General features: G+C 71.4%; 100 protein-coding genes and 1 pseudogene (2 of these 101 only partly in view). 48 read left to right on the forward strand and 53 right to left on the reverse strand.

The genetic code is table 11. The annotated features are described in order from the left end of the window. Nucleotides 1–293, forward strand: partial view of a TetR family transcriptional regulator gene (locus tag ACWD02_RS25545; protein ID WP_451214754.1) — the 3' end only. It extends 355 nt beyond the left edge of the window; the window shows 293 of its 648 coding nt (coding positions 356–648); its start codon lies off the left edge, out of view; the stop codon is at nt 291–293. A 101-nt stretch (nt 294–394) separates the two neighbouring features. Here the strand turns inward: ACWD02_RS25545 and ACWD02_RS25550 are convergent, their stop codons facing one another. Beyond that, nucleotides 395–871, reverse strand: a complete 477-nt coding sequence (locus ACWD02_RS25550) for a nitroreductase family deazaflavin-dependent oxidoreductase (RefSeq protein WP_451214755.1) — start codon at nt 869–871, stop codon at nt 395–397. Continuing rightward, nucleotides 871–2151, reverse strand: coding sequence for an acyl-CoA dehydrogenase family protein (locus ACWD02_RS25555; protein ID WP_451214756.1), 1281 nt, complete (start codon nt 2149–2151; stop codon nt 871–873). The genes ACWD02_RS25550 and ACWD02_RS25555 overlap by 1 nt, the downstream gene beginning before the upstream one ends. 240 nt (nt 2152–2391) lie before the next feature. On the opposite strand from ACWD02_RS25555, the gene ACWD02_RS25560 reads away from it, so the two are divergent. After that, complete coding sequence (locus ACWD02_RS25560) at nt 2392–3558, forward strand: thiolase C-terminal domain-containing protein (RefSeq protein WP_451214995.1); 1167 nt, start codon at nt 2392–2394, stop codon at nt 3556–3558. Between the two features lie 86 nt (nt 3559–3644). Here the strand turns inward: ACWD02_RS25560 and ACWD02_RS25565 are convergent, their stop codons facing one another. After that, nucleotides 3645–3875 carry a hypothetical protein gene (locus ACWD02_RS25565; protein ID WP_451214757.1) on the reverse strand — a complete coding sequence of 77 codons (231 nt, stop codon included), beginning with the start codon at nt 3873–3875 and terminating at the stop codon, nt 3645–3647. A gap of 213 nt (nt 3876–4088) precedes the next feature. Between ACWD02_RS25565 and ACWD02_RS25570 the strand changes: the two genes are divergently transcribed. Next, a complete protein-coding gene (locus tag ACWD02_RS25570) occupies nt 4089–4787 on the forward strand; it encodes a pyridoxine/pyridoxamine 5'-phosphate oxidase (RefSeq protein WP_451214758.1) in 699 nt (232 codons plus the stop codon). Nucleotides 4788–4830: 43 nt separating this feature from the next. On the opposite strand, the gene ACWD02_RS25575 is transcribed toward ACWD02_RS25570, so the two are convergent. From ACWD02_RS25575 to ACWD02_RS25585, 3 genes are all read right to left on the reverse strand, one after another. Next, on the reverse strand, nt 4831–5766 hold the full coding sequence (locus ACWD02_RS25575) for a GNAT family N-acetyltransferase (RefSeq protein ID WP_451214759.1): 936 nt from the start codon (nt 5764–5766) through the stop codon (nt 4831–4833). Nucleotides 5767–5840: 74 nt separating this feature from the next. Next, nucleotides 5841–6353 (reverse strand): Zn-ribbon domain-containing OB-fold protein, encoded by a 513-nt coding sequence (locus tag ACWD02_RS25580; RefSeq protein ID WP_451214760.1) that lies wholly within the window; start codon nt 6351–6353, stop codon nt 5841–5843. Beyond that, on the reverse strand, nt 6350–6802 hold the full coding sequence (locus ACWD02_RS25585; RefSeq protein WP_451214761.1) for a DoxX family protein: 453 nt from the start codon (nt 6800–6802) through the stop codon (nt 6350–6352). The genes ACWD02_RS25580 and ACWD02_RS25585 overlap by 4 nt, the downstream gene beginning before the upstream one ends. A gap of 254 nt (nt 6803–7056) precedes the next feature. On the opposite strand from ACWD02_RS25585, the gene ACWD02_RS25590 reads away from it, so the two are divergent. From ACWD02_RS25590 to ACWD02_RS25605, 4 genes are all read left to right on the forward strand, one after another. Further along, nucleotides 7057–8232 carry a flavin-containing monooxygenase gene (locus tag ACWD02_RS25590; protein WP_451214762.1) on the forward strand — a complete coding sequence of 392 codons (1176 nt, stop codon included), beginning with the start codon at nt 7057–7059 and terminating at the stop codon, nt 8230–8232. Nucleotides 8233–8695: 463 nt separating this feature from the next. Next, on the forward strand, nt 8696–10921 hold the full coding sequence (locus ACWD02_RS25595; protein ID WP_451214763.1) for an acetate--CoA ligase family protein: 2226 nt from the start codon (nt 8696–8698) through the stop codon (nt 10919–10921). Nucleotides 10922–11006: 85 nt separating this feature from the next. Beyond that, nucleotides 11007–11831, forward strand: coding sequence for an enoyl-CoA hydratase/isomerase family protein (locus ACWD02_RS25600; protein WP_451214764.1), 825 nt, complete (start codon nt 11007–11009; stop codon nt 11829–11831). 124 nt (nt 11832–11955) lie between these two features. Continuing rightward, nucleotides 11956–12588: a flavin reductase family protein gene (locus tag ACWD02_RS25605; protein ID WP_451214765.1), complete on the forward strand. Its 633-nt coding sequence runs from the start codon at nt 11956–11958 to the stop codon at nt 12586–12588. 141 nt (nt 12589–12729) lie between these two features. Here the strand turns inward: ACWD02_RS25605 and ACWD02_RS25610 are convergent, their stop codons facing one another. Next, nucleotides 12730–14064, reverse strand: coding sequence for an MFS transporter (locus ACWD02_RS25610; protein WP_451214766.1), 1335 nt, complete (start codon nt 14062–14064; stop codon nt 12730–12732). 59 nt (nt 14065–14123) lie between these two features. Here ACWD02_RS25610 and ACWD02_RS25615 point away from each other — a divergent pair, with 59 nt between their 5' ends. After that, complete coding sequence (locus tag ACWD02_RS25615) at nt 14124–15149, forward strand: GlxA family transcriptional regulator (RefSeq protein WP_451214767.1); 1026 nt, start codon at nt 14124–14126, stop codon at nt 15147–15149. A 16-nt stretch (nt 15150–15165) separates the two neighbouring features. On the opposite strand, the gene ACWD02_RS25620 is transcribed toward ACWD02_RS25615, so the two are convergent. From ACWD02_RS25620 to ACWD02_RS25630, 3 genes are read right to left on the reverse strand one after another with little or no spacing between them, the layout of a single operon-like run. Continuing rightward, nucleotides 15166–16236, reverse strand: coding sequence for a Zn-dependent alcohol dehydrogenase (locus ACWD02_RS25620; protein WP_451214768.1), 1071 nt, complete (start codon nt 16234–16236; stop codon nt 15166–15168). Continuing rightward, on the reverse strand, nt 16233–17486 hold the full coding sequence (locus tag ACWD02_RS25625) for an acyl-CoA dehydrogenase family protein (RefSeq protein ID WP_451214769.1): 1254 nt from the start codon (nt 17484–17486) through the stop codon (nt 16233–16235). Before ACWD02_RS25625 ends, ACWD02_RS25620 begins: the two co-directional genes overlap by 4 nt. Nucleotides 17487–17494: 8 nt before the next feature. Next, a complete protein-coding gene (locus ACWD02_RS25630; RefSeq protein ID WP_451214770.1) occupies nt 17495–18406 on the reverse strand; it encodes an SDR family NAD(P)-dependent oxidoreductase in 912 nt (303 codons plus the stop codon). A gap of 156 nt (nt 18407–18562) precedes the next feature. Here ACWD02_RS25630 and ACWD02_RS25635 point away from each other — a divergent pair, with 156 nt between their 5' ends. After that, the gene (locus ACWD02_RS25635; protein WP_451214771.1) at nt 18563–19504 is read left to right on the forward strand and encodes a cyclase family protein; all 942 of its coding nucleotides are present in this window, start codon (nt 18563–18565) and stop codon (nt 19502–19504) included. Nucleotides 19505–19853: 349 nt separating this feature from the next. Here the strand turns inward: ACWD02_RS25635 and ACWD02_RS25640 are convergent, their stop codons facing one another. The 4 genes from ACWD02_RS25640 to ACWD02_RS25655 form a co-directional block, all read right to left on the reverse strand. Beyond that, nucleotides 19854–20345 carry an ATP-binding protein gene (locus ACWD02_RS25640; protein WP_451214772.1) on the reverse strand — a complete coding sequence of 164 codons (492 nt, stop codon included), beginning with the start codon at nt 20343–20345 and terminating at the stop codon, nt 19854–19856. Nucleotides 20346–20773: 428 nt separating this feature from the next. Continuing rightward, nucleotides 20774–21649 (reverse strand): acyl-CoA dehydrogenase family protein, encoded by an 876-nt coding sequence (locus tag ACWD02_RS25645; RefSeq protein ID WP_451214773.1) that lies wholly within the window; start codon nt 21647–21649, stop codon nt 20774–20776. A gap of 8 nt (nt 21650–21657) precedes the next feature. After that, nucleotides 21658–22824 (reverse strand): acyl-CoA dehydrogenase, encoded by a 1167-nt coding sequence (locus ACWD02_RS25650; RefSeq protein ID WP_451214774.1) that lies wholly within the window; start codon nt 22822–22824, stop codon nt 21658–21660. A gap of 1 nt (nt 22825) precedes the next feature. Then, nucleotides 22826–24043 carry an amidohydrolase family protein gene (locus ACWD02_RS25655; RefSeq protein WP_451214775.1) on the reverse strand — a complete coding sequence of 406 codons (1218 nt, stop codon included), beginning with the start codon at nt 24041–24043 and terminating at the stop codon, nt 22826–22828. 173 nt (nt 24044–24216) lie between these two features. Between ACWD02_RS25655 and ACWD02_RS25660 the strand changes: the two genes are divergently transcribed. Further along, the gene (locus tag ACWD02_RS25660; RefSeq protein WP_451214776.1) at nt 24217–25794 is read left to right on the forward strand and encodes a class I adenylate-forming enzyme family protein; all 1578 of its coding nucleotides are present in this window, start codon (nt 24217–24219) and stop codon (nt 25792–25794) included. A 16-nt stretch (nt 25795–25810) separates the two neighbouring features. Here ACWD02_RS25660 and ACWD02_RS25665 read toward each other — a convergent pair whose 3' ends face one another. Further along, complete coding sequence (locus ACWD02_RS25665; RefSeq protein WP_451214777.1) at nt 25811–26323, reverse strand: EF-hand domain-containing protein; 513 nt, start codon at nt 26321–26323, stop codon at nt 25811–25813. Nucleotides 26324–26535: 212 nt separating this feature from the next. Beyond that, on the reverse strand, nt 26536–26910 hold the full coding sequence (locus tag ACWD02_RS25670; protein ID WP_363211865.1) for an STAS domain-containing protein: 375 nt from the start codon (nt 26908–26910) through the stop codon (nt 26536–26538). A 245-nt stretch (nt 26911–27155) separates the two neighbouring features. On the opposite strand from ACWD02_RS25670, the gene ACWD02_RS25675 reads away from it, so the two are divergent. Together ACWD02_RS25675 and ACWD02_RS25680 are read left to right on the forward strand one after the other, a co-directional pair. Next, nucleotides 27156–27755, forward strand: a complete 600-nt coding sequence (locus tag ACWD02_RS25675) for a sigma-70 family RNA polymerase sigma factor (RefSeq protein ID WP_451214778.1) — start codon at nt 27156–27158, stop codon at nt 27753–27755. Beyond that, entirely contained in the window at nt 27752–29092 is a 1341-nt protein-coding gene (locus ACWD02_RS25680) for an MDMPI N domain containing protein (RefSeq protein WP_451214779.1), read from the forward strand. Before ACWD02_RS25675 ends, ACWD02_RS25680 begins: the two co-directional genes overlap by 4 nt. Nucleotides 29093–29125: 33 nt before the next feature. On the opposite strand, the gene purU is transcribed toward ACWD02_RS25680, so the two are convergent. After that, a complete protein-coding gene (purU, locus tag ACWD02_RS25685) occupies nt 29126–29998 on the reverse strand; it encodes a formyltetrahydrofolate deformylase (protein WP_451214780.1) in 873 nt (290 codons plus the stop codon). Nucleotides 29999–30111: 113 nt separating this feature from the next. Then, the gene (locus ACWD02_RS25690; protein ID WP_451214781.1) at nt 30112–30615 is read right to left on the reverse strand and encodes an SCO4402 family protein; all 504 of its coding nucleotides are present in this window, start codon (nt 30613–30615) and stop codon (nt 30112–30114) included. 117 nt (nt 30616–30732) lie between these two features. On the opposite strand from ACWD02_RS25690, the gene ACWD02_RS25695 reads away from it, so the two are divergent. Beyond that, entirely contained in the window at nt 30733–32007 is a 1275-nt protein-coding gene (locus ACWD02_RS25695) for an ABC transporter substrate-binding protein (RefSeq protein WP_451214782.1), read from the forward strand. A 24-nt stretch (nt 32008–32031) separates the two neighbouring features. Here the strand turns inward: ACWD02_RS25695 and ACWD02_RS25700 are convergent, their stop codons facing one another. Together ACWD02_RS25700 and ACWD02_RS25705 are read right to left on the reverse strand one after the other, a co-directional pair. Then, nucleotides 32032–34401: a hypothetical protein gene (locus ACWD02_RS25700; protein ID WP_451214783.1), complete on the reverse strand. Its 2370-nt coding sequence runs from the start codon at nt 34399–34401 to the stop codon at nt 32032–32034. Between the two features lie 266 nt (nt 34402–34667). Next, nucleotides 34668–36056: a transcriptional regulator gene (locus ACWD02_RS25705; protein ID WP_451214784.1), complete on the reverse strand. Its 1389-nt coding sequence runs from the start codon at nt 36054–36056 to the stop codon at nt 34668–34670. Between the two features lie 298 nt (nt 36057–36354). On the opposite strand from ACWD02_RS25705, the gene ACWD02_RS25710 reads away from it, so the two are divergent. The 4 genes from ACWD02_RS25710 (at nt 36355) to ACWD02_RS25725 (ending at nt 41441) form a co-directional block, all read left to right on the forward strand. After that, nucleotides 36355–37002, forward strand: coding sequence for a bifunctional DNA primase/polymerase (locus ACWD02_RS25710; RefSeq protein ID WP_451214785.1), 648 nt, complete (start codon nt 36355–36357; stop codon nt 37000–37002). A 110-nt stretch (nt 37003–37112) separates the two neighbouring features. Continuing rightward, nucleotides 37113–37916 carry an ABC transporter ATP-binding protein gene (locus tag ACWD02_RS25715; protein ID WP_451214786.1) on the forward strand — a complete coding sequence of 268 codons (804 nt, stop codon included), beginning with the start codon at nt 37113–37115 and terminating at the stop codon, nt 37914–37916. Then, nucleotides 37913–39520 carry a transporter gene (locus tag ACWD02_RS25720; protein ID WP_451214787.1) on the forward strand — a complete coding sequence of 536 codons (1608 nt, stop codon included), beginning with the start codon at nt 37913–37915 and terminating at the stop codon, nt 39518–39520. Before ACWD02_RS25715 ends, ACWD02_RS25720 begins: the two co-directional genes overlap by 4 nt. Nucleotides 39521–40052: 532 nt before the next feature. Continuing rightward, entirely contained in the window at nt 40053–41441 is a 1389-nt protein-coding gene (locus ACWD02_RS25725; RefSeq protein WP_451214788.1) for a PAS domain-containing protein, read from the forward strand. 139 nt (nt 41442–41580) lie between these two features. Here the strand turns inward: ACWD02_RS25725 and ACWD02_RS25730 are convergent, their stop codons facing one another. The 4 genes from ACWD02_RS25730 to ACWD02_RS25745 are packed head-to-tail and all read right to left on the reverse strand — an operon-like array spanning nt 41581 to nt 45069. Continuing rightward, nucleotides 41581–42798 carry an ABC transporter permease gene (locus ACWD02_RS25730; protein ID WP_451214789.1) on the reverse strand — a complete coding sequence of 406 codons (1218 nt, stop codon included), beginning with the start codon at nt 42796–42798 and terminating at the stop codon, nt 41581–41583. Further along, nucleotides 42795–43496 (reverse strand): ABC transporter ATP-binding protein, encoded by a 702-nt coding sequence (locus ACWD02_RS25735; protein WP_451214790.1) that lies wholly within the window; start codon nt 43494–43496, stop codon nt 42795–42797. The genes ACWD02_RS25730 and ACWD02_RS25735 overlap by 4 nt, the downstream gene beginning before the upstream one ends. After that, nucleotides 43493–44560: a peptidoglycan-binding protein gene (locus ACWD02_RS25740; protein WP_451214791.1), complete on the reverse strand. Its 1068-nt coding sequence runs from the start codon at nt 44558–44560 to the stop codon at nt 43493–43495. The genes ACWD02_RS25735 and ACWD02_RS25740 overlap by 4 nt, the downstream gene beginning before the upstream one ends. After that, nucleotides 44557–45069, reverse strand: a complete 513-nt coding sequence (locus ACWD02_RS25745; RefSeq protein WP_451214792.1) for a hypothetical protein — start codon at nt 45067–45069, stop codon at nt 44557–44559. Before ACWD02_RS25745 ends, ACWD02_RS25740 begins: the two co-directional genes overlap by 4 nt. Before the next feature lie 112 nt (nt 45070–45181). Between ACWD02_RS25745 and ACWD02_RS25750 the strand changes: the two genes are divergently transcribed. Further along, nucleotides 45182–45850 carry a response regulator transcription factor gene (locus tag ACWD02_RS25750; RefSeq protein WP_451214793.1) on the forward strand — a complete coding sequence of 223 codons (669 nt, stop codon included), beginning with the start codon at nt 45182–45184 and terminating at the stop codon, nt 45848–45850. 59 nt (nt 45851–45909) lie between these two features. Beyond that, nucleotides 45910–47076 carry a sensor histidine kinase gene (locus ACWD02_RS25755; protein ID WP_451214996.1) on the forward strand — a complete coding sequence of 389 codons (1167 nt, stop codon included), beginning with the start codon at nt 45910–45912 and terminating at the stop codon, nt 47074–47076. Between the two features lie 26 nt (nt 47077–47102). On the opposite strand, the gene ACWD02_RS25760 is transcribed toward ACWD02_RS25755, so the two are convergent. Beyond that, a complete protein-coding gene (locus tag ACWD02_RS25760; RefSeq protein WP_451214794.1) occupies nt 47103–47867 on the reverse strand; it encodes an SIS domain-containing protein in 765 nt (254 codons plus the stop codon). Between the two features lie 261 nt (nt 47868–48128). On the opposite strand from ACWD02_RS25760, the gene ACWD02_RS25765 reads away from it, so the two are divergent. Both ACWD02_RS25765 and ACWD02_RS25770 read left to right on the forward strand, forming a co-directional pair. Then, complete coding sequence (locus tag ACWD02_RS25765; RefSeq protein WP_361832210.1) at nt 48129–48821, forward strand: metal-dependent transcriptional regulator; 693 nt, start codon at nt 48129–48131, stop codon at nt 48819–48821. 586 nt (nt 48822–49407) lie between these two features. Next, complete coding sequence (locus ACWD02_RS25770; RefSeq protein ID WP_451214795.1) at nt 49408–50274, forward strand: alpha/beta fold hydrolase; 867 nt, start codon at nt 49408–49410, stop codon at nt 50272–50274. A 38-nt stretch (nt 50275–50312) separates the two neighbouring features. Here ACWD02_RS25770 and pdxH read toward each other — a convergent pair whose 3' ends face one another. After that, nucleotides 50313–50987, reverse strand: a complete 675-nt coding sequence (pdxH, locus tag ACWD02_RS25775; RefSeq protein ID WP_451214796.1) for a pyridoxamine 5'-phosphate oxidase — start codon at nt 50985–50987, stop codon at nt 50313–50315. 386 nt (nt 50988–51373) lie between these two features. Between pdxH and ACWD02_RS25780 the strand changes: the two genes are divergently transcribed. Beyond that, a complete protein-coding gene (locus tag ACWD02_RS25780; protein ID WP_451214797.1) occupies nt 51374–52474 on the forward strand; it encodes a citrate synthase 2 in 1101 nt (366 codons plus the stop codon). 188 nt (nt 52475–52662) lie between these two features. Here ACWD02_RS25780 and ACWD02_RS25785 read toward each other — a convergent pair whose 3' ends face one another. The 8 genes from ACWD02_RS25785 to ACWD02_RS25820 form a co-directional block, all read right to left on the reverse strand. Next, complete coding sequence (locus ACWD02_RS25785; RefSeq protein WP_451214798.1) at nt 52663–53271, reverse strand: TetR/AcrR family transcriptional regulator; 609 nt, start codon at nt 53269–53271, stop codon at nt 52663–52665. Beyond that, nucleotides 53259–53993 carry an enoyl-CoA hydratase family protein gene (locus ACWD02_RS25790; RefSeq protein ID WP_451214799.1) on the reverse strand — a complete coding sequence of 245 codons (735 nt, stop codon included), beginning with the start codon at nt 53991–53993 and terminating at the stop codon, nt 53259–53261. The genes ACWD02_RS25785 and ACWD02_RS25790 overlap by 13 nt, the downstream gene beginning before the upstream one ends. 56 nt (nt 53994–54049) lie before the next feature. Next, a complete protein-coding gene (locus ACWD02_RS25795) occupies nt 54050–55216 on the reverse strand; it encodes an acyl-CoA dehydrogenase family protein (RefSeq protein WP_451214800.1) in 1167 nt (388 codons plus the stop codon). Continuing rightward, a complete protein-coding gene (locus tag ACWD02_RS25800; protein WP_451214801.1) occupies nt 55213–57093 on the reverse strand; it encodes an ATP-binding protein in 1881 nt (626 codons plus the stop codon). The genes ACWD02_RS25795 and ACWD02_RS25800 overlap by 4 nt, the downstream gene beginning before the upstream one ends. Before the next feature lie 32 nt (nt 57094–57125). Further along, on the reverse strand, nt 57126–58727 hold the full coding sequence (locus ACWD02_RS25805) for an acyl-CoA carboxylase subunit beta (protein ID WP_451214802.1): 1602 nt from the start codon (nt 58725–58727) through the stop codon (nt 57126–57128). Continuing rightward, nucleotides 58724–60526: an acyclic terpene utilization AtuA family protein gene (locus tag ACWD02_RS25810; RefSeq protein WP_451214803.1), complete on the reverse strand. Its 1803-nt coding sequence runs from the start codon at nt 60524–60526 to the stop codon at nt 58724–58726. The genes ACWD02_RS25805 and ACWD02_RS25810 overlap by 4 nt, the downstream gene beginning before the upstream one ends. 229 nt (nt 60527–60755) lie before the next feature. After that, the gene (locus ACWD02_RS25815) at nt 60756–61550 is read right to left on the reverse strand and encodes a TIGR03084 family metal-binding protein (RefSeq protein ID WP_451214804.1); all 795 of its coding nucleotides are present in this window, start codon (nt 61548–61550) and stop codon (nt 60756–60758) included. A gap of 114 nt (nt 61551–61664) precedes the next feature. Next, nucleotides 61665–62723, reverse strand: coding sequence for an EamA family transporter (locus tag ACWD02_RS25820; protein WP_451214805.1), 1059 nt, complete (start codon nt 62721–62723; stop codon nt 61665–61667). A 225-nt stretch (nt 62724–62948) separates the two neighbouring features. Between ACWD02_RS25820 and ACWD02_RS25825 the strand changes: the two genes are divergently transcribed. Beyond that, complete coding sequence (locus ACWD02_RS25825) at nt 62949–63983, forward strand: hypothetical protein (RefSeq protein WP_451214806.1); 1035 nt, start codon at nt 62949–62951, stop codon at nt 63981–63983. A 34-nt stretch (nt 63984–64017) separates the two neighbouring features. Here the strand turns inward: ACWD02_RS25825 and ACWD02_RS25830 are convergent, their stop codons facing one another. Then, the gene (locus ACWD02_RS25830; RefSeq protein ID WP_451214807.1) at nt 64018–66831 is read right to left on the reverse strand and encodes an FAD-binding and (Fe-S)-binding domain-containing protein; all 2814 of its coding nucleotides are present in this window, start codon (nt 66829–66831) and stop codon (nt 64018–64020) included. Nucleotides 66832–66959: 128 nt separating this feature from the next. On the opposite strand from ACWD02_RS25830, the gene ACWD02_RS25835 reads away from it, so the two are divergent. Together ACWD02_RS25835 and serC are read left to right on the forward strand one after the other, a co-directional pair. Further along, nucleotides 66960–68201 carry a cytochrome P450 family protein gene (locus ACWD02_RS25835; protein WP_451214808.1) on the forward strand — a complete coding sequence of 414 codons (1242 nt, stop codon included), beginning with the start codon at nt 66960–66962 and terminating at the stop codon, nt 68199–68201. A 146-nt stretch (nt 68202–68347) separates the two neighbouring features. Beyond that, nucleotides 68348–69466: a phosphoserine transaminase gene (serC, locus tag ACWD02_RS25840; protein ID WP_451214809.1), complete on the forward strand. Its 1119-nt coding sequence runs from the start codon at nt 68348–68350 to the stop codon at nt 69464–69466. 79 nt (nt 69467–69545) lie between these two features. On the opposite strand, the gene ACWD02_RS25845 is transcribed toward serC, so the two are convergent. Together ACWD02_RS25845 and ACWD02_RS25850 are read right to left on the reverse strand one after the other, a co-directional pair. Continuing rightward, a complete protein-coding gene (locus ACWD02_RS25845) occupies nt 69546–70397 on the reverse strand; it encodes an ABC transporter permease (protein ID WP_451214810.1) in 852 nt (283 codons plus the stop codon). Further along, complete coding sequence (locus ACWD02_RS25850) at nt 70394–71419, reverse strand: ATP-binding cassette domain-containing protein (RefSeq protein ID WP_451214811.1); 1026 nt, start codon at nt 71417–71419, stop codon at nt 70394–70396. Before ACWD02_RS25850 ends, ACWD02_RS25845 begins: the two co-directional genes overlap by 4 nt. 139 nt (nt 71420–71558) lie before the next feature. On the opposite strand from ACWD02_RS25850, the gene ACWD02_RS25855 reads away from it, so the two are divergent. After that, nucleotides 71559–72350: a TetR/AcrR family transcriptional regulator gene (locus ACWD02_RS25855; RefSeq protein ID WP_451214812.1), complete on the forward strand. Its 792-nt coding sequence runs from the start codon at nt 71559–71561 to the stop codon at nt 72348–72350. Between the two features lie 11 nt (nt 72351–72361). Here ACWD02_RS25855 and ACWD02_RS25860 read toward each other — a convergent pair whose 3' ends face one another. After that, nucleotides 72362–73381 (reverse strand): WD40 repeat domain-containing protein, encoded by a 1020-nt coding sequence (locus ACWD02_RS25860; protein WP_451214813.1) that lies wholly within the window; start codon nt 73379–73381, stop codon nt 72362–72364. 115 nt (nt 73382–73496) lie between these two features. Here ACWD02_RS25860 and ACWD02_RS25865 point away from each other — a divergent pair, with 115 nt between their 5' ends. Further along, nucleotides 73497–74222 (forward strand): GDSL-type esterase/lipase family protein, encoded by a 726-nt coding sequence (locus tag ACWD02_RS25865; RefSeq protein WP_451214814.1) that lies wholly within the window; start codon nt 73497–73499, stop codon nt 74220–74222. On the opposite strand, the gene ACWD02_RS25870 is transcribed toward ACWD02_RS25865, so the two are convergent. After that, complete coding sequence (locus ACWD02_RS25870; protein ID WP_451214997.1) at nt 74187–74642, reverse strand: carboxymuconolactone decarboxylase family protein; 456 nt, start codon at nt 74640–74642, stop codon at nt 74187–74189. The two genes, ACWD02_RS25865 and ACWD02_RS25870, sit on opposite strands and share 36 nt — an antisense overlap. Nucleotides 74643–74708: 66 nt before the next feature. On the opposite strand from ACWD02_RS25870, the gene ACWD02_RS25875 reads away from it, so the two are divergent. Together ACWD02_RS25875 and ACWD02_RS25880 are read left to right on the forward strand one after the other, a co-directional pair. Further along, nucleotides 74709–75242 carry a MarR family winged helix-turn-helix transcriptional regulator gene (locus ACWD02_RS25875; protein WP_451214815.1) on the forward strand — a complete coding sequence of 178 codons (534 nt, stop codon included), beginning with the start codon at nt 74709–74711 and terminating at the stop codon, nt 75240–75242. Nucleotides 75243–75300: 58 nt separating this feature from the next. Further along, nucleotides 75301–76293, forward strand: a complete 993-nt coding sequence (locus ACWD02_RS25880) for an aldo/keto reductase (RefSeq protein ID WP_451214816.1) — start codon at nt 75301–75303, stop codon at nt 76291–76293. Between the two features lie 134 nt (nt 76294–76427). Here ACWD02_RS25880 and thpR read toward each other — a convergent pair whose 3' ends face one another. After that, on the reverse strand, nt 76428–76997 hold the full coding sequence (thpR, locus tag ACWD02_RS25885; protein ID WP_451214817.1) for an RNA 2',3'-cyclic phosphodiesterase: 570 nt from the start codon (nt 76995–76997) through the stop codon (nt 76428–76430). Nucleotides 76998–77113: 116 nt separating this feature from the next. Between thpR and ACWD02_RS25890 the strand changes: the two genes are divergently transcribed. Then, nucleotides 77114–77623, forward strand: coding sequence for a GNAT family N-acetyltransferase (locus ACWD02_RS25890; RefSeq protein WP_451214818.1), 510 nt, complete (start codon nt 77114–77116; stop codon nt 77621–77623). A gap of 12 nt (nt 77624–77635) precedes the next feature. On the opposite strand, the gene ACWD02_RS25895 is transcribed toward ACWD02_RS25890, so the two are convergent. Further along, nucleotides 77636–78973, reverse strand: a complete 1338-nt coding sequence (locus ACWD02_RS25895; protein WP_451214819.1) for an MFS transporter — start codon at nt 78971–78973, stop codon at nt 77636–77638. A 75-nt stretch (nt 78974–79048) separates the two neighbouring features. Further along, on the reverse strand, nt 79049–79486 hold the full coding sequence (locus ACWD02_RS25900) for a MarR family winged helix-turn-helix transcriptional regulator (RefSeq protein ID WP_249589249.1): 438 nt from the start codon (nt 79484–79486) through the stop codon (nt 79049–79051). Nucleotides 79487–79630: 144 nt separating this feature from the next. On the opposite strand from ACWD02_RS25900, the gene ACWD02_RS25905 reads away from it, so the two are divergent. Then, the gene (locus tag ACWD02_RS25905; protein ID WP_363211910.1) at nt 79631–79813 is read left to right on the forward strand and encodes a ribbon-helix-helix protein, CopG family; all 183 of its coding nucleotides are present in this window, start codon (nt 79631–79633) and stop codon (nt 79811–79813) included. Between the two features lie 35 nt (nt 79814–79848). Here the strand turns inward: ACWD02_RS25905 and ACWD02_RS25910 are convergent, their stop codons facing one another. Next, entirely contained in the window at nt 79849–81297 is a 1449-nt protein-coding gene (locus ACWD02_RS25910; protein ID WP_451214820.1) for an NCS2 family permease, read from the reverse strand. A 223-nt stretch (nt 81298–81520) separates the two neighbouring features. On the opposite strand from ACWD02_RS25910, the gene ACWD02_RS25915 reads away from it, so the two are divergent. The 4 genes from ACWD02_RS25915 to ACWD02_RS25930 all read left to right on the forward strand — a co-directional run bounded on the left by ACWD02_RS25915 (nt 81521) and on the right by ACWD02_RS25930 (nt 85577). Then, a complete protein-coding gene (locus ACWD02_RS25915; protein ID WP_451214821.1) occupies nt 81521–81790 on the forward strand; it encodes a DUF2530 domain-containing protein in 270 nt (89 codons plus the stop codon). A 133-nt stretch (nt 81791–81923) separates the two neighbouring features. Continuing rightward, nucleotides 81924–84326: an HAD-IC family P-type ATPase gene (locus tag ACWD02_RS25920; RefSeq protein WP_451214822.1), complete on the forward strand. Its 2403-nt coding sequence runs from the start codon at nt 81924–81926 to the stop codon at nt 84324–84326. 217 nt (nt 84327–84543) lie between these two features. Beyond that, nucleotides 84544–85386 (forward strand): hypothetical protein, encoded by an 843-nt coding sequence (locus tag ACWD02_RS25925; protein ID WP_451214823.1) that lies wholly within the window; start codon nt 84544–84546, stop codon nt 85384–85386. A 14-nt stretch (nt 85387–85400) separates the two neighbouring features. Next, nucleotides 85401–85577 carry a hypothetical protein gene (locus tag ACWD02_RS25930; protein WP_451214824.1) on the forward strand — a complete coding sequence of 59 codons (177 nt, stop codon included), beginning with the start codon at nt 85401–85403 and terminating at the stop codon, nt 85575–85577. Nucleotides 85578–85775: 198 nt separating this feature from the next. On the opposite strand, the gene ACWD02_RS25935 is transcribed toward ACWD02_RS25930, so the two are convergent. Next, nucleotides 85776–88919: a sacsin N-terminal ATP-binding-like domain-containing protein gene (locus tag ACWD02_RS25935; protein WP_451214825.1), complete on the reverse strand. Its 3144-nt coding sequence runs from the start codon at nt 88917–88919 to the stop codon at nt 85776–85778. Nucleotides 88920–89703: 784 nt separating this feature from the next. Beyond that, nucleotides 89704–90651, reverse strand: coding sequence for a DUF3027 domain-containing protein (locus ACWD02_RS25940; RefSeq protein WP_451214826.1), 948 nt, complete (start codon nt 90649–90651; stop codon nt 89704–89706). Between the two features lie 373 nt (nt 90652–91024). Between ACWD02_RS25940 and ACWD02_RS25945 the strand changes: the two genes are divergently transcribed. The 4 genes from ACWD02_RS25945 (at nt 91025) to ACWD02_RS25960 (ending at nt 94595) form a co-directional block, all read left to right on the forward strand. Further along, complete coding sequence (locus ACWD02_RS25945) at nt 91025–92389, forward strand: MFS transporter (protein ID WP_451214998.1); 1365 nt, start codon at nt 91025–91027, stop codon at nt 92387–92389. A 133-nt stretch (nt 92390–92522) separates the two neighbouring features. Further along, nucleotides 92523–93032 carry a DUF2771 domain-containing protein gene (locus ACWD02_RS25950; protein WP_451214827.1) on the forward strand — a complete coding sequence of 170 codons (510 nt, stop codon included), beginning with the start codon at nt 92523–92525 and terminating at the stop codon, nt 93030–93032. Beyond that, nucleotides 93002–93691, forward strand: a complete 690-nt coding sequence (locus ACWD02_RS25955) for a futalosine hydrolase (protein ID WP_451214828.1) — start codon at nt 93002–93004, stop codon at nt 93689–93691. The genes ACWD02_RS25950 and ACWD02_RS25955 overlap by 31 nt, the downstream gene beginning before the upstream one ends. A gap of 76 nt (nt 93692–93767) precedes the next feature. After that, nucleotides 93768–94595, forward strand: coding sequence for a 1,4-dihydroxy-6-naphthoate synthase (locus tag ACWD02_RS25960; RefSeq protein WP_451214999.1), 828 nt, complete (start codon nt 93768–93770; stop codon nt 94593–94595). 32 nt (nt 94596–94627) lie between these two features. Here ACWD02_RS25960 and ACWD02_RS25965 read toward each other — a convergent pair whose 3' ends face one another. Next, nucleotides 94628–95011: a cold-shock protein gene (locus ACWD02_RS25965; RefSeq protein WP_055701393.1), complete on the reverse strand. Its 384-nt coding sequence runs from the start codon at nt 95009–95011 to the stop codon at nt 94628–94630. Nucleotides 95012–95183: 172 nt separating this feature from the next. Between ACWD02_RS25965 and ACWD02_RS25970 the strand changes: the two genes are divergently transcribed. Beyond that, nucleotides 95184–95435 carry a hypothetical protein gene (locus tag ACWD02_RS25970; RefSeq protein ID WP_451214829.1) on the forward strand — a complete coding sequence of 84 codons (252 nt, stop codon included), beginning with the start codon at nt 95184–95186 and terminating at the stop codon, nt 95433–95435. On the opposite strand, the gene ACWD02_RS25975 is transcribed toward ACWD02_RS25970, so the two are convergent. Beyond that, nucleotides 95428–96054 carry an HAD family hydrolase gene (locus ACWD02_RS25975; protein ID WP_451214830.1) on the reverse strand — a complete coding sequence of 209 codons (627 nt, stop codon included), beginning with the start codon at nt 96052–96054 and terminating at the stop codon, nt 95428–95430. The two genes, ACWD02_RS25970 and ACWD02_RS25975, sit on opposite strands and share 8 nt — an antisense overlap. Nucleotides 96055–96177: 123 nt before the next feature. Here ACWD02_RS25975 and ACWD02_RS25980 point away from each other — a divergent pair, with 123 nt between their 5' ends. The 4 genes from ACWD02_RS25980 to ACWD02_RS25995 are packed head-to-tail and all read left to right on the forward strand — an operon-like array spanning nt 96178 to nt 100101. Further along, nucleotides 96178–97176 carry a FecCD family ABC transporter permease gene (locus ACWD02_RS25980; RefSeq protein WP_451214831.1) on the forward strand — a complete coding sequence of 333 codons (999 nt, stop codon included), beginning with the start codon at nt 96178–96180 and terminating at the stop codon, nt 97174–97176. After that, nucleotides 97173–98264 carry a FecCD family ABC transporter permease gene (locus tag ACWD02_RS25985; protein WP_451214832.1) on the forward strand — a complete coding sequence of 364 codons (1092 nt, stop codon included), beginning with the start codon at nt 97173–97175 and terminating at the stop codon, nt 98262–98264. Before ACWD02_RS25980 ends, ACWD02_RS25985 begins: the two co-directional genes overlap by 4 nt. Further along, nucleotides 98261–99121 (forward strand): ABC transporter ATP-binding protein, encoded by an 861-nt coding sequence (locus ACWD02_RS25990; protein ID WP_451214833.1) that lies wholly within the window; start codon nt 98261–98263, stop codon nt 99119–99121. Before ACWD02_RS25985 ends, ACWD02_RS25990 begins: the two co-directional genes overlap by 4 nt. Next, entirely contained in the window at nt 99118–100101 is a 984-nt protein-coding gene (locus ACWD02_RS25995; protein WP_451214834.1) for an ABC transporter substrate-binding protein, read from the forward strand. Before ACWD02_RS25990 ends, ACWD02_RS25995 begins: the two co-directional genes overlap by 4 nt. Before the next feature lie 132 nt (nt 100102–100233). On the opposite strand, the gene ACWD02_RS26000 is transcribed toward ACWD02_RS25995, so the two are convergent. The 3 genes from ACWD02_RS26000 to ACWD02_RS26010 are packed head-to-tail and all read right to left on the reverse strand — an operon-like array spanning nt 100234 to nt 102695. Then, nucleotides 100234–101019, reverse strand: a complete 786-nt coding sequence (locus ACWD02_RS26000; RefSeq protein WP_451214835.1) for an ABC transporter permease — start codon at nt 101017–101019, stop codon at nt 100234–100236. After that, a complete protein-coding gene (locus ACWD02_RS26005; protein WP_451214836.1) occupies nt 101016–101981 on the reverse strand; it encodes an ATP-binding cassette domain-containing protein in 966 nt (321 codons plus the stop codon). The genes ACWD02_RS26000 and ACWD02_RS26005 overlap by 4 nt, the downstream gene beginning before the upstream one ends. A gap of 39 nt (nt 101982–102020) precedes the next feature. Beyond that, complete coding sequence (locus ACWD02_RS26010) at nt 102021–102695, reverse strand: DUF4097 family beta strand repeat-containing protein (protein WP_451214837.1); 675 nt, start codon at nt 102693–102695, stop codon at nt 102021–102023. Nucleotides 102696–102920: 225 nt separating this feature from the next. Here ACWD02_RS26010 and ACWD02_RS26015 point away from each other — a divergent pair, with 225 nt between their 5' ends. Beyond that, entirely contained in the window at nt 102921–103655 is a 735-nt protein-coding gene (locus ACWD02_RS26015) for a helix-turn-helix domain-containing protein (protein ID WP_451215000.1), read from the forward strand. Nucleotides 103656–103684: 29 nt separating this feature from the next. Here the strand turns inward: ACWD02_RS26015 and ACWD02_RS26020 are convergent, their stop codons facing one another. Beyond that, the gene (locus ACWD02_RS26020; RefSeq protein WP_451214838.1) at nt 103685–104791 is read right to left on the reverse strand and encodes a hypothetical protein; all 1107 of its coding nucleotides are present in this window, start codon (nt 104789–104791) and stop codon (nt 103685–103687) included. A gap of 186 nt (nt 104792–104977) precedes the next feature. On the opposite strand from ACWD02_RS26020, the gene ACWD02_RS26025 reads away from it, so the two are divergent. Beyond that, nucleotides 104978–107494 carry a helicase-associated domain-containing protein gene (locus tag ACWD02_RS26025; RefSeq protein ID WP_451214839.1) on the forward strand — a complete coding sequence of 839 codons (2517 nt, stop codon included), beginning with the start codon at nt 104978–104980 and terminating at the stop codon, nt 107492–107494. 63 nt (nt 107495–107557) lie between these two features. Further along, the gene (locus ACWD02_RS26030; RefSeq protein ID WP_363211932.1) at nt 107558–109201 is read left to right on the forward strand and encodes a DNA repair helicase XPB; all 1644 of its coding nucleotides are present in this window, start codon (nt 107558–107560) and stop codon (nt 109199–109201) included. A 271-nt stretch (nt 109202–109472) separates the two neighbouring features. Here the strand turns inward: ACWD02_RS26030 and ACWD02_RS26035 are convergent. Then, nucleotides 109473–110189, reverse strand: a pseudogene (locus tag ACWD02_RS26035) (glycosyltransferase 87 family protein); the annotation flags it as partial. Between the two features lie 344 nt (nt 110190–110533). On the opposite strand from ACWD02_RS26035, the gene ACWD02_RS26040 reads away from it, so the two are divergent. Next, nucleotides 110534–112588, forward strand: coding sequence for a HelD family protein (locus tag ACWD02_RS26040; RefSeq protein ID WP_451214840.1), 2055 nt, complete (start codon nt 110534–110536; stop codon nt 112586–112588). Here the strand turns inward: ACWD02_RS26040 and ACWD02_RS26045 are convergent. Continuing rightward, nucleotides 112585–112878 carry the 3' portion of a DUF2165 domain-containing protein gene (locus ACWD02_RS26045; RefSeq protein WP_451214841.1) on the reverse strand. It continues 273 nt past the right edge of the window, so the window shows 294 of its 567 coding nt (coding positions 274–567); its start codon lies beyond the right edge, outside the window; its stop codon occupies nt 112585–112587. The two genes, ACWD02_RS26040 and ACWD02_RS26045, sit on opposite strands and share 4 nt — an antisense overlap.

Consider the following 112878-nt stretch of genomic DNA (forward strand, 5'->3'; position numbering starts at 1 on the left):
TCGTCGATCTGGGCGCCGCCGAGGGCGACAAGCGCTTCTACAAGATCCGCATGAAGATCCTGAACTCGGTCAACAACTCCCTTACGGACACGGTCAAGGAACTCCAGGCCAAGGGCAAGGTCGACAAGGACGTGAACCCGGCGGCGATGGCGGGCTCCCTGGTCGCCATGCTCGCCGCGGTCGCCTCGCACCAGCGGGGTTTCCAGACCTGGGGTGTCAAACAGGCCGAACTGAAGCCGAACCTCGCGCTGTTGGTGCATCTGGGCGTAACAGGCAAGAAGCCGACGAAGTAGGGCAGCCGGCACGACTCTTCCTCTCTTCTGACGCTTCCCAAGTCCTGTCACCGCAGCGGCGGATCACGGGTGCCCCCGTGGTCCGCCGCCGTGTTCCCCGTTCAGTCCGTGCGCCGCTCCAGGCGGAACAGACGGATCTCGCGTTCCACCCGGGACTGGTACGTCGCGTACGGCGGCCAGAACTTCAGCGCCGCCCCCCAGGCCGCGGCCCGCTCGTCGCCCGCCAACAGCCGTGCCCTGACCGGGATGTCCTTGCCCTGCCAGTTGATGTCGGCCTCCGGATGGGCGATGAGGTTGCCGGTCCAGGCAGGGTGCCCCGGCCGCCCGAAATTCGAGCCGATCAGGACCCAACTCCCTGATTCCTCCGGCATACAGGCCAGCGGAGTGCGCCGCGGAACCCCGCTCTTGGCGCCGCGCACCGTCAGGATCACCCCCGGCAGCATCTTCGCGCTGAGCAGCACCTTGCCGCGCGTGAGGCGGTGCACCGTGCGGTCCATCGCGGGGATGACGTGCGGTGCGATCTTCGCGAAGGCGCGGGTGGACGACACCTTCTGCACCAGGCGGACACCGGGGGGCATCAGACGGCCACCCTCGGCTGAGCCGTGCCCTGTGCCGCGCCCTGTGCCGTGCCTGGCCCCGCTCCCGATCCCGCTCCCGATCCCTGCCCCTGCCCCGGCCCCGGCCCCGGCGTGAACAGCTCGGCCCGTTCCGCCGCGCGCGCCCGCAGCCGGTGCACCGGCCCGAAGAGCAGCTCGTCGCTCGACGCCCGCTTGAAGTACAGGTGCGCCTCGTGCTCCCAGGTGAACCCGATGCCGCCGTGCAGCTGCACGGCCTCCGACGCGGCGGTCCGCAGCGCGTCGAGCGCCTGGGCGAGGGCGAGCGCCCCCACCTGTTCGGAGCCGGCACCCGCGGCCCACGCCGCGTAGTACGCGGCCGACCGGGCGGCCTGCACCTGCACGTATACGTCCGCGAGGCGGTGCTTGACCGCCTGGAAGGAGCCGATCGCCCGCCCGAACTGCTCGCGCTGCTTGACGTACTCGACGGTCCGCTCAAGGGCGCGGTCCGCCGCGCCCACGGCCTCGGCGGCGAGCACGGTCGCGGCGACGTCACCGACGGCGGCGAGCGCGCCCGGCACGTCGGCGTCGTCGGAGGTGCCCAGCAACTCGGCCTGCACGTCCCGCAGTTCGACGCGCGCCTGCGGCCGGGTCTCGTCGAGGGAGGTCTGCCGGGTGCACACGAGTCCGGTGGCGTCCTCGCGCACGAGGTAGAGGAGCGTACGGGACCTGGCGAAGCCCCCCGTGTGCGCGGCCACGACGAGCAGGCCCGCGCTGTGGCCGTCGAGGACCTGCTCGGCCTGGCCGTATAGCCGCCAGTGCCCGTCCGCGAGCTTGGCCTGTACGCCGCCCGCACGGCCGCCGCCCGACCAGTCGCCGAGGTTGTCGCCGACCAGGCCGAGGGCGGTGGCGAGGCCCGTGCCGGGCACGGCGAGCGCGGCGGTGAGGGCGCCGGTCGCAATGCGGGACAGGAGGTCCGACCGCTGCTCGTCGGTGCCGAGGCGCTGGATGAGCGGGATGACGAGGGCGGCGGTGGCGAAGAGGGGCGAGGGGGTCAGGGCGCGGCCCAGCTCCTCGCTGCCGAGGGCGAGCTCCGCCGGGCCGCAGCCCACTCCCCCGTACGCCTCGGGGACGGCGATGCCGGGCAGGCCGAGCTGTTCGGCGAGGGTGGACCAGAGGGCCGCGTCGTGTCCTGCGGGGGTGCGGACCGCGGCCTTCACCTCGTCGGGGCCGCAGCGTTTGGTGACGAGCTCACGAAGGGTGCGGCGGATTTCTTCCTGCTCCGCGGTGAAGGCGGCGTCCATCGGCGGGCTCCTCCCCCGGGCCGCGGCCGTGCCCCTCGGCGCCGTGCACGAGGGCGGGCCGACCCGGATCTGACGGGCCGTCATGCTAAGGCGGCGTCCGCCAGATGCACAGGGCCTCGACGGACGTAACACCCTCCCGGCAACCCCGCTATCTGATGTACCGTCAGATTCATGCCAACTTCCCTTCCTCCGAGCCCACATGTGGCGTCATCGGCAGCCGGTGCGGGCGCGGGCGCGGCGATGACCCGCCCGCGCAAGGTGGCCGTCGTCGGCATATCCCTCTCCGACTGCGGCCGCGTCGACGAGGCGACCCCCTACGCCCTGCACGCCCAGGCGGCCCGCCGCGCCCTGGCCGACTCGGGTCTGGGCCGCGAGGTCATCGACGGCATCGCGTCGGCGGGCCTGGGCACGCTCGCCCCGGTCGAGGTCGCCGAGTACCTGGGCCTGCGGCCACGCTGGGTCGACTCCACCTCCGTCGGCGGCTCCACCTGGGAGGTCATGGCGGCGCACGCGGCGGACGCGATCGCGGCGGGGCGCGCCAACGCCGTACTGCTCGTGTACGGGTCGACGGCGAGGGCGGACATCAAGGCGGGACGACGCACGTCGAACCTCTCCTTCGGCGCGCGCGGCCCTCTCCAGTTCGAGGTCCCGTACGGGCACTCCCTGATCTCCAAGTACGCGATGGCCGCGCGCCGCCACATGCACGAGTACGGCACGACGCTCGAACAGCTCGCCTCGGTGGCCGTCCAGGCACGCGCGAACGCGGCGACGAACCCCGACGCGATGTACCGCGACCCGATCACGGTCGACGACGTCCTGGCCGGCCCGATGATCGCGGACCCGTTCACCAAACTGCACTGCTGCATACGTTCCGACGGCGGTTGCGCGGTGCTCCTGGCGGCGGAGGAGTACGTGGCCGACTGCGCCTCCACCCCCGTCTGGGTGCTCGGCACCGGCGAGCACGTCTCGCACACGACGATGTCGGAGTGGGAGGACTTCACGGTCTCCCCGGCGGCGGTGAGCGGCCGCCTGGCATTCGAACGGGCCGGGGTGCGCCCACAGGACGTCGACGTGGCGGAGATCTATGACGCCTTCACCTACATGACCCTGGTGACCCTGGAGGACCTGGGGTTCTGTGCGAAGGGTGAGGGCGGCGCGTTCGTCGAGAAGGACCGCCTGCTGCGGGACGGCGAGCTGCCGACGAACACGGACGGCGGCGGGCTCTCGGCCCAGCATCCGGGGATGCGGGGCCTGTTTCTGCTGGTGGAGGCGGTACGACAGCTGCGCGGCGAGGCAGGTGAGGGCCGTCAGGTCCGCAGGGCGTCAGGGAGCCTGCCGGAGGTGGCGGTGGCGTCGGGGACGGGCGGGTGGTTCTGCTCGTCGGGGACGGTGGTCCTCGGCCGGTGAGGCTTGCGCGGGTGGCCCGCCGGGGTGGCCCGCCGGGGTGGCGAAGATCGCCCCCCGGCCCCGCTGCCGGCCCCGCTGCCAGCCCCCTAGGAGACGTACAGCTTGTAATAGCCGGTGCCGCCGGGCTTCGGGTCGCACCGGTAGTTGTTGAAGCCCTCGCGGACGTACTGCTGTCCGGCGTCGATGCACTTGCTCTGGCTCGAGTACGTGGCGATGTAGGTCCAGGCCTCGGCCTGAGCCTGCGCACCGGTGGCCCCCAGGCCGACCAGAGCGGCGGCTGCGGCGCCTGTGGTCAGAAGTGCTGCGAACTTGCGCATGGTGTTCTTCCTTCCCGTGCGGTCAAGGCGGTGGAAGTGACGCAGGGGGATCCTGTTGAAGAAGCGACGGGTACGCAACGCCTTGGCGGTATTACGGAACAAAAGTCCAAGTGCCCTTGGATAAAGCGGAGTTGCTTGCCCCCGGGTGCGCGCCGCCACCGGAAGCGGCGAGGGTTCACACGGCCGTGGCGCACGCTCCCGTAGATTCGCCGGATGGACGAAACCGACACCCAGGCCGACGCGTCTGCCCGCGGCCGGGCCCTCCTGCGCTCCCTCCGCGTCTGGGACACCGACCTGCCCCCGTTCGACCTGGAGGCCGCCCCCGACCGGCCGCTGCCCCTGTTCTGGCAGTGGTTCACGGAGGTGGCGGGCGCGGGGCAGGTGGAGCCGCACACCATGAGCCTGGCGACGGTCGACGATACGGGCCGCCCCGACGTGCGGACGCTGATGCTGCACGACGCGGACGAGGCCGGCTGGCACTTCGGCTCGCACGCGGGCAGCGCGAAGGGCCGCCAGCTCGCGGCACACCCGGAGGCGGCGCTCGGCTTCTACTGGCCCGCACAGGGCCGCCAGGTCCGGGTACGCGGCCACGTCACGGCCGCGGGCCCCGAGGAGAGCCGCGCCGACCTCGCGCACCGCTCGACGGGGGCCCTGGCCTCGGCCCTGGTCGGCAGACAGAGCGAAGTACTCCCCTCGTACGAGGAACTGACCACCGCAAGCCAGGCCGCCTGGACCCGCGCCCAAACAGAACCGAACGCACCGGCACCGAGCTGGACTCTGTACGTACTGGACCCGACGGAGGTCGAGTTCTTCCAGGGCGACGCACACCGACGGCACGTACGACTCCGGTACCGGAGGGGCACGGGCGGGGCCGGGACCCCGGGGTGGGCAACGGAACTACTGTGGCCGTGAGAACCGCCGCGCCCGCGAGGGTGACCCCGGTGGGCGGCAGGCGTCAACGCGTGAAGCCGTACTGCGTGAAGTCCCGGATCGGGCGGTAGCCGAGGCGTTGGTACAGGGCGTTGCTTGTGGGGTTGTCGGTGTCCGTGAAGAGCAGCACCTCGTCCGCTCCCGCCGCCAGCGCGGCACGGCTCACCTCGGCGGTGACCGCTCCCGCGTACCCCCGGCCGCGCAGGTGGGCCGGGGTGTAGACCGGGGCGACCCGGACCTGGCCCGCGACCCGGCGGGTGTTGCCTGCCATGGCCACAGGGGTGCCGTCGGGGGTCTCCCAGAGGGTGACGCCTCCGTAGGCGATGCGGGCGTCGGCCCACTCGCCGGCCCCCGTCGCCCCCTTCTCCCCGAGGGCCTCTTGGAACTCCCCGTGCCAGCGCACGAGCAGCGCCCGGTCGGCGTCGACGGCGATGCGGGCGCCACCGGCCGGTACGGGCTCGGGCGGGGTCAGCGTGCCGAGGCGGTACAGCCGCTGGGGGTAGCTGACGGCGGCGGTGGCCTTCGTCCGCCGCTCCCAGGCCGACGCGAACGCCGCTGCCGTGGCGCTCTCGGCCCCGACCCCGGCAGGTTCGAGGCCCGCGTCCGCGAGTACCCCGGCGAGCTCAGCGGCTGCGGCTTCGTCGGGGAGCGGGCTCAGGGCGAGGAAGTGCGGCGGGGTCCACAGGAACGCACCGGTCACCTTGCCGTCCTTGCCTTCTCCGCCTTCCGCGCGGATTCCGAAGAGGGGGTCTTCCGTCCCGTACGCATGCGACCCCCGCACCCGCAGCGTGTCGGTGACGCTGAGCAGCGCGGTGTGCAGGGCGGGCGCCGAGTGCAGGAAGGCCGCCGCGCGGGAGAGGAACTCGTCGAGGTCGGAGGTCAACTGCCAGCCGGAGTGCGGACCGGCGTGCGGACCGAAGCACGGACCTGCGTGCAGACCGGAGTGCGGAGAGGAAGCCATGGGCCATGATCCCGCGCACCGTGCCGTCGGCAGAAGCGATTTACCGGCACGAGCCATTTACCGGCATGAGCGATTTACGAGGCGTCGGGGAGATCAGCCCCCACCGCCGCACGTCCCCGCCTGAACACCGGCACCGTGACCCCCTCACCACCCTCGGCGCCCCCCTCACGGAACGCCACCTCAAGCGGCATCCCGATCCGCAGCTCGCCCTCCCCGCAGTCGACGATCTCCGTCATCATGCGCGGGCCCTCGGCGAGGTCGACGACCGCGGCCACGTACGGGACCCGGGAGCCGAACGGCGGCAGGTCGTTCCGGTGCACCACCGACCAGGTGTAGAGCGTGGCGGCGCCGCTCGCCCGCTCCCAGGTGACGTCCTCGCTCCAGCAGTGCGGGCAGAACTCCCGCGGATAGTGGTGCGCCTTGCCGCAGCCGCCACAGCGGCGGATCAAGAGCTGCCCGTCGGCCGCCGCGTCCCAGTAGGCGCGGGTGAAGGCGTCGGGCTGGGGAAGGTCGAAGCGCGGGGCCGAGGCCGGGGACGACGCAGACGAGGCCGAAGCCGGAGACGGGGATGACGCCGGGGCGCTCACAGGAAAAGCCCCAGCGCGTTGTCCAGCGACCACGCCTGCCAGGACATGGCGAACAGCGCGACGAGCGAGATCAGCGCCATCATCGCGTTCTGCCCCTGCTCGGCCCAGTCGTGGATCATGAGAACGAGGTAGAGGAGATTGAGCAACAGGCCCCCGACGAGCGCGACGGGGGTCAGGAAGCCGACGATCAGACCGAGGCCCAGGGCGAGTTCGGCGTACACGACGACGTACGCCATGGTCTTGGGACGGGGCGCGACCACTGTCGAGAAGCCGCTGCGGACCGCGTTCCACTTGTGCTTCTGGGCCACATCCGAGGCCCAGGCTATCCCCGTGCCCCGCTCGAACCAGCCCTTCTTGTCCTTGTGCCGCCAGCTCTCCAGCCACCACAGGCCGAGGCCTATGCGCAGCACGGCGAGCCATTCGGCGCCGGTGAGCCAGATCGTGTCCATGCGGCGGCTTCTCCCAGTCCGGTACGGGTTCCTGACGGCGCGTCAGTTACAAGTTTCCTGACGGTACGTCAGTTCAGCGCATGCCCGCCACGTGCGCAAGGGGCGTACGCAAGAGGGCGTACCCCGCGCGGGCCCGCCGACGTGCCGCGCAACCCATGGACGGAGGGCGCGCCGCGCACACCCGTGATCAATTCGCAACCGGTTTGGGGCTTGACCGTCCCCCATCAAGTGACCACGTGATTACTCTCAGATTCATGGCCGACACCACTCCCCCACAAGCGCCACAGCAAGACCGCCCTGTGTACGTCGTCGGCGGCGGACCCGGCGGACTCTCCGTCGCGGCCGCGCTGCGTGCCCGCGGCGTACGCGCGGTCGTGCTCGAGAAGTCCGACCGGGTCGGCGCCTCCTGGCGCAGGCACTACGACCGCCTGCACCTGCACACGACGCGCCGCCTCTCCGCCCTGCCCGGGCTGGCGATACCCCGCTCCTTCGGACGCTGGGTGTCACGTGACAACGTCCTGCGCTATCTGGAGAAGTACGCGGAGTTCCACCAGCTGGAGATAGTCACCGGCGTCGAGGTGTCCCGCCTGGAGCGCGCGGCCGACGGCAACGGCTGGCTGCTGCACGCCACCGGCGGACGCGAACTGACCGGCAGCGCGGTGGTCATCGCCACCGGGTACAACCACACGCCCCACGTGCCCGACTGGCCCGGCCGCGACACGTACTCCGGTGAGCTCGTGCACGCGAGCGCCTACCGCGACCCCGGCCCTTACGCGGGCAAGGACGTCCTGGTCGTGGGCGTCGGCAACACCGGCGCCGAGATCGCCGTCGACCTCGTCGCGGGCGGCGCGGCCCGCGTCCGCCTCGCGGTGCGCACCGCGCCGCACATCGTCCGCCGCTCCACGGCGGGCTGGCCCGCGCAGCGCACCGGCATCCTCTGCCGCAGGCTGCCCGTCCCGCTCGTGGACCGGCTCGCGGGCCCGATCGCGAAGGTGAGCGTCCCCGACCTGTCCGCGAAGGGGCTGCCCCGCCCCGACACGGGCCTGTACTCACGCGTGAAGGAAGGCGCGATCCCGGTCCAGGACGTGGGCCTGATCGACGCGGTGCGCAAGGGCAAGGTCGAACCGGTCGCGGCGCTCGACTCCTTCGAGGACGGCAAGGTCGTCCTCGCCGACGGCACGCGGATCGGCCCCGAGGCGGTCATCGCGGCCACAGGCTACCGCCGCGCCCTCGAACCGCTCCTCGGCGACCTCGGCGTACTCGACGCGAAGGGCGCACCGCTGGTCCGCGGCGCCCGCACCTCGAAGTCGGCCCCCGGTCTGTACTTCACCGGCTTCACGAACCCCATCAGCGGAATGCTGCGGGAGATGGCCCTGGACGCGGAGAAGATCGCGAAGGCGGTGGCAAGGACACTGGGCGCGGCCCGCTGAGCGGTGCGGGGCGCCCCGTAGGGGGCGCGGGGAACGGCGCGACCAGCCACGACGAACCCGCAGACACCCGACGGGCACTTCGCGCCCCATAGGGGCGCGGGGAACGGCGCGACCGGCCACGACGAACCCGCAGACACCTGACGGGCACTTCGCGCCCCATAGGGGCGCGGGGAACTGCGCGACCAGCCAGAACGAACCCGCAGCCACCCCACGGCCCTCCACACCCCCCCCAGTGGCCGGTACTACCCCCTCCCGGCACCCCCGCCCCCGGAGGGGGGAGTAGCCCCCCAGGGCACCTGGGTACGCCTGCACCTGAGTGCGCCCTCTGAGTGCACCCCCACCGGGGGCACCGCTCAAGGGCCGCCCCCACTCTTTGCATGCAGCACTGTTCCTGACACAGCGTCAGTTCAGTAATCTGACTATGCGTCAGTTGAGTTGCTGTCACACAGGAGCGGGCGGACCGATGCTTGGATCGACTTACGGCACCTTCACCACCGACCCCCGCCGCGCGCGTGTTGTGGCCTGCGGCGAAGCCCCGGCACCCGCCGTCCACGGACACGCCGCCACGGCGGACGACCTGGACGTCAGCGGACGCCCCCTGTACGCCGACGTACCGGATCTGGACCGGTTCTTCCGGCCCGAGTCCGTCGCCGTCATCGGCGCGTCGGACGCCGATGGCCGGCCGAACACCGGCATCACGCGCCAGCTCATGGACTGGGCCGAGCGGTGCGGCGCCCGGCTGCACCCGGTGCACCCCACCCGGCAGACCGTCTTCGGCACCCCCTGTTTCCCCTCCGTCGCGGACCTGCCGGAGCAGGTGGATCTGGCCGTACTCCTCGTCAGTGACCCCCTCCCGGTGATCGACGAACTCGCCGAGTCCAAGGTGAAGTTCGCCGTCGCCTTCGCCTCGGGCTTCGCGGAGACCGGCGAGGAGGGCGCGGCCGCCCAGGCCCGCCTTGCCGCCGCCGTGGAACGCTCGGGGCTGCGGCTGCTCGGGCCCAACACCAACCTCAACGCGTTCGAGAAGTTCCGCGACGACCTCGAAGGCCCCGCCATCGCCCTGATCACCCAGTCCGGCCACCAAGGGCGCCCCGTCTTCACGATGCAGGAGATCGGCGTACGCCTCTCGCACTGGGCGCCCACCGGGAACGAGGCCGACCTGGAGACCGCCGACTTCATCTCCTACTTCGCCGAGCGCCCCGAGGTCGGGGCCATCGCCTGTTACGTCGAGGGACTCAAGGACGGCCGCTCCTTCCTGCTCGCCGCCGACGGCGCCGCGCAGCGCGGCGTGCCCGTCGTCGCCGTCAAGGTCGGCCGCACCGAGACCGGCGCCCGCATGGCCGCCTCACATACCGGCAAGCTCACCGGCGCCGACACGGTCGTCGACGCGGCGATGCGGCAGTACGGCGTGATCCGCGTGGACGGTCTCGACGAACTCCAGGACACCTCGGCCCTGTTGGCGCGCGCGAGGCCGCCGCGGGCCGAGGGCGTCGTCGTGTATTCGATCTCGGGCGGCACGGGCGCGCACTTCTCGGACCTGGCGACCGAGGCGGGGCTGCGGCTTCCGCCGCTCTCGGACGCCAAGCAGGCGGAGCTGCACCAGTGGATACCCGACTACCTGAACGTCGCCAACCCCGTCGACAACGGCGGGCACCCGGTGGGTGACTGGCGCGGCCGGAAGATCATCGACGCGATCCTGGACGATCCGGAGGTGGGGGTGCTGATCTGCCCCATCACCGGCCCCTTCCCGCCCATGAGCGACAAACTGGCGCAGGACCTGGTGGACGCGGCGGAGCAGACGGACAAGCTGGTGTGCGTGGTGTGGGGCTCGCCCGTCGGCACGGAGGAGGCCTACCGCACGACGCTGCTCGGCTCGTCCCGCGTCGCCACCTTCCGTACGTTCGCCAACTGCATCACGGCGGTGCGGGCCTATCTCGACCACCACCGCTTCACCACCCGCTACCGCTCCCCCTTCGCCGAGGCCCCGCGCACGGCCTCGCCGTCCTTCCGCAAGGCCCAGGCGCTGATGCGGTCCGGCCAGCAGTTGAGCGAGCACGCGGCGAAGCAGTTGCTGCGCGCGTACGGGATTCGCGTACCGCGCGAGCAGTTGGTGACCAGTGCGGCGGCGGCCGTGCGGGCGGCGGGGCTCGTCGGCTACCCGGTGGTGATGAAGGCGTCGGGGTCGCGGCTGGCCCACAAGAGCGAACTCGGTCTGGTGAAGGTGGGGTTGACCTCGGCGAGTCAGGTGCGGGACGCCTACCGGGACCTGACCGACATCGCCCGCTACGAAGGCATCGCGCTGGACGGGGTGCTGGTCTGCCAGATGGTGGAGCGGGGCGTCGAGATGGTGGTGGGCGTGACGCAGGACGAGCTGTTCGGGCCGACGGTGACCGTCGGGCTCGGGGGTGTGCTCGTCGAGGTGCTGCGGGACGTGGCCGTGCGGGTGCCGCCCTTCGGCGAGGACCAGGCGCTGGCGATGCTTTCCGAGCTGCGCGGGCGGCCCTTGCTCGACGGGGTCCGCGGAGGGCCGCCGGTCGACGTCGACGCGCTCGTCGAGGTGGTGCTCCGGGTCCAGCGGATGGCGCTTGAGCTGGGCGACGAGCTGGCCGAGCTGGACATCAATCCGCTGATGGTGCTGCCCCGGGGGCAGGGCGCGGTCGCGCTGGACGCTCTTGCCGTCTGCCGCTGAGCGGGGCCTCGGGAAGCCCTTTCGCGGCGCTTCCTTCCCGCCCGTCCACCTGAACACCGCGCAGCGAAATGGAGCCCACCCACCCATGGCTACCTCCCCCGAAACGTCAGTTGATCCCCTCGACTCATTGGTACTCCACGCCACTGACAACGGCGTCTCGTGGATCACGCTCAACCGGCCCGAAGCCATGAACGCCGTCACCTGGGACCAGCGCGAACGCGTCATCGCGCTGCTCGCGGAGGCTTCCGCCGACCCCGGCGTCCGAGCCGTCGTGATCACCGCCACCGGCAAAGGTTTCTGCGCGGGCGCCGACCTGCGCGGGGCGCCCGGCTCCGTCGCCGAGCGCGTGCCCGGCGACGTGGCCCGCACGATCAAGCTGGGCGCCCAGCGCCTCATCGCCGCCGTCCTGGACTGCGAGAAGCCGGTCATCGCCGCGGTGAACGGGACGGCCGCGGGGATCGGCGCGCATCTCGCGTTCGCCTGTGATCTCGTCGTCGCCGCAGAACAGGCCAAGTTCATCGAGGTGTTCGTGCGCCGGGGCCTGGTCCCCGACGGCGGCGGGGCCTACCTTCTGCCGCGTCTCATCGGCCCGCAGCGGGCCAAGGAGCTGATGTTCTTCGGGGACTCCGTGCCGGCCGCGGACGCCGAACGGCTCGGGCTCGTCAATCGCGTCGTACCGGCCGACGAGCTGGAGAAGACGGCCCGCGCCTGGGCGGAACGCCTCGCCACGGGGCCGACCCGCGCCATCGCCATGACCAAGCAACTGGTCAACGCGTCCCTCGAATCGGACCGCGCCACGGCCTTCGCGGCGGAGGCGGCGGCCCAGGAGATCAACATGACGACGAGGGACGCGAACGAGGGTGTGACCAGCTTCGTGGAGCGCCGCTCACCTTCGTACGAGGGCCGCTGAGGGCCCGCCGGGGCCGCTGCGGGTCGCCGAGACCGCTGCGGGGTCGCCGACGCGCCGCCCCCGCACTATCAGCGGCCGCGACCCCTTCCAATCTGACGACCCGTCAGCTTCAATAGCTGGTGTGATGGGACATGCGGGGATGGCGGCCACCGTCGTCCGATACCTCAGGTCGGTCGGAGCGCCGACCACCACCGGCCCGGTCGAGGCCCTCCCGCGCCCGCAGCTGCGGGCCGTCGGTGAGGACGAGCGGGCGCCGCTCGGCGCGGGCGAGTTCCGGCGTGTGCTCGGGAACTTCGCGACGGGCGTGACCGTTGTCACGGCACCGGCATCCGAAGGGGAGGAAGGCCCGGCGGGGTTCGCCTGTCAGTCCTTCTCCTCGCTCTCCCTCGACCCGCCCCTGGTCTCCTTCATGGTCGCGCGTACGTCGACGACGTGGCCCCGCATCGCACGCGCGGGCGTCTTCTGCGTCAACATCCTGGGCGCCGGCCAGGGAGCACTGTGTCGCGGCTTCGCGGTGAGCGGCGCCGACAAGTTCGCGGGGGTCGTGTACGACGCGGCGCCCGTCAGCGGCTCGCCCCGCCTGGCCGGCGTACCGGCCTGGGTCGACTGCACGATCCAGGCGGTGCACACCGGGGGCGACCACCTGATCGTGGTCGGCAGGGTGGACGCCCTGGGCGCCGCCGACGACGGCGAACCGCTGCTCTTCCACCGCGGAAAGTTCGGCAGGTTCGACAGCTTCGACCCTCCCGCCAGGTGAGCGCGACCCCTCCACCTATGACCCGCCCGCCAGGTGAACGCGACCCCTCCACCTTCGACCCGCCCGCCAGGTGAGCGCGACCCCTCCACCTTCGACCCGCCCGCCAGATGAGCGCCACCCCCTCCACCCTCGACCCGCCCGCTAGGTGAGCGCGACCCCCTCCGCCTTCTCCTCGCCGCCGACCCGCCGGATGACCAGGGCCATCAGCGCCGCCGCCGCGCACAGCGCCCCCGAGGCGATCCACATCACGTCGTACGACCCGAAGGAGTCGCGCACGACGCCGCCGACGACGGCCACGAGCGCGGCCCCCACCTGGTGCGAGGCGAGCACCCAGCCGAAGACGATGGCGCTGTCGTCGCCGTACTGCTCGCGGCACAGGGCCAGGGTCGGTGGCACGGTCGCCACCCAGTCGAGTCCGTAGAAGACGATGAAGAAGATCATCGGCGGGTGCACGGACGGCGCGAGCAGCAGCGGCAGGAAGAGCAGCGAGACGCCGCGCAGCGCGTAGTACACGGCAAGCAGCCGCCGCGCGTCGAAGCGGTCGGTGAACCAGCCGGAGGCGATCGTCCCCACGACGTCGAAGACACCGATGACGGCGAGGAGCGAGGCGGCCGCCGTGATCGGCATGCCGTGGTCGTGCGCGGCGGGCACGAAGTGCGTCTGGATCAGGCCGTTCGTCGACGCGCCGCAGATCGCGAAGGTCCCGGCGAGCAGCCAGAACGGTCCGGTGCGGGCCGCCGTGAACAGCACGGTGACCGCCCGCCGCGCGGCGCCCGTGGCGGGCGGGGGCTTCTCCACGAACTCCGCGGAGCCGTACGGCTTCAGGCCCACGTCGGCCGGATGGTCGCGCAGCAGCAGCCACACGAACGGCACGACGGCGAGGGCGGCCAGGGCGACGGTCACCGCGGCAGGCCGCCACTCGTGGGCCTGGACGAGCCAGGAGAGCACCGGCAGGAAGATCAGTTGCCCGGACGCGGAGGCGGCCGTCAGGATGCCGGTGACGAGTCCGCGCCGCGTGGTGAACCAGCGGTTGGTGACGGTGGCGGCGAAGGCGAGCGCCATGGACCCCGAGCCGAGACCGACGAGCAGTCCCCAGCACAGCAGCAGCTGCCAGGCGTGCTGCATCCACACGGTGAGGCCGGAGCCGAGCGCGATCACGACGAGCGCGACGGCGACGACCCTGCGGATGCCGAAGCGGTCCATCAGCGCGGCGGCGAACGGCGCGGTGAGTCCGTACAGCGCGAGGTTGATGGAGACCGCGAGGCCGATCGTGCCGCGCGACCAGTGGAACTCCTGGTGCAGCGGATCGATGAGCAGGCCCGGCAGGGAGCGGAAGGCGGCGGCGCCGATGATCGTCACGAAGGTGACGGCGGCGACGAACCACGCCCGGTGGATGCGGCGACGGCGCCCCGGCGCCACCTCCAGGGGAGACTCGACCGCCTGATTCACGTCTGTCTGGGTCACGACAAACAGCATCCGGATGCGTCCTTACCCGAACGAGTGGCCCGAAGGACAGCATTGGCTAGGATCGGGCCATGAGCCCAGCGACCGGCGCCCCGGGAGTGCCCGCCACCGCACGTCACCGTGTGGTGGTCCTGGCCCTGGACGGCGTCATCCCCTTCGAGTTCGGCATCCCGCAGCGGATCTTCGGCCGCGCGCGGACCGCTGACGGCGCGCTTCTGTACGAGGTCGTGACCGCCTCCGTCCGCGCGCCGGGCCCGGTGCGCACGGACGCCGACTTCGCGATCCTCGTGGAGAACGGCCCGCAGGCCCTGGCCACGGCCGACACGGTCGTGATCCCCGCGTCGTACGAGCTGGGTCCGGTCTACGAGGAGGGCCGCCTGACCGGTGAACTGGAGTCGGCCCTGGCCCACATCCGGCCGGGCACCCGCATGATCTCCATCTGCACGGGCGGCTACGTCCTGGCCGCGGCGGGCTATCTCGACGGCCGTACGGCGACGACGCACTGGGCGTCGGCGGAGCACTTCCAGCGTCTCTTCCCGCGGATCACGGTGGACCCGGAGGTGCTCTTCATCGACGACGGTGACGTGCTCACCTCTGCGGGTGTGGCGGCGGGCCTCGACCTCTGCCTTCATGTCGTGCGCGGCGACCACGGATCGGCGGTCGCCAACGACGTCGCACGCCGTACGGTGGTGCCGCCGCACCGGGACGGAGGGCAGGCCCAGTACATCGAACGCCCGGTTCCGGAGCCGCAGCTCGCGACGACGACGTCCGCGCGGGCGTGGGCCCTCGCCCGCCTGCACGAGCCGATCCAGCTCCGTGACATGGCGGACCAGGAGTCCATGTCCGTACGCACCTTCACGCGCCGTTTCCGCGAGGAGGTGGGCATCAGCCCAGGGCAATGGCTCGCGCAGCAGAGGGTCGAGCGGGCCCGCCACCTCCTGGAGTCGAGCGATCTCTCCGTGGACCGGATCGCGCGGGACGCGGGCTTCGGCACGGCGCAGTCGATGCGGGGGCACTTGCAGGCGGCTCTGGGAGTGACCCCTACCGCCTACCGCCGCACGTTCCGTGCCGGAGCGCTCGCCGGGCCCGCTCGGTGACCCCGCGGCGACATCGCTAGAACGTCAGCACCCCCCGCGCCACCCGCCCCGCCTCCGCGTCCCCCACCGCCTTCGCGAAGTCCTCCACGGGATACGTCTCCGTCACCAGCTCGTCGAGGAGCAGGCGCCCCGCCCGGTAGAGCTCGGCGTACAGGGCGAAGTCCCGTTGCGGGCGGGCCGAGCCGTAGCGGCAGCCCAGGATCGACTTGTCCAGGAACAGCGAGGAAACCAGGAACGACGCCTCGGCCGTGGCCGGCGGAACCCCCAGCAGGATCGCCTGACCGTGCCGGTCCAGGAGGTCGATCGCCTGCCGGATCAGCTCGACCCGGCCCACGCACTCGAAGACGTGGTCCGCCCCCGTCGGCAGCAGTTCCCGTACGCCGTCCGCCGCCGCCGACGAGAAGAAGTGCGTCGCGCCGAACTGCCGTGCCACCGACTCCTTGCCGGGGTTCGCGTCGACCGCCACGATCCGCGTCGCACCGGCGATCCTCGCCCCTTGGAGTACGTTCAGGCCGATGCCGCCGGTCCCGATCACCACGACGCTGTCCCCGCGGTCGACCTTCGCCCGGTTGAGCGCGGCGCCGACCCCCGTCACCACCCCGCAGCCGATCAGCGCGGCCGACGTCAGCGGAATGTCCTCCGGAATCTTCACGGCCTGCACGGCCTTCACCACCGTGCGTTCCGCGAACGCGGAGTTCGCCGCGAACTGGTGGATGGGTTCGCCGCCCCGCGAGAAGGGCTGGTCAGGCATTCCGATCGCACGCCGGCACATGGTCGGCCGCCCCCGGTTGCACTCCCCGCACGCCCCGCAGCTCGCGATGGTCGAAAGCGCCACGTGGTCACCGGCCGTCACATGGGTCACCCCCGGGCCGACCGCCTCCACCACCCCCGCCCCTTCGTGCCCGAGCACCACCGGCGAGGGGAAGGGAATGGTCCCGTCGATCACCGAGAGGTCGCTGTGGCACAGCCCCGCGGCCTTGACGGCGACCAGCACCTCCCCCGGGCCCGGGTCCCGTATCTCCAGGTCGTCGACGACTTCGACCCTGCTCCCCTCGGCCTTGCTCCTGTCGAAAACGACACCCCTCATCGCGACTCCCTCGGCAGGCCGAGCACGCGCTCGGCGATGATGTTGCGCTGAATCTCGTCCGAGCCGCCGTAGATGGTGTCGGCCCGCGTGAAGAGGAAGAGCCGCTGCGTCGCGTCGAGTTCGTAGGGTGCGCCCTCGCTCCAGTCCCCGGGGCCGACCGCCCCCGCGGCACCGCGCACGGCCATGGCCAGCTCCCCGAGGCGCTGATGCCACCCGCCCCACAACAGCTTGGCCACACTCGGCGCACCCGCGCCCGCACCCGCACCCGCAGCAGGGCCACTGCCCGAACTCCCCAGCGTACGGAGCGCGTTCCACCGCATGACCCGCAACTCCGCCCACTGCCGTACGAGCCGGTCCCGCAGCACGGGGTCTTCGACGGCGCCGCTCGCGACGGCCTCCCGGACGACACCTCCCAGCTCCTCCGCGAAGCCGATCTGCTGCACCAGGGTCGAGACTCCCCGCTCGAAGCCGAGCAGCCCCATGGCGACCCGCCACCCGTTGCCGGCGCCGCCCACCACGTGCGAGGCACGCGCGATCGCCCCGTCGAAGAACACCTCGTTGAACTCGCTCGTTCCCGTCAACTGCCGTATCGGCCGCACCTCGACGCGCCCCGGCTGGTCCATCGGCACCAGCAGGAACGAGATCCCCCTGTGCCCGGCGGACCCCGCCTCCGTGCGCGCGAGCACGAAGCACCAGTCCGCCTCGTGCGCGAGCGAGGTCCAGATCTTCTGCCCGGTGACGCGGTACACCTCGCCGTCCCGCACCGCCGAGGTCCGCAGCCCCGCCAGGTCCGATCCGGCGCCGGGCTCGCTGTAGCCCTGGCACCACAGCGCCTCGCCGCGTGCGATGGGCGGCAGGAACTCGTCCCGCTGCTCCTGTGTGCCGTGGGCCAGGAGCGTGGGGGCCAGCAGGTTCTCGCCGATGTGGCCGTAGCGTCCGGGTGCCCGCACGCGCGCGTACTCCTCGGCCCAGACGACCTGCTGGGTCAGCGTCGCCCGCCGATTCCCGTACGCACCGGGACCCGGCCCAGAGCCCGCACCATGATCCGCGCCCGTGTCCCACCCGAGGCCGATCCACCCGCCCCGCCCCAACTCCCGCTCCCAGGCCCGCCTTTCCGCCGCCCCCTCATGCTCGCTGCCGGGCCCGCCACGCCCCGCCGCCCCGGCGAACACTCCCGTCAGATGCTCGCCGAGCCACGCCCGTGCCTCCGCCCGGAACTCCTCGTCCCGCGGCCCGAACCCGAACTCCACCGCCCGGCCTACGCGTTCGGCCGGTCTTTGGCGGCCGCGGCCTTCGCCATCGCCTCCAGCTGGGCCAGCATCGGCATCGGGTCGACCCCCACCGTCCCCGGCAGGAAGTCGGCGATCTTCTCCGGGGTCCAGCCGCCCTCCACATACCCGGCCCGCAGCTCGCGGGGCTGGGCCCAGACGGCGATCTTCGGTCCGGCGACCGTGTAGACCTGCCCGGTGATCCTCTCCTCCCGGGCCCGCTCGCTCAGCAGATACGTGACCAGCGCGGCCACGTCCTCCGGCTCCCCGATCTCCTTCAGCTCCATGGGCACGTTGGCGGACATCCGCGTGCGCGCGACGGGCGCCACCGCGTTCGCCGTCACGCCGTACTTGTGCAGACCGAGGGCCGCGCTGCGCACCAGGGAGATGATGCCGCCCTTGGCCGCGCTGTAGTTGGCCTGCGCGACGGACCCCTGGTGATTGCCGCTGGTGAAGCCGATCAGCGTGCCCGTGCCCTGCTTGCGCATGACCGCCGACGCGGCCCTGAAGACCGTGAACGTGCCCTTCAGGTGGGTGGCGACCACCGGGTCCCACTCCTGCTCGGACATGTTGAACAGCATCCGCTCGCGCAGGATCCCGGCCACGCACACCACGCCGTCGATGCGCCCGTACTCGGCGAGCGCGATGTCGACGATCCGCTGGCCCCCCGCCATGGTGGAGATGTCGTCGGCGACGGCAACGGCCTCGCCGCCCGCCGCCCGGATCTCCTTGACCACCCCGTCGGCTATCTCACTGGCCGGTTCCGCGCCCTCCATGGAGACGCCGTAGTCGTTCACGACGACCTTCGCCCCCTCGGCCGCGGCGGCGAGCGCGACCGCTCTGCCGATGCCGCGCCCGGCACCGGTCACGGCCACCACCTTGCCTGCCAAGAAGTTCCCCACGTCCGGCCCCTTCCCGCTGTTTCTGACGGACCGTTAGATTCTATGACCCGTCAGATACCCGAAGACAAGACCCGGGGAGGACCCATGTCAGACTCGCCATCCACAGGCTCGACATTTACAGGCTCGGCATTTACAGGCTCGGCATCCACAGGTTCCGTGGCATCGACCGGATCGGCCCTGCCGCCCGAGTTCTTCGACATCGCCAAACGCGTGAACAACTGGGGCCGTTGGGGAGCAGACGACGAGATCGGCACCCTCAACCTCATCACCGACGAGGTGGTGCGCGAGGCCGCCGCCACCATTCGCACCGGCAGGCGCGTCCCGCTCGCGCTGCCGCTCAAGGAAGACGGCGTCCAGACGGGCCTGATACCCGGCCGGGTCAACCCCCTGCACGCGATGGTGCAGATCAACCAGGAGCTCTTCGGCCCCGGCACGGTCGCCACCAGCGACGACGCCGTCACGATGGGCCTGCAGACGGCCACCCACTGGGACGCGCTCACGCACGCGTCGCACTCGGGGAAGATCTACAACGGCCGCCCCGCGGACACCATCACCGCCCACACCCGCGCGCAGTTCAGCGGCATCGACAAGGTGCCGCACCTCGTGTCGCGCGGCGTGCTCCTGGACGTCGCCCGCGCCAAGGGCGTGGACCGGCTGCCCGGCGACCACGCGGTCACCCCCGAAGATCTCGCGGAGGCCGAGGAGTTCGCGGGGCTCACCGTCCGTGCCGGCGACATCGTCCTCGTGCGCACCGGGCAGATCCAGACCTATCTGGCGGGCGACAAGCACGCGTACGGATATCCGTCCCCCGGCCTCTCGGTCCGCACGCCCGAGTGGTTCCACGCGCGCGATGTCGCGGCGGTCGCCAACGACACCCTCACCTTCGAGATCTTCCCGCCGGAGATCGAGAACCTGTGGCTGCCCGTACACGCGCTCGACCTGGTGGAGATGGGGATGCTGCAGGGCCAGAACTGGAATCTGGAAAAGTTGTCCACAGCCTGTGCAGAAGTTTCGCGCTACAGCTTCCTTCTCTCCGCGATGCCCGAGCCGTTCGTCGGCGGCACGGGGACTCCCGTCGCGCCGGTGGCGGTGTTGTGAGCCTTCGGATGGCGGCGCCCCGGCTCCCGCCCCGAGCGCGTTGCCGCGCGCGCCGCCATCCGGCTCCGGCGCCCTGGTCCTGCCCTACTCGGCCACGAAGGGACCGACGCCGACGGCGACCCACATCTCGCCGAGGTCCGGGTCACAGGCACCGTCCCTCGACGTCCCCTCGCGGCGAATCGCTGCACACAAGCGTGATCAATCGGACACGGTACGTCAACACCCGTCCGGTGATTAATGAATTATGCCGCTTATGTACCGACCGCGCATGGCCGCGCATCGTGGCACGCGACGGCGCATGCGGGCGCCCGGGGCCGCCATGCGGGGGCTCCGGACCGTCCTGCGGGGCTCAGACCGCCTCGTACGCCACGTCTTCGTAGGTCGTCCCGTCGAACGCGACCGCCGCGACCCCCGGCTCGCACCGGTCCACCTCGCACCAGATGCTCTTTCCCGCGCCCTCGGCCTGCCAGCCCCAGCGGTCGGCGAGCCCGTCGACGAGTTCCAGGCCCCGGCCGTTGGTCGCGTCACCGTCGGCGTGCCGCTGCTGCGGCGGACGCGCGCTGGCATCGGCGACCTCGACCCTGACCGTCCCCGCTCCCGCCTCGGCGGCTTCGTCGGGCACCTCCGGGACATCGGGGAGCCGCATGCGCAGCACGGCAGGACAGCCCGTGTGCACGACCGCGTTGGTGACCAGCTCCGAGATCAGCAGGATCAGCGTCTCGGCCAGTGGCTCGTCGACCCCTATCCCGGAACCGGCGAGCCGCGAACGCGCCCACCTCCGGGCCCGTCCCACCTCTGCGGGGTCGGGCCTGACCTCCAGCTGAACTTGAAGCACCTGCACCGCTCACACCATCCGAACCGGCGGACACATCGCCTCGCGACTCCACGGGGTCACGGAACGTGATCCCCTTGAGAGACAGCATGGTTGACGTTCAGTCACCCCAACAAGCGCTTCAGGCATATTCCAGCGCGAAGGAGTACGCGTGCGGCATACTGTGCGACGCGTGCTGCGGGGGGTCGAACAGGCGGGCATGAAGCCCCTTCCTGCACTGCGAGCGGCACGCATTGCCGGGTCCGGCGCCGCCTCAGGGGCAACACCGGCATGGCTCGACCTCAGAACCACTCGCATCTGACACAAGGTACCGGAGCGGAAGCCCGACTCCATGCCGTGACGAGTCACGCATAGGACACAACCCGGTATCGACGCTCAGTAGCCTCCCCCCAGTTCGACGACTTCACAAGTCGATCACTCTGCGCACCCATCGGGACTCACAGGGCCGCCGCCAGCTCTTCCTCGGCCCGGGCGGCCGGCTTTCCGAGCCCTGCCCGCACCCAAGTCCGCTTCAGATGCAGGTGTACGTCGGCCTCCCAGGTGAAGCCCATCCCGCCGTGCACCTGGAGGCAGTCGCGCGCGCCGCGCACCGCCGCGTCGTCGGCGAGCAGCTTGGCCGCCGTGATCTCCGCGGCGTCACCGGTGACCGACGCTGCGTACACGGCGGCGCGGGCGACCTCCGTGCGGACGAGCATCTGCGCGCAGAGGTGCTTGACGGCCTGGAAGGAACCGATGGAACGCCCAAATTGTGTACGTTCCCGGGCATAACGGACCGCCGTCTCGCAGGTCTTGCCCGCGCTGCCGAGCTGTTCGGCCGCGAGCAGCAGGTCCGCCTCCGGGACGGCCCCGCTGCCACCGCCGTCGTCCTCGCGCACCCGGTGCAGCGGCGTCAGCGGGTCGACCGACCGCAGCGGTACGGCGCCGGAGGCATCGCCTCGGACCACGTCCGCCTCGTCCAGCCAGGGGACGAGGCCACCGGACACGGCCGTCACCACGGTCGCCCCCTCGGCCGCTCCCGTGACGTCGGGCGCCGCGAGGAACGTGGCCACCAGCGGCCCGGGGAGCAGCGCGCGCCCCGCCTCCTCGAACGCCAACACGGCTTCCGGAAGTCCGAGTCCGACTCCGCCCGCCGCCTCCGGCACCCGCAGCGAGAAGAACCCGGCGTCCCCGAGCTCCCGCCACAGGGCCCGGTCCAGCGAGGGTGTCCCGGAGTCCGCGGCCTCCCGCAGCGCGGCCCCGTCGAACCGGCCCGCCAGGACTTCGCGCACCCCGTCCCTCAACGCCCGCTGGTCCTGAGTGAGTTGGAAGTCCATGCGCGTCCTCACCGCCCTTTCGGGAGGCCGAGTATCCGCTCGGCCACGATGTTCTGCTGGATCTGCGAGGTCCCGGCGGCGATCGTGTACGAGAGGGAGGAGAGCCGGTCCAGGGTCCACTCGTGGCCCAGGTCCAGCGCGCCGGGCCCGAGGACGTCGCCCGCGGCCTCGTACAGCTCCTGGCGTGCGTGCGAGTAGCGCAGCTTGAAGACGGAACCGCCGATGCCCGGTACGCCGGTCCCGGCCCGCTGCGACTCGCTGACGTTCCACTGCGTGAGCCGCCACAGCGCCCCGAACTCCGCGCTGAGCCTGCCGAGCCTGCGCCGGAGCACCGCGTCGTCCCAGCGGCCGTTCTTGCGGGCCTCGCGGGCAAGCTCGCCCAGGACGCGGCGGCAGGCGACGACCTCCCCCACGAAGGCCGTCCCGCGCTCGTACGACAGCGTCACCATCGTCACGCGCCAGCCGTCGTTCTCGGCGCCGACCCGGTTGGCGGCCGGCACCCGCACCTCGTCGAGGAACACCTCGGCGAACTCGGTCGATCCGGCGAGCGTGCGCAGGGGCCTGACCGTGATCCCGGGGGCGTCCATCGGCATCGCCAGCCAGGAGATGCCGCGGTGCTTGGGCACGTCCTCGCTCACCGGTGTCGTGCGCACGAGGAGCTCGCACCAGTCGGCGACCTCCGCGTGCGAGGTCCAGATCTTGGAGCCGCTCACCACGTAGTCGTCGCCGTCCCGCCACGCGCGCGTGCGCAGCGAGGCGAGGTCGGAGCCCGCGTCCGGCTCGCTGAACCCCTGGCACCACACCTCGTCACCGCGCAGGACGGGCGGAAGCCACCGGGCCCGCTGTTCGGCCGTCCCTTCGGAGGCGATGGTGGGGCCCGCGTGCAGCAGGCCGACGAAGTTCGCGCCCACGTAGGGCGCGCCCGCCTTCTCGGTCTCCTCCAGGAAGATCAGGTGCTGGGTGGGGGTGGCGCCCCGGCCGCCCGCGTCGACGGGCCAGTGCAGGCCCGCGTACCCGGCGTCGTACAGCCTGCGCTGCCATCCCATGTCGTACGCCCGGCGCCCCGGCCAGTCCAACGGGTCCGGGCGCGGCGGGAGTTGCGGGAGTGTGCGGGCCAGCCACTCGCGCAGGCCCGCCCGGAAGGCTTCCTCCTCCGGCGTGTAGGTGAGGTCCACGTCAGGCCCGCTTGCCCTGGTCCATGTCGCGGTCCAGGTCGAGGCCGAGCATGCGGATGGCGTTGCCGCGCATCAGCTTGTAGACCGTCTCGTCGTCGAGGCCCTTCACGTGGTCGAGGGCGACTTCCTTGGTGTGCGGGAAGGTCGAGTCGACGTGCGGGTAGTCGGTCTCGAAGGTGGCGTTGTCGCGCCCGACGACGTCGAGGGAGGCGACCCCGTGCTTGTCGCGGAAGAAGCAGCAGAACATCTGCCGGTAGTAGTACGTGGAGGGGGGCTCGGGGATCAGGTCGCGGACGCCGCCCCAGGCGCGGTGCTCCTCCCACACGTCGTCGGCGCGTTCGAGGGCGTACGGGATCCATCCCATCTGGCCCTCGCTGTAGGCGAGTTTGAGCGCCGGGAACTTGACCAGGACGCCGCTGAAGAGGAAGTCCATCATCGAGGCCATTGCGTTGTTGAAGGAGAGCGCGGCCTGGACGGCGGGCGGGGCGTCCGGTGAGGCGGCGGGCATCTGGGAGCTCGACCCGATGTGCATGTTGACGACGGTGCCGGTCTCCTGGCAGATCGCGAAGAACGGGTCCCAGTAGCCGGAGTGGATCGAGGGCAGCCCCAGATAAGTGGGGATCTCGGAGAAGGTGACGGCCCGGACGCCCCGCGCGGCGTTCCGTTTGATCTCGGCGACGGCGAGGTCGATGTCCCACAGCGGGATGATGCAGAGCGGGATGAGCCGGCCGCCGCTGTCACCGCACCACTCGTCGACCATCCAGTCGTTGTAGGCGCGCACGCAGGCCAGGGCGACCTCCTTGTCGTGCGCCTCGGCGAAGGTCTGGCCGCAGAACCGGGGGAAGGTGGGGAAGCAGAGGGACGCCTCGACGTGGTTCAGGTCCATGTCCTTGAGGCGCTCGGCCGGGTCCCAGCAGCCACGGCGCATCTCGGCCCTGGTGATGCCCTCAAGGGTCATGTCGTCGCGGTCGAAGCCGACGGCCGCGATGTTCCGCTTGTACGGGAACTTGAGGTCCTCGTAGATCCACCAGTCGGTGGGAGGGCCGTCCGGGTCCATCGTGATCTGGTACTTGCCGGCCACGTAGGCGAGTTCGCCGATGCCGGCGGTGAGGGGCCTCGGGCCGCGGTCGCGGTATTTGGCGGGCAGCCAGGTGTCGAAGAGATGCGGCGGCTCGATCACGTGGTCGTCGACGCTGACGATCCGGGGAAGCTCGGTCATGGTGTCCTGCCTTTCAAGGCGCCTCCGGTCATCTCTTCGGCCCCTTCGGGCTATCTGATGACCCGTCAGATAGCAGGCTAGCCGCGCACCCCTGGACCGACAAGGCGGTGAGGCTTACGCTCTCGGCACGATCTGACTGGCCGTCAGTTCACGTGCTGCCGTGAGGGGATCGCATGAGGACCTCGGAGAACGAGACCGCGTACGAGCTGGGGGCGTCCCGCACCCTCTGGGAGCTCATCGAGCGCCGCGCCCGGCTCACCCCCGACGCGCCCGTCCTCATCCAGGCCGCGGCCGACGCCACCGACGACCGGACCCTGACCTTCGGCGAGCTGCGCGACCGCGCCGAACGGGTGGCCGCGGGCCTGTACGCGATGGGGGTGCGCCCCGGCACCGTGGTGGCCTGGCAGCTGCCCACCCGCATCGAGACCGCCCTGCTCTCCTTCGCGCTGGCCCGCGTCGGCGCCGTCCAGTCACCGGTCATCCCCTTCTACCGCGACCGCGAAGTCGGCTTCGCGCTGCGGGAGTCGAAGGCGGAGTTCTTCGCCGTGCCGGGCGTGTGGCGGGGCTTCGACCACACGGAGATGGCGCGACGGCTCGGCGCGCGGGGCGTCTTCGAGGCGTACACGTACGACGACCTGCCCGACGGTGACCCGTCCACCCTGCCCCCGCCCCCCTCGGACGGCACCTCGGTGCGCTGGATCTACTGGACCTCAGGCACGACGTCAGACCCCAAGGGCGTCCTGCACACGGACCGTTCACTGATCGCGGGCGGCTCGTGCCTCGCCCACGCGCTGCACCTCTCGGCGGACGACGTCGGCTCGATGGCGTTCCCCTTCGCGCACATCGCGGGCCCCGACTACACCGTGATGCTGCTCCTTTACGGCTTCCCCGCGGTGATGTTCGAGACCTTCGCGCTGCCCGACGCACTCGACGGCTACCGGCGGCACGGCGTGACCGTGGCGGGCGGCTCCACCGCCTTCTACTCGATGTTCCTCGCCGAGCAGCGCGGACTCGCGCCGGGCGAGCGGCTCATCCCGACCCTGCGCCTCCTCGCGGGCGGCGGTGCGCCGAAGCCGCCGGAGATCTATCACGCCGTCGTACGCGAGATGGGCTGCCAACTCACCCACGGGTACGGCATGACCGAGGTGCCGATGATCACCATGGGCGCGCCGGACGACACGGCGGAGAACCTGGCGACGACGGAGGGAAAGCCGCCGCGGGGCATGGAGATCCGGATCACGGACGCCGAGGGCAGGGAAATGCCCGCCGGGGTCGACGGCGAGGTGCGGCTGCGCGGGGAGGCGGTCTGTCAGGGCTACTTGGACCCCGCCCAGAGCGCGGGGGTCTTCGACGCGGACGGCTTCCTGATCACGGGCGACCTCGGCCACCTGCGGCCGACCGGACACCTCGTCCTCACCGGGCGGGCCAAGGACATCATCATCCGCAAGGGCGAGAACATCTCCGCGAAGGAGATCGAGGACCTGCTGCACCGGCATCCGGCCGTGGGCGACGCGGCGGTGATCGGCCTCCCGGACCCCGAACGGGGCGAGCGGGTCTGTGCGGTGATCGAGCGGCGGCCGGGGGACCACGAGGCCCTGACGCTCGACTCCCTGACGGCTTATCTGCGCGGGGAAGGACTCTCCACGTACAAGCTGCCGGAGCAACTGGAGCTGGTGGAGGCCCTCCCCCGCAACGAGACGCTGCGCAAAGTGCTCAAGTACAAGCTGCGGGAGCGGTTCGCGCGGAGCTAGTACACGCGAGCGGCTCTCACTCAGGGACGGTGAAGTACGCCGAGAACGCCGCGACGATCTCTTCCTCCGTCACACGCCCGTCGCCGTCGGTGTCGAGCGAGCCGCCCGCGGCGCTCGCGACGTCCGCCGGGACACCGAGGGCCTTGAGCACGCGCTCGACCTCCTGCGGGCTGACCGCCCCGTCACTGTCGCCGTCCGCGACCGAGATCACGGCGTCCAGGAACGGCCGCGCGATCTCCGCGAACCGGGCCGGGTTGTCCCGCAGACGCTTGACCGCGCCGCCCACGAACTCCGGCTTGGTGATCCGCTGGTCACCGTCACGGTCGGCGATCCCGGCCATGCCCTGCCAGAAGGCCTCGGCCCCGATGTAGAGGGCCTGGCCCTTCTCGGAGCGTGCCGTGGCGCCGAACTCGCTGAGCAGGGCGGCGGTCGCCGTGCTGAAGTCCTCACGGGAGATGTAGCCGTTGCCGTCCTGGTCGAAGCTGGCGAAACGGGCCGCGATCTTACGCTCGTACTCGGCACTGTCCATGGTGTTCGGGCCGCCTCACTTCTGCGGTTGGGTGCGTGTGCACAGGGGGTCCCCTGGGTGTGTCTGGCAGCGAGCGTACGTGTTCGGCGACCGCCCGGAGGCCGGAAGCCGACGCTTGTGCCAAGACCGGGACAAGAGAGGTTGTACCAGGAGCCCGCCCTTGGTGATCTTTTGGGTCTCCGTTGACCGAGAGCCCGCGGGAGGGCGGTGTGTCACGCGGAGAGCGGGATCGCCTCGTCGTCCACCGCGGCCGTCACGTCCGGGAAGACCTCGAAGAGCCGGCGTACGCCGAGGGCCGCGAGGACGCGGTTCACGTGGGAGCCGTCCTCGGCGCCCTTCGCGGGCAGTATCAGACGCAGCCGGCCCTGACAGGAGCGGAACAGGCGACGCGTGGCGATCAGCACGCCGACACCGCTGGAGTCGCAGAACAGCACGTCGGAGAGGTCGAGCACGAGGCTGTGCCGGCCGTCGGCCACGGCGTCGTGCACACGCTGGCGCACGACAGGCGAGGTCACCAGGTCCATCTCGCCGGACACCCGCAGGACGGCCCAGCCGTCCTGCTCGTCCACGGCCACCTGCAGCGTCACTCGCACGCCTCTCGCTCGCTGATACCGCTCGCTCGTAGCTCGCCGATGCGGAAGCCTTCCCTACGCTTCCTACGTCGCGGCTGCCCCAGCTCCTCTCCATGAAACACCAGGGACACCGCTCCCTATCATCCGAGGCCGGGAGCAGGCGCACTTTGCCTTAAAGGGAGTGCGTTGTCGGTGGTGGCGACTACATTCGATGGAGGGTTTCGGGACGAGCAAGGAACGGCACGCGCAGAGGGGGCCGCATGGCGAAGGACGCGCCGCGCCGCTGGGACCGCCGCATGCAGCAGCGGCTGGCGCACGGGGAGGCGGCCGCGCTCGGCGAGCTGTACGACCACTTCGCCTCGCTCGTGCACGGCCTCGCCCACCGCGTGCTCGGTGACGAGGACGCCGCCGACCGGATCACCCGCGAAGTCTTCGCCCACATCTGGGAGAACCCCGACGCGTACGACCCCAAGCAGGGCCCCCTGCGCTCCTGGGTCGCCACGCTCACCCACCAGCGGGCCGTCCGGCGCCTTCGCCAGACCGAGTCCGCCGCCCTGGCCCGCGGCGGCGAGGGCACCCCGGAGGACCTGGAGCGCAAGGTCCGCCGCGCCTCGGCCGCCGCCCGCGCCGACTACATCGTCACGGCCATGCCCGCCCCGCTGCGTGCCGCCCTCGAACTCGCCTACTTCCAGCGGCGCGACTACCGCCAGACGGCAGCCGACCTCGGCGTCACGGAGGACGAGGCGCGCCGCCGCCTCCGCCTCGGCCTGCAGCTGCTCTCCACCGCGAACGACGCGGCGGGCCCCGCGGAGCCCCACCCCGCACCGGGCGCACACCCCGGTTACGGGAGAGCGCTGTGAACGGCCCCGACCGGCATGACCCCTTCGAGGAACCGGACCTCCCGGAGACGGGTGGCGGCGCGGGAGGCCCCGGCGGCTCCGGCGGCTCCGGCGGTGCAGACGGCCCCGGTGACGGGGACTCCCGTCGGCCGCCCCGCATACCGCTGCCGCGCGCCTCCATAGAGGACACGGGACACCCCCTGCCCGACCCTCCGCTCGCCCTCGACCACCGGGTCCTGAAGTCCCTGCTCGGGGCGTGGGCGCTCGCCGCCTGCTCGGTCGAGGAAGCCCTCGCCGTCGAGGTGCACCTGGGTCACTGCGGGCCCTGCGCTGAAGAGGCGCTGCGGCTGCGCGACGCGGTGGGCCTGCTGCACCAGGAGGAGAGCCTCGACCTCGATCCGGGTCTGCGCAACCGCGTCATCGAGAGCTGCCTCGGGCGGCGCCCGCCCCGTATCCCGGTCCCCGAGTGGGCCGTTCCGTACGACGCCGAGACCGCGCGGCTCGACGCGCTCCTGCGGGACATCGGCGACTCCGAGTGGCACGCTCCGGTGCGCCTGCGATGGTTCGACGAGGACCATCCGGTCAGCCGCAAGACCACGGTGGCCGGGGTGATCGCCCACCTCCTCGCCGTCGACGGCCTGGTCGCGCTGGCCCTCGGCCTGGACGACCCGCTCGGCAGGGAGGCCCCGCCGCACTCCGATCCGGACCACCGCACCGAGGCGTACTGGCGCGCTTCGTACTTCCCGCCCACGCGCGCGGTGCGCGGCCCCTGGCGCGAGCAGTCCCACGAGCTGATCCGCACGGTGTCCTTCACGGCGGGCGGCCCGCACGGCTCCGGCTCCGGCGGCCTTACCGTCCCCTACAGCGCCCCGGACGAGCAGGGCCGCCGCGTCGAACTGCCGCTGCGGGACTCCATGCTGGACCGCGCCTTCGAGTGCTGGATCCACGCGGGCGACATCGCGGAGGCGGTCGACTATCCGTACGAGCCGCCGTCGCCGCGCCATCTGCACCGCATGATCGACCTCGCCGCCCGGCTGCTCCCCGGCACGCTCGCCGAGCGCCGCCGCTCGGGGCTTGCCGCCCCGGCGCACGGCCTGGTGGCGGCGGGCGCCCCGGGCCGGAGCCTGCGCCTGGAGGTCGAGGGCATGGGCGGCGGGGAATGGTTCATCCCCCTCGACTCCCCCGGCGCCAGCGCGTCGGCGGACCGCGAGGTGGCCCATGTCGCGCTGGACGGCGTCGAGTTCTGCCGACTGGCCGCGGGCCACGTGTCTCCGCAGGAGGCGGCAGCCGGCCAGGTCGGGGACCGCCAGGCGATCAAGGACGTGCTGTTCGCGGCGGCGTCGCTGAGCCGGATGTGAGTCCCGCGAGCGTCGCGCGGGGCCCCGCGGCGGTCAGGCGAAGACGACCGTGCGGTGGCCGTTGAGCAGGATCCTGCGCTCGGCGTGCCACTTCACGGCGCGCGCGAGCGCCTGGCACTCCACGTCCCGGCCGATCGCGACCAGCTGGTTCGGCGTGACGCCGTGGCCGACGCGCTCGACCTCCTGCTCGATGATCGGCCCCTCGTCGAGGTCCGCCGTCACATAGTGCGCGGTGGCGCCGATCAGCTTCACACCGCGCGCGTGCGCCTGGTGGTAGGGCTTCGCGCCCTTGAAGCTCGGCAGGAAGGAGTGGTGGATGTTGATGATCCGGCCGCTGAGCTGCTTGCAGAAGTCGTCCGAAAGGACCTGCATGTAGCGGGCCAGGACGACGAGCTCCACGTCCTGCGCGCGCACGAGCTCCAGGATCTGCGCCTCGGCCTGCGCCTTGTTGTCCTTCGTCACCGGGACGTGGTGGAAGGGGATGTCGTACGAGGCGACGAGCTCGGCGAAGTCCGTGTGGTTCGAGACGACCGCGGCGATCTCGACCGGCAGCGCGCCGATGCGCGAGCGGAAGAGCAGGTCGTTCAGGCAGTGCCCGAACTTCGACACCAGCAGGACGACGCGCATCTTGTCGTCGGCGCGGTGCACCTGCCAGTCCATGTGGAAGGAGTCACCGATCGCGGCGAAGCTCGCCCGCAGCTTCTCGACGGTCACCGGCGGCTCCGCCGAGAAGTGGACGCGCATGAAGAAGAGCCCGGTGTCGTGGTCACCGAACTGCTGGCTGTCCTCGATGTTGCAGCCGGTCATGAAGAGGTAACTCGACACGGCGTGCACGATGCCCTGCTTGTCCGGGCAGGAGAGGGTGAGGACGTACTGCTCAGCGGGGGCGGGGACCTTCTCGTTCATGCGCCCAAGGTTCCCACAATCAGGGCACCCCACGGGACCACGGTCCATGCCCCGGACGGCGAGAGGTCCGTGCCCCGAACGGCGAAGGGTCCATGCCCCGGGCGGGCTGGCGTCTAGCTCGCCGACCGGGTCAGGATGCGCAGGACCTCGAGCGTCCGGGGAGCCTCGTCGGGGTCCTCCCCGTCACTCGCGGCGAGCCGCACATGGGCCTCGCGCGCGGCGCGGACCGCCTCCGGCCACCCCGGGTGATCGAGATAGGCGGACACCAGCGCGTCCGGACCCACCTCGTGCATGATCCGCAGGACCCGCAGCACCGCGGTGTCGACCAGGGCCGCCTCCTCCGCGTCACGGAAGATCGTCCCGACGTACTTCTCGGCGGACCAGTTGTCGAGCCACGTGTCCTCGACCAGGCGGTACACGGCGTCGGTCACGTCCCCGTACTCCTCGCGCCCGGCGAGCCAGCACTCACGCTGGAACCCCGGGTCGGAGAGCATGTGAAGAGCCGAGCGCACGTTGCTGCGCCAGCGCCACCATGGCATGTCGTTCGTTGGCATGCCGCCCATGGTGCTTGAGCGACGGCCGCGACGGGAAGAGTTCTCCGAACCTTGCACGGTCATCGATCGTACGTTCCCCCTCGGCGCAGCCGAATCGGCCCCTGTCATTCACCTTCTTGTCACCATGCGTTGAGAGCGCGTCACTCCATGGTTGGCACTGCGGCGGAATCGTGCAGGACCATGCCCGTCTCGCGACGCACCATGCTCCCCCGCCCCTCCAAGACCGCACTGCTCACCGCGGCCGCCCTGGTGGCGGCGGGTGCGTCCCTGACCACCGCGTGCGGGGTCATCCCTGGTTCCACGGGGGGATCCAGGGAAGACCCTGTCACGGTCATGACCTGGGCCCCCGAGAAGACAAAGGCCACGAACAAGCCCGGAATCCCCGCGATGGCACAGGCCTACGCGCGCTGGGTCAACGCGAACGGCGGCCTCGACGGCCGCGAGCTCAAGGTCATCACCTGCAACGACCACAACGACCCGGTGGGTGCCGCCGACTGCGCCCGCAAGGCGGTCGACCACGACGTCGCGGCCGTCGTCGGCTCCTACAGCCAGCACGGCCGCTCCTTCCTCTCTCCCCTCGAAGTCGCCGGCATCCCCTACATCGGCGGATACGGCGTCACCGACGAAGAGTTCAGCAGCCCCCTTTCGTACCCCGTCAACGGCGGCGAACCGGCGCTGATGGCGGGCAACGGCCGGCAGCTCGCCGCCCGCTGCGAGCGCGTCTCCCTCGTACGCCCCGACACGATCGCGGGCGACGACCTCCCCGGGCTCCTGGACGCGGGCCTCGCCGAGGGCCACCGCAAGCCCGCCGCCGACATACGGGCGCCGGAGGACGGCACCGACTTCACCGCGCAGGCCGAGCAGGCGCTGGAGCGCGCGGGCACCGGGGGCTGTGTGACGGCGGCGCTCGGCGAGCGCACGGACACGTTCTACGACTCCTACCGGCGCACCGAGGACGCGTACCCGACCGCGAAGATCTCCTCCGTGCTCGGCAGCGTCGACCAGTCCCTCGTCGACCGCACGGGCGGCGGCAACGGACCGTACGAGGGCGCCTACCTCACCGGCTGGTATCCGGCGGCCAGTGATCCGCGCTGGGACGACATGCGCGAGGTCATCCGCCGGCAGGCGTTCGGCGACAACCGGGTCGACCCGACGGACGCGGGCGTGCAGACGACGTGGATCGCCTACACCGTCCTGAAGCAGGCCGTCGAGTCGCTCAAGGGCGGCGAGGTCTCCTCGCGGACGCTGCGGCGGGCCCTCGACGAGGGGCTCCAGGTACGGACGGGCGGGCTCACGCCCACTCTGAGCTGGCGCTTCAAGGACATGCTCGCGGCCAGCGACTTCCCGCGCCTGGTCAACGCCGACGTCACGTTCCAGATGGTGCGCGACGGCCGCCTGGTGCCGGCGCGCAAGGGCTTCGTGAACGTCTCGAAGACGCTGGAGCAGGTCACGTGACCCGCTCCCGGCCCCTTCACCGTCCTACAGCTGTGACTTGTCGCGTGTGGTGAGGCCGTACTGCTCGGCGATGGTGTTCCACAGCCCGGCCGCTTCCTGCTTGGCCGTGGTCGCCTCGCCGCTGGACTTGTTCCCCGCGACGGCCTGCGGCGTCGTGCGGGCGTGGCCCTTCTTGCAGCCCTTCTTGCCCGCGACCTGGCCCGCCCACGCGGCGTAGTGGTTGTCGGCTGCGGCGGACGCCTTCCACGCCTTGGTGAGGGAGGCCGTCAGCTGGGCGTTGGCCGGGAGCTTGTCCACGGAGAGCTGCGAGAGGCGCGTGACCAGGCCGTTGCGCTGCTTGGCCGCGTTGCGCAGATCGGTGGCCGACTGGGCGAGGTCGGTGCACTTTCCTACGTTGCGTACGGCGCCGATCACCGAGTCACGGCTGTTGTTGCTGTCGGCCAGGAGCTTGTCCAGGGCGACGGCCTGCTCCTTGACGGGGTCGACGGAGGGCGAGGGTTTCTCGTCGGCGGGCGCGGACTCGGAGACGGTCTGCGGACTGTCCTTCTCCTCGTCACCGCCACCGCCGCTGAGGAGGGCGCCCGCTCCGACGCCGACCAGCGCGATGACGACTCCGACGGCCGCGAAGAGCGGCACCTTCGACCCGGTGCGGCCTCCGCCGCGGGCCGCGGGGGCCGCGGCGGCGGCGCGGCGTGCCGCTCGGCCACCGCCGTCGCCGCCCTGGCCGTGGCCCGCGGGCTGCGGCGGCTCGAAGCGGGGCATCTGCTGGGTGGACGCGGGGCCTTCGGATTCCGGTGCTTCGGTACGGAAGAGGCTGTCGAACTCGGCGGGCGGCTGCCGGTCACCCGGGGCGCCGGGCCGTATCCCGAAGGGTGCCTTGCCCGGCTCGGCGGGCACGGGGGCGATGAACTGCGTGGGCTCGTTGTCGGAACCGGCCGCCGGGGGCATCGGCGTGCGCCCCAGGAACTGCGTGCCCTCCCCGGCGGGCGCCTCGGGCGGCAGGGCGCCGGGGGCGACGGGGGGTATGTACTGGGTGGCACCTTCGTCGACGCCGGCGCCTGCGGCGGGCGTGGCGGGTATGTACTGGGTGGCGCCTTCGTCTGCGGCGGGCGTCGCGGGTATGTACTGCGTCGCGTCCGCGTCACCCGCACCGGCGGCCGCCAGCGGCGCGAGACCTCCGGCAACGGGCGGCAACGGCGCACCGGCCCCGGAGCCGCCGGGGGGAAGCTGCCCGGCCTGCCCGGCCTGGGGAAGCGGCTGCCCAGGGTACGAGGCGTCGGCGGGCCGGCCGGGGTACGAGGCTCCGGCCGACTGCCCGGGGTTCGAGGCGTTGCCGGGCTGCCCGGCGTGGGCGCCACCGGCCGCCGGTCTCGCGTGCGCACCACCTGCCGCCTGAGCGGCGTGCTGCCCACCCTGCGGGAGCCCCGCGTGCTGGCCGCCGGTCGGCTGGCCTGCGTGCTGACCACCCTGGGACTGCCCCGCCTGCTGGCTGCCGGTCAACTGACCCGAGTGCTGACCACCCTGCGACTGAGCGGCGTGCTGACCCCCCTGAGGGAGCCCCGCCTGCTGACCCCCCAGCGACTGCCCCGCGTACGGCTCACCCTGCGGCTGACCCGCATGCTGGCCACCCTGAGCGTGCGCTGCGGGCTGCCCCGCGTGCTGACCACCCTGAGCGTGCGCTGCGGGCTGCCCCGCGTGCTGACCGCCGGTCGGCTGGCCTGCGTGCTGACCACCCTGGGACTGGCCCCCGTACAGCTCGCCCTGCGGCTGACCCGCGTGCTGGCCGCCCTGCGACTGCCCCGCGGGCTGCCCACCCGGAACGTGCCCCGTGGGCTGCCCCGCCTGCTGGCCGCCGGTGTACTGCCCGCCCTGCGGCTGCCCCCCGTATGGTGCGTCCGCGTTCTGTGGTGGGCCGTAGGAACCGCCCTGCTGCTGGGCCCCGTACGCGCCGCCCGGGGTCTGGCCGCCGTACGCACCTGCCTGCTGCTGACCGTTGTACGCGCCGGCCTGCTGCTGGTCGTTGTAGGCGCCGGCCTGCTGCTGTCCGTTGTACGTGCCCTGGCCCCCGTACGAGTCGCCCGCAGGCCGGCCCCCGTACGAAGCGTCCTGCGCGTAGTCCTGGTGTGGTGCGCCCTCGGCGGGCAGGGGGGTGGCTGTGCCGTACTGCTGTTGGTGGGCGTCCCAGGGGCGGCCCGCGCCGGGCTGCGGGTCCGCCGGGGCCGGGCCCCACGGCTGGCCCCAGGGGCTGCCGCCCGCGGGGGCGACGTGGTCGCCGGTGGTGCCGGGCATCAGGGGTTCGCTTCCGTCGGCAGGCAGCACGATGCCTTCGTGCGCGTGCCGGTCCGCGGAATGCGGATCGGAGGAAGCGGCACCCTGCCCGCCTTGCTGCGTCACCGGGACTCCTACGAATGGGGGACCTACGGAACCGTCGGCTCACGCTACCGGGTCGCCACAGCCGTCTGCCACGCAGCTCAAACCTCCGCGACCGCATCAATCGCGGAAGTAACAAAAGCTCTCCGCGAAACGCTGATTACGTCACCAGGGAGTTTCGAACGCGCACGGGAGTTGCCGTTCACGGTGCGGAAAGGGCCGGGACGGGCCACGTTCACCGGAGCGCGACACACGTCACAAACCCTTCACGCACCCGATCCCGCACTCCTTCACGCCGCCTGGATGTCCATCCGCGCCCCGAACTCCCTTACCACCGGCTCCTCGCGGTAGGGATCGAGCCGCTGCTGGAAGTCCTCCAGATACTCGGCGCCGCGATTCGACCGCAGCGTGCCGAGCAGTTCGACCGCCTTCAGACCCGTGTGGCACGCCTGCTCGATGTCACGCCGCTGCACCTGCGCCGTGGCGAGCAGGACCAGGCCGATCGCCCGCCGCCGCGCCCGTGTCTCCGGATGCCCCGCGAGGGACTCCTCGGCGCTGCGGGCGGCCGCGTCCGCCTGCCCCAAGTCACGGTGGCAGTGCGCGAGTTCATCGGCCAGATAGGCGTGGTCGAAGTGCTTGATCCAGACGGGGTCGTCGCCGGATTCCGCTTCGCCGGACGCCCGGTCCATCGCCTCGACCGCACGGCCCGCGACCACCTGGGTCGAGCGCCCGTCCCCGAGCAGCGCGTGCCCCCTGGCCTCGGCGGCGTAGAACATGGCCTCCGCGCGCGGGGTGACCCGCCCGCGCGTCCCCTCCTGGGCCGCCCGCGCCAACTGCGCGATCTCCCGCGGGTTCCCGAGCTGGGCCGCGAGATGGCTCATGGACGCCGCCAGTACATAGCCGCCGTATCCGCGGTCGCCCGCCGCCTGGGCGAGGCGCAGCGCCTGGATGTAATAGCGCTGGGCCAGGCCGGGTTGGCCCGTGTCCACCGCCATGTACCCGGCGAGTTCCGTCAACCGCGCGACGGCGGCAAACAGTTCGCGCCCCACCGCCTCGCGGTACGAACCGGCGAGCAGTCCCGACACCACGCTGTTCAGGTAGTGCACGACGACCGGCCGCACATGCCCGCTGCCGTATTGGTGATCCAGCTGCGTCAGCGCCTCCGTCATGGCCCGCACCGCCGCCACGTCGGAGAGCCCGACCCGCGGCCCGGCCATCCGGCCGACCTGCGCGTCCGGCGACGAGATCAGCCAGTCGCGGCTCGGCTCGACGAGCGCGGAAGCGGCGACGGACGAGCCGGACAGGAAGTCCCGCCGCCCCACGTCGCTGCGCCACAGCTCGCAGACCTGCTCGATGGCGCCGAGCACGGTGGGCGAGAACTGCAGGCCGACGCCGGAGGCGAGGTTCTTGCCGTTGGCCATGCCGATCTCGTCGATCGTGACCGTCCGGCCCAGCTTGCGGCCGAGGGCCTCCGCGATGATGCCGGGCGCCCTGCCGCGCGGCTGCTGACCGCGCAGCCACCGGGCGACCGACGTCTTGTCGTAGCGCAGATCGAGACCGTGCTCCGCGCCGCACATGTTGACCCGGCGGGCCAGGCCCGCGTTCGAGCAGCCCGCTTCCTGAATGAGTGCCTGCAGCCTTTCGTTGGGCTGCCGCGCGACGAGCGGCCTTGCGGCCATGGCGTACCCCCTGATGTGCACCGTGGTTCATCTGGACGGAGGGGCCGGAATCGGCCACCCCAGATGATCAATGCCCTTGGGACAAACGGAAGATGCACCACAAACGGACGATAAGTCGGCAACTGGGCATCTTCGGAGTGCCACAGCCTTGGCTACCCGCACATGGAACCCATTCCCCATGCGCGCCCCCGCCCGTGCACCCATGCGCCCCACATGCAGGATCGATGCTCCGCCCCCGCGCACGCGACGGCCGTAACCGTAGGTGTCGGGCGGAGTTGAGAAGTCCGTGGAAGAGACCATGGGAGTCACGTCAGCCGCGCACATCCCGAAGCAGCGCGGAGAATCCTTGCTGGACACGGCCGTGCGATACGCGGAAGAGCGCCACTGGGACGTGTTCCCCGGGACGTGGCTCGAGTCCGTCGAGGGGGCCGAGATCTGCTCGTGCGGTGACACCGCGTGCACGACGCCCGGTTCGCACCCGGCGCGCGAGGACTGGGCGACACAGGCGACGGGCAGCGCGACCGTCGCCAGGCGGCTCTGGAACAAGCAGCCGAAGGCGTCGATCCTGCTGCCGACGGGTCGTACGTTCGACGCCATCGACGTGCCGGAGACGGCCGGGTTCCTCGCACTCGCCCGCATGGAGCGCATGGAACTGACGCTCGGCCCGGTGACCTGTACGCCGGACCGCCGCATGCAGTTCTTCGTCCTCCCCGGCGCCACCGCCAAGGTCCCTGACCTGGTGCGCAAGCTGGGCTGGCCGCCCGCCGCGATCGACCTGGTCTCGCTCGGCGAGGGTGCCTATGTCGCCGCGCCGCCGACCCGGTTCGGCGCGACCGGCGCCGTGCAGTGGGCCTGTCGCCCCACCGCCGCGAACCGCTGGCTCCCCGACGCGGAGGAGATCATCTCGCCGCTCGCCTACGCGTGCGGGCGCGAGGCACGGCGGTAGGGCATCGCCGGGGCGCACGGACGCCGGACGGGCTGGTTTTCCAGCTCCCGTCCGGCGTTTGTGCTTCCCCCCGACGTATCGTGCGGAAACGGCGACGAAAGGCGGACACGGTGACCGAGGTGACCGAGGTGACCAGGGCAGTACCGCCCGCGGCGGTGAGAGTGCAGGGGCTGTGGAAGGCCTTCGGCCAGCAGATCGCCGTCGCCGGGATCGACCTCTCCCTCCCCGCCGGCAAGTTCATCGGCCTCGTCGGCCCGAACGGCGCCGGCAAGACCACCACCCTCTCGATGGTGACCGGGCTCCTGCGCCCCGACCGGGGCACGGTCGAGGTCGTCGGCCACGACGTGTGGGCCGACCCCGTCCAGGTCAAGGCCCGCATCGGCGTCCTCCCCGAAGGGCTGCGCCTCTTCGAGCGGCTCTCCGGGCGCGAACTCCTCGCGTACACCGGGCGCCTGCGCGGGCTCCCCGGCGACGAGGTCGACAAGCGAGTTACTCAACTCCTCGACGTACTCGACCTCGCAGGCGCCCAGCACAAACTCGTCGTCGACTACTCGACCGGCATGCGCAAGAAGATCGGCCTCGCCGCGGCCCTGCTCCACAACCCCGAAGTCCTCTTCCTCGACGAGCCCTTCGAAGGCGTCGACCCGGTCTCCGCACAGACCATCCGCGGCGTCCTCGAGCGCTACACCGCCTCCGGCGCGACGGTCGTCTTCTCCTCCCACGTCATGGAACTCGTCGAATCACTCTGCGACTGGGTCGCCGTGATGGCCGCGGGCCGCATCCGCGCGCAGGGCACCCTCGCCGAGGTGCGCGGCGACTCCCCCTCGCTCCAGCAGGCGTTCCTCGAACTGGTCGGCGCGGGCGGCCGCGACACCGGATCGCACCTCGACTGGCTCGGCGGCGGCACCCGATGAGCACGCCACCCGTGGCCGCGGCCGCCCCCTCCATCACCCCGGTCTTCGTACGCCTGAAGCTGTCCCTCCTGCGCAACGGCCTGCACCAGTCGACCGGCCGCCGCGCCGCCTACATCGCGTCCGTCGCCGCCGCGCTCCTCGTCGCAGCCCTCCAGCTCATCGGCCTGATCGCACTGCGCGGCAACGAACACGCCGCCACCGTCTCGGTCCTGCTCACCGCGGTGCTCGCGCTCGGCTGGGCGGTGATGCCGCTGTTCTTCCCCAGCGGCGACGAGACCCTCGACCCCACCCGCCTGGTGATGCTGCCGCTGCGCCCCCGCCCGCTGGTGCGCGCGCTCCTCGTCGCGTCGCTGGTCGGCATCGGCCCGCTCTTCACCCTCTGTCTCGCGCTCGGCTCGGTCATCGCGCTCGCCCACGGTGCGACAGCGGCAGTCACCGGCGTCCTGGCCATCGCGCTCACCCTGCTCATCTGCGTGGCCCTCGCGCGCACCGTCGCCGCCGCCAACATCCGCCTGCTGACCAGCCGAAAGGGACGCGACCTGGCCGTCCTGAGCGGCCTGCTCATCGCCGTCGGCGCGCAGGTCGTCAACTTCGGTGCGCAGCGCCTCGGTTCGTCGGGGCTCTCGCAGCTCGACCCGGCGGCGGACGTCGTGCGCTGGATCCCGCCCGCCTCGGCGATCGGCGCCGTCGACTCGGTGAGCGAGGGCTCGTACGCCACCGGGGCCGTCCAACTCGCCCTGAGCGCCGCGGTCCTCGCCGGCCTGCTCGCTCTCTGGCAACGCAGCCTGACCCACCTGATGACGACCCCGGACGGCTCCACGCTCGCGGCGGCGGAACCCACCAAGGCGCGCGCGGCACACGGCCTGGGACGGCTGCTCCCCGGCGGCCGCACCGGCACGGTCATGGAACGCAGCCTGCGCTACGTGTGGCGCGACCCCAAGACGAAGGCGGCCTGGGTGACGTCCCTGGCCATCGGCCTCATCGTGCCGCTCTTCAACGCCCTCCAGGGCACCGGCTCCATCTACTTCGCGTGCTTCGCGGCCGGGATGCTCGGCGTCCTGATGTACAACCAGTTCGGCCAGGACACCTCGGCGTTCTGGATGGTCGCGATGACGATCTCCTCGACGCACGACGCGTACATCGAGATCCGCGCCCGCGCCCTGGCCCTGCTCGCCATCACCCTCCCGTACGCGACGCTGGTGACGGTCATCACGGCTGCCGTGCTCGGCGACTGGACCGGCCTGGCGGAGGGGCTCGGCCTCTCGTTCGCCCTGCTCGGCGCGATGCTGGCGACCGGCGCCTGGTCATCGGCGCGCTTCCCCTACTCGATCCCGCAGGAGGGCTACAAGAACGTGGCCCCCGGGCAGGCGGGCCTGGCCTGGATCTCGATCTTCGGCGGCATGGTCGCCGCGGCCCTGCTCTGCGCCCCGGTGCTCGCCTTCACGATCTGGCTGCACGTCGCGGGCGAGAGCTCCTGGTCCTGGGTGCTGCTGCCGCTGGGCGCAGCCTACGGAGCACTGATCACCTACATCGGCCTGCGGCTCGCGGCACCGAGGGTGGCGAGGCGGCTGCCGGAGATCCTCACGGCGGTCAGCAAGGGCTGAGAGGCGCCCTAAGACGCAGACGACCCGCGAGCCGTGGTCCCCGCCGTACGAGACGGCGGGAAGCCGGCCGGACTCACCGGCGGCTCGCGGGTCGGGTGACTGCTTGGGATTGGGCCGGTCGCACGCACATCACACGTGCTGGTCCGGCGCCGAAATCGAGTTGCGACGACGGGCCACTAGCCCGCAGTCACCTCACGCGTCCGGTTTCCATACATCTGCCGAACCACCTCCTCTCCGTGATGACTCACACCCTAGGAACCGTGGCGGCCGGGCTCAACCGGTTTTTTGAGAGGGCGTGAAACGGATGACCAGGGCTGATCACTCGGCGCCAGCCGTTCGTGCGAATCTATGGACGTGCGTCTGATTCTGGGCACCGCGCCTGCTCCCCATATTTGGCGGGCAGCGATTTTGTCGAACTTCCGGGAAGTGCCTGTGGGCTGCGTCACGTTCGAGTTCAATGATCTGACGTGCGGTATACGCGGAACTCGCAGAACATGCAGCTCATGAGGACACGGCCTGCAGGGGGTGCCAGGTGAGTGCTTCCCGGCGTAGCGGGACCACCGACGAGCTGGGGCCCGAGGAGCCCGAGCCCGGTGGGGCCGAATTGCTCGCGGCATTGCTGGACGGGATGGACGCCGCTCTGTGCGCGTTCGATGCCGATGGGGTGGTGACGCACTGGAATCGTGAGGCCGAGCGGATTCTCGGGTGGTCGGCGGCGGAGGCCGTCGGGCAGCGGGGGTTCGCGGGGTGGGCGGTGCGGACCGCCGACGCCGAAGAGGTCGAGGCTCGGCTGATGTCGGCCATGGAGGCGCATGGGCGGCAGGTGCACGAGTTCGCGCTGCTCACGAAGGACGGCGGTCGGGTGCTCGTGCGGACGCAGTCCGCCGCGGTGCGGGGCGGCGACGGGAAGCCCGCCGGGGTGTACTGCGCGTTCAGCGAGGTTCACGCGCAGATCGACCTGGAGCGTTCCATCGCGCTGAGTGAGGCGTTGTTCGAGAACGCCTCGTGGGGTGTGGTGCTCGTGGACGCGGATCTGCGTCCCGCCGTGGCGAACGAACATGCCGCGCGGTCCTTGGGGATGGGGCGTACGGCGTTGCTGGGGCGGCCGCTCGGGGAGTTGCTCGGGCAGGGTGTGGAGGAGCTGGAGAGCGCGCTGAGTCATGTGCTCGCCGAGGGGGCGCCGCCCGCGCCCGCCGAGATGTGGGTGTCGGTGCGGGCCGCGGAGAGCGGTGAGCCGGAGCGGCGTTGCTGGCGCAGCGGCTTCCTGCGTCTTGCGTCGCCGCTGGCGGAGGAGCCGGTGCCGTTGGGGGTCGCCTGGCTCTTCCAGGATGTGACGGAGGCCAAGCAGACGGAGCAGGAGGCGGCTCAACTCCGCTTTCGTTCGCAGCAGTTGCACCGGGCGGCGCGGGCCGCGGGTGAGTGCGAGGACCCGATGGAGGCGGCGACGGTCCAGCTGGACTTCGCCCTCGCGGGGTTCGCCGATCACGCGTTGATCGATCTGGTGGCGGGAGATGTGGGAGGTCCGGGAGATGAGGAGCCGGTACGGCTGATTCGTGTCGCCGCCACGCCTGCCGGTGCGCCGGGGCCGTGCCTGCCGGTGGCCAAGGCGGGTCTTCCGGTGCGTTATCTGGAGGGCCACCCGGCCCCGCAGTGCGTGGACCGGGTGGGTTCCGTACGGGCCAGCGCGGGCACCGCGCCGCCGGAGCGTGCCCGGGAGTGGGCGGCGGTCAGGCAGTGGCCGGAGGACACGGTGCACGCGCTGTGCGCGGTGCTGCGGAGTCGGGGGCGGACGCTGGGCGTCGTGACGTTCCTGCGGGGCGCGAGCCGCACCCAGTTCGAGCGTGCGGACGCGACGTATGCGGAGAGCGTCTCGGCGAGGGTTGCGGCCTCGCTTGACCTGGCCCAGGCCCTGCGGGGCTGACGGGTTCCCCGCCGGGGGGTTGGGGGGGGTGGGTGCGCAGGGTCGTCGCCTGCCGATCGGAGGGTGGGTGTTCCGAGGGGCCGCTTCGCGGCGGATCTTTCCCCGCCCACCCACCCGAGCACCCGTCGGTGCCAGCCGGCTAGGCCGCGTGCAGGGCCAGTGTTGGGGAGAGGCGTGCCGCGCGTACCGCTGGGTACAGGCCCGCCACCGTGCCGATGGCCAGCGTTGCTCCGAAGCCGCCCGTCACCGCCCACAGGGGGACCACCCAGGGGAGTCCGCCCGACACCGCGTACGCGGCCGTCGCCGCCGCGCCCAGGGCGATTCCCGCGAGGCCGCCGAGGCCGGACAGCATCAGGGACTCCGTCACGAACTGGATCCGGATCTGCCCCTTCGTCGCGCCCATGGAGCGGCGCAGCCCGATCTCGTACCGTCTCTCCAGGACCGAGATGATCATGGTGTTGGCCACCCCCACACCTCCCACCAGCAACGCGATTCCGCCGAGGCCGAGCAGCAGTGTGGAGAACGCTCCCTCCGTCGCCGCCTTCGCCTTGAGAGCCGAAGAGGGGTCCGTCACCTGGACGTTGCGCGGGTTCTCCGGGTCGATCGAGGCGGCGAGCAGGCTCCGGACCTGGTGCACCGAGGCGTCGGTCGACCTTTCGTACACCGAGGTGGGGCGGCCGTCGAAGCCGAGTTCGCTCTTGGCGGCCGCCCAGCCCACGAGGGCCGAGCGTTCGACGTCGGGTGAGAGCGGCAGGGGGTCGAGGATGCCGACGACCGTGAAGTAGCGGTCCCCCAGCCAGACTTGCTGGCCGGGCCGGGTGATGCCGAGGCGGTCGGCGGCGACGTGGCCGAGGACCATCGAGGGGTAGCGGCTGTTGGCCGCGTTGAACCACGTGCCGTGCCCCATCTCGCCCCGCAGCACCTTCAGCAGTCCCTCGGTGGCCGCCTTGACGGAGATGCCGCCGGTCTCGTCCTCGGGGATCTTCTCGCTGCGCCGCACGCTGTGGTCGAGGCCGCCGGTCGCGCCGACGTCCTGGACGCCCTCGATGCGGGAGACCCGTCCGGCCGCGTCGCGCGGGAGCACCACCTTCTCGCCGGAGAACATGGGCTCCCCGGGGGTGGCCACCAGCATGTTCGTGCCCAAGGCGTCGAGTTCGCGCATGAGTTGGGCCTTGCTGGAGGAGGAGATCCCGACCACCGCGATCATCGTGGCGATCCCGATGGCGATGCCCAGCGCGGACAGCACGACCCGCACGGGGCGGCTGCGCAGGCCCGCCGAGCCGACGTGCAGGACGTCGCGCGGCCCGAGCCGCGCCGCCTTCAGGCGGGCGTTCCTCACTCGCTTCGTACGGGTCATCCCGCGTGCACCCCCTCGCGGGCCGTGGCGCGGACATCCGCCACCACCTGCCCGTCCCGGATCCGCACCTGCCGCGGCAGCCGCTCGGCGATCTCCGTGTCGTGCGTGATGACGGCGATGGTGGCGCCTTCCGCGTTGAGATCGTGGAGGAGTTCCATCACCGCATCGCCGGACGCGGAGTCGAGGGCGCCCGTCGGTTCGTCGGCGAGGAGCAGGTCTGGTGAGCCGACCACGGCACGGGCGATGGCGACGCGCTGCTTCTGGCCGCCGGAGAGTTCGTGCGGGCGGTGTTTCATGCGGTCGGCGAGGCCGACCCGGTCAAGGGCCTCGGCGGCTCGCGCGCGGCGCTCCCCGCGCGGGAGGCCGGAGTACAGGAGCCCTTCCGCGACGTTGTCGCGCGCGCTGATCCCCGGTACGAGGTGGAACGCCTGGAAGACGAAGCCGATGTGCCGTGCGCGCAGGGCGGACAGGCTGCGGTCGGCGAGCGTGGCGACGTCGTGTCCGGCGATGGCCACGGAGCCCTCCGAGGGGCGGTCCAGGGTGCCGATGATGTGCAGCAGGGTCGACTTGCCGGAGCCGGAGGGGCCGACGATGGCGAGGAGTTCACCCTCCTCCACCCTGAGGTCCACGCCGCGCAGGGCCGCGACCCCGCCCGGGTACTCCTTGGTGACCCCGCCCAACTCCACCACGGCGCTCATATCTTGGGCACCCCGACCTTCATGCCGTCCCGCAGTCCCCCGCCGGTGACTTCCACCCGCCCCTGGCCGAACATGCCGAGTTCGACCTTCACCTGGCGGGCGCGGCCGTGTTCGACGACCTGGACGCCGTAGCCGCCGCCGGGCAGCGCGAGGAGGGCGTTGACGGGGACGGAGAGGATGTTCTCGCGGGTCTCGCCGGTGAGGTTGACCGTGACCGGGGACTGGTCGAAGCCGTCGACCTTGCCGGGGTCGTCGAAGGAGACCGTGACCGGGATCTTGGGGGTCTTGTCGGCCGGGTCGTCGCCCGGTTCGGCGGTCTTGCCGACGGAGGCGACCTTGCCCTTGGCGGCTCTGCCGTCCGGCAGGTCCACGGTGACCTTGGTGCCCGGCTTGGCGAGCTTTCCCTCGGCGACGTCGAGCTGGAAACGTACGACCCGCTCGGCTCCCGTCGTGCTGAGCACCGGTTTGCCCGGCGCGACCTGGTCGCCGACGGCCGACTCGGTGGACTTCACGCGGACCCCGCCGGGCGAGAAGGCGATCTGGTCGGGGCCGACGCGGCCCGTCTGCTTCTGGTCGTGCGCCTTCTGCCACTGCTTGACGGCGGCGGCCGTACCCGCCGTGTACGTGTCGTCCACGGCCAGCCCGACCGCGTACCCGAGGGCCTGGAGGTTCTCTTCGAGCTGGCGTACGTCGTTGCCCTCGGCGCCGGTCCTCAGCGTGCGGTACATGGGCTCGGTGCCGTACATGAGGCGCACCGGGACGCCGTTGACCTCGTACAGGCGTCCGTCGCGCTTGATCGTCGAGCCGCTGCCCGTGGACCAGGTGAGGGTGCCGGTGGTGCCGGCGTTGACCTTGCGTTCCTTGGCGTAGCCGAGGGTGCCGTCGGCCTGGGTGCCGCTGCTGAGGTCGCCGCGTTCGACGGGGGCGGTGGCGGGCGGGAGCCCGGCGTCCCGGCTCACGGGCCCGCCCTTGCCGTTGTCGGCGAGGGCGGTGACGGCGACGCCGCCGCCGGTGATCGCGAGCAGGGCCACCACGGTGGCGACCACGGCGGTGCGGCGCCTCACGCGACGATGTCCTTGCACGCCTTGGCGGCCTTCTCCATCTTCTTCGCCTCGGCGCCCTCGGGCATCTTCCGGGCTTCCATGGCGCCGCCGTCGAACTTCGGGTCGGGCATGTCGAAGCCGTTCTTGCGCATGCACTGGGCGTACTTGAGCATCTTGTCCTTGTCGGCCTGCGAGGGGGCGCGGCCCGACATGCCGCCGCTCTTGCCCGTGCAGGCCTTCATGGCGGCCTCCATCTTCTCCTTGGTCATGTCGCCGCCGATGGTGATCCCGCGGGTGTCCTCGCCGGACTTGGGTTCGCTCACCTTGAGGCCGTGCTTGCGCAGGCACTCGCGTTCCTTGAAGGCGGCGTCGGCCTGCTTGCCCTTGCCGCCGTCGGCCTTGTCCTGGCCGCCGCTCTCGCCGCCGGGGGAGCAGGCTCCGGCGAACAGGGCGAGGGCGGCGACCCCCGATGCGATGGCCGATCCGCGCGTACGGGTCCTACGAGTCCTGAGAGTCCTACGAGTCCTCATGGCTTCCCCTTCACTTCTGGCTGTCGCGCCAGGCTGGCGGGAAGGGAGGTTTCGTTTCTCTCAACGGAGACGCTTACACCGACGAAAGGTGCACTTCAGGTACACAGGCCGGATGCGCGTACTGCTGGTGGAGGACGAGGAATTCCTGGCCGAGATGATCGCCGTCGGGCTGCGCCGTGACGCGCTCGCGGTCGATGTCGCGGCCGACGGTCTGACGGCGCTGCGCAAGCTCCAGCTGGGTGAGTACGACGTCGTCATCCTGGACCGGGACCTGCCGGGCCTGCACGGCGACGAGGTGTGCCGCAGGGTCGTGGGGCAGCGGCTGCTCACGCGCGTCCTGATGCTGACGGCGTCGGCCACGGTCCGGGACCGGGTGGCGGGCCTCGGTCTGGGCGCGGACGACTACCTGACGAAGCCTTTCGCGTACGACGAGCTCCTGGCCCGCGTCCTGGCGCTGGGCCGCCGCACGCGCCCCGCACTCCCGCCGGTGATCGAACGCGCGGGCCTGGTCCTGGACACCGCCCGCCGTCAGGCGAGCCGTGACGGCCGCCACCTGACTCTCTCCCGCAAGGAGTTCGCGGTCCTGGAGACGCTGCTGCGGGCGGAGGGTGCGGTGGTCAGCGGCGATGACCTGATCGAACAGGTCTGGGAGGAGGACACCAGCTACCGCACGAACGCGGTGCGCGTGACCCTTTCCAAGCTCCGGACCAAGCTGGGCGACCCCCCGGTGGTGGAGACGGTCCCGGGCGCGGGCTACCGCATCGCGGGCTGGTCGGCGTGAGGCTGCGTGCCGGCCGGCTCAGCAGTGAGCGCGGGCGGCTGACGGCGCTCTACGGCGGCATGCTGCTCCTGGCGGGGGCCCTGCTCACCGGGCTCGTCTACTTTCTGGTGCGGCAGGGGCTGTACTCCTCGATCAGCGCCGCCGTCACCACGGCCGTCCCCCGCAGGCTCAACCCGCCGTGGGTGGTGCCCACCCCGGTCCAGTCCGCCGTGCCGGCCCGGCGGGTCCCGTCGGACGCCGCCTCGCCCCTCGACCTCACGCAGGGCCTCGCCGTCACGAAGATCAGTGATGTCGCCGAACAGGCGGCCCTGAGCAGGCTGCTCACCGTGTCGGTGATCGTGCTGTTCGTCTACGCGGCGCTGTCCATCCTTCTCGCCTGGTGGATGGCGGGCCGCGTCCTGCGCCCGGTCGGCGTGATCACCGGTACCGCGCGGCGCCTGTCGGGCGAGAACCTGCACGAGCGGATCGCGCTGGACGCACCGCCCGGCGAGCTGAAGGAGCTCGCCGACACCTTCGACGAGATGCTCGGGCGGATAGAACAGCTGGTCGGCGCGCAGCAGCGGTTCGCCGCCAATGCCGCGCACGAACTGCGTACCCCGCTCGCCGTCCAGCGGGCCGCCGCCGAGATCGGGCTCGCGGGTGAGCCGGACGCGCGGGAGGTGGCCCGCATCCGTACGAAGCTCATCTCCGTCGCCGACGACAGCGAGCATCTGATCGAGGGGCTGCTGCTCCTCGCCACCTCGGAGCGGGGCCTCGAACTGCGGGAGCCCGTGGCCCTCGACGTCATCGCCGACGCGGTGACGGAAGGGCTCGCGGAGCGGGCGGCCGAGCGGGACGTCACCGTGTCCCTGCACGCGGAGCCGCTCACCGTTACGGGGGACGGAGTGCTCCTCGACCGCCTCGTGCACAACCTGGTGGCGAACGCCGTGGACTACAACGTCAAGGGCGGCCGGGTCGAGGTGCGCACGGGCCGGGACGGCATCGAGGTCACCAACACCGGGCCCGTGGTCCCGCCGGACACCGTCCCGCACCTCTTCGAGCCCTTCCGGCGCCTTCAAGAGCGCAGACACGCGTACGGGGAGGGCGCGGGCCTCGGTCTGTCCATCGTGGCCGCGATCGCCCGCGCACACGGCGCCGAGGCGACCGCGGAGGCGAACGGGGAGGGAGGAGGGCTGAGCGTGCGGGTGCGCTTCCCCACGGCCCTGCGGAAGCCTCCGCGGCAATGAATCAGCGGCGGCGACTCAGCGGCGACTCAGCGGCGGTAGAAGATCCGGTCGCCGTACTCGGCGAACACGCGACCGTTCCACTCGTGGCCGCCGTCCACGTTCCCCGACCGCAGCACGGGCGGCTCGACGCCGCGCGAGGCGAGCTGCTCGACGGCGGTGGCCATCATCGCCTGCATGATCGCGTTGGCGACCACGCTGGAGGCGGGCCCGAAGGGCGCGTCGACCGCGTCCAGGCCGAGCTCCGCGTCACCGACGGTGATCTTGGAGTCGATCACGATGTCGCAGTGGTCCTTGAGGAAGGTCCCGGACACGTGCCGTGACTTCGTCTCCGTCGCGTACGCCACCGACGTCACGCCGATGACCTTCAGGCCGAGCGCGCGGGCGTTCATCGCCATCTCCACGGGCAGCGAGTTGCGTCCGGAGAGCGAGATGATCACGACCACGTCGCCGGAGCGGGCCGGCGAGGAGTCCAGGACGGCGCCCGCGAGCCCGTCGACCCGCTCCAGGGCCGAGCCGAGGGTGGCGGGCATGACGTCGACGCCGACGACCCCGGGGACGGCGAGGAGGTTCATCAGGGCGAGGCCGCCCGCGCGGTAGACGACGTCCTGCGCGGCCAGCGAGGAGTGCCCGGCACCGAAGGCGAAGAGCCTGCCGCCCGCCTCGACCGCGTCGGCGAGCAGTGTGCCCGCGGCGTCGACGTTGCCGCCCTCCTCGTCGCGCACCCGCCCGAGCAGGCCGATCGCGGCGTCGATGTACTGACCGGCCAGCTTGCTCTCGCTCTTCGAGCCCATGCGCCGAGGGACCTTTCCGGGTACGTATGTCGTGTACGTATTTCCTGCTGCTGCCTGCACGTATTTTCTGCTGCTGCCTGCACGTGTTTCCCGTGTGCCGCGGATCACGTTGCGGTCTGGACCAGTGCCCTGTCAATACGGCCCGAGCACCCCGTCAAGGCCGCCTGGACCGGGTTTTCCCCTGGCGCGACCCGGTTGTCAGCGGTATGCGTCAGACTTGAGGGCAGGGCCGGCCGCACGAGCGAGATCTGAGGGGCACCCATGTCGGGGCTTATTGACACCACTGAGATGTATTTGCGCACCATCCTCGAGCTGGAGGAGGAAGGTGTGGTCCCCATGCGCGCCCGGATCGCCGAGCGTCTCGACCAGAGCGGGCCGACGGTGAGCCAGACGGTCGCGCGCATGGAGCGTGACGGCCTGGTGGCCGTCGCCAGCGACCGTCACCTGGAGCTGACCGAGGAGGGCCGCAGGCTCGCCACGCGCGTGATGCGCAAGCACCGCCTCGCGGAGTGCCTCCTGGTCGACGTGATCGGCCTGGAGTGGGAGCAGGTCCACGCGGAGGCGTGTCGCTGGGAGCACGTGATGAGCGAGGCGGTGGAGCGCCGTGTCCTGGAGCTCCTGCGCCACCCCACCGAGTCTCCGTACGGCAACCCGATCCCGGGCCTGGAGGAGCTGGGCGAGAAGGACGGGGCCGACCCGTTCCTGGACGAGGGCATGGTCTCCCTGGTCGATCTCGACCCCGGCACGGAGGGCAAGACCGTGGTCGTGCGCCGTATCGGCGAGCCGATCCAGACGGACGCGCAGCTGATGTACACACTGCGTCGCGCGGGCGTGCAGCCCGGCTCCGTGGTGAGCGTGACGGAGTCCGCGGGCGGGGTGCTCGTGGGCAGCAGCGGTGAGGCCGCCGAGCTGGACACGGAGGTCGCCTCGCACGTGTTCGTCGCCAAGCGCTGAGGCCCGCCGGACCAGGGTCCGGCGGCTTCCGGCTCCTGTTACCGGGAGTTCATGTCAACTGGCGGTAACGGTTGGGCAGTTGTGAAGACCCCGGGATCCGATGGGGTCCAAGATTCAGTGTGCGGAATCGCAGCGCCCGGACGTTTTGCGTGCGAGGCTGTCGCGAGAGGCATATGACTTGAGGGCTCTTGCCGTGTCGCGCCTGGTCGCCGCCACGGCCGTGGGAGGGGGCAGGAGGATGTGCCCATCTGGTGAGCGGGAGCGCGTACGCGAACAGTGCGCGTCATCGCCCCCTGAGCACGCAGAGGGCCCCGGCGCCCTTGAGCGCCGGGGCCTGTCCTCCCCTGTTCTGACCCGGAGCCCCGAGCTCCCAGGGTCATCCCCCTCGGACCGTTTTCCCCGAGCGGCCCGCCTCCCGATGAAGATCTCCCCTCGGCAGCGGCGGCCAATCCTTGAGTGTGGTCACTCGAATGAGGGGTGTTGGCGGCGAACTGGCCGCTTTCGAAAAAGAGTTCGATAGCGTGCGGGGGTGCGTGACGGAACCAGGCGTTCGGCCCGAGAGGATTCAAGGGGGGTGCCAGGAAACATGGTGCGGCGCATTGACGTGACAGGCACGGGTGGCGTACGCCTCGCGGCCTGGGAGTTCGCCGATCCTCCCAAATCCAGGGAGACCGACGGTCCGCCCGGCGGCGTGCTGTTACTGCACGGTCTGATGGGCCGGGCATCACACTGGGCGGGCACCGCCCGCTGGCTCGCCGAGCGACATCGCGCGGTCGCACTCGACCAGCGCGCGCACGGGCAGAGCGACAAGCCCCCCGAGGGCCCCTTCACCCGCGATGCCTACGTGGACGACGCCGAGGCCGCGCTCGTCCAGCTCGGGCTCGCTCCCGCTGTCCTCATCGGCCACTCGATGGGCGCGCTCACCGCCTGGCAGCTCGCCGCGAAGCGCCCCGACCTCGTCCGCGCCCTGATCATCTGTGACATGCGGGCCTCCGCTCTCGGGGCCGCGTCGCAGCGCGAGTGGGAGGACTGGTTCAAGGCCTGGCCCGTGCCCTTCGCCACCCTCGCCGACGTACGGAAGTGGTTCGGCGAGGACGATCCCTGGGTCGAGCGGCCCAACCCCTCCCGCGGCGAGTTCTTCGCCGAGGTGATGACCGAGGGCCCCGACGGCTGGCGCCCCGTCTTCGACCGCGAACAGATGCTGAAGTCCCGCGAGACGTGGGTGTTTGACGCCCACTGGGAGGATCTGGCCCAGGTCCAGTGCCCCGCCCTGGTCGTCCGCGGCCTGGACGGCGAGCTGGGCCGTGCCGAGTCCCAGGAGATGGTCCGGGTGCTGCCCCGCGGGGCGTATGCGGAGGTGGCCGACGCCGGGCACCTGGTGCACTACGACCAGCCGGAGGCCTGGCGCGAGGCGATCCAGCCGTTCCTGGACGGGGTTCTGACGGGGTCCTGAGGGAGTCCTGACGGGGACTGGGTTGGGATGGATAGCCCTCACGGGCTGAGGCGCTCCACCGTCCAGCCCGAAGCGGTGTCGGCGGCGCCCTGCTCGGTCCGTGCGTAACGCAGGCGGTCGTGCAGGCGGTTCGCCCTGCCCTGCCAGAACTCGACGCTCCGGGGCACGACCCGGAAGCCGCCCCAGTGCGGAGGTGCGGGCACCTGCTCGCCCTCGGGGTAACGCGCCTCCAGGTCGGCGTACGCGCGGTCCAGTTCCTCGCGCGTGGCGATGACCGAGGACTGGGCGCTGGCCCAGGCGCCGAGCTGCGAGCCGTGCGGGCGGGTGCGGAAGTACGCCACCGTCTCCTCGCGGGCGACGCGCTCCGCCGTGCCCGCGACGATGACCTGGCGGGCCATCGGGTGCCAGGGGAAGAGCAGCGAGATGTTCGGGTTCGCGGCCAGATCGCGGGCCTTGCGGGACTCGTAGTTCGTGAAGAAGACGAGGCCGCGCTCGTCGTACCCCTTCAGCAGGACCGTGCGTGAGCCGGGGCGGCCCTCGGCGTCCACCGTCGAGACGACCATGGCGTTCGGCTCGTGCAGCAGGCCCGCCCCGGCCGCGGCCAGCGCCTGCGTGAACCACAGCGCGAACAGCTCGACGGGCGTGGCGGGCGCCTGGTCCTCGGTGAGTCCGTCGATGCCGTAGTGGGCACGTATGGCGGCGGGATCGGACACCGGAGGGACGGGAGCGGCAGATGAGGAGGCTGATGCTGAGGCGTCGGCTCGATCGGTCACGCGGTCATCTTGCCGTATACGACGGGCCTGGCGACGGGCCGGGCGACGCACTGTCGTACGCCGCGGGGAGGTGACGTGTGGCACTGAGTGCCGCTTACCATCGCCAAGGGTGGCACCAAGGGATATCGTTCCGACGCCGAATCGGTTGGGTGACCACCAGCCGCACGGGGCATCACCGGGGTGACCGAACCGGACCGCGAGTCGAAAGCCGGAACCACCGACGCACCGGCAGACCGCGGAACCGGGCCGAACACGCCCACTTCTGACACATGGTCACGAGCTGTCTGTCACCACCATCTGTCGTACACATCACGAGGAGCCGCCTGATGTCCGACTTCGTACCCGGACTTGAAGGAGTCATCGCGTTCGAGACGGAGATCGCCGAACCCGACAAGGAAGGCGGCGCGCTTCGCTATCGCGGCGTCGACATCGAGGATCTGGTCGGCCACGTCTCCTTCGGCAACGTCTGGGGCCTGCTCGTCGACGGCGCCTTCAACCCCGGCCTGCCGCCCGCCGAGCCGTTCCCGATCCCGGTGCACTCCGGCGACATCCGCGTCGACGTCCAGTCCGCGCTTGCGATGCTCGCCCCCGTGTGGGGCCTGAAGCCGCTCCTGGACATCAGCGAGCAGGAAGCCCGCGACGACCTCGCGCGGGCCGCCGTCATGGCCCTCTCGTACGTCGCCCAGTCCGCCCGCGGCCAGGGCCTGCCGATGGTGCCGCAGAGCGAGATCGACAAGGCCGACACGGTCGTCGAGCGCTTCATGAAGCGCTGGCGCGGCGAACCCGACCCCAAGCACGTCCAGGCCGTCGACGCGTACTGGACGTCGGCCGCCGAGCACGGGATGAACGCCTCCACGTTCACGGCCCGCGTCATCGCCTCCACGGGCGCGGACGTGGCGGCGGCGCTGAGCGGGGCCGTGGGCGCCATGTCCGGTCCCCTGCACGGCGGCGCGCCCTCCCGTGTCCTCGGCATGATCGAGGAGATCGAGCGGACGGGCGACGCGGTCGCGTACGTCAAGCAGGCGCTGGACAAGGGCGAGCGGCTGATGGGCTTCGGTCACCGGGTGTACCGGGCCGAGGACCCGCGCGCGCGTGTCCTGCGCCGTACGGCGCGTGAGCTGGGCGCTCCCCGCTTCGAGGTCGCCGAGGCCCTGGAGAAGGCCGCCCTCGACGAGCTGCACGCCCGCCGCCCCGACCGCGTCCTCGCGACGAACGTCGAGTTCTGGGCCGCGATCGTCCTCGACTTCGCCGAGGTGCCGGCGCACATGTTCACGTCGATGTTCACGTGCGCGAGGACCGCCGGATGGTCGGCGCACATCCTCGAGCAGAAGCGGACGGGGCGGCTCGTCCGTCCTTCGGCGCGGTACATCGGGCCAGGTACGCGGGACCCCCGGGACGTCGAGGGGTACGGGGATATCGCGAGGTAGGGATTCTCCCGGCCCCGCCCCTTCCCGAGAACCCGCTCCGGCGGGGGCCTTGGCTGCCGTCATCACCGGCTTCGCCGAGTTCGTCCTCAAACGCCGGACGGGCTGGAGGTTTCCGGCCGGGCTGGATGGGTCCAGCCCGGCCGGGGGTCCCCCTGCCTATTCGGGAAGCGGCGGGGTGGGGGGCCCGCTCAGCGCAGCGCCCCCTCCACCAGCAGCGTCCACTGCGCCACCACCCGGCCCCTCCGCGCCCCGTCGTCCGTCAGGAGATTGGCGAGGCCAAGGCCTCGGGCCATGTCCAGGAGTCCCTGGATGGTCTCCCGGACACCGGGGACGGACTCGTCCGCCCCGAGCAGCTGCACCGCTATCCGGTGGGTCTCACGCCCCACCCTCGCCTCGAGCTCCGTCACCCGAGAGCCGAGTTGGGGCTCATTGGACGCCGCTACCCACAGATGCAGCGCCGCCCGGAACAGCGGGCCCGTATAGAGATCCACCAGAGCCGAGACCACCGCTCCCCGGTCCTCCGCGGACAGCGCCCGCAGCGCCGTGGACCGCTGCTCGGCCACGTACTCCACCGCCGCCGTGAACAGGTCCTCCCGCGTCGGGAAGTGATGCTGGGCCGCGCCCCGCGAGACCCCGGCCCGCTCGGCGACCACGGAGACGGTGGACCCCGCCCAGCCGCTCTCGGCGAGGCACGCCACCGCCGCTTCCAGGAGCCGCTGGCGCGTCGCACGGCTGCGGTCCTGCTTGGGCGAGCGATCGGCACGGTCGGCGCGGTCGTCCGCGGTCACAGCACCCATGGGCACTCCCGTCGTTCGAGGAACGCCCCCATCCCGTCCCGCGCTTCCGCCGATGCGAAGAGCCGCGCGGACAGGGCGACGAGGGAGTCCGTGTGGTGGTCGAATGCGTCGAGCACCCTAGCCGTGAGCAGCTTCTTCGTCTCGGCCAGGGCCTGCGGCGCTCCCTTCCGCAGCCCTTCCAGGAGAGGCGAGAGCTCCGCGTCCACGTCGTCCCCGGCCACCGTCACCAGACCGATCCGCGCCGCCTCCGCCCCGCCGAAGCGCTCCCCGGTGAGGAAGTAGCGCGAGGCGGCGCCGGGGTCGAGCCGGGACAGGAGCGGCATGGAGATGACCGCGGGCGCCACCCCGATCCGTACCTCCGTCAGCGCGAACGACGCCCCGGGACCCGCGGCCGCCATGTCGCACACGCCGAGCAGTCCGAGCCCGCCCGCGCGTACGTGCCCGTCCACCCGCGCCACCACCGGCTTCGGCAGCTCCACGATCTGCCGGAGCAGCCCCACGAACACGGCCGGGTCCGGCGGCTCCCGCAGGTCGGCGCCCGAACAGAACGTGGACCCGGTGTGCGTGAGGACGATCGCGCGTACGTCGGGGTCCTTGCCGCAGTCGTCGAGCGCCTCCGCGAATCCGTCCAGGAGCCCCGCCGAGAGCGCGTTGCGGTTGGCGGGGGTGTCCAGGGTGAACGTGACGATGCCGCGCTGCGGGGAGGAGCAGACGAGCCCCATGACAACTCCCTCTGTCGAAACGGACGGCCCAGTACAGGTCGGTCAGTACAGGCCGGTCAGTACGACTTGGGCAGGCCCAGCGTCTGGTGTGAGACGTAGTTCAGGATCATTTCCCGGCTCACGGGGGCGATCCGGGCCACCCGTGACGCCACGATCAGCGAGGCGAGGCCGAACTCCTTCGTCAGGCCGTTGCCGCCGAGCGTGTGCACCGACTGGTCGACGGCCTTCACGCATACGTCGGCGGCCGCGAGCTTGGCCATGTTGGCGGCCTCGCCCGCGCCCATGTCGTCGCCCTCGTCGTACAGCTTTGCGGCCTTCTGCATCATCAGGCGGGCCAGTTCGATGTCGATGTGGGACTGCGCGAGGGGGTGCGCGATGGCCTGGTGGGCTCCGATCGGGCTCTTCCAGACGCTGCGTTCCTTGGCGTACCCGACCGCACGGGAGAGGGCGAAACGTGCCATGCCGAGCGAGAACGCCGCCGTCATGATCCGCTCGGGGTTGAGGCCGGCGAAGAGCTGGAGCAGCCCCGCGTCCTCGTCACCCACCAGGGCGTCGGCGGGCAGCCGTACGTCGTCCAGGGTCAGTTCGAACTGCTTCTCCGGGGCCTGGAGCTCCATCTCGATCTGCCGGCGCCGGAAGCCCTCCGTCTCGCGCGGGACGATGAAGAGGCAGGGCTTGAGGTTGCCGGTGCGGGCATCCTCCGTGCGGCCCACGATCAGCGTGGCGTCGGCGATGTCGACGCCCGAGATGAACACCTTGCGGCCGGTCAGGAGCCAGTCGCCGCTCGCCTCGTCCTTGCGGGCGGTCGTGGTGATCCGGTGGGAGTTGGAGCCGGCGTCGGGCTCGGTGATGCCGAACGCCATGGTGCGGCTGCCGTCGGCGAGGCCGGGCAGCCAGGCCCGCTTCTGCTCGTCGGTGCCGAAGCGGGCGATGACGGTGCCGCAGATCGCGGGCGAGACGACCATCATCAGGAGGGGGCAGCCCGCGGCGCCCAGTTCCTCCAGGACGATGGAGAGTTCGGCTATGCCGCCGCCTCCGCCGCCGTACTCCTCGGGCAGGTTCACCCCCAGATAGCCGAGCTTGGCGGCATCGGCCCACAGCTCGTCGGGGTGGCCCTCGCCCGCCACGACCCGGGACATGTAGTCGCGGCCGTATCGCTTGCCGAGTGCGGCGACGGCAGCGCGCAGGGCCTGGTGCTCTTCGGTTTCGAGGACGGTGCTCATACGGATGGTTCCTCCTGTACGACGTCTACGACTGCGAGCAGGGCGCCGACCTCGACCTGGCGGCCGGGTGTGGCGTGCAGGGTGGTGAGCGTGCCGGAGGCGGGGGCACAGATGCGGTGCTCCATCTTCATGGCCTCCAGCCAGATGAGGGGCTGCCCGGCGGTGACCCGCGCCCCTTCCCCGAGCCCCTCGGCCAGGCGTACGACGGTGCCCGGCATCGGGGCGAGCAGCGAGCCGGGCTCCTGGCGCGTGGTCGGTTCGGGGAGCGGCGGGAGCGCGGTGAGGGCGGTGTTGCCGACGTACACGCGATCGTCGCCGTACCGGCTGACGGTGAACTGCCTGCGCACACCGTCGACTTCGAGCACGACGAGCTCACGGGACACGGCGAGCACCCGCACCCCTTCCGCGCTCAGCCCCTCCCGCGTGTGGTGGTAGCGCACCTCGTGCTCGGTGCCGTCCGGCTCGCTCCTGAAGAGCTTGACCTGGGGCTGGGAGGCGAGGTTGCGGAAGCCGCCGAACCGCGAGCGTCCGTGTGCGTCGGCGAGCGCGGCGGCCAGCGGGGCGTACGGGTCCGGGGCGGGGGCCGTGAGGTCGGCGAGGTGCCGGTCGTAGAAGCCCGTGTCCATGCGGGCCCCGACAAACTCCGGGTGCCGCAGGGACCGTACGAGCAACTCCCTGTTGGTGACGGGGCCGTGCACGACCGCGCGCTCAAGGGCGCCCGCGAGGCCACGCAGGGCCTGTGCACGCGTGGGGGCGTACGCGACGGCCTTGGCCAGCATCGGGTCGTAGTGCACGCCGATCGTGTCGCCGTCCACGTACCCCGTGTCGAGCCGCACGCCCGGCACGGACAGCCGGTGCAGGGTGCCGGTCTGCGGGGCCCACTCCGCCGCCGGGTCCTCGGCGTAGAGACGGGCCTCCACCGCGTGGCCGCGGGCGGGCGGCGGCTCATCCGCGAGGGGCTCGCCCTCCGCCACCTGGATCTGCAGCGCCACGAGATCGATGCCGAACACGGCCTCCGTGACCGGGTGTTCGACCTGGAGCCGGGTGTTCATCTCCAGGAAGTGCGCCCGCTCGCCCGCGACCAGGAACTCCACCGTGCCCGCCCCGCGATACCCGGTCACGCGCGCCGCGCGCACGGCCTGCGCGTGCAGTTCGCCGACGAGTCCGGCCGTCAGGCCCGGCGCCGGGGACTCCTCGATGACCTTCTGGTGCCTGCGCTGGAGCGTGCAGTCGCGGGTGCCGAGCGCCCAGACGGTGTCGTGCGCGTCGGCCATGACCTGCACCTCGACGTGCCGGCCGCCCTCCAGATAGGGCTCGACGAAGACCTCGCCGTCCCCGAAGGCACTGGCGGCCTCCGCCCGCGCGGCCTCCAACTCGCCCTTCAATGAGCTCAGTTCGCGTACGACGCGCATGCCGCGTCCGCCGCCGCCGGACGCCGCCTTCACCAGGACCGGCAGATCGGCCTCGGTGACCTCGTCCACACTCATCGGCGCGATGCCCATGAGCTCCTTGGCGCGCGTCTTGGACGCCATGGATTCGATCGCCTCGGGCGAGGGGCCGATCCACACGAGTCCGGCGTCCAGGACCGCGCGCGCGAAGTCCGCGTTCTCCGAGAGGAAGCCGTAGCCGGGGTGGACGGCGTCCGCGCCCGCCGCCTGTGCGGCCTTCACGACGAGTTCGCCGCGCAGATACGTGTCGGCGGGCGCCGAGCCCGGCAGCCGTACGGCGGTGTCGGCCTCGCGGACGTGCAGGGCGTCCGCGTCGGCGTCCGAGTAGACCGCCACGGTGGCGATGCCGAGGTCGCGGCAGGTGCGGAAGACGCGGCAGGCGATCTCGCCCCGGTTGGCGACGAGGATGCTGCTGATTGTTTTCGTCATGGGGGTCGTCATGGAAGTCGTCATGGGGGTCCTCACATCCGAAAGACGCCGAAGCCACCGCGCGCGCCCTCGTAGGGGGCGGTGTGGATCGCGGACAGGCACAGGCCGAGGACCGTGCGGGTGTCGCGGGGGTCGATGACGCCGTCGTCGTAGAGACGGCCGGAAAGGAACATCGGCAGCGACTCCGACTCGATCTGCTGCTCCACCATGGCGCGCAGCGCCGCGTCCGCGTCGTCGTCGTAGGGCTGCCCCTTCGCGGCGGCGGACTGCCGGGCCACGATGGACAGGACTCCGGCGAGCTGCTGCGGCCCCATGACGGCCGACTTTGAGCTGGGCCAGGCGAAGAGGAAACGCGGGTCGTAGGCGCGGCCGCACATGCCGTAGTGCCCGGCTCCGTACGAGGCGCCCATCAGGACGCTGAGGTGCGGCACCCGCGAGTTCGACACGGCGTTGATCATCATCGCGCCGTGCTTGATGATGCCGCCCTGCTCGTACTCCTTGCCGACCATGTAGCCGGTGGTGTTGTGCAGGAAGAGCAGCGGGATGTCGCGTTGATTGGCCAACTGGATGAACTGGGCGGCCTTCTGGGACTCCTCGCTGAAGAGCACGCCCTGCGCGTTGGCCAGGATGCCGATGGGGTAGCCGTGCAGCGAGGCCCAACCGGTGGTGAGGCTGGACCCGTACAGCGGCTTGAACTCGTCGAAGTCGGAGGCGTCGACGATGCGGGCGATGACCTCGCGCGGGTCGAAGGGGACCTTGAGGTCGCCGGGCACGATGCCGAGCAGTTCGTCCTCGTCGTACTTGGGCGGCTCGACGACCGACGCCGGATCGGCGTACGCCTTGCGCCAGTTGAGGCGTTTGACGACCCGCCTCGCCTGTCGCAGCGCGTCGCGCTCGTCCTCGGCGAGGTAGTCCGCGAGGCCCGACTCGCGGGCGTGCATCTCGGCGCCGCCGAGGGACTCGTCGTCGCTCTCCTCGCCGGTGGCCATCTTCACCAGCGGCGGACCCCCGAGGAAGACCTTGGCCCGCTCCTTGACCATGATCACGTGGTCGCTCATGCCGGGGACGTACGCGCCGCCTGCCGTGGAGTTGCCGAAGACGACGGCGACCGTCGGGACACCGGCGGCCGACGACTGCGTGAGGTGCTTGAAGAGTGCGCCGCCCGGGATGAAGATCTCCTTCTGGGACGGCAGGTCGGCGCCGCCCGACTCCACGAGGTGGATGGACGGCAACCGATTGGCATGCCCGATCTCGTGCGCCCGAAAGGCCTTCTTCAGGGTCCAGGGATTGCTGGCCCCACCCCTCACCGTCGGGTCGTTGGCGGTGATCAGACACTCCACGCCCTCGATGACGCCGATGCCGGTCACCATCGAGGCGCCCACGGGGTAGTCGCTCCCCCAGGCGGCGAGCGGCGACAGTTCGAGGAACGGTGTGTCGGGGTCGAGGAGCAGCTCGATCCGCTCCCGGGCCAGGAGCTTGCCGCGCTTGCGGTGCCGGGCCACGTACTTCTCGCCGCCGCCCTCAAGGGCCTTGGCCTGCTCGGTGCCGAGTTCGGCGAGCTTGGCAAGCATGGCCTCGCGGTGCTCGGCGTACTCGGCGCTCGCGGGGTCGAGCGCGGACGCGAGGACGGTCACGGGAGTACCTCCGTCGGTTCGGTCACTTCTACGATCGGCTCGTCCGCTTCCAGGAGTTCGGCCGGTATGTCGACGTGGCGGGCGCGCAGCCACTCGCCGAGGCCCTTGGCCTGCGGGTCGAAGCGGGCCTGGGACGCGACGCCCGCGCCGAGGATTCCCCCGACGACGAAGTTCAGCGCCCGCAGGTTCGGCAGGACGTGGCGCACGACCGTCAACTCGGCTGCCTCCGGGATGAGTTCGCGGAACCGCTCGACGGTCAGCTCGTGGGCGAGCCACCGCCAGGCGTCGTCCGTGCGTGCCCAGACGCCGACGTTCGCGTCCCCGCCCTTGTCGCCGCTGCGGGCCCCGGCGACGAGGCCGAGGGGGGCGCGGCGGGTGGGGCCCGGAGGGAGGGGGGCGGGCAGGGGCGGTTGTTCGTCGAGCTCTTCGAGTACGCGGGTGTCGCCGGAGACCTTGGCCTGGTCCTGGACACGGAGGCGCTCGCCGTCCGGCAGGACGGCCACGTGGTCGACGGTGCCGCGCTCGACGTACGCGGCTTCGAAGACTCCGTAGGGCGCACCCTTGCCCGGGGGCGCCGTCACATGGAAGCCGGGGTAGCTGCCGAGGGCCAGTTCGATCGCGGCGCCGCTCAGGGCGCGGCCGACGGGTTCCTGTTGGGGGTCGCGCACGACGAGCCGCAGGAGGGCGGAGGCGGTCTCCTCGCTCGGGGCGTCGGGGCGGTCGGTGCGGACGAGCTCCCACCGCACCTCCTGGGGGCGGGACTTGGCCCGCGTGAACGCGTCCTCGACCTGGGCGCGGACGAGGTCCGCCTTGGTCTCCACGTCGAGCCCGGTGAGGACGAAGACGACTTCGTTGCGAAAGCCGCCGAGCCGGTTCAGACCGACCTTCAGGTCCGGCGGTGGCGCCTCTCCCCGTACTCCGGAGACGCGGACCCGGTCGGGCCCCTCCTGTGTGAGGGTGACCGTGTCGAGCCGGGCGGTGACGTCGGGCCCGGCATACCGGGCGCCGCTGGTCTCGTACAACAGCTGCGCGGTGACCGTACCGACGTCGATGAACCCACCCGTGCCGTCGTGCTTGGTGATGACGCCGGAGCCGTCCTCATGGATCTCGGCGAGCGGAAAGCCGGGCCGGAGCAGCTCGCGCGGGGGGCGTTCGCCGAAGAAGGCGTAGTTGCCGCCGGTGGCCTGCGTCCCGCATTCGAGGATGTGCCCGACGACGACGGCTCCCGCGAGCCGGTCGTGGTCGCCGTCGCCCCAGCCGAAATGGGCGGCGGCGGGCCCGGTGACGAGGGCGGCGTCGGTCACGCGTCCGGTGACGACGATGTCGGCTCCCGCGCGCAGACAGGCGGCGATTCCGGCACCGCCGAGGTAGGCGTTGGCGGTGAGCGCGTCCGGGAAGCGGGTGCCGAGGTCGTCCCCCTCGACGTGCGCGACCCGCACGTGGATCCCGAGCCGCCCGGCCAACTCCCGTACGGCGTCCGCGAGCCCGCCGGGGTTGAGCCCCCCGGCATTCGCGACGATCTTGACGCCCCGTTCCTTGGCGAGCCCGAGACACTCCTCCAGCTGCCGCAGGAAGGTCTTCGCATAACCGCGCGCGGGGTCCTTGAGCCGGTCACGGCCGAGGATCAGCATGGTCAGCTCGGCGAGATAGTCACCGGTGAGGACGTCGAGGGGGCCTCCGGTGAGCATGTCGCGCACGGCATCGAAGCGATCCCCGTAGAAACCGGACGCGTTGCCGATGCGAAGGGGGGCGGGGGCGGTCGGTGGGGAAGCTTGCGGGGTGGGGGGCGAGACCGTCATCGCTCATCCCCCTTCACGGGCCGCCGGCCCGGGCCCACGCCCGCCCGAGCGATGCCCGGCCGCCGCCCGGCCTCAACGCCTTGCGCCTGCCCGGCGAGACAGCCGGAGCCGTCCCCGGCCCACGGCCGGACAGTCGGCGAGGGTGGCCGTGCGGATGTCCGTGGGGATGACCGTCGGGATGTCCGTGGGGATGTCCCTGGGGATGTCCGTGGGGATGTCCGTGGGGATGTCATCGGCCGGTCTCCTTGGCCGGGCGGCCCGGGCCCGGGGGTCCCGCGAAGGCTTGGGCCACGCCCAACCAGCGCTCGGCGTCAGGGCCTTGCGCGCGTACGGCGAGGTCGTCGCGGTGGGCGCGTTGCGTGACGAGGAGGCAGAAGTCGAGCGCGGGGCCGGTCACCCGCTGGTCGGCGTCCTCGGGCCCGCTGGTCCATGGCTCACCGGAGGGCAGCCGGAGCTCCACGCGGAAGGGGGACGCGGGTGCGCTCAGGCCCCGTACCCCGAAGGAGAAGTCCCGGGCGCGTACCCCGATGTGCGCGATGTGCCGCAGCCGGTCGGTGGGCACCCGCTCGACGCCGAGCGCGTCGGCGACGTCCTGGCCGTGGGCCCACGTCTCCATGAGCCGGGCGGTCGCCATGGAGGTGGCCGACATGGGCGGCCCGTACCAGGGGAAGCGGGTGCCGCGCGGGGCGGACGTCAGGGCTTTCAGCAGGGCGTCACGCCCGGCACGCCACTGGACGAGCAACTCACGCGGGGGCTGCGCGGCCCCCTCCTCGGCCCCCGCGTCGACGAACGAGTCGGGAGCGGCGAGGGCCTCCTCGACGAGCCGGCCGAAGGCGTCCCCGTCGGTGACGGCGGTCAGCGCGGCGCGGTCGGTCCAGGCGAGATGGGCGATCTGATGGGCGACGGTCCAGCCGTCGGCGGGGGTGGGAAGCGTCCAGCGCTCCTCGCCCAACCCCCCTACCAGCTGGTCGAGTTCCTCGCTCTCACGGCGCAGATCATCGAGTACGGGCACAGCTTCGGACACTGGGCGCTCCCCTCGGGGCACGGCTGGGGTCTCCCCTGCTCGAACGGAGTCGAGAGCTAGGGGAAGTGCCCCGGAGCATGGCAGCGCCCGGAGAAACAAGCAAGCGTGCTTGCATTACTTTCCGGACGTCTCCGGGACCGGCTCCTCGGCCGCGCGCTTCACGCCGTCCGCGCTTTCGACACCCTTGGAACCTCCGGCACTCCCGGCATCCTCGGCACCCTCGGCAGGCGCCAGCACGGCATCTGGCGTGGCCCCCGTCACGACATCCCCGTCCCCGCGGCGGGCCCGCCCCCGCCCGACCTGGGTCCGCACGGCGCCCATACTGGCGGCGATGACCAGCGAGATGGCCAGCGCCTCATTGACGGAAAGTGCCTGGTTCAGCACCAGGAATCCGGCGACGGCGGCGATCGCGGGCTCCAGGCTCATCATGATCGCGAAGGTGGAGGCGGGAAGCCGGCGCAGGGCGAGCAGTTCGAGCGTGTACGGCAGCACGGAGGACATCACGGCGACGGCCGCTCCGAGCGCGAGCACCTCGGGCCGCACGAGCTTCTCCCCGGACTCGATGAGGCCGAGCGGCAGGAAGAGGACGGCCGCGACGACCATCGCGAGGGCGAGCCCGTCGGCCTGCGGGAAGCGGCGCCCCGTACGGGCGCTGAACATGATGTACGTGGCCCACATGGCGCCGGCACCGAGCGCGTACGCGACGCCGACGGGATCGAGCCCGCTGAACCCGCCCCCGCCGCCCAGCAGGAAGACACCGCACAGCGCGAGCCCGGCCCACACGAGATTCACGGCACGACGCGAGGCGAAGACGGAGAGCGCCAGCGGGCCGAGGACCTCAAGGGTGACGGCGGGGCCCATGGGGATGCGGGCGACGGACTGGTAGAAGAGACCGTTCATGCCGGCCATGGCCACGCCGAAGGCGACGACGGTCCCCCAGTCGGCGCGCGAGTGCCCGCGCATCTTGGGCCGGCAGACGATCATCAGCACCAGAGCGGCGAAGGCGAGCCGCAGGGTCACGATGCCGAGGGCTCCGGCCTTGGGCATCACGCTCACGGCGATGGCCCCGCCGAACTGGACGGAGACGCCGCCCGCGAGCACCAGACCGACGGGCCCGAGGGCACCCCACCGCCCACCGGATGCCGCCTCCTGGCCACTCCTCGACGCGTCCACAGCCAACCCTTCCGTCTCTTCGCCACCGGCCGATCCCGGCCAGTCCACTCACCTGAACTACCCCGTCCAAGGTAGTAGACCACGACAGGATTGTGGAGCCCTTTTACTGCTGTACGCAAACCGGGTCCACATGGCGGCGACACGGCGGCCGTGATGGAACCCCGCACGCCCCGCGCCGCGTCTTGGGTGCAGTCACCACGCAACCGCACGGAAGTCAGGTCAGGCATGGCGCGCGACGAAAACCGGACGACCGAGCGGCCGGGCGACAGCGGCTACCGCGATTACGCCGTCTACCGCGTTGACGGCGTCTACCGCGGCGCGCCGTACGGCTTCACCCTGCTCGTGGCCGCCCTGACGGCCGCGCTCGGCTGCGCGATCGTGGCCGGCGGGTTCGCGGCGGCGTGGGACACCTTCGAGGGGGTCCGGGACTACGCGGACAGCAACATCGCCAACGAGGACTCCTACGTGGCCTACGCCGACGGCGGTTGGTTTCCGCTGGTGAAGGTCGGTCTCGTGGTGTCGCTGCTGCTGCTCGTTCTGGGACTTCTCGTCGTCTCCGTGCTGCACGCCGCGTACGCCGTCGCCGAGTCCCACGCCACGCGCGACGGCGGCGGGCCACTGACCGTCCGCGAGTTGTGGCGACGCACCCGCGGGCCTTTCCCCGCCGCCCTCGCGGTCAACGCGCTGAGTGGACTGCCGGTGGGTGCCATGGCGCTCGCGGGCTACGTGCTGTGGATGACCGTCGAGCGCGGCGAGGTGCCCGGCGTCGAGCCCACGCCCATCGGCGAGACCGCGACCCCGATCTACACCCTGGTGGGATGGGTGCTGCCGATCGCCGTCGTGTGCCTGGGCCCGCTGCTGTACTTCCGCCTGTCACTGGCCACCGCCGAGACGGTGCGCTCGCGTCGGTCGCCGTTCGCGGCGCTGTACCGGTCCTGGGTGCTGACCCGCCGGGCGCGCATACGCACCCTCGGACTCGGCGTGCTGTCCGTCGCGGCCGCGGCACTCGTCATCCTCCTGGCCGGGTACGCGTCCGCCCCGCTCGCCCACTACGCCGGGCTCGGCATGCTGTGGCTCAGCGACGACAACGTATGGATCACCGGCGTCCTGGTCACGATCCTGCCCACAGCCGTATCCCTGCTCCTGCTCCCTCCGCTGGTCATGCCCTGGGTGTGCGGAATGACGGCCGGTCTGCACGGGGAGCTGCGCACACGGGAGGACGAGGAGAGCAACAAGACGCGCACCCACGAGGCCCATTGACCTCAACCCGGCCGCACACCTCCCCCACACCCCGTCACCCCCGCGAGTCCAGCCCCTCCGCCAGCACCTCCGCCAAATGCCGTCCCCGCGCCCCCTCCCCCAGTTGCTCCAGCTGGGTTCGGCAGGAGAAGCCGTCTGCCAGGATCGTCGTTTCCGGGGTGCGGGCCCGGACCGATGGGAGCAGTTGGTCCTCCGCGCAGGTGACGGAGACCTCGTAATGGCCCGCCTCGAAGCCGAAGTTGCCCGCCAGGCCGCAGCAGCCGCCGCTCAACTCGCCTTCCAGGCCCGCCTTCTCGCGCAGGCGGCGTTCGGCGGCGTCGCCGAGCACCGCGTGCTGGTGGCAGTGCGTCTGGCCCACCACTGGGCGGCCGATCCGCGGCGGTGACCACTCCGGGGCCAGTTCCTCCAGGGTTTGCGCGAACGTCCTTACCCGAGAGGCCAGTTCGGTCGCCCGCGAGTCCTCCTCTCCCAGGAGTTCCACCAGGTCCGTCTTCAGCGCCGCGGCGCAGCTCGGTTCGAGGACCACCAGGAGTGCCTGCGAGTCCAGGAGCGGTGCCATCCGCTCCAGGGTCCTGCGCAGCACCGCGCGAGCCCGGTCGAGTTGCCCCGTCGACACGTACGTCAGGCCGCAGCACACGTCCCCCGGCGGGACCACCACCCGCAGCCCCGCGTCCTCGAGGACCCGCACCGCCGCCCGGCCCACCGCCGGTGACAGGTGGTCCGTGAACGTGTCCGGCCAGAGGACGACCGTCGGGCTCCCGGAAGCCCCGGCGGCCGGCCTGTCCCGGAACCAGCGGCGGAACGTCTGCCGCGCGAGAGGCGGGATGTCCCTCTCCGGTGCGATCCCGCCCAGCCTCTTGGCCAGCGCCGCGAGCACCCCCACGCGGGCCGTGGCGTTGGCCGCCCCCGCCGTCCGCGTCCGCGAGGCCAGCCGCAGCCACAGCGGCAGCCGGCCCATCGAGTAGTGCGCCGCGGGTCGCCTGCGGCCCTCGTAGTGGTGGTGCAGGAACTCGGCCTTGTACGTGGCCATGTCCACGCCCACCGGACAGTCCGACCGGCAGCCCTTGCAGGACAGGCAGAGATCCAGCGCGTCCCGTACCTCCTCCGAACGCCAGCCGTCCGTGACCACGTCCCCCGCGAGCATCTCGTGCAGGAGACGCGCCCGGCCCCGCGTGGAGTGCTCCTCATCGCCCGTCGCCCGGAAGGACGGGCACATCACCCCGCCTCCCGAACCAGCGGACGTGGTACGGCACTTGGCGACGCCCACGCATCGCCGCACCGCCGCCGAGAAGTCCCCGCCGTCATGCGGGTAGCCGAAGGCCACGTCCACCGGCTTCCGCGGCAGCGGGTCGAACCGCAGGTTCGAGTCCAGCGGCGCGGGCCGCACCAGCATTCCCGGGTTCAACAGGTCCGCCGGGTCCCACACCCCCTTCACCCGCTCGAACAGCCGGACGAGGTCGGCCCCGTACATCTCGGGAAGGAGCTCGGCACGCGCCTGCCCGTCCCCGTGCTCGCCCGACAGCGAACCACCGTGCGCGACCACGAGCCTCGCCAGATCCTCGGAGAAGCGGCGGAAGCGCCGCACGCCCACCTCGCTCATCAGGTCGAAGTCGATGCGTACGTGAATGCAGCCGTCCCCGAAGTGCCCGTACGGCGTCCCGCGCAGGCCGTGTTCGGCGAGCAGCCCCCGGAAGTCCCGCAGGTAGGCGCCGAGCCGTGCGGGCGGCACCGCACAGTCCTCCCACCCCGGCCACGCCTCGCTGCCGTCCGGCATCCGCGTCGCCGTCCCGCTGGCGTCCTCGCGGACCCGCCACAGCACGCGCTGCCCCGCGGGGTCCGTCACGACCACCGAGTCCACCGTGTCCCCGGCGACCGCCCGCGCGATCGCCTCCGCACGCGCGCGTGCCTCTCCCTCGCTCGCGCCGCCCGTCTCCACGAACAGCCAGGCGCCGCCCTTGGGCAGCCCCTCGGACCCCCGTACGAGGTCGGCCGCCATCCCCTCCACCGTCAGCGGTCCGTGCGGCAGCAGCCCGGCCGCGGCCTCCGCCGCGGCGCTCTCGTCGGCGTACCCGAGGACCGCGAGCGCACGCGCGCGTGGCGACTCGACGAGGCGTACGACGGCCTCCGTCACCACGCCGAGCGTGCCCTCGGAGCCGCAGAACGCGCGGGCCAGGTCGACGCCCCGCTCGGGGAGCATGGCGTCGAGCGCATAGCCGGAGATGCGGCGCGGGAGCTCGGGGAAGCCGGTGCGCAGGAGCTCCAAATCGCCGTCCACCAGGGCACGTAGACCCTGCGGGGCGCCGGACCAGCCCTGCCCCGGCGCGAGCCGCTCGCCCCCGCCGCTCACGACCGAGAGCGAGGCGACGTTGTCGGCGGTCGTGCCCCAGGCGACCGAGTGGGAGCCGCAGGAGTTGTTGCCGATCATGCCGCCCAGGGTGCAGCGGTTGTGGGTGGACGGATCGGGGCCGAAGGTCAGGCCGTGCGGGGCCGCCGCGCCCCGCAGGCCGTCGCAGATCACGCCGGGCTGGACGACCGCGGTCCGCGACTCCGCGTCCAGGGACAGAATCCGGTTCATGTGCCGGGTGAAGTCGAGGACGAGCCCCGAGCCCGTGGCCTGCCCGGCGATGGACGTGCCGGCGCCGCGGGCCACGACCGGCACCCCGCGCTCCCGGCACACGGCGAGCGCCGCCGCCACGTCGTCCGCGTCGCGCGGGGCGAGGACGCCGAGCGGCACTCTGCGGTAGTTGGACGCGTCCATGGTGTTCAGGGCCCGCGCGGTGACGGAGAAGTCCACCTCCCCCCGCACGGCTGCCCGCAGTTCCTCTTCCACGCCTCCGAGATCACTCATGCCCATATCCATGCCCTCAATATGCATCCGCGAAGGCCCGCAGCGGCGGCAGTCAAACGCCCGACGCGCACCTATAGTTGCCGCGACTTGATCACCGGAACCCCGCGTGAACCCAGAGGAGAGCCCTGATGACGACCGGCTGCCCCGCCCGCAACGCACCCGACCGCATCGTCCTCGACCCCTTCGTCACCGACCTGGACGGCGAGAGCGCCAGGCTGCGCGCGGCGGGCCCGCTGGCCGAGGTGGAGCTGCCCGGCGGCGTACCGGTCTGGGCGGTCACACACCACGCCGAGGCGCGTCAACTCCTCACCGACAAGCGGCTGGTGAAGGACATCGAGGTGTGGGGCGCTTGGCGGCGCGGTGAGATACCCGCGGACTGGCCGCTGATCGGCCTGGCCAACCCGGGCCGTTCGATGCTGACGGTCGACGGCGAGGAGCACCGCCGGATGCGCGCCCTGGTCGCGCAGGCGCTGACGCCGCGGCGGGTGGAGCGGATGCGGGAACGCATCGCGGAGCTGACGATGGGCCTCTTGGACCGGCTTCCGTCGGACGGCGGCCAAGTGGTCGATCTGAAGGCCGAGTTCGCGTACCCGCTGCCCATGTACGTCATCAGTGACCTGATGGGCATCGACGCCGCCGACCACCCCCGTCTGAAGGTCCTCTTCGACAGGTTCTTCTCCACCCAGACGCCGCCCGCCGAGGTCGTGGCCACGCTGGGTGAGCTGGCGGCCATGATGGGCGGGGTCGTCGCGGCGCGGCGTGCCGAGCCGGGCGACGATCTGACCAGCGCCCTGATCCTCGCGTCGGAGGACGGCGACCACCTCACCGACGCGGAGATCGTCTCCACGCTCCAGCTGATGGTCGCGGCGGGCCACGAGACGACGATCTCGCTGATCGTCAACGCGGTGGTGAACCTCTCGGCCCATCCCGAGCAGCTGGCGCTCGTCCTGGCCGGTGACGCGAGCTGGGAGATGGTCGTGGAGGAGACCCTGCGCCACTCCACGCCGACGTCGCACGTCCTGATCCGGTTCGCGGCCGAGGACGTCCCCGTGGGCGACAAGGTGATCCGTGCGGGTGACGCACTGATCGTGTCGTACGCGGCGATCGGCCGGGACGAGCGGGCGCACGGCCCCACGGCGGACGCCTTCGACATCACGCGTACGTCCCCGAACCGCCACATCTCCTTCGGCCACGGCCCGCACGTCTGCCCCGGGGCTGCCCTGTCCCGCCTGGAGGCGGGGGTGGCGCTCCCGGCGCTCTACGAGCGCTTCCCGGAGCTGACCCTGGCGGTCGCGCCGTCCGAGCTGCGCAACAAGCCGGTGGTGACACAGAACGACCTGTACGAGCTTCCGGTGCGGCTCCACAACTAGCCCGTCCGGCGTTTGAGGACGAGCGCGCAGCGCGATGAGGGGGCTCCGGGGGCGGAGCCCCCGTGGCGTCCACCGCCGGTGACCGAGCGGTCTCACCCGGCGGACACCCCCAAGGCCCCCGCGCCAGATGCCGTTAGGCTCCTCCCGTGGCTGAGATCCAGATTCCCGCTGACATCAAGCCCGCCGACGGACGTTTCGGCGCGGGCCCCTCCAAGGTGCGCACGGAGGCGCTGGACGCGCTCGCCGCCACCGGTACCTCTCTGCTCGGCACCTCCCACCGCCAGGCCCCGGTCAAGAACCTGGTCGGCAAGGTGCGCGAGGGTGTGCGCGACCTCTTCTCCCTCCCCGAGGGTTACGAGGTGATCCTGGGCAACGGCGGTTCCACCGCCTTCTGGGACGTCGCGACGCACGGCCTCATCGAGAACAAGTCGCAGCACCTCAGCTTCGGCGAGTTCTCCTCCAAGTTCGCCAAGGCCTCGAAGCTCGCCCCGTGGCTGGCCGAGCCCACCGTGATCACCAGCGAGCCGGGCACGCACCCCGACCCGCGGGCCGAGGCGGGCGTGGACGTGTACGGCTTCACGCACAACGAGACCTCGACCGGTGTCGCGGCTCCCGTCAGGCGGGTGGCCGGCGCGGACGAGGGTTCCCTCGTGCTGGTGGACGCCACCTCCGGTGCGGGCGGCCTGCCGGTCGACATCGCCGAGACGGACGTCTACTACTTCGCCCCGCAGAAGTCCTTCGCGTCGGACGGCGGCCTGTGGATCGCCGCGTTCTCCCCGGCGGCCATCGAGCGTGCCGAGCGCATCCACGCGAGCGGCCGTCACGTGCCGGAGTTCTTCAGCCTTCCCACGGCGATCGACAACTCCCGCAAGAACCAGACGTACAACACCCCGGCGCTCGCCACGCTCTTCCTGCTCGGTGAGCAGCTGGACTGGATGAACGGCCAGGGTGGCCTGGAGTTCACGACCGGCCGCACGGCCGCGTCGTCGCAGGCGCTGTACGGGTGGGCCGAGGAGTCGAAGTACGCGACGCCGTTCGTCACGGACCCGGCCAAGCGTTCGCAGGTCATCGGCACGATCGACTTCGCGGACGAGATCGACGCGGCCGCGGTGGCGAAGGCGCTGCGCGCCAACGGCATCGTGGACACCGAGCCGTACCGCAAGCTCGGCCGCAATCAGCTGCGCGTGGCGATGTTCCCGGCGATTGATCCTTCGGATGTCGAGGCGCTCACCAAGTGCATCGACTACGTGATCGAGAAGCTCTGAGGTTTCACAGTCACCTGCGGGTGCCTTGTGGCTGGTCGCGCAGTTCCCCGCGCCCCTTCGGGCGCGGGGAACTCTGCTTTCACCGGCTCAGCTGCTTGAACTTCCGTACCGCCAGGGGCAGGAACAGGAGTGAGATCGCGAGCGGCCAGAGCACGGCCATCAGCACCGCGTTCTGCTCGACCCAGCTCGCCCCGCCCGCCCCGGGGTTGCCGAACAGTTCGCGTGCCGCCGTGCCCGTGGAGGAGACCGGGTTCCAGGCGGCGACCGGCGCCAGCCAGTCCGGCATCAGCGAGGGCGCGACGAAGACGCTGGAGATCATGGTGAGCGGGAAGGCGACCGCGTAGAGCCCGCCCGCCGCCTCCGGGGTCGGCACCACGAGGCCCAGGAACACGCCGACCCAGATCAGGCTGAACCGCAGCAACAGGAGCAGCCCGAAGGCGGCCAGGGTCTCGGGCAGTCCGGCGCTGGACCGCCAGCCGATCGCGAGCGCGGTGAGCGCGAGGATCGTCAGCTCGGCACACGCCACGATCAGGTCGGCGAGTCCGCGCCCCGCGGCCACCGCCGACGGCGCCATCGGCATCGAGCGGAAGCGGTCGATGACGCCCTTGGTGGAGTCCGTGACGACCGCCATCGCGGTGTTCATGAAGCCGAAGGCCATGGTCATCACGAACATGCCGGGCATCAGGAACTGCTTGTAGTCGCCGTCCTCGCCGCCGCCGGGCACCTTCATCGCCTCGCCGAAGACGAAGCCGTACAGGAGCACGGAGATGATCGGGAAGCCCAGCTGCCAGGCGATGTTGACGGGCTGGCGCTGGAAGTGCGTGAGGTAGCGGCGGGTGACGTTGAAGGTGTCGGCGAGCGCCCAGTAGAACCGTCCGTGCGACGGCTGCGAGGCGTCGGTGTCCGTGCTCGTGGTCAGTACGGCGCTCATGCCGCGGCTCCCGTCTTCTCTGCGATGTCGGCGGCCTCGGTGGCCGGTTGCCCGCTCGCGCCCGTCTCGTCCTCCGTGCGGTGTCCCGTCAGCCGCAGGAACACGTCGTCGAGGCTCGGCCTGCGCAGTCCGATGTCCTCGACCGCGACGCCTTGGTCCTGGAGGGTCCGCGCGACGTCCGTCAGGGCGGCGACCCGGTCGGTGACGGCGGCCTGGACGCGGCGCTCCAGGTCGACGGACTCGGGCACGCCCTCGGCGACGCGGGCGACGGCCTTCAGGGCCGCGGGCAGGTCGGCGGTGTCGCGGACCACGACCTCCAGGTAGCTGCCGCCCACCGTGTTCTTCAGGCCGTCCGGGGTGTCGTCGGCGATGGCGCGGCCCTGGTCGATGACGGTGATCCGGGAGGCCAGCTTGTCGGCCTCCTCCAGATACTGCGTGGTGAGCAGGACGGTCGTGCCGTCCGCGACCAGTTTCCGTACGGTGTCCCAGACTTCGAGGCGGCTGCGCGGGTCGAGTCCGGTGGTCGGCTCGTCCAGGAAGAGGACGGCGGGCGCGAGGATCATCGAGGCCGCGAGGTCGAGCCTGCGCCGCATGCCGCCGCTGTACTGGCCGGCCCCCTTGCCCGCCGCGTCCACCAGGTCGAACTGTTCGAGGAGTTCCTGGGCCCGCCGCGCCGCCCGCTTGCCGCCGAGGTGGAAGAGACGGCCGAACATCTCCAGGTTCTGCCGCCCGGTGAGGACCTCGTCGACGGCCGCGTACTGGCCGGTCAGGCCGATGCGGCCGCGCACCACGTCCGGCTGTCGCACCACGTCGGCCCCCGCGACCTCGGCCCGGCCGCCGTCGAGGCGCACCAGCGTCGAGAGGATGCGCACGGCGGTGGTCTTGCCCGCGCCGTTCGGGCCGAGCAGTCCGTGCACCGTGCCGCGTGCCACGCGCAGATCGAAGGCGTCCAGGGCCTTCTTCTCGCCGTAGCGCTTGTCGAGCCCCTCGGCTCGTACCGCGTATTCGTTCGTCTCGCTCACTGCCCCTCCAGATCTTCCCGTACCGGTCACCCGGCTCGGACACCCCTCTGGGTACGCCGTACCCAATAGAGAGTACACCGTACTCAGTTTTTCGGGTACACCGTACCCAATTAGGGTTCCGGCGATTAGGCTGACCGTCATGACGAGCACGAACGGCGGTTCCGGCGACAACCAGCGCACCGACAGCGACATCGTCCGCAGCCTGGAACTGCTCTGGGATGAGGGCGAACGCCCCACGCGCGGCCCCAAGCCAGGACTGACCCTGGAGCGGATCGTCACCGAGGCGGTCCGGCTCGCCGACACCGAGGGGCTCACGGCGGTCTCGATGCGCCGCCTGTCCACGGAGCTCGGCACCGGCACGATGTCCCTGTACCGCTACGTCCCGGGCAAGAGCGAGCTGCTCGACCTGATGCTGGACCGGATGTACATGCCGGCCCCCGACGCCGCGCCCCCGAGCGGCGGCTGGCGCGAGGCCGTGCGGACGTACGCCCGCGAGACCCTCGCCCTCTACCGCGAACACCCCTGGCTGCTCCAGGTCAACCAGGCCCGCCCGGTGCTCGGTCCCGGCGCGGTGAGCGGCTTGGAGCTGACCCTCGCCGGGATCAAGTCCATGGGCCTGCCCGACCCCGAGCTGATCGGCGTGATCGTCATGGTCGAGGGGTACGTCACCGGGGTCGCCCGCACCCAGGTGCACGAGGTGGAGGCGGTCAAGAAGACCGGCCTGACGGACGAGGCGTTCTGGGAGGCGCAGTACCCGACCCTCGGACGGATCATGAACAGCGGGCGCTACCCCCACCTCGCGGGCTTGTCCGACGACGCGTTCGGCTCGCAGTTCGACCACTTCGAGTTCGGCCTGCAACGCCTGCTCGACGGCCTCGACGTCCTGGTGGCCCGCCGCGAGGCGGAGACGGGCGCCGCCCGGAAGGCGTGAGGCCCGGCCCGCTACTTCCGGCGGAACACCCGCTTCAGCCCGAAGAACGCGGCGAGCACGACGGCGAGGGTCAGCGCGCCCACCTTGACGTCACCGCCGAGCCCGGAGCCCCCACCGTCCCCGGACTCGCCCGAACTCCCGGCGCCTGACGACGAGTTGCCGCCACCGCCCGCCCCCTCGACCTCGACGGGCTCGACCTCGCTCTGCGCGCCCTCGGTGCCGTACAGGATGGTCGTCCCGTCCAGGGTGTACGTCGCGGACTCACCCTGCCGCTGCAACGGCACACTCAGCCGCCCCTCGCGCTCGGGCTTCGTGCCCTCGCCCTTCCAGGTGTACGAGACGCCGCCGAGATAGCCGCGCAGGGCGAGCTGCTTCCCGTCGGGAGAGAAGGCGCCGTCCGTGGTCCAGAGTCCGGTGGTGCCCAGGCGCTTGAAGACGTTGACCCCGGAGGAGGACATCTGGGCGGGTCCCTCGTACAGCGCGCCGCCCTCCTCCTTCTTGTCGGCGATGTAGATGCGGCCGGTCTTCGGGTGGACCATCAGTGCCTCGGCGTCGCGCGCGCCGTCCTCGTACTTCACCGTGTACTGCGTGGCGCGCACGGTCTGCTCGCCCAGCTTCTTCGGCTCGGGCAGCTTGTAGATCCACACGTGGGACCAGGTGCCGCCGAGGTTGTCGCCGATGTCGCCGACGTAGATGTTGCCGTCGGCGCCGACGGAGACGGCCTCCACGTCGCGGGGCTTTCCGACGCCGGTCATGGTGATCGTGGCGACGGTCTTGCCGGTCTTGCCGTCCACCGCGTAGAGCAGCGCGCCGTTCTTGTCCTGGTCGTTGTGCGTCCAGTAGACGCCCGGGTGGGCGCGGGAGGCGGCGAGGCCGCTGGACTCGATGATGCGGGGGTCCTTGATGGTGAACCCGTCGTGGCTGTCGTCGGCGGCGGCGGGGCCGGTGGCGCCGGCGAGGAGGAGCAGGGCTCCGGTGGCGGCGGTGCCGACGGCACCGAGGACACCCATCGAGGAACGCAGTGAACGCATGGCCCAAGCCTGCCACCCCCGCGCTCGGGGGCGGGCGTTCGCCGGGTGTTCGGCCTCACATCGGGTGTTCAGCCTCACATCGCAGGCCGGGGCGTTGATCCGCGATGATGAGCGGATGCTCAGGTTCATGTTCGTCGGCGACTCGATGACGATCGGCAGCGCGGGGGAACACACCTGGCGCTACCGCATGTGGCAGCACCTGCGGTCCTCGCTCGGCGAGGAGGGTTTCGCGGTGGTGGGCCCGCGCAGCGCGCTGCACGACAAGATCTCCGGCGAACCGGTCTCGTACGACTACGCGGGCAGCGACCCGGAGTTTCCTCGCCACCACTTCGCGGGGTGGGGCGAGGGCTGGCTGCACATGGCGCCGCGGATGGCGGACGCGGTGCGGGAGGACCGCCCCGACGTCCTGCTCATCTCGCTGGGCCTGATCGACCTGGGGTTCTACACGAACGCGGAACAGACGGCGGAGAACGTACGCCGCTTCGTCTCGGCGGCGAGGTCGGCCAATCCGCGTGTCCGCCTTGTCCTGCTCCCGGTGATACCGAACATCCGGGCCAGGACGGACGCCCCGTTCGCGGCGGAGGTGTCCCGCTTCAACGTGCTCCTCGCGAAGGCCGCCGCGGACCTCGACACAGGCGCCTCCCCGCTCCTCCTGGCCTCGACGCCACCCGCGTACGACATCGACCACGACACGTACGACGGCACGCACCCGAACGCGAACGGCGAGCACAGACTGGCGGCGGCGTTCGCGGACGCGATGCACCAGGCGTGGGCGCTGGGCGCGCCGTACGACGGCCTCAGCCCGTCACGTGGCCCGCGTCAGGCGGTTGGCCAGGGTTGACATCGTGTACGTGCCGATGCCGAGGACGACTTCGAGGGCGTTTCGTTTCGTGTAGCCGTGGTCGAGGAACTTCTTCAGGTCGCCGTCGTCCACGCAACCCGCGGTCGCGAGGACGTCCAGGGTGAACTGCCGTACCGCCTCAAGGCGTTCGTCGGTCAGCGCCTCGCCCTGGCGCAACGCGGTGATCAGCCCGGTGTCAGCGCCCAGCTTGCGGAGCTTGCCGGTGTGCATGGTCACGCAGATGTGGCAGTCGTTGCGTACGGCGACGGTCATGATGACGACTTCCCGCGCCACCGGCTCCAGCGTCGAGCCCTCGAAGGACGCGCTCAACTCCAGGAAGCCGTTGAGCAGTTCGGGCGACTCGGCGAGCCGCGCCACCGCGTCCGGCGTCCTGCCGAAGGCGGCGGCCGTGCGCTCCATCGCGGCGCGGGACTCGACCGGTGCGGTTTCCACGGTGTGCTCGGCGAACAAGAGGTACCCCCTACGATGGACAACGTGGTTGACGACAAGAAGGTAAACCAGGTTGTCGATTCTGGCAAGGGTGTCCCGCCGAAGGGCGACGGGCACGGCTTCGAGCTGCCGCTGCTCCTCTTCGCCGGGTTCCGCACGCTCATCGACCGGCTGCACGCCGAACTGGCCCGCCAGGGCCATCCGGACGCACGCCCCGCGCACGGCTTCGCGATGCAGGCGATCGGCGCGCGCGGCGCGAGCGCCAGCGAGGTCGGCCGCCGGCTCGGCGTCTCCAAGCAGGCCGCGGGCAAGACCATCGACCGCCTCATCGCCCTCGGCTACGCGCACCGCACGGATGACCCCGCCGACGCCCGCCGCAAGCTCGTCCGCCTCACCCCGCACGGCATCGACGCGCTGCGCCGCTCGGCGGCGATCTTCGACGAGCTGCACGCGGAGTGGGCCGGGCAGCTCGGCCCGGGACGCCTGCGCACGATGGAGGACGACCTGCGCACGGTCGTGCCGCCGGACGCTTTCCGCCTCGACGCTGCGGGCTGGCTCGGCGGCGCGTGACCCCAACGGAGCCCGCACCCTTGCATAGAGCGCACTCCAAGTCGTTGGCTTGGCAACCATGAAGTACACGCAGCTGGGACGCACAGGACTCAAGGTCAGTCGACTCGTGCTCGGGACCATGAACTTCGGGCCACTGACGAACGAGCCCGACAGCCACACGATCATGGACGCCGCGCTCGACGCGGGCATCAACTACTTCGACACCGCCAATGTCTACGGGTGGGACGAGAACAAGGGCCGCACCGAGGAGATCCTCGGCACGTGGTTCACCCAGGGCGGCGAGCGCCGCGACAAGACCGTCCTCGCCACCAAGATGTACGGGAACATGGCTCTCGACGGAAAGCCGGCGTGGCCCAACCACGACCTGCTCTCGGCGGTCAACATCCGCCGGTCGGTGGAGGCTTCGCTCAAGCGCCTGCAGACCGACTACATCGACATCTACCAGTTCCACCACATCGACCGCCGCACTCCCTTCGAGGAGATCTGGCAGGCCATCGACACCCTCATCACCCAGGGCAAGATCCTCTACGCGGGTTCGTCGAACTTCCCCGGGTACAAGATCGCCCAGGCCAACGAGATCGCCGCGCGACGCGGCAGTTACGGCCTCGTCAGCGAGCAGTGCCTCTACAACCTCGCCGAGCGCAGCGCCGAGATGGAGGTCATCCCGGCCGCGCAGGACTACGGCCTGGGCGTCATCCCGTGGTCGCCGCTGCACAGCGGGCTGCTCGGCGGCGTCCTGAAGAAGGAGGGCGAGGGCAAGCGGCGCACCGGCGGACGCGCCGCCCAGGAGCTGGCGAAGCCCGAGGTGCGCGCGCAGGTGCAGGCGTACGAGGACCTGCTCGACAAGCACGGCCTCGCGCCGGGCGAAGTGGCGCTCGCCTGGCTGCTCACCCGGCCCGGCATCACCGGGCCGATCGTCGGGCCGCGTACGTCGGAGCAGCTCACCAGCGCACTGCGCGCGGTCGATCTCGAACTACCGGCCGAGCTGCTCGACGCCTTGGACGAGATCTTCCCGGGGCCGGGGCCCTCGCCGGAGTCCTTCGCCTGGTAGCGGGCGGCAGGTCCGGGCGGCCGCGGTCATCGCCTCACTGGCCGACCGCGGCCGCGACCGCCACGACGACGAACATCAGCACGAGCACACCGGCCATGATCCGGTTCCTGGTTTTCGGGTCCACGTAGTCGAGGTTAACCGGCTCCGCCCAGTGGCCATCGACCGACCACCTCATAGCGGGGCCGTTCCCCCGCCACACCGCTCACGGGCAGATTGCTGCGTACGAGGGTCAGCTCGGTCACGGTCCACTCCGCGCCCTCGAAGTCCGCGAGGCCGTCGGCGTACGTGCGCAGGGGCGGCTCCCCTTGGCCGCGGGCCAGTGTCAGGTGGGGGCGGTAGTGGCGGTGCTCCTCCATGGGGATGCCGGACCTGCGGGCCGCGGCGTCCGCCCTTCGGGCGAGGAGGCGCAGGGTTTCCACGTCGCCCTTGGCGCCGGTCCACAGCGCCCGGTCGCCGAAGTGGCCTCCGCCGTGCAGGGCCAGGGGGAAGGGGGGTGTGCGCTTCGCCGCGCGGGAGAGGCATTCGGAGAGTTCGGGGACGGTGGTGTCCTCGACCTCCGCCATGAAGGCGAGGGTGAAGTGCCAGCTCTCGCGGAGCGTCCAGCGGAGGGATTCGGCGCCGGGCAGGGTTCTCAACTCGGCCGCTGCTCCGGCCAGTTCATCCGCTGCCGCGTCCGGCGGCAGCACGGCCGCGAAGAGTCTCATGGGGCGAGTCTCGCCTCCCGCGGTTCTTTCCCCAACCCCGCGCCTTACCGGCTGAAGTACCGGGTCCGGCGGAACCCCAGTTTCGGGAAGGCCCGGACCGGGGGAGAAAAAGCCGCATGGACAGCCACATAACCATCCGCCCCGCCGGTCCCGACGACATCCCCACCGTCCTCGCCCTCTTCGACGAGGCCGTCGCCTGGCTCGTCTCGCAGGGCCGCACCGGACAGTGGGGCGACACGCCCTGGTCGGCCAACCCGAAGACCATCGCCCTGGTCGAGAAGTATCTGACCACCGGCTCCCCCTGGATCGCGGAGATCGGCGACCAGCCGGTCGGCACGCTCACCCTGACCGATGGACCGGGCTCGTACATCGCGCCGGTCGACGAGCCGGAGCGGTACATCCACCTCCTGGCATCCCGGCACGGGACAGGCGCGGGCGCCGCCCTCCTCGCGCACGCGGCGGAGGAGACCCGGAGACAGGGCGTCTCCCTGCTCCGGGTCGACTGCTACGCGGGCGGTGACGGCAAGCTCGTCGCGTTCTACGAGCGCAACGGCTTCACGCGGACCGAGTCCTTCGTCGAGCAGGACGGCACCTGGCCGGGCCAGATCCTGGCCCGGCGCGTGTGACCGGGTAGGCGCTCACGCCGCCGTCGCCAGTTCCCGCGGCACGAACTGCACGTGCTGCTGCCCGCGCCGCAGATCCACCTTGAGCCGCAGGTTCGCGGCGCGGGCCAGCATCAGACCGACACCGACCGCGGCCACGGCGCATATGAGGCCGCCCGCGGCCATGCTGACACGTACCCCGTACGCGTCGGCGAGCCAGCCGAAGAGCGGGCCGCCGAGCGGCGTGCCGCCGGTGAAGACCATCATGAAGAGGGACATGACGCGGCCCCGCATCTCGGGGTCGGTGGCCATCTGGACCGACGAGTTGGCGGTGACGTTCACCGTCAGGCCGAGGATGCCGATCGGGACGATCAGCGCGACGAACATCCACAGCTCGGGCGCGAACGCGGCGACGATCTGCAGGACGCCGAAGGCGATCGCGGCCCCGGCGAGCAGCCTCAGGCGTGAGGTGCCGCGGCGGGCCGCGAGCAGCGCGCCGGCGAGGGAGCCGATGGCCATCAGGGTGTTGAACAGCCCGTACATCCCCACGCCGCCGTGGAAGATGTCGTCCGCGAAGGCGCTCAGCCAGATCGGGAAGTTGAATCCGAAGGTGCCGACGAAGCCGACGAGGACGATCGGCCAGATCAGCTCGGGGTGCTTGGAGACGTAGTTCAGGCCTTCCCTCAGCTGTCCCTTGCCGCGCGGCTTGCGCGGGGTGGGGTGCAGCTCGCGGGTGCGCATCAGCATCAGGCCGGTGAGCGGCGCGAGGAAGGACAGGCCGTTGGCGAGGAACGCCCAGCCGGGACCGACCGCGGCGGTGAGACCACTCGCCACGGCGGGGCCGATGAGGCGGGCGGACTGGAAGTTCGCCGAGTTCAGCGAGACGGCGTTGCGGACCTGGTCAGGTCCCACCATCTCGGACACGAAGGACTGCCGGGTCGGGTTGTCCACGACCGTGACGAGACCCGTGAAGAAGGCCGCGAGGTAGACGTGCCAGACCTGGACGTTGCCGCTCAGGGTGAGCGCCGCCAGGAAGAGGCCGCTGATGCTCATCGCGCCCTGGGTGCAGAAGAGCAGCTTCCGCTTGGCGAAGCGGTCGGCGATGACACCGCCGTAGAGGCCGAACAGGAGCATCGGCAGGAACTGCATCGCGGTGGTGATGCCGACCGCGGCCGAGGAGCCGGTGAGGCTCAGGACCAGCCAGTCCTGGGTGATGCGCGCCATCCACGTGCCGGTGTTGGAGACAACGGCGCCGGAGGCGAAGAGCCGGTAGTTACGGATCTTCAGCGAGCTGAACATCGACGTCTTCGCGGCGGGGGACTTGTCGAGGGTGGTTGGTGCGGGGGCGGAGTCTGCTCCGGATCCCGTACTCAAAGTGCGTTCGCCTCCTTGGCGTCGTACGGCTCACGGCGGGTGGCCCGGAGTGAGTACTGCTTGTCGATGCGCGAGCTACAGGTGGGCGAGCTTCTCCAGGACGGGAGCGGCGGCACGCAGTCGCGCCCACTCGTCCTCGTCGAGATGCTCGGCCAGGCCGGCCAGCCAGGCGTTCCGCTTGCGGCGGCTCTCCTCGAGCATGGCCTCGGCCGTCTCCGTCTGGGTCACCACCTTCTGGCGGCGGTCCTCGGGATGCGGCTCGAGCCGGACGAGACCCTTGGCTTCGAGCAACGCGACGATGCGGGTCATCGACGGCGGCTGCACGTGTTCCTTGCGGGCCAGCTCACCGGGGGTGGCGTGGCCGCAGCGGGCGAGGGTGCCGAGCACCGACATCTCGGTGGGGCTCAGCGACTCGTCGACCCGCTGGTGCTTGAGTCGACGGGACAGGCGCATCACGGCGGAGCGCAGGGAGTTCACGGCGGCGGCGTCGTCACCATGGGAGAGGTCCGGCATGTTCGTTAGAGTAACTCATTACTCTAGCTAAAGACCACTCGGTTTCCCGCGGCAAGGACCACGGAACCCTTTCGTCACCCATATGAGTGAGGTGGCCGCGGAAAGTGAGACACGGCCCGAGGAACGGCAGGGACCCTGGCACGCATGGGATCGACAGTGCTCAGCCTGCGAATAGACGGTGAGCTGCTCGACCGGCTCAAGCAGCACGCCGCCAAGAGGGGAATGAGCGTCCAGGACTACGTGGTCGGGACGCTCATCCGTGGTGACTTCGACGAGCGCTTCCAGAGCGCCGTCGAGGAGACGGAAAAGTTCTACGGGGCGGCCTGATGGCCGCCCCGTAGGCATTCACGTGATGCGGGCCCTTACGTGAGGCCGAGCGCCGGCATCAGGTAGTAGAAGGCGAAGACCGCCGACACGATGTACATCGCGGCGGGTACCTCGCGGCCGCGGCCCGAGGCGAGACGCAGCACGGTGAAGCTGATGAAGCCGATGCCGATGCCGTTCGTGATCGAGTACGTGAACGGCATCATCACCATCGTCAGGAACGCCGGGATCGCGATGGTGAAGTCCGCCCAGTCGATCTGGCCGATCGAGCCGGACAGGATCAGGAAGCCGACCGCGAGCAGCGCGGGCGTGGCCGCCTGCGACGGGACCATCGTCGCGATGGGCGTGAGGAACAGCGCCACGGTGAAGAGACCGCCGGTGACGATGTTGGCGAAGCCCGTGCGCGCGCCCTCGCCGACGCCCGCCGTGGACTCCACGAAGCAGGTGGTGGCCGAGGAGGACGAGGCGCCGCCCGCGGCGACCGCGATGCCGTCGACGAACAGGACCTTGTTCATGCCCGGCATGTTGCCGTTGGCGTCGGTCAGCTTGGCCTCGTCGCCGACGCCCATGATCGTGCCCATGGCGTCGAAGAAGCACGAGAGGAGGACGGTGAAGACGAAGAGGATGCCGGTGAGCAGGCCGACCTTCTCAAAGCCGCCGAACAGACTGACCTGACCGACCAGGCCGAAGTCCGGGGTCGCGACGGGGTTGCCGGGCCACTCGGGCGTCGTCAGGCCCCAGGAGGGCACCTTCGCGACCGCGTTGATGATCATCGCGACGATCGTCATGACGACGATGCTGATGAGGATCGCGCCCGGCACCTTGCGGACGATCAGGCAGAGCGTGAGCAGCGCGCCGAGCACGAAGACGAGCACGGGCCAGCCGTTGAGGTGCCCGTCGCCGCCGAGCTGCAGCGGGACCGTGGTGTGCGCGGCGTCCGGGATGCGCGAGACGAAGCCGGAGTCGACGAGGCCGATCAGCATGATGAAGAGGCCGATGCCGATCGCGATGCCCTTGCGCAGGCCCAGCGGTACGGCGCTCATCACGCGCTCCCGCAGTCCGGTCGCCACGAGCAGCATCACGACGAAGCCCGCGAGGACGACCATGCCCATCGCGTCGGGCCACGACATGCGCGGCGCGAGCTGGAGGGCGACCACGGTGTTCACGCCGAGACCGGCGGCGAGGGCGATCGGGACGTTGCCGATGACACCCATGAGCAGCGTGGTGAAGGCTGCCACCACGGCGGTCGCGGTCACCAGCTGGCCGTTGTCGAGCTGGTGCCCGTACATGTCCTTCGCGCTGCCCAGGATGATCGGGTTCAGCACGATGATGTAGGCCATCGCGAAGAAGGTGGCGAAGCCGCCTCGGACCTCACGGACGAGGGTCGAACCCCGTTCGGTGATCTTGAAGAAGCCGTCGATGCCACCCTGCGGGGGCTTCGGCGGCTCTTTGCTGGCGTCGACCGGGGTGGTGGCCGAGGAAGGCATGCGGGACCTCGTGGACTCAGAGAAACGCAGAGAAAGGGGGAAGATCGTTAAGTGGTGGCCGTTGATCGATTTGTTTGTTCTTACGAAAACAACCAGCCATTAACGAGCGGTTTCAGTATGAATACATGAAGGGGAATTCGCTATCTCCGCGCGTAGACCCTTGTGGCAGCGGGGCACACCGACCCCCGCGGGGGCCCGCCCCGGCTGCTCGTAAGCTATGCGCATGGAGAAGTGGACCCCCAAGCACGAGGCGCCCGAGCCCCTGGAGGGCCCCGTCGTCGCCACCATCACGGGCGGCACGATCCTGTGGTTCGTCCTCTTCCTGGTGCAGCTGCCGTTCTACGGCTGGTTCGACGACCGCGACGCCACCTGGTGGGTGTGGACCTGCCTGGCCGGAGCGGGCCTCGGCCTGATCGGCATCTGGTACGTGCGGGGACGCGACGCCGCGATCAAACGGGACGCGGCACGCAAAGCGGCCCCCGCCGCCGAGTAGTCCCTTCGTATCGCGGCCACCCGCGCGACCATGGGACCGCCGTACAACCACGGGACGGTCCGTCTCCTACCGTGGTCGGATCTTTGGGCCACTCAAGGGGTGAAGCCCCCGCCCCGCCCGTACCGTCGAAGCCATGACGCATATCGACGCGGGCGCCGAGCTCGACCCGGTCCACCCGGTGGCACCGCCCACCGGACGCGCGACGGGTCTGACCGCCGCCGAGGTCGCCGAGCGGGTCGCACGCGGCGAGGTCAACGACGTACCCGTCCGCAGCTCCCGGTCCACCACCGAGATCATCCGGGCGAACGTCTTCACCCGCTTCAACGCGATCATCGGCGTGCTCTGGGTGATCATGCTCTTCGTCGCGCCGATCCAGGACTCCCTCTTCGGCTTCGTGATCATCGCCAACACGGGCATCGGCATCATCCAGGAGCTGCGCGCCAAGAAGACCCTGGACGGACTCGCGGTCATCGGCGAGGCCAAGCCGACCGTGCGGCGCGACGGAACGGCGGCCGAGATCTCCACCTCCGAGATCGTCCTCGGCGACCTGGTGGAGCTGGGTCCAGGGGACAAGATCGTCGTGGACGGCGAGGCGGTCGAGACCGAAAGCCTTGAGGTCGACGAGTCACTCCTGACCGGTGAGGCCGACCCCGTCATCAAGAAACCCGGCGACAGGATGATGTCGGGCTCCTTCGTGGTCGCGGGCGGCGGCGCGTTCACCGCCACGAAGGTCGGCCGCGAGGCGTACGCTGCGCAGCTCGCCGAGGAGGCGAGCCGCTTCACGCTCGTCCACTCCGAGCTGCGCTCCGGCATCTCCACGATCCTCAAGTACGTGACGTGGCTGATGGTCCCGACCTCGATCGGCCTCATCATCAGCCAGCTCGTCGTCAAGGACGACAACTTCAAGGAGTCCGTCGCCTACACCGTGGGCGGCATCGTCCCCATGATCCCGGAGGGGCTCGTGCTCCTCACGTCGGTCGCCTTCGCGATCGGGGTCATCCGGCTCGGCCGCAAGCAGTGCCTCGTGCAGGAACTCCCCGCCATCGAGGGCCTGGCCCGCGTCGACACGGTCTGCCTCGACAAGACCGGCACCCTCACCGAGGGCGGCATGGACGTCACCGAGCTGAGGCCGCTGAACGGCTCGGACGAGGCGTACGTACGGAAAGTCCTCGGCGCCCTGGGTGAGTCCGACCCGCGGCCGAACGCCTCGCTCCAGGCGATCATCGACTCGTACCCCGACAGCGAGGAGTGGCGCTGCACGGAGTCGCTGCCCTTCTCCTCGGCCCGCAAGTACAGCGGCGCCTCCTTCAGCGAGGGCGACGGCAACGACTCGACGTGGCTGCTCGGCGCCCCCGATGTGCTGCTGCCCGACGGTGACCCGTCCCTCGCCGAGATCGAGGACCTCAACCAACAGGGCCTGCGCGTACTGCTGCTCGCCCGCGCCACCGGTGAACTGGACGACCCGGAGGTGGCGACGGGGGCCACCGCCACCGCCCTCGTCGTCCTGGAGCAGCGGCTGCGCCCGGACGCCGCCGACACCCTGCGGTACTTCGAGGAGCAGGACGTCAGCGCGAAGGTCATCTCCGGCGACAACGCGGTCTCGGTGAGCGCGGTCGCGGGGAAGCTGGGCCTTCCGGGCGCGGAGAACACCGTCGACGCCCGCAAGCTGCCCGCGGAACAGGGCGAGATGGCCGAGGCCCTGGACGCCAACTCCGTCTTCGGCCGGGTCACCCCGCAGCAGAAGCGCGACATGGTGGGCGCCCTCCAGTCACGCGGCCACACGGTCGCCATGACGGGCGACGGCGTGAACGACGTGCTGGCCCTGAAGGACGCCGACATCGGCGTCTCGATGGGCTCGGGCTCGGAGGCGACGCGTGCGGTCGCCCAGATCGTGCTCCTGAACAACAGCTTCGCGACGCTGCCCTCGGTGGTCGCGGAGGGCCGCCGGGTCATCGGCAACATCACGCGGGTCGCGACGCTGTTCCTGGTGAAGACCGTCTACTCGGTCGTCATCGCGCTGCTCGTGGTCTGCTCGCAGGTGGAGTACTTGTTCCTGCCACGCCACTTGACCCTGCTCTCGACCCTGACGATCGGCGTCCCGGCCTTCTTCCTCGCCCTGGCGCCCAACAAGGAGCGGGCCAAGCCCCACTTCGTACGAAGGGTCATGCGGTACGCGATCCCCGGCGGGGTCGTCGCGGGCGTCGCCACCTTCTGCACGTACCTCCTGGCCCGCCATCACTACGCGGGGGCGGGCGCGCGGGAAGCCGAGACCAGCGCGGCCACGCTGGCGCTGTTCCTGATCGCCATGTGGGTCCTCGCGATCATCGCCCGCCCCTACACGTGGTGGCGGCTCGGCCTGATCGGCACGATGGGTCTCGGCTTCCTGCTGGTGCTCACCGTGCCGTGGCTCCAGGACTTCTTCCAGCTGAAGCTGGTCGGCACGACGATGCCGTGGGCGGCGGTCGCGGTCGCGGCGGTGGCCTCACTGATCATCGAGGTCATCTTCCGCTGGGTCGGCCGCCGCTTTCCGGCGTAGCTCTTGGGCGTAGTTCTTCGGCGCAGCGGCCCCAGACTTTCCCCTTTGCCGGCCTTGCTGTCGACGTCGCCCTTCGGGTCGGCCACCACCTTGACCATCCAGGTGGATGCAGTCGCGTTCATAGGGCGGGTTGCGGAATCTCAAGTATTCCGTCTACTCTCAGCCCGGGGTTCGGGAAATAATCTTCCCGAAATTTAAAACTTGACATGGGGGAACAATGCGTTCGCTGCACTGCAGCAGAAGGCTTCTTTCTGGCACGGCAGTTGCCGTTGCCACACTTCTGACCACTCTCACTCCGGCTGTAGCGGCAAATGACCCGGCCGCTGATGCCACCAAGAAGGCTCGCGTAGCCGTCCTGCTGTCTCGAATTGCGGTCACTGGCGTATCCATGGATTCAGGAAACGAAGCCGCAATCGCCCAGCACTACCGCTTCCTGGATACCCTCAAGGAAGAATTTCCTGAGGTGGCGAAGGGGGTCCCCGACCCTAGGTACTTGAAGGTGTCGGTCGACGAAGCCGTGGTCTCCGAAGAGGGCGAGGCTGTATCCGCGGAAACCGGCAAGCCTCTCAGCGCGGCCGAGCTTGCGGAGATCGAACCTCCTGCGGACGCCCAGCTGAGCGACCCCTCAGAAGAGCAGGAGACGCCCGAGGAGACAGACGTCGACCTCGAGGCTCCAGCACTGAAGAGCGCGGGGGTCGGGGCAGCTCGCGTCAGCGGCGGTAAGTGGAAGATGACGCACATCACTTACACCCACCGTAGCTACCTCGGCAGCACGATCTTCAAGTACCACACCTACGCTCGGTTCAACTACAAGGGCGGCAAGGTGCGCGCCTGGGGCAAGCGTTACGACAGGTTCAGCAACGAGCAGGACGTGGTCGACACCGGCAGCAGGATCGAGAACCGCAAGTCGAGGGTCCCCGCATCTTCCGCTACATCTATGATGAAGCGGAAGGTGAAGCTCCAGGTGCCGGTCTACGGCGATTACGCCAACGTATACCCGTGGGCCAAAGTGAAGGTCTACGGCACTGGAAAGACGAAGGTCGCCGGTAGCGGCGCCTAACGCGAGGGAACTGGATGAAGTCTCTTATTCTGCAGATAGTCGCGATTCTCGCGGTCTTCTTCATCATCCTCCTCGCCCTTGGGGCTCAATTCGGAACGGTCGAGATCAGCATCTGGGGAGTCACTCAGATCGCTCTTATCGTGTTCGTGATCCTGCGGTACCGGCGGGCATCTTCCGCGGAGGATTCCTGAACTAGTACTCCGCTGCTTTCATCGGCGACTTCCGGCCTCAGGCTGTAAGAAGTCGGGCGAAAGCCGGTAATGCGCGAATGCCCCTCTCTGCCATCTGGTGGAGAGGGGCATTCATGTTCTCGGAGGCAGCGGCTGCTGCGGAGCTAAAGAGGAGCGCAGGCTTCCGGCAGAATCCGCCGGATGCCCGCTGGGCCCCGCTCAGTCGAACCAGCGATCCCGCTCCAGCTCATCCGTCCGTGAGGGATCCTCGAGCAGCGCCGCCACCTCGAACCGCCGCGGCCACTGGCCCGCCGCCCAGGCGAGACCGGCGGCCACGCCCTCCAGGGTGGCCGCGTGGACGGCGCCGTCCGGCGTCCGGCGCCAGTCCAGCTCGACGTCCCCCACGAACAGCTCCTCGTACTCGACGTACGTCTCCGGGGTCATGGGACCAAGCAGCACCCGCACCGATTCCGGCACCGGATGCTCCGAGCCCTCCCCGGAGGGCTCCTCCGCAGCCGTCTCGCTCAGCCTGCGCACCTGGAACAGCTCGGCCAGGTCACCCGCCCTGCGGGGCTCCACGGGCAGCAGCGCCACGCCCCCGGCCAGCGGCAGCAGATCAGGGGCGTCGGCGACGACCGCTTCCGCCACGTCGACGACCACGACCTCACCGTCCACCACGGCCCGCACCTCGTCCGGCAGCGTCACCTGCTCCGGGTCCAGATCGGCCAGAGCGCCGTACAGGGCGTGCAGTTGGGCCGCCGAAACGGTCCGCTCCGGGTCCGCGAGCCGTTCGAGCAGCTCGGCGGCGCCGCCGGGCTCCGCGAGGAGCGCGGCGACCGACGTACGGACGCCGAGCGCCCGCAGCACCTGCTCGTCGTCGAAGCCGGACGCGTCGGCGGCGTCGTAGAGCCCTTCGAGCAGCGGGTCGCCGCCCGAGGCCCGCAGACCGGCCGGACGCCGGCCGCCGAGGACGGGATTCCCGCGCAACCACCAAGCCGTGTACGAACGGACGCTCTCCGTCGTGCCGTCCGGCAGCAGAATCCGCAACGGCTGCGTCAGCGCGTCCCGCAGCGGGGGCCGCGAGAGCATCTCCAGCGCCTGCGGCCAGCACTCCTCGTCGACCAGATCCAGATCCCGTACGGCGATGATCTCGGTGGCGACCGGCGGGACGGGAGTCTCCGGCAGCCGGTCGAGGGTGTCCTCGCACCACACGTCGACCGCGTCGAGCAGCCCCGCGTCGTCAGGCTCGGCGAAGTCGCCCTCGCGCGGCTCGAGTTCATCGGGGTCGAGTACGACGTCCGTGGCGCGGACAAGGGCGAACGTGGCGAGCACTCCGCACGCGGCGAGGGGCTGCTCACCCCAGCGCTCGGCGAGCTCGGCGTCCACCGTGGCGAGTTCGTCCTCGCGCATGACCTGGGCGAAGGGGCTGCCGGGGAGGACGAGTTCACCGGCGGGCGCGAGGTCGCCGTCCTCGTCGTCGGGGAGGGCGAGCGCGCCGAGCCAGGGCTCGTCGCCGGGCGCGAGGTTCGCGTCACGGACGAGCGCGAGCACGATGTCCGCGAGCTCGTCGGCGTCCAGGGCGTCCTCGTCCCACGTGTCGTCGTCGAGTGAGGCGGCGACGGCGGCGCGGACCTGTGGGGTCGTCAGGACGGCGCGGGGCGTGGCGGGCAGGGCGCCGAGCTTCTCCAGGAGGGGGTGCACGGCGTCGGGGTGCGCGACCTTCAGGCCGAGGCGGACCAGGGTCGCGGGGTCGCTGTCGTCGCCGATGACGGGGAGCAGGACCTGGCGGGGCCCGATGGTGGTGCGCCCGTCGGCGAGAGGGACGGGAAGCCCGGTGAGGCGGTCGGGGTCGACACCGGCGAGGGTGTCGTACAGCCGGTGCCACCACTCGGGTTCCCGCTCAAGACCGGCGAGCCGGTCGATGGCCTCGGTCAGCGGGACGCGGGCGACGCCGAGGGTGCGCAGCTCGGCGCGCCGCTCAAGTCCCGCGGGCAGCAGGCTGGGCAGCACGTCGGCGAGAACCCGTACGGTGTCGGCGCCCGCGCCCTCCACGACCTCGGCGTCACGTGGCCGCAGCGCGACGGGGACCTGCCACTCGGGTACGTCGGGGTCCTCTTGGGGGACGGCCTCCACCGCGGGCGGCAGGAAAGCCGTGCGGGGCAGCCGGTCGAGGATGGCCTGGCGCAGGGCGCCGTCGAGTTCGCTCCTGCCGAGCGGGCCGGGGACGAGGCTGATGATGCCTTCGCCGACGGGCCGCCATTCGGCGAGGAGTTCGGCGTACGCGTCGGCCGCGCGCTGCACGAGGAAGTCGGTGAGGGGCCCGGGCGCCGCGTGCCGCCGGGTCGTGTCCAGCGGGAACGAGGCGATGAGCAGGGCGGGCACTCCGAGCGGCTCGTCGCTCGGGGTCGGCGCGTGCAGGACGGGGGCGCTGCGGGGCGCCTGCGGGGCGCCTTCACGGTCGGTGGGGACGGCCCAGGTGACGGACCAGTGGGGGCGCAGCCGCTCCTCGACGGGCCGGTCGGCGAGGAGATCCTGCTCCAGGGGGCCTTGGTGGCTGACGAGGCGCCAGCGGGTGTCTCCGTCACGGCTGTCGGAGATGTCGGCGTAGCCGTGGTCGGGCTCGGCGGTGCGGCGGAGGGTGCGGGGGGCGTGCTCGCCGACCTGGACCACCACCTCCTCCAGGCCGGGCAGGGCGAGGAGGAGGGCGTCGTCGATGCCGTCGAGGAGCCGTACGACCAGGTCCTCGGCGGCGGCGTCCCGCAGGGGCAGGATGACGACGGTGTCATATCCCTCCGGGGCGGATCCCTCGGCGGCGAAGGGCAGCCGCAGCAGGGGTACGTGGCCGTCGCGCCTGCGGATCTCGTCGCCGAGGCCGGGGCTGAAGCGGGCGGTGTCGGCGGCGAGTTCACGCGCCTCGCCCAGGGACCAGCGGACGCCGCCGGTACGCCCCACGAGGGCGGGCTCGTCCGATACGGCGAGGACGGCCGCGAAGCCGACGCCGAACCGGCCTACGGCGCCGTTGCTCTGGTCCTCCCGCTTGGCGGAGGCGCGGAGGGTGGAGAGGGATTCGACGCCGGTGGCGTCGAGGGGGGCGCCGTTGTTGGCGGCGGCGAGTACGCCGTCCCGGAGGGTGAGGGCGAGGCGGCCCGGAGCGCCGGCCCGCGCTGCCGCGTCGGCGGCGTTCTGCGCGAGCTCGACGATGAGGCGGTCCCGGTAGCCGCCGAGGGCGAGGTCCTCCTCGGCGTTGGCGTCCTCCCGGAAGCGGGCCGGGCTCGCCGCCCAGGCGTCGAGGACGCCCCGCCGGAGCCGTGCCGTGCCGAACGGGTCTGTGCCCTCGGCCGCCGGCCGCACGGTCTTGCTCACGGTGTCGTCTCCCTAGCTCGGTTCGCGGGGCGAACGGTACCGCGTCCCGGGTCTCCCCTGATGAGGGGCGGTCCCTGACTGGCCGGGTCCTACGGGTCCTACGGGGCCTGCGGTCGCTTGGCCACCCTGCGCGGCGGCGCGGGAGCAGCCACGCCCGCCGACCGGCGGCGCGGGACGCCCCCCGCCCACCCTGCGCCGGCGGCGCGGGAGCAGCCGCGCCCGGTCACGCGGTGGCTGGACGCGTGGCGCCTGCGGCCCGGGGGACCACTTCCCCGCGCTCCGCGCGGGATGCCTCCCGCCCACCCACCCGATTACCCCGCACTGCACGGCGGCCTAGGAGCAACCACGCCCGCCCCGCAGTGGCTGGGACACGCGGCACCTGCCGACCGGCGAGCCACTTCCCCGCGCTCCGCGCGGGTTTCTCCCGCCCACCCACCCGATTACCCCGGGGTGCCGGGTGGGTGGGCGGGAAATATCCGCGCGGAGCGCGCATGGCGACGACTGCCCCGGGGTGCCGGAGGGACGGGGGGCGACGGCTGCCCCGGGGTGCCGGGTGGGTGGGTGGGAGAGATCCGCGCGGAGCGCGGCATGGCCATTCGCCCCGCCGCAGACGAGAAGGAAGCGGCGCCACCGCCCCACACCGCCGAGCGCCGGGCAAGCAGGCGCCGGGCAAGCAGGCGCCAAGGCAGGCCCCCGGCCCGCGAGCGCCAGGTAAGCGGCGGGAAGGCGGACCCCCGGGTCACGAGCACCCCGCAGCCCCGGCCCCCGCAGCCCCCGCAAACGCCTAGCTGTGGCCGAGGTCCTCTCCCGCGCCCTCCGGGGCCACGGAGCCGGAATCCGGGGCGGGGCGCAGCGGGAGGACGTCCACTCGGGTCTCGTCCAGGACCGGCGCCGCCGGCCGCGGCGGGGTCGGCATCACGGCCGCCTCCGAGTGGCCCCCGCAGCCGTAGGCGAGGGACACGACCTGCCCGTCCGCAGGACCGAACTCATTCGCGCACACCCCGAACGCCTGCCCGAGCGATCCGCCGATCGGGGCAAGGAAGCCACAGCTGACGCAGGACGCGGGCGCCGCCTGCGCCATCGCCGTCTTCGCGCCGTGCGACTCCTCCCAGCGATCGGCCGCGGCATGCAGCCCGTACCGGGACAGGACTCGGGCCCGGCGCATGCCGAGCTCGTCCGCGAGCGCCGCGATCGAACCGCGCGCGGGCGCCGCGGGCAGCTCGGCGGGCGACACCGGAGTGATCTCGGCGTCCTCCGCCTCGACCAGCTCCGCCATCTCCTCGGAGAACACGGAGTTCGGCGGCGGCTCCTCCTCGCCGGAGAAACCGGGCTCCAGGCGCAGATCCTCCGCGTCCGTGGGGAGCAGGTCCCCCGGGCCCATGTCACCGGGGCGGAGCCGCTCGCTCCACGGCACCCACTCGGGGGCCAGCAAGGCATCAGGACCGGGCAACAGGACCGTCTCGTCGAGCGTGACGACCTTGGCGCGCGAGGCACGGGCCACCGTCACGGCCCAGCGCCAGCCCCGGTAGCCGAATTCCTTGCACTCGAACAGGTGCGTGACGACGCGGTCGCCCTCGACCACGACCTCGACGTGCTCACCGACCACACCGGGCGCGGCGGCCTCCTCGGCCGCGTCACGGGCCAGTCCCACCGCCTCGGCGCACAGGCGGTCGGGAGTACGCGGGGTACGCGGGGTACGCGGGGTACGGCTTCGCGTTGTCGCTGCGCTCACAGGTATCGCTTCTCCATTACGCCGTCTCACGAGTGCGCCACCCATACGCGGGAGTGCGGACGGAGCGGACCAAAGGGCCGCGTCGACGTCCGCGCCCTGACGTCCTCGGGCGCACCTACGTCATCCATTCTGCGGGATGACCGAGAGGCGCGCGGCCAAGAACAACCGCCGCAGGCGCGCTACGCACGCTACCTTCTCCTGGCCCCTGGGCCTACACCGGCGTGCGGCTGCCCTCCCCACCGAGCAGAGCGTTTCGCCGCTTCGCGGCGTTTCTCCCGTCCACCCACCCGTACAGCGCGCCTTTAGGGGGCACTATGACGAGGTGGCAACCGCAAGGTCGTCGTCCCAGGGATACAGCGGACGGGGCTCGGTGCTGAACCGGGCCGCCCGCTGGGTCGGCCGCGCCCTGCACCTGCCCTTCACCGGCACGGCCCGCGGCATCCGCAAGGCCACGCACGCGCACGGCGCGGGCGAGTCGGGCCTCGGCAAGCTCATCGAACTGCACGCCGTGAACGGCGCCGGCGACGTGATGATCACCATCGCGCTCGCCTCGACCGTCTTCTTCTCCGTGCCGACGGACGAGGCCCGCGGCCGTGTCGCCCTCTATCTCGCCATCACCATGGCGCCCTTCACCCTCCTCGCCCCGGTCATCGGCCCCCTCCTCGACCGCCTCCCGCACGGCCGCCGGTACGCGATGGCCGCCGCGATGCTGGCCCGCGCCCTCCTGGCCCTGCTGCTGTCCGAGGCGGTGATCACCGGGAGTCTGGAGCTGTATCCGGCCGCGCTCGGCGTCCTGGTCGCCTCCAAGGCGTACGGGGTCGTACGCAGCGCCGTGGTGCCCAGACTCCTGCCCAAGGGCTTCTCCCTGGTCAAGGCCAACTCCAGGGTCACGCTCGGCGGGCTTCTCGCGACCGGGATCGCCGCCCCCATCGGCGCGGGGCTACAGGCGCTCGGACCACGCTGGCCGCTGTACGGCGCCTTCGTGATCTTCATCGTCGGGATGTTCCTCTCCCTCTCCCTGCCGCCCAAGGTCGACTCGGCCAAGGGCGAGCACAAGGCGCTGCTCGCTGCCGACGAGGAACACCTGCATCTGCACGCGCGCGCCGAGGCCGCGTCGGACACGTCCAAGAAGCGACGCCTGGGGCTGCGTACGGTCGGGCCCGCCGTCACCCACGCCCTCACCGCCAACGCGGCACTGCGGTGTCTGTCCGGCTTCCTCATCTTCTTCCTCGCCTTCCTGCTGCGCGAGGAGCCGCTCGGCGGCCAGAGCGCCGCGGTGTCCCTGGGGATAGTGGGTGTCGCGGCCGGAGTCGGCAACGCGCTCGGCACCGCCGTCGGCGCCGGACTCAGATCGCGGGCGCCGGAGGTCATCATCGTGACCGTCGTCGCCGTCGTCCTCGGCGTGGCCGTCACCGCGGCGGTGTTCTTCGGGGCGGTGGGCGTCGCCTGCCTGGGCGCGGTGGCGGGTTTCGCGCAGGCCATGTCGAAGCTCTCCCTGGACGCGCTGATCCAGCGGGACGTACCGGAAGAGGTGCGGACCTCCGCCTTCGCACGCTCCGAGACCCTGCTCCAGGTCTCCTGGGTGGTCGGCGGCGGAATCGGCATGGCCCTGCCGCTGAACGGGTCACTGGGCTTCTCGGTGGCCGCGGCGATCCTCGCCGTCGGCTGGCTCTCGACCGTGCGGGGCCTGCTCTCGGCGGCCCGGCACGGCGGTAAGCGGCGGCCGCGAGTCGCGTGAGGCCGGCGACGCGAGTGGCGTGAGCCCGGCGACGTGAGTGGCGCACGTGGCGTGAGCCCGACAAATCAACTGGGGCGGCACGCCGCGACCCCCACGTGGCGGGACGGCACGGGGTGCCCGATAGCCTTCGCCCATGACCTCCCTGCTCCGCGGCGGAGCCGCACACGTTCTCAGCTCGGCACGTCGTCGCCGTTCCGTGGCCGCCCTTGGCGCTGTCTCCGCCGGACTCCTCGTCCTGTCGGCCTGCGACAAGCCGACGCCGCTCGCCACCGTCACGGTCGGCAGCGACTCGGTGAACTCCGAGGCCTCCTGCTACAACGACGGCAAGGAGCTCGAGCAGTCCCAGCTGCAGGGCTGCCTCAAGGACACGGACGTCAAGTCCATCAAGGTCGACCCCGACGAGAAGGTCCGCTTCGGCGTCGACCCCGAGGTCGCCGACAAGGGCTGGACGCTCCTGATGAACGGTCAGCCGCTCACCGAGGCCAGCAACAAGACCTACGTCGTCATCCCCGGCAGCGTCTTCTTCAACCAGCAGTACGGCGGCGGCAAGAACTCCACCACCGTCAGCCTGCTCGAAGGCGGCAAGGGCTCCACGGCCAAGGCGACCGGCCTGTGGTCGTTCAAGCTCGAGAAGGACTCCTGACCCCTCCCTTGGCGACCGCCCCTCGCGTACTGGTGGCCACCGCCGTCCCCGCCGAACGGGACGCGGTGGCCGGCCGGCTGCCCCCTCACATGACCGCCGTCGCCGTCGGGGTCGGCTCCGCGGCAGCCGCGGCGCACACGGCAGCCGCCCTCGCGCGCGCCCCGTACGACCTGGTGATATCGGCCGGGATCGGCGGCGGCTTCCGGCCCGACGCGCCGCTCGGCTCCCTCGTCCTCGCCGACGAGATCACCGCGGCCGATCTGGGTGCCGAGACACCCGACGGCTTCCTGCCGGTCACCGAACTCGGGTTCGGGTCCGTCACCCACACGCCGCCACTGTCCCTCGTACGGGAGCTGGCCGCCGCCTGCGGTGGTCTCACCGGCAGCGTACTGACCGTCTCCACCGTGACCGGCTCCGCCGAGCGCGCCGCCGAGCTGCGGCGCCGCCATCCGCGGGCGCTCGCCGAGGCGATGGAGGGATTCGGCGTCGCCGAGGCCGCCGCCGCGTTCGCACTGCCCGTCCTGGAGATCCGCGCGGTCTCCAACGCCGTCGGGCCGCGGGACCGCGGAGCCTGGCGGATCGGCGAGGCGCTCGGCGCGCTGGGAGAGGCGTTCGGGAAATTCGCGCCCGTACTGGAGAGTTGGAAACGGCATGACTGAATCCCCCGCGCAAGACGCACAGAACGCACAGGACGCGCAGGACGCACCCGACGCGAACACCCCGCAGACCCTGCAGATCGCCTACTCGCCCTGCCCGAACGACACGTTCGTCTTCGACGCCTGGGCGCACGGCCGGGTGCCCGGCGCGCCCGCACTCGACGTCACCTTCGCCGACATCGACATCACCAACGGCATGGCCGAGCGCGGCGAGCTCGACGTCCTGAAGGTGTCGTACGCCGTGCTGCCCTACGTCCTCGACGAGTACGCGCTGCTGCCCTGCGGCGGCGCGCTCGGGCGGGGCTGCGGGCCGCTGGTCCTGACCCGGGAGGCGGGGGCGGACCTGACCGGCAAAACTGTCGCGGTGCCGAGCGAGAAGTCGACGGCGTACCTGCTGTTCCGGCTCTGGGCCGCGGACACGCTGAGCGGCGGCGTGGGCGAGATCGTCGTGCTGCCCTTCGACCAGATCATGCCCGCGGTGCGGGACGGCAAGGTCGACGCGGGGCTCGTCATTCACGAGGCGCGCTTCACCTATCAGAACTACGGGCTCAACTGCCTTGCCGACATGGGCGAGCACTGGGAGCGGACGACGGGCCTGCCCATCCCGCTGGGCGCGATCATCGCCAAGAGGTCGCTGGGCGCCGAGCGTCTGCGGCAGCTCGCGGACAGCGTCCGCACCTCGGTGCGGATGGCCTGGGACGACCCCGAGGCCTCGCGGCCCTACGTGCGGGAGCACGCCCAGGAGATGGACCCGGCCGTCGCCGACCAGCACATCGGTCTCTACGTGAACGAGTTCACGGCCGATCTGGGCGAGAACGGCTACGCGGCGATCCGCGGACTTCTGACGCGCGCCGCGGCGGAGGGGCTCGTGCCGCCCCTCGCACCGCATGCGCTCACGTACGTCTAGGTCATGCCGATACGGGCGGAAACCACCGGTTCCTACACGTCCAGTTGGTCCGCCACCGCCCGGAGCAGGCCGGCGATCTTCGCGCCCGACGCCTTGTCGGGGTAGCGGCCCTTCTCCAGCATCGGCGTGATGTTCTCCAGGAGCGTCGTCAAGTCCTGGACGATCGACGCCAGTTCGTCCGGCTTGCGCCGCTGCGCGGCCGCGACGGACGGCGTCGGGTCGAGGATCGTCACCGACAGGGCCTGGTCGCCGCGCTGACCGGCGACGACGCCGAACTCGACGCGCTGGCCGGGCTTGAGGGTGTCGACACCTGCGGGCAGTACGGAGGAGTGCACGAAGACGTCGCCGCCGTCATCGCGGGAGAGAAAGCCGAAGCCCTTCTCGCTGTTGAACCACTTGACCTTGCCGGTAGGCACCTGAAGTCCTCGTCCTCGTACTTTGTCGTCGAACGCGTCTATGCCGCGGAAAACGGCTCTGGATAGCACTACAGCGGGTCGCCCGACCCGCCGGCACCAAGACTATTGGTCCGGGGGCCGGTGACAAGACGTCCCCGGATTCTTCCTTCGCGCTGGGAACTACCCTGGTGGGGTGCGTGACAAAACCCAAGCGAATTCCGCCGGACCGGGCGATGGCCTGGTCCGTACCGGAGCGATCATCTTCTTCGTCGGCGCCGTGGCCACTCTGGTCACGGTGGCCCCACTGTTCCTCGGCACCGACCCCTTCCCGTCCATCGCGTACGCGGTGTGCATGCTGATGGGCGTCGGATTCGTCGTCGCCGTGGCGGGAGTGCTCCGCGGTATCGCCGTGCAGCGCCGCCAGGCGAAATCCGCGACTACCTGACGCTTCCCGCGACGTAGGAGTCGAGCCAGGCCGGGAACCCCGTCAGGTCGGTGAGCACGATGTCCGCGCCCGCCGCGCGCAGTTCCGCTGCGTCGCACGGCCCGGTGGCCACCGCGACGGAGAGCGCGCCCGCCGTACGCGCGCCGCGTACATCACCGGTGTGGTCGCCGACGTACACCGCCGCGTCGTGCTCGCGCAGCGCTTCCGCCTTCGCCTCGGCCCACAGCCAGCCGATCACCGCGTCCGCCTCGATGCCCAGGTGCGCCAGGTGGAGCTTCGCGTTCGGCTCGTGCTTGGCGGTCACCACGATCGCCCGGCCGCCGTGGGCGCGCACCGCCGCGACCGCCTCGCGGGCGCCGGGCATCGCGAGCGTGGGGTCGATGGCGTATGTGGGATAGATCTCACGGTAGCGGTCGGCCGTCTCCTGGATGAGCTCCTCGGGGAACCAGTGGCGCAGCTCCTGCTCCAGGGGCGGACCGAGCCGGGAGACGGCGAGGTCGGCGTCTATATGTGTTCCGGTCTCGGCGGACAGGGCGTGAAAGGCCTTCCTGATGCCGGGCCGGGAGTCGATCAGGGTCATGTCGAGGTCGAAGCCGACCGTCAGGGCGCGTGAGGTCATGGAGCCATTGTGCAGAGGCCCGAGGACCGGATGACCTGCGGCGTGCCGGCCTTACGCTTAGCCGAGCCTTACCGAAGTCGAAGTTCCCCGCTCAGCCCCACCGACCCGAATCGAGCGCAACCGATGCGTGTGCCAGTCAGACGCGCCGTCGCGATGACGGCAGCCGTCGTGGCCCTGCTGCTCGCGGTCCTGTTCAGCCTCTCCGTCGGCGCCCGCGCCATCGCGCCGTCCGCCGTCCTCGACGCCCTGCTGCACGGCGGGCACAGCGACGCCGCCGACGTCATCCGCGAGATGCGGGTGCCGCGCACGCTCATCGGCCTGATGGTCGGCGCCGCGCTCGCCCTGGCCGGCACCGTCCTTCAGGGCATCACCCGCAACCCCATCGCCGACCCCGGCATCCTCGGCGTCAGCCAGGGCGCGTCGGTGGGTGTGGTCATGGCGATCGCGTTCGCGGGCGTGCACACCCTGACCGGGTACGTCTGGTACGCCTTCGTCGGCGCGGGGCTGGCGTCCGTCGCGGTGTACGCCATCGCCGCGAGCGGCAGGGGCGGGGCGACCCCCGTGAAGCTCGCACTCGGCGGCGCCGCGATCAATGCCCTGCTGGTGTCCGTGACCACCGGAATCCTCACCACGAAGGCCTCGGCCCTCGACGAGTTCCGCTTCTGGCAGGTGGGCTCGCTCTCCGGGCGCGACGCGGAGATCGTCGGGCAGATCTGGCCGTTCCTGCTCGTGGGGCTCGTGCTCGTGCTGTCCGTCGCGCGCGGGCTCGACGCGCTCGCGCTCGGCGAGGACGTGGCCAAGGGGCTCGGCCAGAAGGTCGCGACCGTACGGATCGTCGGGGGCCTCGGAGCGACCGTCCTGACCGGGGCGGGGGTCGCGGCGGCCGGACCCATCGCGTTCATCGGGCTCGCCGTCCCGCACATCGCCCGCGCGATCGTGGGCAGCGGGCACCGCTGGGTGCTGCCGATGGCCGCCGTGCTCGGGCCCGTCATGCTGCTCGTCTCCGACACCGTGGGACGCGTGATCTTCCCGCCGAGCGAAGTGCCCGCCGGGGTGATGACCGCGCTCATCGGGGTGCCGTTCCTTGTCACGCTGGTGCGCCGGAAGGCGGTGGCGGCGTGAGCGCCCAGCCGATCACCGCGGGGCGCGTCCGCCCCGCCGGATACGCCGTGCTCCGGGTCCGCCGCGCCGCGTTCCTCGTGCACCGCCGGGCGGCTGTGGTCGCCGTACTACTGACGCTGCTCCTGGCGGCGAGCTGCCTCGCGTACCTCTGCGTGGGCGAGTCCTTCGTCGCGCCAGGCGAGGTCCTGAAGGTCCTGACGGGGCAGCCCTCCCCCGACGAGCTGGTCGTGGGAACGCTGCGCGAACCCCGCATGGTCGTCGGCCTCCTCGTCGGCGCCGCCTTCGGCGTCGCGGGCGGGCTCATCCAGACCGTCGCCCGCAACCCCCTCGCCAGCCCCGACATCATCGGCATCAGCCAGGGCGCGAGCGCCCTGACGGTGGGCGCGATGACCTTCGGCGTCACATCGGCCACCGTCCTGCCCTACCTCTCGGTGCTCGGCGGCGTCGCCGCGGCCGCCCTCGTGTACGTCTTCGCCTGGCGCGGCGGCCTGCACGCCACCCGCTTCGTGCTCATCGGCATCGGCTTCGCGATCGCCCTTCGCTCCGTCACCACGCTCTTCATGACCAAGGGCGACTATCTCGTCGCCCAGCAGGCGCAGATCTGGATGACGGGCTCCCTCAACGGCCGCGGCTGGCCGGAGGCGTCGCCCCTCGCCCTGACCCTGCTCGTCCTGCTCCCGTTCGTGTTCTGGGCCGCCCGCGCCCAGCGCTCGGTGACCATGGACGACGACACGGCGACCGCGCTCGGGGTGCGCCTGGGACACGTACGCCTCGGGCTCGTGCTGCTCGGCGTCGTCCTGGCATCCGTGGCGACCGGCGCCGCCGGACCCGTCGACTTCGTGGCGCTGCTCGCCCCGCAGATCGCCCGCAGGATGACCCGCACCGCGCAGATCCCGCTGCTCTGCTCGGCCCTGACCGGCGCGCTGATCGTGGTCCTCGCCGACCTGCTGGCCCGGCGGCTCTTCTCGCCCACCGAGCTGCCGGTCGGCGTCCTCACGGCGGCCGTCGGAGCCCCGTACCTGATCTGGCTTCTCGTGAAAAGTCACAGCGTCCGCAGTCGCTCCGTCCGCAATGGAGGCACCTCGTGACCGCCCCCGCCCGCCTCAGCGCCCGCGAGCTGACCCTCGCCTACGAGGACCGCGAAGTCGTGCACGAGCTCGAGCTCGCGGTGCCCGACGGCAAGGTCACGGTCATCGTCGGCCCCAACGCGTGCGGCAAGTCGACGACCCTGCGCGCGCTGGGCCGCCTCCTCAAGCCGAGGAGCGGCGCGGTCCTGCTCGACGGCGAGGCGCTCGCCAAGCTGCCGACCAAGAAGATCGCCCAGCAGATCGGGCTGCTCCCGCAGACGCCCGTCGCGCCCGAGGCGATCACCGTCGCCGACCTCGTCGCGCGCGGCCGCCAGCCGCATCAGCACTGGTGGCAGCAGTGGTCCGACGCGGACGAGCGGGCCGTGACGGAGGCGATGGAACGCACCGACGTCGCCGCGCTCGCCGAACGGTCCGTCGACGAGCTGTCGGGCGGTCAGCGCCAGCGGGTGTGGATCGCGATGGCCATCGCGCAGGAGACGGACATCCTGCTCCTGGACGAGCCGACGACGTATCTCGACATCGCCCACCAGGTCGAGGTGCTCGACCTGGTCCGCCAACTGGCCGCCGAGACCCCGCAAGGCGACCGCGGCCGGACCGTGGTCGTCGTGCTGCACGACCTCAACCAGGCCGCCCGGTACGCCGATCACCTCGTCGCCATGAAGCAGGGCCGCATCGTCGCCGAAGGCGCGCCCGCCGATGTCGTCACCGAGAATCTCGTGCGCGAGGTGTTCGGTCTGGACTGTGTGGTGGTACCGGACCCTGTGACGGGGTCGCCCCTGGTCGTCCCCGGGGCTCCGTGGGCCGCCGATGCGCACCCGCACCCGTCGTCCGACCGAAAGGTGGCCCCCGGACCATGACCGCCACGACCAGCTCCCCGCACCGCCGCCGCGCCCTCGCCGCCGGGGCGCTCGCCCTCGGTGGCGCCCTCGCGCTCTCCGCCTGCGGATCGTCGGACTCCGGCAAGGACGACGCCCGTTCCGGCGGGACGCATGTCGTCAGGACCGCCATGGGAGACGTGAAGGTCCCCGTCGCCCCGAAGCGTGTCGTCGTCCTCGACACGGCCGAGCTGGACTCCGCGATCACGCTGGGCGTGAAGCCGGTCGGCTCCACGCACGTCGAGGCGGCGTCGGGCTTCCCGGGTTATCTGCCCAAGGACAAGGTCAGCGGCATCAAGGACGTCGGCGAGATGCTGAACCCGAACATGGAGGCCATCGCGGCCCTCGAACCGGACGTCATCCTCACCAGCAAGATCCGGCACGCGGCGAAGTACGAGCAGCTCAAGCAGATCGCGCCGACGGTGATGACGGAGAACACCGGCCACCCCTGGAAGGAGAACTTCCGGGTCCACGCCGACGCGCTGGGCAAGAAGGCCGAGGCCCAGAAGGTCGTCTCCGCCTACGACGCGCACGCCGGGAAGGTCACCGCCGCCGTCGGCGGCCCGGCGAAGGCCAAGGCCACGGAGGTCAACGTCGTGCGCTTCGTGGAGGGCGCGGACATCCGCATCTACGGCGAGAAGACGTACATCGCCACGCTGCTCGACGACGTGGGCCTGGGCCGCCCCGCCATCGCCGCCAAGGCCAAGGACGGCTTCTCGTACGACGTGTCGCCGGAGCGGATCGACCTCGCCGACGCGGATGTCATCTTCCGTTCCACGTACGGCGATCCGAAGAAGTCCAAGCAGACGCAGACGGTCGGCAGCAGCCTGTGGAAGAACATGGGCGCGGTGAAGTCGGGCGACGTCCACACCGTCGACGACGAGCTGTGGATCCAGGGCATCGGCTACACGGCGGCGGACAAGATCCTGGACGAGATGCAGAAGGCCCTGACGAAGAAGTAGCCCTCGGATTCGAGGGTTTTCCCGGACACGGACGAGGCGGCGCACTCCGACCTGGTGTCGGTGTACGCCGCCTCGGGGGTTCGTCGTGGGTGCGGCCCGGAGGGCCATGACGATTGCGCGGTGTCATGGCGGCTACTTGGGGTCCTCGTCGAACTTCGACTTGGACCAGTGGTAGCCGAGCACGGTCAGTCCCAGGCACCAGCCGACGGCCAGCCAGCCGTTGTGACCGATCTCGGTGCCGAGCAGGAGGCCGCGCAGGGTCTCGATGGCCGGGGTGAAGGGCTGGTACTCGGCGATCGGCTGGAACCAGCCCGGCATCGAGTCGACCGGGATGAAGGCGCTGGACAGGAGCGGCAGCAGGATCATCGGCATCGCGTTGTTGCCCGCGGCCTCGGCGTTCGGGCTGACCAGTCCCATGCCGACCGCGACCCAGGTGAGGGCCATGGCGAAGAGGACGAGCAGTCCGAGGGCGGCCAGCCACTCCAGGACGGTGGCGTCGGTGGAGCGGAACCCGATGGCCACCCCGACGGCGCCGACGAGGACCACGCTCATGACCGTCTGGATCACGCTGCCGAGGACGTGCCCGACGAGCACCGAGCCGCGGTGGATCGCCATGGTGCGGAAGCGGGCGATGATCCCCTCGGTCATGTCGTTCGAGACGGAGACCGCGGTACCGATCACGGTGCTGCCGATGGTCATCAGCAGGATGCCCGGGACGATGTAGGCGATGTAGTCGGAGCGGTCCGCGCCGCCGATGCCCGTGCTCATCACGTCGCCGAAGATGTAGACGAAGAGCAGGAGCAGCATGACCGGCGTGAGCAGCAGGTTCAGGGTGAGGGAGGGGTAGCGCCGGGCGTGCAGGAGGTTGCGGCGCAGCATCGTGTTCGAGTCGCGGACGGCGAGGGAGAGGGAGCTCATCGGACGTTCTCCTTGGGCTTGTCGGACTGGGCGGGGAGGGTGGTCGGGCCGGTGAGGGCGAAGAAGACGTCGTCGAGGTCGGGGGTGTGGACGGTCAGTTCGTCGGCCTCGATGCCCGCGGAGTCCAGCCGGTCGAGGACGGCGCGCAGTTCGCGCTGGCTGCCGTCACTGGGCAGTTGAAGCGTCAGGGCCTCGTCGTCACGGGTTACGTCGTGCAGGGCGAGGGCGGCGGAACCGTAGGCGTCGGGGTCGGTGAAGCGCAGGCGTACGTGGCCGCCGGGGATGAGCCGCTTGAGTTGTTCGGCGGTGCCTTCGGCGGCGATCTTGCCGTCGTTCAGGACGGCGATGCGGTCGGCCAGCTCGTCGGCTTCTTCCAGGTACTGGGTGGTGAGGAAGACGGTCACGCCGCCGGTGACGAGTTGGCGGATGATGGCCCACATGTTGTGGCGGGAGCGCGGGTCGAGGCCGGTGGTGGGTTCGTCGAGGAAGATGATCCGCGGGTTGCCGACCAGGGTCATGGCGATGTCCAGGCGGCGTTTCATGCCGCCGGAGTAGGTGGAGGCGGGCTTCTTGGCGGCCTCGGTGAGGTCGAAGCGTGCCAGGAGTTCGGCGGCGACCTTGCGTCCCTCGTGCTTGGAGAGGTGGTGCAGGTCGGCCATGAGGAGCATGTTCTCCTCGCCGGTGATCAGCCCGTCGACCGCGGAGAACTGCCCGGTGACCCCGATCGCGGCGCGGACGGCCTGGGGTGCGGCGGCCAGGTCGTGGCCGCCGACGCGCAGGTCACCGGCGTCGGCGGTGACGAGGGTGGAGAGGATCTTCACGGCGGTGGTCTTGCCGGCGCCGTTCGGGCCGAGCAGCGCGAACACTGTCCCTTCCGGGACCGCCAGGTCGATGCCGTCGAGCACGGTCTTGTCGCCGTAGGACTTGCGCAGCCCGTTCGCGGCGATGGCCAGGTTCGTCATGAGGAGTGCTCCTAAAGGGCTGCGGGTGGGCTGCCGGGGTCAGATGCTGCGGGCGGTGATGTCGCCGTAGGCGGTGGTCGCGTGGATGTTCAGGACCGCGGCGGCGCCTTCGGCGTTCTGTAGCGAGTTGTGGATCCGGCCGTACGAGGTACCGGCGTCCAGGGAGGCGGAGACCCCGCGGGCCGCGCCGACCGAGATCTCGCCGGACTCGGTGCGCAGGGTGACGGTGCCCTGCACGGCCTCGGCGACGGTCAGGTCGCCCTTCTGCGTGCTGATCTCCGCGGGCCCGCCGAGGCGGCCGACCGAGATGTCGCCGGCCTGGAGGGTGACGCGGGCGCTCGCGGTCTCGTCGAGCTTGACCGTGCCCTGCGCACCCTCGATGACGACGTCACCGAGCCGCCCCACTCCGCGGAGGTCGGCGGCGGCGGTCTTCGCCTCGACGTGGGATCCGGCGGGCAACTGGACCGTCACCTCCACCGATCCGGAGCCGTTGCCGAGGACCCCGTGCTTCGCCGGTGCGGCCTCGACGTGCAGGAAACCGCCGACGTACTGGACCGTCGTCTGCTCGGCCGCCGTCACGTCGCGGCTCTTCGAGGCGTTCGCGGGCCGGACCTCGACCGCGGTGTCGGCCCGGTCGGCGCCGATGAGGCGGACCTGGCCGGCGGGGATGTCGATGACGGCGGAGATCGGGGTGGGGGTGTCGAAGTTCTGCATGGTGTGCTCCTTCTGGTCGCTGCTGTTTCCGACATGAGAAAAGCTACGTTGCATTCACGACCCTGGCAACGCATTCGTTGCGCTTGAATGTGATCCATGCAGGTCACAGCCGCTTAATCGTTGCAACACACCTGGAGTGAATGCAACAGAATCGAAGCTTCCGTTGCAATGGCATGGAAGTGAAGGCTATGGTGAGGGCATCCGATGGGTACGAAGGAGATCGCGATGCCGGGCGGCAGACTCACTCAGCAGGAACGTCAGCAGATCGCGCTGGGGCTGGCCGACGGCCTGGCCTACGCGGAGATCGCCAGAAGTCTCGACCGGCCGACATCGACGATCACGCGCGAGGTGATGCGCAACGGCGGCCCCACCGCCTACCGCGCCGACCTGGCCCACCGCGCCACCGAACGCCGCACCCAGCGGCGCAGGCAGGCGGCACCCCGCGAACCGGAAGCCGCTCCACAGGCACACGGACGCGACCCCGAGGCCGTACGGGAGTACGAGGAAACGCTCACCACGGTCTTCATGCAGTCGGGGATGCCCAAGATGATGGCCCGGGTCCATGCCTGCCTCTGCACCACGGACTCGGGCATCCTCACCGCGGCCGAACTCGTCCAGCGGCTCCAGGTCAGCCCGGCGTCCGTCTCCAAGGCCATCACGTACCTCGACGGGCAGGGCCTCATCCGCAGGGAACGCGACGAAGGCCGCCGCGAGCGGTACGCCGTGGACGACGACGTCTGGTACCAGTCGATGATGGCGAGCGCCCGCTCCACCGCCCACGTCGTCGAGACCGCGCGGCAGGGCGTCGGCATCCTCGGCCCCGGCACCCCGGCGGCCACCCGCCTCGAGAACATCGCCCGCTTCCTCGACTTCGTCAGCGAGAGCATCACCCGCGCGGCGAACCAGGCGCGCGAGGTGCTCCATTCGAAGCCGGAGGGGAGTTCGGACGACCGCGACTGAATCCGCCTGGTCACGGTCGCCGGCGCCGCTTACGGTCGTCGGCGCTGCGATCTCCACAGGAGGTAGAGCGCGGAGGCGATGGCGGCACCGCGTACCACCCACGGCCAGGTCTCGGCCATCGCGTCGCTCATGTGGCCCTCGCGGACGGGATCGCCCCAGCGGCCCTCGTTCCTGCCCCACAGCCAGGTGATCCCGGCAGCCACGGACAGACCCGGCAGACCGAGCACGGCCCACTTCGCCTCGGCGCGGCTGAGCCTGCGCGAGGCGTAGGCGAGGAGCCAGCCGCCGCCCAGGGCAAGCCAGTTGCCGAGGATGGCGCCGACGGTGAGGAGGGCCGCCGCGAGCAGGAGCAAGGGATTGGTGAAGCGGGGGCCCTCGGGGGCGACGGCAGCGGTGACGGGCCGGCGGATGCGAAGGCGGCGACGGCGCGCGGGAGCTGCGTCGTCCGCTTCCTCCCACTCCTCCTCTTCGCCCTCGTCGGCGTCCTCGGCGTCGTGCCCGGCGTCGTGCTCGTCTCCTTCGGGGCGCTTCTTCGGCGGGGGCTTGAGGATCTCCGGGATCTCTACGCCGCCGGTGAACCCCGGGACGCTGTCGGCCAGGCCGAAGGGGCTGCTGTCCACCCGCCACCAGTCGGGCTCGGAGCCGGGGGCCCCCAGCTCGTCCGTGCTCGCGAGGTGCGGCGGGGAGGGCAGGTCGTCCTGGGGCGGCTCCGGTTCCTCCGCGGCGGGGCGGGGGCGGGGGACGACGCGGCGCAGGCGCTTGGGCCCGTCCTTCGGCCGGCCGGTGCGCTGGGTGGGGACGGCGGGGCGGGGTCTGCGGGGCCCACGGGCCGCGCGTGCCGTGGGCGCCGAGGGCAGGTCACGGTCGCGGTCAGCGGTGTCCGCGCCGGTGGCAGCGGAGCCCCCGCCCCCTGAGCCCGCCGCTTCGACCAGTTCCTCGGGGGAGCCGAGGCGGTCCAGGATGCGGCGTATCGCGGCAGGGTTGTCGGCGGAGGCTTTCGCTCTGCTGCGGTCGATCTCGTTCCGCAGGTCGGATACGAGGCGCATGCGGGCGGCGGACGGCAGCTGCTGCTGCTGGGCCAGGTCGCCGACGCGGCTCAGATAGTCGAAGACGAGCTGATCGCTCTCGATCCCCACGAAGTCCCCTCCGGGGCGGCGCCGTTGGCGAGCCGCCCGTTGTGCCGGTAGGACGACCGTACCTTCTTCCGGCGTGGGCGCCTTGCCCCCTTCCTTCCCCGGCCCGATCGCCCCGCGTCCGTCCCGCCACATGGACAGCCCCCAGGAACCCCCGGCCTCGCACCGCAACCCGCTACCGTGAGCCTGATGAGCACCGACGAGCAGCCACAGCGCCCAGCGGACACCCCCCGGTCCCTCGCCGAGGCGCTTCGTTCCCGTGACGACGCGTCCCTCGGTGCGCTGCTCCACGCCCGCCCCGACCTGCTCACGCCGGTCCCGAACGACCTCACCCAGCTCGCCACCCGCGCGGCCACCCGCGCCTCCGTGGTCCGCGCCCTGGAGCGCCTCGACCGGTTCGCCCAGCAGGTCGCCGAGGCGCTCGCCGTGGCGCCGGAGCCGGCCACGTACGACGAGCTGCGTGCCCTCGTGGCGGGGGACGAGGGAGGCGGCAGCACCGTCGAGGCGGCGCTGGGCCGCGCCCTGGCCACCCTCCGCGAGCAGGCCCTCGTCTGGGGCGCCGACGACCGCCTCCGCCTGGTCCGCACCGCACGCGAACTCCTCGCCCCCGCCCCGCAGTACCCCTCGCCCACCGGCCTCGGCCCGACCGTCGCCGAGGCCACCGCGGGCATGTCGCCGAACCGCATGCAGGACATCGTGGCGGCGGCGGGGCTGCCCTCCACGCACGACGCGGTCTCCGCGGTCCGCTCGCTCACCGAACTCTTCACCGACCGCACCCGCATGTCCGCGCTCCTCGACGAAGCCCCCGCCGAGTCCGTCGAGGTGCTTTCGCGGCTCGTCTGGGGACCGCCGTACGGCCAGGTGACCGCCGATCCGGCGCGCCACCTGCGCTGGCTCCTGGACCGCGGGCTGCTGCTGCCGACCGCGCCCGGCACCGTCGTACTCCCCCGCGAGGCGGCCCTGCACCTGCGCGCGGGCCGCGCCCACCGGGTGCTCGAACCCGCGCCGCCCGCCGTCGAGGCGCTGCGCGAACACCGTCCACAGGCTGTGGACGCGGCGGCGGCCAGCCAGGCGTACATGGCGCTCGACACGGTCGAGGAGCTCCTGAAGGACTGGGACGAAGGCGGCCCCACCGTGCTCCGCGCGGGCGGCCTCAGCGTGCGCGACCTGAAGCGCACTGCGGTCGCCCTCGACCTGCCGGAGCCGGTGGCGGCGTTCTGGGTCGAACTGGCCTACGCGGCAGGCCTCGTGGCATCGGACGGCGAGGCCGACGAGCGGTACGCGGCGACGCCCGCGTACGACGACTGGCAGGAGCTGCCCGCCGCCGAGCGCTGGTCGGTCCTGGCCACGGCGTGGCTGACGGCGACCCGCACGGCGGGCCTGATCGGCGGCCGTGACGGCAAGGACCGCACCCTCTCGGCGCTCGGCCCGCACCTGGACCGCTCGTCGGCGCCGGAGATCCGGCACCGCGTGCTCACGCTCCTCACCACACTGCCGGACGGCGCGAGCCCGACCCCCGAGTCGATGCTGGCCCGCCTGCGGTGGGAGCGCCCGCCCCGCGGCAACGCGTCCTCGGGCGGCACATCCCCCGGCAGCACCGCCCCCCTGGAGCTGCGCGCCCGCATCGCCCAATGGACGCTGAACGAGGCGGAGTTGCTCGGCGTCACGGGACGCGGGGCGCTGTCCGCGCACGGCAGGGCGCTGCTCGGCTCCGAGAGCGAGGACGACTCGGTGGGCACGGCGGCGCCCCACCCCTCCCCCGCCGAACTCGCCGCGTCCGGCGCACGAGCCGCCCGGCTTCTGGCCCCGCTGCTGCCCGAACCCCTCGACCACGTCCTGCTGCAGGCCGACCTCACCGCCGTGGCCCCCGGCCCGCTGGAGCGGCCCCTCGCCGAGACGCTCTCCGTGCTCGCCGACGTCGAGTCGAAGGGCGGGGCGACCGTGTACCGGTTCACGCCCGGCTCCGTGCGGCGGGCACTCGACGCGGGCAAGTCCGCCTCCGACCTGCACGCCTTCCTCGCCGCGCACTCGCGTACGCCGGTGCCGCAGCCGCTGGCGTATCTCATCGACGACGTGGCCCGTAAGCACGGCCACCTGCGGATCGGCGCGGCCTCGGCGTACGTACGCTGCGACGACGAGGCCCTCCTCAACGAGATCCTGGCCGACAAGCGCTCCCAGGGCCTGCGCCTGCGCCGCCTCGCGCCGACCGTGCTCGCCGCGCAGGCCGACCCCGGGACGCTCCTCGAAGGGCTGCGGGGGATGGGCTTCGCGCCCGCCGCGGAGAGCGCCGAGGGCGACGTGCTGATCACCCGGGCCCACGCCCACCGCTCGCCGTCCCGCACCGCTCCCGAGCCGGTGCACGACGGGCCGCCGCTGCCGGACACCACCCTGATCGGCGCGGCCGTACGTGCCATCCGTGCCGGTGACCTCGCCTCGACCGCTCCCCGCAAGGCGACCCCGGACAAGGGCGACGCGCTGCCCCGCACCACGGCCGCCGAGACCCTCGCCACGATGCAGGCCGCGGTCCTGACGGGCGAGGCGGTGTGGATCGGGTACGTCAACGCCGAGGGCTCCGCGAGCCAGCGCGTGATCGCGCCGATCCGGGTGGAGGGCGGCTTCGTCACCGCGTACGACCACACGGCGGACGAAGTCAGGACGTATCCGCTGCACCGCGTGACGGGGGTCGCGGAGCTGGCGGACGACTGAGGCGGACGGTATGCGCGCGCCATGCGGCACACTGGACGTTTGGCTTACCGAAAGGGTGCGCGCGTGAATGGTCCCCTGATCGTCCAGTCGGACAAGACTCTCCTGCTCGAGGTCGACCACGAGCAGGCGGAGGCCTGCCGCCGTGTCATCGCGCCCTTCGCGGAGCTGGAGCGTGCTCCCGAGCACATCCACACCTACCGCGTGACGCCGCTCGGCCTGTGGAACGCCCGTGCCGCCGGGCACGACGCCGAGCAGGTCGTGGACGCGCTGGTGGAGTTCTCCCGCTATCCCGTGCCGCACGCGCTGCTCGTGGACATCGCCGAGACGATGGCGCGCTACGGCCGTCTCACGCTCTCCAAGCACCCCACGCACGGTCTCGTCCTGACCACCACCGACCGGCCGGTCCTGGAAGAGATCCTGCGGTCCAAGAAGGTGCAGCCGCTCGTCGGCGAGCGCCTCGACGCGGACACCGTCGCCGTACATCAGTCCGAGCGCGGTCAGATCAAGCAGACGCTCCTGAAGCTGGGCTGGCCCGCCGAGGACCTCGCCGGGTACGTCGACGGCGAGGCGCACCGCATCGACCTCGCGGAGGACGGCTGGGCCCTGCGGCCGTACCAGAAGCAGGCGGTCGAGGGGTTCTGGCACGGCGGCAGCGGTGTGGTCGTACTGCCCTGTGGCGCGGGCAAGACGCTGGTCGGTGCCGGTGCGATGGCCGAGGCCAAGGCGACGACGCTGATCCTGGTGACCAACACGGTCTCGGCCCGGCAGTGGAAGCACGAGCTGATCAAGCGGACGTCGCTGACCGAGGACGAGATCGGCGAGTACAGCGGTACGCGCAAGGAGATCCGCCCGGTCACCATCGCCACGTACCAGGTCCTGACGACGAAGCGTAAGGGCGTCTACCCGCACCTGGAGCTCTTCGACTCCCGCGACTGGGGCCTGGTCATCTACGACGAGGTGCACCTGCTCCCCGCCCCCGTCTTCAAGTTCACCGCCGACCTCCAGGCCAGGCGACGCCTCGGCCTGACGGCGACGCTGGTGCGGGAGGACGGCCGCGAGTCGGACGTCTTCTCGTTGATCGGCCCCAAGCGGTTCGACGCCCCGTGGAAGGAGATCGAGGCGCAGGGCTACATCGCGCCCGCGGACTGCGTGGAGGTCCGGGTCAACCTCACGGACTCGGAGCGCCTCGCGTACGCGACGGCCGAGGCCGAGGAGAAGTACCGCTTCTGCGCCACGACGGCGACGAAGCGCAAGGTGACCGAGGCTCTCGTCAAGAAGCACGCGGGCGAACAGACGCTGGTCATCGGCCAGTACATCGACCAGCTGGACGAGCTCGGCGAGCATCTGGACGCGCCGGTCATCAAGGGCGAGACGACCAACGCCCAGCGCGAGAAGCTGTTCGGCGCGTTCCGGGAGGGCGAGATCTCCGTGCTCGTCGTCTCGAAGGTCGCGAACTTCTCGATCGACCTGCCCGAGGCTACGGTCGCGATCCAGGTGTCGGGAACGTTCGGCTCCCGCCAGGAGGAGGCACAGCGCCTCGGTCGCGTCCTGCGTCCGAAGGCCGACGGTCACGAGGCCCGCTTCTACTCCGTCGTGGCCCGGGACACCATCGACCAGGACTTCGCGGCGCATCGGCAGCGGTTCCTGGCGGAGCAGGGGTACGCGTACCGGATCGTGGACGCGGACGAGCTGCTCGCGGACAACTGAGGATCAGGGCCAGGGCGAGCAGTGCGTAGGGCGAGGCGAACGCCTGCTGCCAGCCGGGGAGCCGCAGGTCCAGGCCGCCCTGGTGCGGGATCAGCCACAGGGTGCGGGCCGTGAAGAGGGTCGCCACCGCCGCGGTCAGGCGGGGGCGGCCCTCCGCCATGAGCAGGACCAGGAGCGGTACGCACCAGACCCAGTGGTGGGACCAGCTGATGGGCGAGACGAGGAGCGCGGTGCCGGCCGTGAGGAGGACGCCGCGAGGCTCGCTCGGGGCACGGCGGGCCAGCCACAGCCCGGTGCCGGCGACAAGGACGGCGGGCACGGCCCACACGAGCCCTGGATGCGGGTCGTGCGTCACGCGCGCGATCAGCCCCTGAAGCGACTGGTTGTCGACGATCCACGCCTTGCCGACGCGGCCCGTCTCGAAGAGCCGGTGGGTCCAGAAGTCGACGCTCGCGGCGGGCAGCACGAGCGCGCCGAGCGCGAGGGTGCCGGTGAGGGCGGCGGTGGCGGTGAGCCCTTCGCGTACGCGTCCGGTGAGCAGGAGATACGCGATGAAGATGGCCGGGGTGAGCTTGATCCCGGCGGCGACGCCGATCGCGGCACCCTTGCCGAAGGCGCCGGGAGGCCGGGTGAGGTCCCACAGGATCAGGCAGGCGAGGGCGAGATTGACCTGCCCGAAGAGGAGGGTCTGAAAGACGGGCTCGACCCAGATCCCGAGGGCGGTGGCGGCGAGGAGCGGGCCGACGCGGGTGGGAAGTCCGGCGAGGCGGCAGGAGAGGTGGACGAGAAGCGCGAGGAGGAGGACGTTCCCGGCGAGGAAGGCGAGCTTGAGGGCGGGAAGGGGGAGCCAGGTGGTGGGCACGAAGAGGAGGGCGGCGAAGGGCGGATAGGTGGCCGGAAGGTTCCACTGGGTTACGGCGAACCCGTAAAGATCACTCCGCCTGACGACAGCGAATCCCTCGGCTCGATAGACGAGAACGTCGGCCATGGGGAGACGCTGCACGAAGCAGAGGGCGCCCAGGGCAACAAGGGAAACCCCCAGAAGGACGGCACCCCCCGCCGCGCCAGTAACACTCCGCACCGTCCCACTCACCCTGAGTACTCCCACCCGGGCGACCCTAGTGGACCGCCCATGCCACTCACGGCTGCGGGGTGCCGGGCGGGTGGGTGGGAGAGGCCCGCTCGACCAGAGAAGCCGCCCCCGAGAGGAAAACCCGTGGCCCCTCCCCCGCGCCCCGCATAAGATGCTCCGTCTGCCCGCGTGGAACGCGGACGCTGGCCGGTCGGCAACCGGGCAGCCCCAACAGCCCGCACCCCCGGCCGGAGGCACCCGTGCACGCCCACCCCGACCCGCTCTCCCGAGAGCGGAACCACCTCGCCGCCTCCCGCTCGGCCCTCCGAGCCATGCGCGAGGACGCCGAGGCGCTCGACATCCGCGACGTCACCGCGAACTGGGTCAACGCCGCCGTGCTGCAGAGCCAGATCGACGAGCGGATCAAGTCCCTCGCCGACCTCTCCCACACCCCGCTCTTCTTCGGGCGGCTCGACTACCTACACGCTCCCGGCGCCGACCAGGCGGAAGGCGCGCAGGGCGAGCAGTTCTACATCGGACGGCGCCACGTCCACGACTCCGACGGCGACCCGATGGTCATCGACTGGCGCGCCCCGGTCTCGCAGCCCTTCTACCGCGCCTCGAAGAAGGCGCCGATGGACATCGCCCTGCGGCGGCGGTTCGGATACACGGGCGGCGACCTCACCGCGTATGAGGACGAGCACCTCAGCGACGCCGACGAGGCCGAGCGGACCAGCAAGCTGCTCCAGCAGGAGATCGAGCGGCCCCGCGTCGGCCCCATGCGCGACATCGTCGCCACGATCCAGCCCGAGCAGGACGAGATCGTGCGCAGCGGCCTCGGCGGAACGGTCTGCGTGCAGGGCGGCCCCGGCACCGGAAAGACCGCCGTCGGCCTGCACCGGGTCGCCTATCTGCTGTACGCCCACCGCGAGCGCCTCGCCCGCACCGGGACCCTCGTCATCGGGCCCAACAAGTCCTTCCTGCACTACATCGAGCAAGTGCTGCCCGCACTCGGCGAGTTGGAGGTAAAGCAGGCCACCGTCGACGATCTCGTCGCCCACGTGGAGGTACGCGGGGCGGACGAAGCCGCCGCCGCCGTCGTCAAGGGCGACGCCCGTATGGCCGCCGTACTGCGAAAAGCCCTGCGCTCCCATGTGTCCATGCCCGACGAGCCCGTCGTCGTCGTGCGCGGCTCCCGGCGCTGGCGCATCCCCGCGTACGAACTGGAGGAGATCGTCGGCGAGTTGCTCGCGCGCGACATCCGGTACGGCGCCGCCCGTGACGCCCTGCCCCAGCGCATCGCGCACGCCGTGCTCGTCCGGATGGAGCAGGCCGGCGAGGCCCCCGACGACCGGGTGCAGGACGCCGTCGCGCGCAACGCCGCCGTGAAGGCAGCCGTCAAGGCCGTGTGGCCGCCCGTCGACCCCGCCAAGCTCGTGCTGCGGCTGCTCTCCGACGCCGAGTTCCTCGCCGCGCACGCGGAGGGCATCCTCGATCACGAGGAGCAGAAGCTCATCCTCTGGGCGAAGCCCGCGCGGAGCGTGAAGGCCGCCAAGTGGTCAGCCGCCGACGCCGTGTTGATCGACGAGGCGAACGATCTCGTCTCCCGGACCCATTCCCTGGGGCACGTCGTCCTCGACGAGGCGCAGGACCTTTCCCCCATGCAGTACCGCGCCGTCGGGCGCCGCTGCACCACCGGTTCCGCCACCGTCCTCGGCGACCTCGCGCAGGGCACCACCCCTTGGGCGACCCGGAGTTGGGAGCAGGCCCTGGAGCATCTGGGGAAAGGGGAAGCCGTGGTGGAGGAACTCACCGCCGGTTTCCGTGTGCCCCGGGAAGTCATCGCGTTCGCCTCGCGGCTGCTGCCCTCCATCGCGCCGGGTCTCGCCGAGGTGAAGTCCGTGCGTGAGTCTCCCGGTTCACTCGTGGTGCGCGAGGTGACAGAGGGGGACGCCGCCTCGGTCAAGGCCTCTGTCGAAGCCTGCGTCGAGTCGCTCCGACACGAAGGCTCCATCGGGCTCATCGCCGCCGACGCCCGCGTCCCCGCGCTCGCCGAAGCCCTCGGTGCCGCGGGAATGACGTACCTCTCGCCCGGCGAGGAGACCACCCCCGACACCCGGCTCACCCTCGTGCCCGCCTCCCTCGCCAAGGGACTCGAGTACGACTACGTGGTCCTGGACGAACCCGCGGCCGTCGTCGACGGCGAGCCCGACGAGCGGACGGGCCTGCGGCGCCTGTACGTCGCCCTGACCCGTGCCGTCTCGGGGCTCACCGTCGTGCACGCGGCCGCGCTTCCCGAGCAGCTCGCCGGCTAGGCGCGGGTGCCGGAGCCGTCCGCTTCGGTGCCGGCGGACGGCAGGTGCGTGACGACGAGGACGATGCCCGCGAGCGTCACGATCCGGGTGGCCGCGTCCAGGCCGTTCCAGTCCTCCGACTGCCACATGGCGAACCATTCGCCGCCGATCCCGATGAAGCCCGCCCCGAAGAGGAGGAGCACCATCAGGAGGCCGATCGTGCCTGCCCGCCGGGCCCGGCGCAGTCCCTGGGGGCGGCGCAGCGCCCCGGCCCACAGGACCGTCGCGGCGACGAGGACCAGCGCCGCCAG

Source organism: Streptomyces sp. NPDC002853, assembly GCF_053591915.1.

Excerpts from the sequence above, each read along its gene's own strand:
- ACWD02_RS25855 (WP_451214812.1), top strand. The coding sequence starts at position 71,559 with ATGACGAGCACGAACGGCGGTTCCGGCGACAACCAGCGCACCGACAGC.
- ACWD02_RS25760 (WP_451214794.1), bottom strand. The coding sequence starts at position 47,867 with ATGGGCTCGAAGAGCGAGAGCAAGCTGGCCGGTCAGTACATCGACGCC.
- ACWD02_RS25835 (WP_451214808.1), top strand. The coding sequence starts at position 66,960 with ATGACGACCGGCTGCCCCGCCCGCAACGCACCCGACCGCATCGTCCTC.
- ACWD02_RS25880 (WP_451214816.1), top strand. The coding sequence starts at position 75,301 with ATGAAGTACACGCAGCTGGGACGCACAGGACTCAAGGTCAGTCGACTC.
- ACWD02_RS25560 (WP_451214995.1), top strand. The coding sequence starts at position 2,392 with ATGACCCGCCCGCGCAAGGTGGCCGTCGTCGGCATATCCCTCTCCGAC.
- ACWD02_RS25675 (WP_451214778.1), top strand. The coding sequence starts at position 27,156 with ATGGCGAAGGACGCGCCGCGCCGCTGGGACCGCCGCATGCAGCAGCGG.
- ACWD02_RS25765 (WP_361832210.1), top strand. The coding sequence starts at position 48,129 with ATGTCGGGGCTTATTGACACCACTGAGATGTATTTGCGCACCATCCTC.
- thpR (WP_451214817.1), bottom strand. The coding sequence starts at position 76,997 with ATGAGACTCTTCGCGGCCGTGCTGCCGCCGGACGCGGCAGCGGATGAA.
- ACWD02_RS26005 (WP_451214836.1), bottom strand. The coding sequence starts at position 101,981 with ATGACGAACCTGGCCATCGCCGCGAACGGGCTGCGCAAGTCCTACGGC.
- ACWD02_RS25745 (WP_451214792.1), bottom strand. The coding sequence starts at position 45,069 with ATGAGGACTCGTAGGACTCTCAGGACTCGTAGGACCCGTACGCGCGGA.
- ACWD02_RS25590 (WP_451214762.1), top strand. The coding sequence starts at position 7,057 with ATGGCCGACACCACTCCCCCACAAGCGCCACAGCAAGACCGCCCTGTG.
- ACWD02_RS25830 (WP_451214807.1), bottom strand. The coding sequence starts at position 66,831 with ATGAGTGATCTCGGAGGCGTGGAAGAGGAACTGCGGGCAGCCGTGCGG.
- ACWD02_RS25750 (WP_451214793.1), top strand. The coding sequence starts at position 45,182 with ATGCGCGTACTGCTGGTGGAGGACGAGGAATTCCTGGCCGAGATGATC.
- ACWD02_RS25595 (WP_451214763.1), top strand. The coding sequence starts at position 8,696 with ATGCTTGGATCGACTTACGGCACCTTCACCACCGACCCCCGCCGCGCG.
- ACWD02_RS25875 (WP_451214815.1), top strand. The coding sequence starts at position 74,709 with ATGGACAACGTGGTTGACGACAAGAAGGTAAACCAGGTTGTCGATTCT.
- ACWD02_RS25795 (WP_451214800.1), bottom strand. The coding sequence starts at position 55,216 with ATGAGCACCGTCCTCGAAACCGAAGAGCACCAGGCCCTGCGCGCTGCC.
- ACWD02_RS25915 (WP_451214821.1), top strand. The coding sequence starts at position 81,521 with ATGGAGAAGTGGACCCCCAAGCACGAGGCGCCCGAGCCCCTGGAGGGC.
- ACWD02_RS26015 (WP_451215000.1), top strand. The coding sequence starts at position 102,921 with ATGCCGGGCGGCAGACTCACTCAGCAGGAACGTCAGCAGATCGCGCTG.
- ACWD02_RS25780 (WP_451214797.1), top strand. The coding sequence starts at position 51,374 with ATGTCCGACTTCGTACCCGGACTTGAAGGAGTCATCGCGTTCGAGACG.
- ACWD02_RS25690 (WP_451214781.1), bottom strand. The coding sequence starts at position 30,615 with ATGACCGTGCAAGGTTCGGAGAACTCTTCCCGTCGCGGCCGTCGCTCA.
- ACWD02_RS25660 (WP_451214776.1), top strand. The coding sequence starts at position 24,217 with ATGAGGACCTCGGAGAACGAGACCGCGTACGAGCTGGGGGCGTCCCGC.
- ACWD02_RS25550 (WP_451214755.1), bottom strand. The coding sequence starts at position 871 with ATGCCCCCCGGTGTCCGCCTGGTGCAGAAGGTGTCGTCCACCCGCGCC.
- ACWD02_RS25860 (WP_451214813.1), bottom strand. The coding sequence starts at position 73,381 with ATGCGTTCACTGCGTTCCTCGATGGGTGTCCTCGGTGCCGTCGGCACC.
- ACWD02_RS25975 (WP_451214830.1), bottom strand. The coding sequence starts at position 96,054 with ATGACCTCACGCGCCCTGACGGTCGGCTTCGACCTCGACATGACCCTG.
- ACWD02_RS26010 (WP_451214837.1), bottom strand. The coding sequence starts at position 102,695 with ATGCAGAACTTCGACACCCCCACCCCGATCTCCGCCGTCATCGACATC.
- ACWD02_RS25905 (WP_363211910.1), top strand. The coding sequence starts at position 79,631 with ATGGGATCGACAGTGCTCAGCCTGCGAATAGACGGTGAGCTGCTCGAC.
- ACWD02_RS25920 (WP_451214822.1), top strand. The coding sequence starts at position 81,924 with ATGACGCATATCGACGCGGGCGCCGAGCTCGACCCGGTCCACCCGGTG.
- ACWD02_RS25845 (WP_451214810.1), bottom strand. The coding sequence starts at position 70,397 with ATGAGCGCCGTACTGACCACGAGCACGGACACCGACGCCTCGCAGCCG.
- ACWD02_RS25730 (WP_451214789.1), bottom strand. The coding sequence starts at position 42,798 with ATGACCCGTACGAAGCGAGTGAGGAACGCCCGCCTGAAGGCGGCGCGG.
- ACWD02_RS25950 (WP_451214827.1), top strand. The coding sequence starts at position 92,523 with ATGACCTCCCTGCTCCGCGGCGGAGCCGCACACGTTCTCAGCTCGGCA.
- ACWD02_RS25890 (WP_451214818.1), top strand. The coding sequence starts at position 77,114 with ATGGACAGCCACATAACCATCCGCCCCGCCGGTCCCGACGACATCCCC.
- ACWD02_RS25555 (WP_451214756.1), bottom strand. The coding sequence starts at position 2,151 with ATGGACGCCGCCTTCACCGCGGAGCAGGAAGAAATCCGCCGCACCCTT.
- ACWD02_RS25865 (WP_451214814.1), top strand. The coding sequence starts at position 73,497 with ATGCTCAGGTTCATGTTCGTCGGCGACTCGATGACGATCGGCAGCGCG.
- ACWD02_RS25755 (WP_451214996.1), top strand. The coding sequence starts at position 45,910 with ATGCTGCTCCTGGCGGGGGCCCTGCTCACCGGGCTCGTCTACTTTCTG.
- ACWD02_RS25910 (WP_451214820.1), bottom strand. The coding sequence starts at position 81,297 with ATGCCTTCCTCGGCCACCACCCCGGTCGACGCCAGCAAAGAGCCGCCG.
- ACWD02_RS25565 (WP_451214757.1), bottom strand. The coding sequence starts at position 3,875 with ATGCGCAAGTTCGCAGCACTTCTGACCACAGGCGCCGCAGCCGCCGCT.
- ACWD02_RS25980 (WP_451214831.1), top strand. The coding sequence starts at position 96,178 with ATGCGTGTGCCAGTCAGACGCGCCGTCGCGATGACGGCAGCCGTCGTG.
- ACWD02_RS25665 (WP_451214777.1), bottom strand. The coding sequence starts at position 26,323 with ATGGACAGTGCCGAGTACGAGCGTAAGATCGCGGCCCGTTTCGCCAGC.
- ACWD02_RS25770 (WP_451214795.1), top strand. The coding sequence starts at position 49,408 with ATGGTGCGGCGCATTGACGTGACAGGCACGGGTGGCGTACGCCTCGCG.
- ACWD02_RS25605 (WP_451214765.1), top strand. The coding sequence starts at position 11,956 with ATGGGACATGCGGGGATGGCGGCCACCGTCGTCCGATACCTCAGGTCG.
- ACWD02_RS25995 (WP_451214834.1), top strand. The coding sequence starts at position 99,118 with ATGACCGCCACGACCAGCTCCCCGCACCGCCGCCGCGCCCTCGCCGCC.
- ACWD02_RS25930 (WP_451214824.1), top strand. The coding sequence starts at position 85,401 with ATGAAGTCTCTTATTCTGCAGATAGTCGCGATTCTCGCGGTCTTCTTC.
- ACWD02_RS25585 (WP_451214761.1), bottom strand. The coding sequence starts at position 6,802 with ATGGACACGATCTGGCTCACCGGCGCCGAATGGCTCGCCGTGCTGCGC.
- ACWD02_RS25825 (WP_451214806.1), top strand. The coding sequence starts at position 62,949 with ATGGCGCGCGACGAAAACCGGACGACCGAGCGGCCGGGCGACAGCGGC.
- ACWD02_RS25810 (WP_451214803.1), bottom strand. The coding sequence starts at position 60,526 with ATGACGGTCTCGCCCCCCACCCCGCAAGCTTCCCCACCGACCGCCCCC.
- ACWD02_RS25615 (WP_451214767.1), top strand. The coding sequence starts at position 14,124 with ATGAGCCCAGCGACCGGCGCCCCGGGAGTGCCCGCCACCGCACGTCAC.
- ACWD02_RS25735 (WP_451214790.1), bottom strand. The coding sequence starts at position 43,496 with ATGAGCGCCGTGGTGGAGTTGGGCGGGGTCACCAAGGAGTACCCGGGC.
- ACWD02_RS25790 (WP_451214799.1), bottom strand. The coding sequence starts at position 53,993 with ATGGGGCTCGTCTGCTCCTCCCCGCAGCGCGGCATCGTCACGTTCACC.
- ACWD02_RS25695 (WP_451214782.1), top strand. The coding sequence starts at position 30,733 with ATGCCCGTCTCGCGACGCACCATGCTCCCCCGCCCCTCCAAGACCGCA.
- ACWD02_RS25900 (WP_249589249.1), bottom strand. The coding sequence starts at position 79,486 with ATGCCGGACCTCTCCCATGGTGACGACGCCGCCGCCGTGAACTCCCTG.
- ACWD02_RS25575 (WP_451214759.1), bottom strand. The coding sequence starts at position 5,766 with ATGGCTTCCTCTCCGCACTCCGGTCTGCACGCAGGTCCGTGCTTCGGT.
- ACWD02_RS25785 (WP_451214798.1), bottom strand. The coding sequence starts at position 53,271 with ATGGGTGCTGTGACCGCGGACGACCGCGCCGACCGTGCCGATCGCTCG.
- purU (WP_451214780.1), bottom strand. The coding sequence starts at position 29,998 with ATGAACGAGAAGGTCCCCGCCCCCGCTGAGCAGTACGTCCTCACCCTC.
- ACWD02_RS25870 (WP_451214997.1), bottom strand. The coding sequence starts at position 74,642 with ATGGAGCGCACGGCCGCCGCCTTCGGCAGGACGCCGGACGCGGTGGCG.
- ACWD02_RS26000 (WP_451214835.1), bottom strand. The coding sequence starts at position 101,019 with ATGAGCTCCCTCTCCCTCGCCGTCCGCGACTCGAACACGATGCTGCGC.
- ACWD02_RS25610 (WP_451214766.1), bottom strand. The coding sequence starts at position 14,064 with ATGCTGTTTGTCGTGACCCAGACAGACGTGAATCAGGCGGTCGAGTCT.
- ACWD02_RS25710 (WP_451214785.1), top strand. The coding sequence starts at position 36,355 with ATGGGAGTCACGTCAGCCGCGCACATCCCGAAGCAGCGCGGAGAATCC.
- ACWD02_RS25570 (WP_451214758.1), top strand. The coding sequence starts at position 4,089 with ATGGACGAAACCGACACCCAGGCCGACGCGTCTGCCCGCGGCCGGGCC.
- ACWD02_RS25655 (WP_451214775.1), bottom strand. The coding sequence starts at position 24,043 with ATGACCGAGCTTCCCCGGATCGTCAGCGTCGACGACCACGTGATCGAG.
- ACWD02_RS25720 (WP_451214787.1), top strand. The coding sequence starts at position 37,913 with ATGAGCACGCCACCCGTGGCCGCGGCCGCCCCCTCCATCACCCCGGTC.
- ACWD02_RS25645 (WP_451214773.1), bottom strand. The coding sequence starts at position 21,649 with ATGGACTTCCAACTCACTCAGGACCAGCGGGCGTTGAGGGACGGGGTG.
- ACWD02_RS25705 (WP_451214784.1), bottom strand. The coding sequence starts at position 36,056 with ATGGCCGCAAGGCCGCTCGTCGCGCGGCAGCCCAACGAAAGGCTGCAG.
- ACWD02_RS25600 (WP_451214764.1), top strand. The coding sequence starts at position 11,007 with ATGGCTACCTCCCCCGAAACGTCAGTTGATCCCCTCGACTCATTGGTA.
- ACWD02_RS25620 (WP_451214768.1), bottom strand. The coding sequence starts at position 16,236 with ATGAGGGGTGTCGTTTTCGACAGGAGCAAGGCCGAGGGGAGCAGGGTC.
- ACWD02_RS25800 (WP_451214801.1), bottom strand. The coding sequence starts at position 57,093 with ATGACGAAAACAATCAGCAGCATCCTCGTCGCCAACCGGGGCGAGATC.
- ACWD02_RS26025 (WP_451214839.1), top strand. The coding sequence starts at position 104,978 with ATGAGCACCGACGAGCAGCCACAGCGCCCAGCGGACACCCCCCGGTCC.
- ACWD02_RS25925 (WP_451214823.1), top strand. The coding sequence starts at position 84,544 with ATGCGTTCGCTGCACTGCAGCAGAAGGCTTCTTTCTGGCACGGCAGTT.